This window comes from Mycobacterium paraffinicum (assembly GCF_025822865.1).
GTDB lineage: Bacteria > Actinomycetota > Actinomycetes > Mycobacteriales > Mycobacteriaceae > Mycobacterium > Mycobacterium paraffinicum.
This window is the reverse complement of sequence record NZ_JACKUR010000021.1, coordinates 287,253-400,009: the sequence shown is the minus strand read 5'-3', so window position 1 is coordinate 400,009 and position 112,757 is coordinate 287,253. Positions and strand designations below refer to the sequence as shown.

111 protein-coding genes, 4 tRNA genes and 2 pseudogenes (2 of these 117 cut by a window edge) are annotated in these 112,757 nt (G+C 67.6%); 54 read left to right on the top strand and 63 right to left on the bottom strand.

The genetic code is table 11. The features are described from left to right. A protein-coding gene (locus H7J89_RS10525) for a TetR/AcrR family transcriptional regulator (RefSeq protein WP_264043188.1) crosses the window boundary here: on the top strand, window positions 1-181 show its end. It extends 434 nt beyond the left edge of the window; only the last 181 of its 615 coding nucleotides appear in the window; its start codon lies beyond the left edge, outside the window; the stop codon is at window positions 179-181. Here the strand turns inward: H7J89_RS10525 and H7J89_RS10520 are convergent, their stop codons facing one another. From H7J89_RS10520 to H7J89_RS10490, 7 genes are all read right to left on the bottom strand, one after another. Beyond that, the gene (locus tag H7J89_RS10520; protein WP_264043186.1) at window positions 182-1,180 is read right to left on the bottom strand and encodes a D-2-hydroxyacid dehydrogenase family protein; all 999 of its coding nucleotides are present in this window, start codon (window positions 1,178-1,180) and stop codon (window positions 182-184) included. It abuts the gene before it with no gap. Window positions 1,181-1,327: 147 nt separating this feature from the next. After that, window positions 1,328-2,299, bottom strand: coding sequence for an LLM class flavin-dependent oxidoreductase (locus H7J89_RS10515; protein ID WP_264043184.1), 972 nt, complete (start codon window positions 2,297-2,299; stop codon window positions 1,328-1,330). A gap of 1 nt (window position 2,300) precedes the next feature. Continuing rightward, window positions 2,301-2,780, bottom strand: a complete 480-nt coding sequence (locus H7J89_RS10510; RefSeq protein ID WP_264043182.1) for a VOC family protein — start codon at window positions 2,778-2,780, stop codon at window positions 2,301-2,303. Between the two features lie 15 nt (window positions 2,781-2,795). Then, entirely contained in the window at window positions 2,796-3,545 is a 750-nt protein-coding gene (locus H7J89_RS10505; RefSeq protein ID WP_264043180.1) for an SDR family NAD(P)-dependent oxidoreductase, read from the bottom strand. Then, a complete protein-coding gene (locus H7J89_RS10500; RefSeq protein ID WP_264043178.1) occupies window positions 3,542-4,783 on the bottom strand; it encodes an MBL fold metallo-hydrolase in 1,242 nt (413 codons plus the stop codon). The genes H7J89_RS10505 and H7J89_RS10500 overlap by 4 nt, the downstream gene beginning before the upstream one ends. Window positions 4,784-4,801: 18 nt before the next feature. Then, on the bottom strand, window positions 4,802-6,064 hold the full coding sequence (locus H7J89_RS10495; protein WP_264043175.1) for a sulfotransferase family protein: 1,263 nt from the start codon (window positions 6,062-6,064) through the stop codon (window positions 4,802-4,804). A gap of 70 nt (window positions 6,065-6,134) precedes the next feature. Beyond that, a complete protein-coding gene (locus H7J89_RS10490) occupies window positions 6,135-6,521 on the bottom strand; it encodes a DUF2237 family protein (protein ID WP_264043173.1) in 387 nt (128 codons plus the stop codon). Between the two features lie 200 nt (window positions 6,522-6,721). Here H7J89_RS10490 and H7J89_RS10485 point away from each other — a divergent pair, with 200 nt between their 5' ends. Beyond that, window positions 6,722-7,855 (top strand): glycoside hydrolase 5 family protein, encoded by a 1,134-nt coding sequence (locus H7J89_RS10485; protein ID WP_264043171.1) that lies wholly within the window; start codon window positions 6,722-6,724, stop codon window positions 7,853-7,855. Window positions 7,856-8,052: 197 nt separating this feature from the next. Then, entirely contained in the window at window positions 8,053-8,559 is a 507-nt protein-coding gene (locus tag H7J89_RS10480; RefSeq protein WP_264043169.1) for a hypothetical protein, read from the top strand. A 107-nt stretch (window positions 8,560-8,666) separates the two neighbouring features. On the opposite strand, the gene H7J89_RS10475 is transcribed toward H7J89_RS10480, so the two are convergent. The 7 genes from H7J89_RS10475 to H7J89_RS10445 form a co-directional block, all read right to left on the bottom strand. Continuing rightward, entirely contained in the window at window positions 8,667-9,146 is a 480-nt protein-coding gene (locus H7J89_RS10475; protein ID WP_264043167.1) for a CAP domain-containing protein, read from the bottom strand. A 405-nt stretch (window positions 9,147-9,551) separates the two neighbouring features. Further along, entirely contained in the window at window positions 9,552-9,848 is a 297-nt protein-coding gene (locus H7J89_RS10470) for a hypothetical protein (protein WP_264043165.1), read from the bottom strand. Beyond that, window positions 9,849-10,724, bottom strand: a complete 876-nt coding sequence (locus H7J89_RS10465) for a phage major capsid protein (protein ID WP_264043163.1) — start codon at window positions 10,722-10,724, stop codon at window positions 9,849-9,851. A 103-nt stretch (window positions 10,725-10,827) separates the two neighbouring features. Continuing rightward, entirely contained in the window at window positions 10,828-11,283 is a 456-nt protein-coding gene (locus H7J89_RS10460; RefSeq protein WP_264043161.1) for a hypothetical protein, read from the bottom strand. Further along, window positions 11,258-11,881 (bottom strand): hypothetical protein, encoded by a 624-nt coding sequence (locus tag H7J89_RS10455; protein ID WP_264043159.1) that lies wholly within the window; start codon window positions 11,879-11,881, stop codon window positions 11,258-11,260. The genes H7J89_RS10460 and H7J89_RS10455 overlap by 26 nt, the downstream gene beginning before the upstream one ends. Continuing rightward, window positions 11,878-13,272 carry a phage portal protein gene (locus H7J89_RS10450; RefSeq protein WP_264043157.1) on the bottom strand — a complete coding sequence of 465 codons (1,395 nt, stop codon included), beginning with the start codon at window positions 13,270-13,272 and terminating at the stop codon, window positions 11,878-11,880. Before H7J89_RS10450 ends, H7J89_RS10455 begins: the two co-directional genes overlap by 4 nt. After that, window positions 13,269-14,744 (bottom strand): terminase large subunit domain-containing protein, encoded by a 1,476-nt coding sequence (locus H7J89_RS10445; protein WP_264043155.1) that lies wholly within the window; start codon window positions 14,742-14,744, stop codon window positions 13,269-13,271. The genes H7J89_RS10450 and H7J89_RS10445 overlap by 4 nt, the downstream gene beginning before the upstream one ends. 14 nt (window positions 14,745-14,758) lie before the next feature. Between H7J89_RS10445 and H7J89_RS10440 the strand changes: the two genes are divergently transcribed. Next, window positions 14,759-14,965, top strand: a complete 207-nt coding sequence (locus tag H7J89_RS10440) for a hypothetical protein (protein WP_264043153.1) — start codon at window positions 14,759-14,761, stop codon at window positions 14,963-14,965. A 382-nt stretch (window positions 14,966-15,347) separates the two neighbouring features. On the opposite strand, the gene H7J89_RS10435 is transcribed toward H7J89_RS10440, so the two are convergent. From H7J89_RS10435 to H7J89_RS10420, 4 genes are all read right to left on the bottom strand, one after another. Then, window positions 15,348-15,635 carry a hypothetical protein gene (locus tag H7J89_RS10435; protein ID WP_264043150.1) on the bottom strand — a complete coding sequence of 96 codons (288 nt, stop codon included), beginning with the start codon at window positions 15,633-15,635 and terminating at the stop codon, window positions 15,348-15,350. Next, on the bottom strand, window positions 15,632-17,008 hold the full coding sequence (locus H7J89_RS10430) for a YfjI family protein (protein WP_264043148.1): 1,377 nt from the start codon (window positions 17,006-17,008) through the stop codon (window positions 15,632-15,634). The genes H7J89_RS10435 and H7J89_RS10430 overlap by 4 nt, the downstream gene beginning before the upstream one ends. Beyond that, entirely contained in the window at window positions 17,001-17,261 is a 261-nt protein-coding gene (locus H7J89_RS10425; RefSeq protein WP_264043147.1) for a hypothetical protein, read from the bottom strand. The genes H7J89_RS10430 and H7J89_RS10425 overlap by 8 nt, the downstream gene beginning before the upstream one ends. Window positions 17,262-17,351: 90 nt before the next feature. Then, entirely contained in the window at window positions 17,352-17,555 is a 204-nt protein-coding gene (locus H7J89_RS10420) for a helix-turn-helix domain-containing protein (RefSeq protein ID WP_264043146.1), read from the bottom strand. A gap of 125 nt (window positions 17,556-17,680) precedes the next feature. On the opposite strand from H7J89_RS10420, the gene H7J89_RS10415 reads away from it, so the two are divergent. Together H7J89_RS10415 and H7J89_RS10410 are read left to right on the top strand one after the other, a co-directional pair. Beyond that, entirely contained in the window at window positions 17,681-18,202 is a 522-nt protein-coding gene (locus tag H7J89_RS10415) for a helix-turn-helix domain-containing protein (RefSeq protein ID WP_264043145.1), read from the top strand. Continuing rightward, complete coding sequence (locus tag H7J89_RS10410; RefSeq protein ID WP_264043144.1) at window positions 18,189-19,328, top strand: site-specific integrase; 1,140 nt, start codon at window positions 18,189-18,191, stop codon at window positions 19,326-19,328. Before H7J89_RS10415 ends, H7J89_RS10410 begins: the two co-directional genes overlap by 14 nt. A gap of 31 nt (window positions 19,329-19,359) precedes the next feature. Here the strand turns inward: H7J89_RS10410 and H7J89_RS10405 are convergent. The 3 genes from H7J89_RS10405 to H7J89_RS10395 form a co-directional block, all read right to left on the bottom strand. After that, a tRNA-Ser gene (locus H7J89_RS10405) sits at window positions 19,360-19,449 on the bottom strand. A gap of 29 nt (window positions 19,450-19,478) precedes the next feature. Continuing rightward, complete coding sequence (locus H7J89_RS10400; protein WP_264043143.1) at window positions 19,479-19,937, bottom strand: nucleoside deaminase; 459 nt, start codon at window positions 19,935-19,937, stop codon at window positions 19,479-19,481. Then, a complete protein-coding gene (locus H7J89_RS10395) occupies window positions 19,934-20,455 on the bottom strand; it encodes a tRNA adenosine deaminase-associated protein (protein WP_067748783.1) in 522 nt (173 codons plus the stop codon). Before H7J89_RS10395 ends, H7J89_RS10400 begins: the two co-directional genes overlap by 4 nt. Window positions 20,456-20,586: 131 nt before the next feature. Here H7J89_RS10395 and H7J89_RS10390 point away from each other — a divergent pair, with 131 nt between their 5' ends. Next, complete coding sequence (locus H7J89_RS10390; RefSeq protein WP_264043808.1) at window positions 20,587-21,531, top strand: prephenate dehydrogenase; 945 nt, start codon at window positions 20,587-20,589, stop codon at window positions 21,529-21,531. Here H7J89_RS10390 and H7J89_RS10385 read toward each other — a convergent pair. The 5 genes and pseudogenes from H7J89_RS10385 to H7J89_RS10365 form a co-directional block, all read right to left on the bottom strand. Then, window positions 21,494-22,093, bottom strand: coding sequence for a putative glycolipid-binding domain-containing protein (locus tag H7J89_RS10385; RefSeq protein ID WP_264043139.1), 600 nt, complete (start codon window positions 22,091-22,093; stop codon window positions 21,494-21,496). The two genes, H7J89_RS10390 and H7J89_RS10385, sit on opposite strands and share 38 nt — an antisense overlap. Before the next feature lie 4 nt (window positions 22,094-22,097). Next, window positions 22,098-22,807 (bottom strand): annotated as a pseudogene (locus tag H7J89_RS10380) (ABC transporter permease). Next, on the bottom strand, window positions 22,804-23,490 hold the full coding sequence (locus H7J89_RS10375; protein WP_264043137.1) for an ABC transporter permease: 687 nt from the start codon (window positions 23,488-23,490) through the stop codon (window positions 22,804-22,806). Before H7J89_RS10375 ends, H7J89_RS10380 begins: the two are co-directional and overlap by 4 nt. Beyond that, a pseudogene (locus H7J89_RS10370) lies at window positions 23,475-24,595 on the bottom strand (ABC transporter ATP-binding protein). Before H7J89_RS10370 ends, H7J89_RS10375 begins: the two are co-directional and overlap by 16 nt. Further along, on the bottom strand, window positions 24,592-25,539 hold the full coding sequence (locus tag H7J89_RS10365) for an ABC transporter substrate-binding protein (RefSeq protein ID WP_264043133.1): 948 nt from the start codon (window positions 25,537-25,539) through the stop codon (window positions 24,592-24,594). Before H7J89_RS10365 ends, H7J89_RS10370 begins: the two are co-directional and overlap by 4 nt. Before the next feature lie 100 nt (window positions 25,540-25,639). Between H7J89_RS10365 and H7J89_RS10360 the strand changes: the two genes are divergently transcribed. Continuing rightward, window positions 25,640-25,987, top strand: coding sequence for a LapA family protein (locus tag H7J89_RS10360; protein WP_264043131.1), 348 nt, complete (start codon window positions 25,640-25,642; stop codon window positions 25,985-25,987). 3 nt (window positions 25,988-25,990) lie between these two features. Here the strand turns inward: H7J89_RS10360 and H7J89_RS10355 are convergent, their stop codons facing one another. Further along, window positions 25,991-27,037 carry a phosphotransferase family protein gene (locus H7J89_RS10355; RefSeq protein WP_264043129.1) on the bottom strand — a complete coding sequence of 349 codons (1,047 nt, stop codon included), beginning with the start codon at window positions 27,035-27,037 and terminating at the stop codon, window positions 25,991-25,993. A 9-nt stretch (window positions 27,038-27,046) separates the two neighbouring features. Then, complete coding sequence (locus H7J89_RS10350) at window positions 27,047-27,655, bottom strand: histidine phosphatase family protein (RefSeq protein WP_264043127.1); 609 nt, start codon at window positions 27,653-27,655, stop codon at window positions 27,047-27,049. Between the two features lie 104 nt (window positions 27,656-27,759). Between H7J89_RS10350 and H7J89_RS10345 the strand changes: the two genes are divergently transcribed. The 6 genes from H7J89_RS10345 to H7J89_RS10320 all read left to right on the top strand — a co-directional run bounded on the left by H7J89_RS10345 (window position 27,760) and on the right by H7J89_RS10320 (window position 33,224). Then, window positions 27,760-28,419 carry a class I SAM-dependent methyltransferase gene (locus H7J89_RS10345; RefSeq protein WP_264043125.1) on the top strand — a complete coding sequence of 220 codons (660 nt, stop codon included), beginning with the start codon at window positions 27,760-27,762 and terminating at the stop codon, window positions 28,417-28,419. A 61-nt stretch (window positions 28,420-28,480) separates the two neighbouring features. Beyond that, on the top strand, window positions 28,481-29,527 hold the full coding sequence (locus H7J89_RS10340; RefSeq protein ID WP_264043123.1) for a phosphotransferase family protein: 1,047 nt from the start codon (window positions 28,481-28,483) through the stop codon (window positions 29,525-29,527). A 1-nt stretch (window position 29,528) separates the two neighbouring features. Then, window positions 29,529-30,293 carry an SDR family NAD(P)-dependent oxidoreductase gene (locus tag H7J89_RS10335; protein ID WP_264043121.1) on the top strand — a complete coding sequence of 255 codons (765 nt, stop codon included), beginning with the start codon at window positions 29,529-29,531 and terminating at the stop codon, window positions 30,291-30,293. Window positions 30,294-30,337: 44 nt separating this feature from the next. Then, entirely contained in the window at window positions 30,338-31,645 is a 1,308-nt protein-coding gene (locus H7J89_RS10330; protein ID WP_264043119.1) for an acyl-CoA dehydrogenase family protein, read from the top strand. Next, the gene (locus H7J89_RS10325; RefSeq protein WP_264043117.1) at window positions 31,642-32,253 is read left to right on the top strand and encodes a TetR/AcrR family transcriptional regulator; all 612 of its coding nucleotides are present in this window, start codon (window positions 31,642-31,644) and stop codon (window positions 32,251-32,253) included. The genes H7J89_RS10330 and H7J89_RS10325 overlap by 4 nt, the downstream gene beginning before the upstream one ends. Next, a complete protein-coding gene (locus H7J89_RS10320) occupies window positions 32,253-33,224 on the top strand; it encodes an NADPH:quinone oxidoreductase family protein (protein ID WP_264043115.1) in 972 nt (323 codons plus the stop codon). Before H7J89_RS10325 ends, H7J89_RS10320 begins: the two co-directional genes overlap by 1 nt. Here H7J89_RS10320 and H7J89_RS10315 read toward each other — a convergent pair. Next, window positions 33,214-35,136, bottom strand: a complete 1,923-nt coding sequence (locus H7J89_RS10315) for an alkyl/aryl-sulfatase (RefSeq protein ID WP_276041900.1) — start codon at window positions 35,134-35,136, stop codon at window positions 33,214-33,216. The genes H7J89_RS10320 and H7J89_RS10315 overlap by 11 nt on opposite strands. 128 nt (window positions 35,137-35,264) lie before the next feature. Here H7J89_RS10315 and H7J89_RS10310 point away from each other — a divergent pair, with 128 nt between their 5' ends. Continuing rightward, window positions 35,265-35,741 (top strand): lipoprotein LpqH, encoded by a 477-nt coding sequence (locus tag H7J89_RS10310; protein WP_066954962.1) that lies wholly within the window; start codon window positions 35,265-35,267, stop codon window positions 35,739-35,741. On the opposite strand, the gene H7J89_RS10305 is transcribed toward H7J89_RS10310, so the two are convergent. The 6 genes from H7J89_RS10305 to H7J89_RS10280 form a co-directional block, all read right to left on the bottom strand. Beyond that, window positions 35,734-37,251 carry a sensor histidine kinase gene (locus H7J89_RS10305; RefSeq protein WP_264043111.1) on the bottom strand — a complete coding sequence of 506 codons (1,518 nt, stop codon included), beginning with the start codon at window positions 37,249-37,251 and terminating at the stop codon, window positions 35,734-35,736. The genes H7J89_RS10310 and H7J89_RS10305 overlap by 8 nt on opposite strands. Beyond that, window positions 37,229-37,933: a response regulator transcription factor gene (locus H7J89_RS10300; protein WP_066954966.1), complete on the bottom strand. Its 705-nt coding sequence runs from the start codon at window positions 37,931-37,933 to the stop codon at window positions 37,229-37,231. Before H7J89_RS10300 ends, H7J89_RS10305 begins: the two co-directional genes overlap by 23 nt. A 152-nt stretch (window positions 37,934-38,085) precedes the next feature. Then, on the bottom strand, window positions 38,086-38,241 hold the full coding sequence (locus H7J89_RS10295; RefSeq protein ID WP_090419013.1) for a DUF6131 family protein: 156 nt from the start codon (window positions 38,239-38,241) through the stop codon (window positions 38,086-38,088). Between the two features lie 10 nt (window positions 38,242-38,251). Beyond that, window positions 38,252-38,500, bottom strand: a complete 249-nt coding sequence (locus H7J89_RS10290; RefSeq protein WP_046182738.1) for a hypothetical protein — start codon at window positions 38,498-38,500, stop codon at window positions 38,252-38,254. Window positions 38,501-38,603: 103 nt separating this feature from the next. Next, window positions 38,604-39,014, bottom strand: a complete 411-nt coding sequence (locus H7J89_RS10285; RefSeq protein WP_264043104.1) for an MmcQ/YjbR family DNA-binding protein — start codon at window positions 39,012-39,014, stop codon at window positions 38,604-38,606. Between the two features lie 27 nt (window positions 39,015-39,041). Beyond that, window positions 39,042-39,983 (bottom strand): class I SAM-dependent methyltransferase, encoded by a 942-nt coding sequence (locus H7J89_RS10280; RefSeq protein ID WP_264043102.1) that lies wholly within the window; start codon window positions 39,981-39,983, stop codon window positions 39,042-39,044. 208 nt (window positions 39,984-40,191) lie between these two features. Here H7J89_RS10280 and H7J89_RS10275 point away from each other — a divergent pair, with 208 nt between their 5' ends. After that, entirely contained in the window at window positions 40,192-41,190 is a 999-nt protein-coding gene (locus tag H7J89_RS10275) for a phosphotransferase family protein (protein WP_264043804.1), read from the top strand. Between the two features lie 19 nt (window positions 41,191-41,209). Next, window positions 41,210-41,710: a hypothetical protein gene (locus H7J89_RS10270; RefSeq protein ID WP_264043100.1), complete on the top strand. Its 501-nt coding sequence runs from the start codon at window positions 41,210-41,212 to the stop codon at window positions 41,708-41,710. 13 nt (window positions 41,711-41,723) lie between these two features. On the opposite strand, the gene H7J89_RS10265 is transcribed toward H7J89_RS10270, so the two are convergent. The 3 genes from H7J89_RS10265 to H7J89_RS10255 all read right to left on the bottom strand — a co-directional run bounded on the left by H7J89_RS10265 (window position 41,724) and on the right by H7J89_RS10255 (window position 42,658). After that, window positions 41,724-42,374, bottom strand: a complete 651-nt coding sequence (locus H7J89_RS10265) for a DUF1345 domain-containing protein (RefSeq protein ID WP_264043099.1) — start codon at window positions 42,372-42,374, stop codon at window positions 41,724-41,726. A gap of 80 nt (window positions 42,375-42,454) precedes the next feature. Further along, window positions 42,455-42,527, bottom strand: a tRNA-Arg gene (locus H7J89_RS10260). Window positions 42,528-42,569: 42 nt separating this feature from the next. Further along, window positions 42,570-42,658, bottom strand: a tRNA-Ser gene (locus tag H7J89_RS10255). An 84-nt stretch (window positions 42,659-42,742) separates the two neighbouring features. Here H7J89_RS10255 and hisC point away from each other — a divergent pair. Together hisC and H7J89_RS10245 are read left to right on the top strand one after the other, a co-directional pair. After that, complete coding sequence (gene hisC / locus H7J89_RS10250; protein WP_264043097.1) at window positions 42,743-43,810, top strand: histidinol-phosphate transaminase; 1,068 nt, start codon at window positions 42,743-42,745, stop codon at window positions 43,808-43,810. Between the two features lie 11 nt (window positions 43,811-43,821). Further along, window positions 43,822-44,283: a DUF4334 domain-containing protein gene (locus H7J89_RS10245; RefSeq protein WP_264043095.1), complete on the top strand. Its 462-nt coding sequence runs from the start codon at window positions 43,822-43,824 to the stop codon at window positions 44,281-44,283. A gap of 104 nt (window positions 44,284-44,387) precedes the next feature. Here the strand turns inward: H7J89_RS10245 and H7J89_RS10240 are convergent, their stop codons facing one another. Then, window positions 44,388-44,972: a TIGR03086 family metal-binding protein gene (locus H7J89_RS10240; protein ID WP_264043093.1), complete on the bottom strand. Its 585-nt coding sequence runs from the start codon at window positions 44,970-44,972 to the stop codon at window positions 44,388-44,390. Window positions 44,973-44,995: 23 nt separating this feature from the next. Here H7J89_RS10240 and H7J89_RS10235 point away from each other — a divergent pair, with 23 nt between their 5' ends. The 3 genes from H7J89_RS10235 to H7J89_RS10225 are packed head-to-tail and all read left to right on the top strand — an operon-like array spanning window position 44,996 to window position 47,302. Next, a complete protein-coding gene (locus H7J89_RS10235; RefSeq protein ID WP_264043091.1) occupies window positions 44,996-45,820 on the top strand; it encodes a crotonase/enoyl-CoA hydratase family protein in 825 nt (274 codons plus the stop codon). A gap of 25 nt (window positions 45,821-45,845) precedes the next feature. Beyond that, window positions 45,846-47,081: a lipase LipE gene (lipE, locus tag H7J89_RS10230; protein WP_264043089.1), complete on the top strand. Its 1,236-nt coding sequence runs from the start codon at window positions 45,846-45,848 to the stop codon at window positions 47,079-47,081. Window positions 47,082-47,110: 29 nt separating this feature from the next. Next, entirely contained in the window at window positions 47,111-47,302 is a 192-nt protein-coding gene (locus H7J89_RS10225) for a hypothetical protein (RefSeq protein WP_264043087.1), read from the top strand. 152 nt (window positions 47,303-47,454) lie between these two features. Here H7J89_RS10225 and H7J89_RS10220 read toward each other — a convergent pair. Beyond that, window positions 47,455-47,541, bottom strand: a tRNA-Ser gene (locus H7J89_RS10220). Window positions 47,542-47,578: 37 nt separating this feature from the next. Between H7J89_RS10220 and H7J89_RS10215 the strand changes: the two genes are divergently transcribed. Next, window positions 47,579-48,547: an NAD(P)H-quinone oxidoreductase gene (locus H7J89_RS10215; protein ID WP_264043085.1), complete on the top strand. Its 969-nt coding sequence runs from the start codon at window positions 47,579-47,581 to the stop codon at window positions 48,545-48,547. 15 nt (window positions 48,548-48,562) lie between these two features. On the opposite strand, the gene H7J89_RS10210 is transcribed toward H7J89_RS10215, so the two are convergent. Continuing rightward, entirely contained in the window at window positions 48,563-49,759 is a 1,197-nt protein-coding gene (locus tag H7J89_RS10210; RefSeq protein WP_264043083.1) for a cysteine desulfurase-like protein, read from the bottom strand. Window positions 49,760-49,885: 126 nt separating this feature from the next. Here H7J89_RS10210 and H7J89_RS10205 point away from each other — a divergent pair, with 126 nt between their 5' ends. The 5 genes from H7J89_RS10205 to wzm are packed head-to-tail and all read left to right on the top strand — an operon-like array spanning window position 49,886 to window position 54,971. Further along, complete coding sequence (locus H7J89_RS10205) at window positions 49,886-51,859, top strand: DUF6541 family protein (RefSeq protein ID WP_264043081.1); 1,974 nt, start codon at window positions 49,886-49,888, stop codon at window positions 51,857-51,859. 21 nt (window positions 51,860-51,880) lie between these two features. Continuing rightward, the gene (locus tag H7J89_RS10200) at window positions 51,881-52,387 is read left to right on the top strand and encodes a bacterial proteasome activator family protein (protein WP_264043079.1); all 507 of its coding nucleotides are present in this window, start codon (window positions 51,881-51,883) and stop codon (window positions 52,385-52,387) included. Between the two features lie 10 nt (window positions 52,388-52,397). Beyond that, window positions 52,398-53,237 (top strand): galactan export ABC transporter ATP-binding subunit Wzt/RfbE, encoded by an 840-nt coding sequence (wzt, locus tag H7J89_RS10195; RefSeq protein WP_264043077.1) that lies wholly within the window; start codon window positions 52,398-52,400, stop codon window positions 53,235-53,237. Continuing rightward, window positions 53,230-54,144, top strand: a complete 915-nt coding sequence (glfT1, locus tag H7J89_RS10190; RefSeq protein WP_264043075.1) for a galactofuranosyltransferase GlfT1 — start codon at window positions 53,230-53,232, stop codon at window positions 54,142-54,144. The genes wzt and glfT1 overlap by 8 nt, the downstream gene beginning before the upstream one ends. Further along, on the top strand, window positions 54,141-54,971 hold the full coding sequence (gene wzm / locus H7J89_RS10185) for a galactan export ABC transporter permease subunit Wzm/RfbD (protein ID WP_264043073.1): 831 nt from the start codon (window positions 54,141-54,143) through the stop codon (window positions 54,969-54,971). Before glfT1 ends, wzm begins: the two co-directional genes overlap by 4 nt. Before the next feature lie 54 nt (window positions 54,972-55,025). Here wzm and H7J89_RS10180 read toward each other — a convergent pair whose 3' ends face one another. After that, on the bottom strand, window positions 55,026-55,391 hold the full coding sequence (locus tag H7J89_RS10180; protein ID WP_264043071.1) for a DUF732 domain-containing protein: 366 nt from the start codon (window positions 55,389-55,391) through the stop codon (window positions 55,026-55,028). Window positions 55,392-55,479: 88 nt separating this feature from the next. On the opposite strand from H7J89_RS10180, the gene H7J89_RS10175 reads away from it, so the two are divergent. The 9 genes from H7J89_RS10175 to H7J89_RS10135 all read left to right on the top strand — a co-directional run bounded on the left by H7J89_RS10175 (window position 55,480) and on the right by H7J89_RS10135 (window position 65,862). Further along, the gene (locus H7J89_RS10175) at window positions 55,480-56,001 is read left to right on the top strand and encodes a 6-carboxytetrahydropterin synthase (RefSeq protein ID WP_264043069.1); all 522 of its coding nucleotides are present in this window, start codon (window positions 55,480-55,482) and stop codon (window positions 55,999-56,001) included. Window positions 56,002-56,044: 43 nt separating this feature from the next. Then, entirely contained in the window at window positions 56,045-56,269 is a 225-nt protein-coding gene (locus tag H7J89_RS10170; protein WP_264043067.1) for an NfeD C-terminal domain-containing protein, read from the top strand. 49 nt (window positions 56,270-56,318) lie between these two features. Beyond that, window positions 56,319-57,458: an SPFH domain-containing protein gene (locus tag H7J89_RS10165; RefSeq protein ID WP_264043065.1), complete on the top strand. Its 1,140-nt coding sequence runs from the start codon at window positions 56,319-56,321 to the stop codon at window positions 57,456-57,458. A 97-nt stretch (window positions 57,459-57,555) separates the two neighbouring features. Further along, window positions 57,556-58,035 (top strand): GreA/GreB family elongation factor, encoded by a 480-nt coding sequence (locus tag H7J89_RS10160; RefSeq protein WP_067948290.1) that lies wholly within the window; start codon window positions 57,556-57,558, stop codon window positions 58,033-58,035. Between the two features lie 52 nt (window positions 58,036-58,087). Continuing rightward, entirely contained in the window at window positions 58,088-58,516 is a 429-nt protein-coding gene (locus tag H7J89_RS10155) for a GtrA family protein (RefSeq protein WP_264043062.1), read from the top strand. Window positions 58,517-58,548: 32 nt separating this feature from the next. Continuing rightward, window positions 58,549-59,940 carry a decaprenylphosphoryl-beta-D-ribose oxidase gene (gene dprE1, locus H7J89_RS10150; RefSeq protein ID WP_264043060.1) on the top strand — a complete coding sequence of 464 codons (1,392 nt, stop codon included), beginning with the start codon at window positions 58,549-58,551 and terminating at the stop codon, window positions 59,938-59,940. An 11-nt stretch (window positions 59,941-59,951) separates the two neighbouring features. Further along, window positions 59,952-60,716 carry a decaprenylphospho-beta-D-erythro-pentofuranosid-2-ulose 2-reductase gene (dprE2, locus tag H7J89_RS10145; protein ID WP_264043058.1) on the top strand — a complete coding sequence of 255 codons (765 nt, stop codon included), beginning with the start codon at window positions 59,952-59,954 and terminating at the stop codon, window positions 60,714-60,716. Window positions 60,717-60,718: 2 nt separating this feature from the next. Then, window positions 60,719-62,599 carry a galactan 5-O-arabinofuranosyltransferase gene (locus tag H7J89_RS10140; protein WP_264043056.1) on the top strand — a complete coding sequence of 627 codons (1,881 nt, stop codon included), beginning with the start codon at window positions 60,719-60,721 and terminating at the stop codon, window positions 62,597-62,599. Continuing rightward, window positions 62,596-65,862, top strand: a complete 3,267-nt coding sequence (locus H7J89_RS10135) for an arabinosyltransferase domain-containing protein (RefSeq protein WP_264043054.1) — start codon at window positions 62,596-62,598, stop codon at window positions 65,860-65,862. The genes H7J89_RS10140 and H7J89_RS10135 overlap by 4 nt, the downstream gene beginning before the upstream one ends. 3 nt (window positions 65,863-65,865) lie before the next feature. On the opposite strand, the gene H7J89_RS10130 is transcribed toward H7J89_RS10135, so the two are convergent. After that, window positions 65,866-66,207 (bottom strand): hypothetical protein, encoded by a 342-nt coding sequence (locus H7J89_RS10130; RefSeq protein WP_264043052.1) that lies wholly within the window; start codon window positions 66,205-66,207, stop codon window positions 65,866-65,868. Between the two features lie 286 nt (window positions 66,208-66,493). Here H7J89_RS10130 and H7J89_RS10125 point away from each other — a divergent pair, with 286 nt between their 5' ends. The 9 genes from H7J89_RS10125 (at window position 66,494) to H7J89_RS10085 (ending at window position 77,976) form a co-directional block, all read left to right on the top strand. Then, entirely contained in the window at window positions 66,494-66,820 is a 327-nt protein-coding gene (locus tag H7J89_RS10125; RefSeq protein WP_264043049.1) for an ArsR/SmtB family transcription factor, read from the top strand. Continuing rightward, the gene (locus H7J89_RS10120; protein ID WP_264043047.1) at window positions 66,817-67,299 is read left to right on the top strand and encodes an SRPBCC family protein; all 483 of its coding nucleotides are present in this window, start codon (window positions 66,817-66,819) and stop codon (window positions 67,297-67,299) included. Before H7J89_RS10125 ends, H7J89_RS10120 begins: the two co-directional genes overlap by 4 nt. Next, window positions 67,296-67,919 carry a maleylpyruvate isomerase family mycothiol-dependent enzyme gene (locus H7J89_RS10115; RefSeq protein WP_264043044.1) on the top strand — a complete coding sequence of 208 codons (624 nt, stop codon included), beginning with the start codon at window positions 67,296-67,298 and terminating at the stop codon, window positions 67,917-67,919. The genes H7J89_RS10120 and H7J89_RS10115 overlap by 4 nt, the downstream gene beginning before the upstream one ends. A gap of 67 nt (window positions 67,920-67,986) precedes the next feature. Then, on the top strand, window positions 67,987-71,313 hold the full coding sequence (locus H7J89_RS10110; RefSeq protein ID WP_264043042.1) for an arabinosyltransferase domain-containing protein: 3,327 nt from the start codon (window positions 67,987-67,989) through the stop codon (window positions 71,311-71,313). After that, on the top strand, window positions 71,310-74,507 hold the full coding sequence (locus H7J89_RS10105; protein ID WP_264043040.1) for an arabinosyltransferase domain-containing protein: 3,198 nt from the start codon (window positions 71,310-71,312) through the stop codon (window positions 74,505-74,507). Before H7J89_RS10110 ends, H7J89_RS10105 begins: the two co-directional genes overlap by 4 nt. Before the next feature lie 157 nt (window positions 74,508-74,664). Beyond that, on the top strand, window positions 74,665-75,168 hold the full coding sequence (locus H7J89_RS10100; protein ID WP_264043037.1) for a hypothetical protein: 504 nt from the start codon (window positions 74,665-74,667) through the stop codon (window positions 75,166-75,168). Between the two features lie 108 nt (window positions 75,169-75,276). Beyond that, a complete protein-coding gene (locus tag H7J89_RS10095; protein ID WP_264043035.1) occupies window positions 75,277-75,741 on the top strand; it encodes a hypothetical protein in 465 nt (154 codons plus the stop codon). Further along, entirely contained in the window at window positions 75,738-76,184 is a 447-nt protein-coding gene (locus tag H7J89_RS10090; RefSeq protein WP_372513752.1) for an FHA domain-containing protein, read from the top strand. Before H7J89_RS10095 ends, H7J89_RS10090 begins: the two co-directional genes overlap by 4 nt. A gap of 10 nt (window positions 76,185-76,194) precedes the next feature. Beyond that, the gene (locus tag H7J89_RS10085; RefSeq protein ID WP_264043032.1) at window positions 76,195-77,976 is read left to right on the top strand and encodes an acyl-CoA dehydrogenase family protein; all 1,782 of its coding nucleotides are present in this window, start codon (window positions 76,195-76,197) and stop codon (window positions 77,974-77,976) included. Window positions 77,977-78,050: 74 nt separating this feature from the next. Here the strand turns inward: H7J89_RS10085 and H7J89_RS10080 are convergent, their stop codons facing one another. From H7J89_RS10080 to glf, 11 genes are all read right to left on the bottom strand, one after another. Continuing rightward, window positions 78,051-79,622, bottom strand: a complete 1,572-nt coding sequence (locus H7J89_RS10080) for an acyl-CoA carboxylase subunit beta (RefSeq protein WP_264043030.1) — start codon at window positions 79,620-79,622, stop codon at window positions 78,051-78,053. Beyond that, the gene (gene pks13 / locus H7J89_RS10075; RefSeq protein ID WP_264043800.1) at window positions 79,622-84,889 is read right to left on the bottom strand and encodes a polyketide synthase Pks13; all 5,268 of its coding nucleotides are present in this window, start codon (window positions 84,887-84,889) and stop codon (window positions 79,622-79,624) included. The genes H7J89_RS10080 and pks13 overlap by 1 nt, the downstream gene beginning before the upstream one ends. A gap of 169 nt (window positions 84,890-85,058) precedes the next feature. Then, entirely contained in the window at window positions 85,059-86,957 is a 1,899-nt protein-coding gene (gene fadD32 / locus H7J89_RS10070; protein WP_264043028.1) for a long-chain-fatty-acid--AMP ligase FadD32, read from the bottom strand. A gap of 289 nt (window positions 86,958-87,246) precedes the next feature. Beyond that, window positions 87,247-88,257 carry a carboxylesterase Culp6 gene (gene culp6 / locus H7J89_RS10065; protein WP_264043026.1) on the bottom strand — a complete coding sequence of 337 codons (1,011 nt, stop codon included), beginning with the start codon at window positions 88,255-88,257 and terminating at the stop codon, window positions 87,247-87,249. 119 nt (window positions 88,258-88,376) lie between these two features. Next, window positions 88,377-89,279 carry an esterase family protein gene (locus H7J89_RS10060; protein ID WP_264043797.1) on the bottom strand — a complete coding sequence of 301 codons (903 nt, stop codon included), beginning with the start codon at window positions 89,277-89,279 and terminating at the stop codon, window positions 88,377-88,379. Window positions 89,280-89,436: 157 nt separating this feature from the next. Further along, window positions 89,437-90,489: an esterase family protein gene (locus H7J89_RS10055; protein ID WP_264043024.1), complete on the bottom strand. Its 1,053-nt coding sequence runs from the start codon at window positions 90,487-90,489 to the stop codon at window positions 89,437-89,439. Window positions 90,490-90,816: 327 nt separating this feature from the next. Then, the gene (aftB, locus tag H7J89_RS10050) at window positions 90,817-92,787 is read right to left on the bottom strand and encodes a terminal beta-(1->2)-arabinofuranosyltransferase (RefSeq protein ID WP_276041895.1); all 1,971 of its coding nucleotides are present in this window, start codon (window positions 92,785-92,787) and stop codon (window positions 90,817-90,819) included. Then, complete coding sequence (locus H7J89_RS10045; RefSeq protein ID WP_264043020.1) at window positions 92,774-93,691, bottom strand: decaprenyl-phosphate phosphoribosyltransferase; 918 nt, start codon at window positions 93,689-93,691, stop codon at window positions 92,774-92,776. Before H7J89_RS10045 ends, aftB begins: the two co-directional genes overlap by 14 nt. After that, window positions 93,684-94,223 carry a phosphatase PAP2 family protein gene (locus H7J89_RS10040; RefSeq protein WP_264043018.1) on the bottom strand — a complete coding sequence of 180 codons (540 nt, stop codon included), beginning with the start codon at window positions 94,221-94,223 and terminating at the stop codon, window positions 93,684-93,686. Before H7J89_RS10040 ends, H7J89_RS10045 begins: the two co-directional genes overlap by 8 nt. Next, a complete protein-coding gene (locus H7J89_RS10035) occupies window positions 94,216-96,111 on the bottom strand; it encodes a glycosyltransferase (protein WP_264043016.1) in 1,896 nt (631 codons plus the stop codon). Before H7J89_RS10035 ends, H7J89_RS10040 begins: the two co-directional genes overlap by 8 nt. Beyond that, on the bottom strand, window positions 96,111-97,355 hold the full coding sequence (gene glf / locus H7J89_RS10030) for a UDP-galactopyranose mutase (RefSeq protein WP_264043014.1): 1,245 nt from the start codon (window positions 97,353-97,355) through the stop codon (window positions 96,111-96,113). Before glf ends, H7J89_RS10035 begins: the two co-directional genes overlap by 1 nt. Window positions 97,356-97,621: 266 nt before the next feature. On the opposite strand from glf, the gene H7J89_RS10025 reads away from it, so the two are divergent. Further along, window positions 97,622-98,713: a PirG gene (locus tag H7J89_RS10025; RefSeq protein WP_264043012.1), complete on the top strand. Its 1,092-nt coding sequence runs from the start codon at window positions 97,622-97,624 to the stop codon at window positions 98,711-98,713. Window positions 98,714-98,844: 131 nt separating this feature from the next. Further along, window positions 98,845-100,479: an LGFP repeat-containing protein gene (locus H7J89_RS10020; RefSeq protein WP_264043010.1), complete on the top strand. Its 1,635-nt coding sequence runs from the start codon at window positions 98,845-98,847 to the stop codon at window positions 100,477-100,479. 13 nt (window positions 100,480-100,492) lie between these two features. Here the strand turns inward: H7J89_RS10020 and H7J89_RS10015 are convergent, their stop codons facing one another. The 4 genes from H7J89_RS10015 to H7J89_RS10000 are packed head-to-tail and all read right to left on the bottom strand — an operon-like array spanning window position 100,493 to window position 103,672. Further along, complete coding sequence (locus H7J89_RS10015) at window positions 100,493-101,308, bottom strand: HAD family hydrolase (RefSeq protein ID WP_264043008.1); 816 nt, start codon at window positions 101,306-101,308, stop codon at window positions 100,493-100,495. A gap of 34 nt (window positions 101,309-101,342) precedes the next feature. Beyond that, on the bottom strand, window positions 101,343-102,128 hold the full coding sequence (locus tag H7J89_RS10010) for a lysophospholipid acyltransferase family protein (protein ID WP_264043006.1): 786 nt from the start codon (window positions 102,126-102,128) through the stop codon (window positions 101,343-101,345). A gap of 14 nt (window positions 102,129-102,142) precedes the next feature. Further along, window positions 102,143-102,898, bottom strand: coding sequence for a lysophospholipid acyltransferase family protein (locus H7J89_RS10005; RefSeq protein WP_264043004.1), 756 nt, complete (start codon window positions 102,896-102,898; stop codon window positions 102,143-102,145). 6 nt (window positions 102,899-102,904) lie between these two features. Continuing rightward, entirely contained in the window at window positions 102,905-103,672 is a 768-nt protein-coding gene (locus tag H7J89_RS10000; RefSeq protein ID WP_264043002.1) for a lysophospholipid acyltransferase family protein, read from the bottom strand. A gap of 157 nt (window positions 103,673-103,829) precedes the next feature. Here H7J89_RS10000 and H7J89_RS09995 point away from each other — a divergent pair, with 157 nt between their 5' ends. From H7J89_RS09995 to H7J89_RS09985, 3 genes are all read left to right on the top strand, one after another. Then, window positions 103,830-105,380: an MBL fold metallo-hydrolase gene (locus H7J89_RS09995; protein WP_264043000.1), complete on the top strand. Its 1,551-nt coding sequence runs from the start codon at window positions 103,830-103,832 to the stop codon at window positions 105,378-105,380. Continuing rightward, a complete protein-coding gene (locus tag H7J89_RS09990; RefSeq protein ID WP_264042998.1) occupies window positions 105,377-105,721 on the top strand; it encodes a hypothetical protein in 345 nt (114 codons plus the stop codon). The genes H7J89_RS09995 and H7J89_RS09990 overlap by 4 nt, the downstream gene beginning before the upstream one ends. 178 nt (window positions 105,722-105,899) lie before the next feature. After that, window positions 105,900-106,625 (top strand): GAP family protein, encoded by a 726-nt coding sequence (locus H7J89_RS09985; protein ID WP_264042996.1) that lies wholly within the window; start codon window positions 105,900-105,902, stop codon window positions 106,623-106,625. Window positions 106,626-106,683: 58 nt separating this feature from the next. Here the strand turns inward: H7J89_RS09985 and H7J89_RS09980 are convergent, their stop codons facing one another. Then, complete coding sequence (locus tag H7J89_RS09980) at window positions 106,684-108,246, bottom strand: phytoene desaturase family protein (protein WP_264042994.1); 1,563 nt, start codon at window positions 108,244-108,246, stop codon at window positions 106,684-106,686. A gap of 63 nt (window positions 108,247-108,309) precedes the next feature. Beyond that, window positions 108,310-108,930 (bottom strand): TetR/AcrR family transcriptional regulator, encoded by a 621-nt coding sequence (locus tag H7J89_RS09975; protein ID WP_264042992.1) that lies wholly within the window; start codon window positions 108,928-108,930, stop codon window positions 108,310-108,312. Window positions 108,931-109,000: 70 nt separating this feature from the next. Here H7J89_RS09975 and H7J89_RS09970 point away from each other — a divergent pair, with 70 nt between their 5' ends. Beyond that, window positions 109,001-109,483 carry a DUF2834 domain-containing protein gene (locus H7J89_RS09970; RefSeq protein ID WP_264042990.1) on the top strand — a complete coding sequence of 161 codons (483 nt, stop codon included), beginning with the start codon at window positions 109,001-109,003 and terminating at the stop codon, window positions 109,481-109,483. Here the strand turns inward: H7J89_RS09970 and H7J89_RS09965 are convergent. Next, window positions 109,480-109,749, bottom strand: a complete 270-nt coding sequence (locus H7J89_RS09965; protein ID WP_264042988.1) for a winged helix-turn-helix transcriptional regulator — start codon at window positions 109,747-109,749, stop codon at window positions 109,480-109,482. The two genes, H7J89_RS09970 and H7J89_RS09965, sit on opposite strands and share 4 nt — an antisense overlap. Before the next feature lie 151 nt (window positions 109,750-109,900). On the opposite strand from H7J89_RS09965, the gene H7J89_RS09960 reads away from it, so the two are divergent. Further along, window positions 109,901-110,416: a carboxymuconolactone decarboxylase family protein gene (locus tag H7J89_RS09960; RefSeq protein ID WP_264042986.1), complete on the top strand. Its 516-nt coding sequence runs from the start codon at window positions 109,901-109,903 to the stop codon at window positions 110,414-110,416. Here the strand turns inward: H7J89_RS09960 and H7J89_RS09955 are convergent. Then, window positions 110,403-110,972 carry a class I SAM-dependent methyltransferase gene (locus tag H7J89_RS09955; protein ID WP_264042982.1) on the bottom strand — a complete coding sequence of 190 codons (570 nt, stop codon included), beginning with the start codon at window positions 110,970-110,972 and terminating at the stop codon, window positions 110,403-110,405. The two genes, H7J89_RS09960 and H7J89_RS09955, sit on opposite strands and share 14 nt — an antisense overlap. Before the next feature lie 54 nt (window positions 110,973-111,026). Between H7J89_RS09955 and H7J89_RS09950 the strand changes: the two genes are divergently transcribed. Beyond that, on the top strand, window positions 111,027-111,776 hold the full coding sequence (locus H7J89_RS09950; RefSeq protein WP_264042980.1) for an AraC family transcriptional regulator: 750 nt from the start codon (window positions 111,027-111,029) through the stop codon (window positions 111,774-111,776). Window positions 111,777-111,880: 104 nt separating this feature from the next. On the opposite strand, the gene serS is transcribed toward H7J89_RS09950, so the two are convergent. After that, window positions 111,881-112,757, bottom strand: the 3' portion of a protein-coding gene (gene serS / locus H7J89_RS09945) for a serine--tRNA ligase (RefSeq protein ID WP_264042978.1). Its footprint extends 383 nt past the window's final position; 877 of the gene's 1,260 nt are visible here — the last part of the coding sequence; its start codon lies off the right edge, out of view — the gene reads right to left on this strand; the stop codon is at window positions 111,881-111,883.

Here is a 112,757-nt window from a genome sequence, read left to right as displayed (position 1 = left end):
GGGCGTGAACTCCGACGTCGACCTCCGCCCCGGTTTGCTGGTTCAACTCGCCTTCGCGGCAGCCGATTTCGGTTTCCAGCAATGGGTACGTCAGTCGGGTCGCCCGTGGCCGCTGGATCGCTACGTCACCGAAGCACTCGAAGCGGTCAGGAGCCCGCACTGGAAACGGAAGCGCACCTGATCAACCCGGCAACGCCTCAGGGTTCGCGATCCGAATCGGGGCGCCGTCCAGCCACGCGGCCACCGCCTCCACGGTGTCGGAGTAGAAGGCGGCGAGCATCTCGCGGGTGACGTATCCCAGGTGCGGCGACAGCGTCACATTCGGGAGCAGCCTTAACCGGTGATCGGACGGCAGCGGTTCGACGTCATAGACGTCCAGCCCCGCGCCGGCAATGCGCCCGGTTTCGAGAGCGGCGATCATCACGGCCTCATCGACGATCGGGCCCCGTGACGTGTTGATCAAGTATGCCTGCGGCTTCATCAGGGCCAGCTCGCGTTCACCCACCAGACCGCGGGTGCGTTCAGACAGAACGACGTGGATGGAGACCACGTCGGACTCCTCGAACAGCGTCGCCTTCTCGACCCGGCGCGCGCCGGCCGCCGCCGCGGCGTCCGCGGTGAGGTTCTGGCTCCACGCGATGACCTCCATGCCAAAGACTTTCGCGTAATCGGCCATCCGCTTGCCCACCCGGCCCAGGCCGACCAACCCGAGCGTCTTGCCGGACAGCGTGAGACCCGTTGTCACCTGCCAGCCGCCGCCTCGCATGCGCCGGTGTTCTTCCGCCAGGTTGCGTACCGTGGCGATCAGCAACCCCCAGGCGAATTCGGGGGTGGCGTCGTGCACGGATCGGAATCGCGGATGGGCGAAGTCGGTATGGGTGACGATGATGCCCCGCTCGGTTGCCGCACCCAGGTCCAGGTTGGGCAGACTCCTTCCGACGATCGTGATCAGCTTCAAGTTCGGCAGGCGCGCGAGCAGCGTTCGTGGCAGCGCCATCCGCTCGCGCAGGGTGCAGATCACATCGAATGGCCGTAGCTCTTCCGCCGCTTCATCCTCGGAGAGGTGCCGTTCGAATACGGTTACGCGGGATCGGTTTTGCACCGACGACCAGTCGGCGATCCGCAGGGCCGCTCCGGCGTAGTCGTCCAAGATCGCCACTTGGGGCGTGGGGTCACCCATCTCACCATTCAAGCATCGGCCGCATACTCCTCTGGTGATGCGTCGGCTCGCTCTCGTTCTGGTGACGGCGGGTCCGATGCTGAAGTGGCTATTGAGCTGGCCTCGACGCTAGACCACGAGTCGCGCTCAATCAGGGGTTCGGCCACGTCAGTCGAGCGCGGGCAGCACCTTGTCGGTGAGCAATTGAACCGACTTCCACGCCTCGTCGACGGGCATGCCGCCGACCAGTGGGTGCAGCACGAGCGGTCCGTAGTCGTCGGCGCCGCGCACCTCCGCCACCAATTCGTCCGGCGTCAGGAAGCGGTACCGGCCTGATGCCTTGACCTCGTCGAGGGTTTGCACGCCGGGCAAATGCATCAGGGACCGTTGGTCGGTTGACCATCCACCGTAAGTGACCGCCTCCCAGAGGATGTGGTCGCCGAGTTCCGCCCATGCCCGGTCCGGGTCCTCGTGCAGGAAGATCATCCCGCGGTTAACCGGCCCCGGCATGAGGATGAGCGGCGTCATGCCGGCGTCGGCACACAGCTCGCGGTAGTAGGCGGCGACGTCGGGCAGGTGATCGGCCAGGCTGAGGGGCAGCCGGAATCGTGCCGCCCGTCGCGCCGTGGCGCGGGCGCCGCCGCCGACGTATAGCGGTGGATGCGGCCGGGTCCAGGTGCCGGTGCAGATTCCCACATCGGCATCGGCGCCGGACCATACCGACAGCATCCGCTCGAGCAGGCCGTCCATCAGGGCGCCCCGGCGCGCGAAATCGACTCCCATGGCGCCATATTCGATGGTGCGGTAACCGAGGCCGACCGTGGTGTGCAGCCGGCCGCGGCTCATGTTGTCGACGAGCGCAATGTCCTCGGCGAGCCGAACCGGATTCCAGAGCGGGCCCAGCGCACAGTCCACGCTGGCGATCAGCGTCGACGTTCGTGCCAAGAACATCGCCGCGGCCATGATGGGATTGCAGCTCCAGCCGTGTCCGGTCGCGTGGTGCTCGTCGACACTGATGGAGGTGATGCCGTGCGACTCGCCCCACTGCGCCAGTTCGAGGGCGGCCGACAACAACCCGCTCTGCGTCCGTGGTTCGCCTTGCGGCGAGGCGAAGTTGAACCGCAGCACAGTCAACAACACGTCACGCCTCCTCGGGGCCCGCCATCGACCGCAGGAAAGCGGGAAAGTCGGGAAACAGCGCGCGGTCGACGATCTCGATGCGGGCGCCGAAAGCGTCCGTATAGTAGGCGAATAGCGCGAGATCGGAGCCGGGGACGTCCGCCGTCATCTCGAGCGTGAAGCCGCTGGCCTCCAGCGCACGCGCACTCTGGGCCAGGTCGTCGCTGAAGTAGCCGACATGGTGGACCGCGTTGCCCGGCGCGGCCGTCCACGGGCTTCCCGGCACCTCTTGCACGAGTTCGAGGTGCGGACTCTGCAAGGAGTAGACGATCGTCGAGGTCAATTCGCGGACGCCGGCCGGGGTGCGGAACGGCAGGGTATAGCTCATCGGGGCGATCCACCGGTAGCCGGCCAGCGCGCTCAGCCGGCCCATGGCCGCATCGAGATCGGGCACGATGATGCCGGTGTGGTAGAAGTCCTCGGGCCGCAACGCAATTGACATGTCTTTCCTCGTGTCTCAGACGCAGTCCGACGCGGCGTCGACGACGAACACCGCACCGCTGGTGTAGCTACTCTGCTCGGTGCACAGGAAGGCGATCGTCGGGGCGATCTCTCCGACAGAACCGAACCGGTGCAGCGGGATGTGCGCCAGTTCCGACTCCACCAATTCGGCCGAGCCGTGCATGGGCGCAGTCATCGGGGTGTCGATCGCGCCCGGCGCCACCGCGTTCACCCGGATCCCCTTGCCGGCCCATTTGACGGCGAGGTTCCTTGTGATGCAGACGATCCCCGCTTTCGCCGCACCGTATCCGGGCACCAGGGGAACGGCCCGCAGCGCAGACATCGACGCCAGGTTCACCACGCTGGCGCCGCCCACGGCGGTCGACAGCTTCAGGGCGCGGTAGAGCCCGACCGTCAATCGGTACGGCCCGGTGAGGTTCAGCGCGACCGAGGCATCAAACCCCTCCGGCTTCGATTCATCAAGGCCGCCAGGGAAATTGGCACCGGCGTTGTTGACCAGTACGTCGAGCCGGTTGAACTTGTCCGCCAGCGCGTCCACCGAATGCGGGTCGCTGATCTGGAGCTGATGATAATCCATGCCGGACAGGTCAACTTCGTAGTCGTCCGGGGCCGGTCTGGTCCCCGTGACGGCGACCCGGGCGCCGGCGTCGCGGAACAACACGGCGGTCGCGTGCCCGATCCCGCTGGTGGCGCCGGTGATCAGGGCCGTGGTCCCGGTGAAGTCGAAGCTGACGCGCGCCATCATGAGTTCCTCGCTATCTGGTTTCTCAGCCAGGCGTTTTCCCAGAAGTTCGTGCTGCCGGCGAGAAGCTTTTCGTGGGCGTCCCGAAGCACGTCCCGTGCCCCGGCGTGGTCCGACGGAAGAAGCTCGGCGAGGTGGATGGCCTGCAGCGGGCGGCCGTCGGCAAGGTGTTCCCGCGCCCGGCTCACCAATGCGTCAGCCCCGGCCAGTTCAACCACGTCGGCCGCGACGGTGTCGAACCCGACCGGATAGAGCTCGGTGGTTGACTCGTGGTGAAACCAGCCGGAGTAGTTCTCCCAGATGGCCCGCACGTCCCAGGCTACCTTTCCATAGCCTTGTCCCACTTCGTATTCCGCGGGCAAAGTGATCTCTCGCATCAGGGTGCGGACGTCCTTGCCGGCGTTCATCCCCTCGACGGTTTGATCGTGGACGTACCGGATCGCGTCGCGCAGCCGGGTCAGTTCGGCGTAAATAAGCTCGGCCCCCGCTATCGGTTCGAAATGGCCGGTCACCAGGAGGTCGGGCCGCAGGTCGCGCACCCGCTCCACGGACGCGATGGCGGTCAGTGCGTCGCGGTACCGGTCGCCACGCACCGTCACCAGGTTGGGAATGTGGCCGAACAGTGGGCCGAAGACATTCCCGCACAGGCAAATACGCTCGTCCGGCAGCCACACCAACAGTGAGTCGGTGGTTTCGCCGCCGGGCACGGAGATCAGCTCCATCCGCCGCTCACCGACGTCCAGGGTCAGGGTGTCTTCGAAATCGAGGTCGACGACGGGAAGGCTCTGGCCGGCCAGCCGGCTGCTCCCCAGGCGCCGCTGAATGGCTTGGATACCGGTCGCCAGGGTGTCCTTGAACGCGAAGGCGCTACGGCTGGCGCGATACGGGATGAGGCGTTCGTTGTCGTCGCGCCACAGCGTCCAGTTGGCCTGCGCGACGACGGTTGTCTCGGGGTCACGCACACTGTCCAAACCACCGACGTGGTCGACATGGCCCTGCGTGAAGATGATGTAGCGCACCGGCGAGGGATCAACGGCGTCGAAGTTCGCGCGATGCACCGGGCCCTCGAAACCCATGCCGGTGTTGACGATCACCCGGCCCTCACGCGTGGTGAGCAGGTAGGAATTCGACAGCCCCGGCGAGACCCACAGACCGGGCGCGATCTCCTCGGCCCGCTCGGCGGCCGCGGGACGCATGGCGTCGCCCCCGGGCCTGCTGCGGTAGACCGGTTCGAAACTCATCGCTGTGTTGCCTTCCGGCTAGCTCTCGGCACGGACGTCGAACCTGTCGAAGTAGAAGTCGAATCGTCCGCGCACCTCGTCGGGCGTGACGCCGAAGTGCTTTTGCAGGTCGTAGTGGATGCGGCCATGTTTGCCGCGCGGATTGCCGTCCAGATATTTCTGGAATCGCGCCCGCACTTTCGGTGTCAGTTCGGCGCCGCCGCATTCGTAAAGCCGCTCGAGCACCGGCATTTCATTGCCGTTCAGCTGGTGGAAGCTGACGTCGATGCTGCGTTCGGCCGGGACGAGATCGCGGTCGCGCACGCACCCGGTGAGCAGCCGGTGCACTCGGTCGCTCCAATAGTCCAGCAGCCAGTCGGGCTCGATGCTTGTGCGCCGCAGCCGATCGGAGTAGGCCATCATCGTTATCGCCGACTGGATAACCGCGACGGGATCGCGGTGCGTGAAAGCCACTGTCGCGTCGGGAAACGTCGCGATGAGCGGGCCGAGCTGCTCGCAGTGCTGCGGGCTTTTCAGGACCCAGGTCCGCGGACCGCGCAGGAAGGTCAGTGCCTGCAGCACCTTTCTCAGGTATGCGTAGTGCCGGGTTTGGTCCAGGCTCAGGTAGTAGTCGCGCCAATTCGGCACGCGTGCATGCCATTCCAGGACGTAGGCGGCCACATCCAAATCGAGCAGTTCGACTTCTTCCTCGATCGCCTCGGGGAATCGGTCGTGCATCGCGGCGACCACCGGGGCGCTGGCCATCAACGCATCGTGCTCGGATTTGGCTCGCGCGTAGCGGGGGTCGACCCCGAAGATGTCCGGTCCCTGACCGCGGGCCGGAATCGGCTCCTGGCTCTCCCAATACGGCAAGGCCCGCCGGCGTGGGTCGGCGGCAATGAGATTCACCAGATGGGTGGTGCCCGAGCGCGGCATCCCGACGACGATGAACGGGCGCTCGATCGGGATGGCTTCGATCTCCGGATATCGCTTGAGGAGCTCGGTCAGGGACAACCGGTTGCGCAGCAACCGGACCACGCGTTGCCGCAACGACGAGCGCGTAAGCTGGCGCAGGCCCTCGTCGGCTTCGATCGCGGCGACGTGCGCAGCGAGCCGATCGCCGAAGCCGTCGACATCGTCAAGGTCGTCGACTCCGGCCTGCTCGACCGCCTCTGCGAGCATCCGGTCGATGTCGAAGTCGACGTGTTTGGCCTCGGTGAAGTCCAAGATCTGCCGTTGCACGTCGGTCAGCTTGGGCGCGGTCAGGTCGTCGAAGTCGATGTCATCAACGGCAGAGCCCACCGGATCCTCTTTTCGACGTGTCGTCGAAGAGAAATATGACACAGACGTTAGGCGGCGATCTGCTGTGGTCCTACAGGTTCGCCAAGTCGTCGGGCACGTCGACCTTGTGTTCCTGCAGCACCTCGAGCGGCACCACCTCGAGGGTGCGCTCGTGCGTGGAGGCCAGCACCACGGGTGCAGCGCAGCCATCCTGGTGCGCCCGCAGCCAGTTCAGCGCCGTGACGCACCAGCGGTCGCCGGGCAACAGGCCCGGGAACCGGTATTCGGGAACCGGTGTCAGAAGGTCATTGCCAATGGAACGCTGGTGCTCCAGGAACTCGGCGGTCATGACCGCACAGATCGTGTGGCGGCCGAGGTCTTCGGGGCCGGTGGAGCAACAGCCGTCGCGGTAGTAACCGGTCACGGGTTCGGTGCCGCACGGTTCCAGCGGGCCGCCTAACACGTTTCGATCGGGCACGGGTTCAGTATTGCGCTCCCGGGGGTGAAGTTTGAAGTAACTTTGCCGTCTCCGCTGGGGCAAATTTGGCCGGCTCCGGCGCGGATGGGGCGACGTGCGGCCGGGCGCCAGTGACGAAGCGATAACAATTCGCACGTCAAGCTGGCGCGACGCGCTGAGCAAATCCCGGGGAAATCGCCGGGAAAATTTATCGTCACATCGTGCAACGAAGAACGGCCCTCAAGCTGCCACTTCTGCTGGCAGCAGGCACCGCGCTGGCGCGAGCGCCACGCGCCTCCGCGGAGGAACCGGGCCGGTGGCCCGCCGACCGCGCCAACCGCTGGTATCAGGCGCAAGGTTTCCTCGTCGGATCGAATTACATCACCTCCAACGCCATCAATCAGCTCGAGATGTTTCAGGCCGAGACCTATGACCCGCGGCGCATCGACACCGAGCTCGGCTGGGCCAGGTTCTACGGGCACAACACCGCCCGGGTCTTCCTCCACGATCAGCTGTGGGCGCAAGACCAGCGCGGCTTCCAGACGCGGCTTGCGCAGTTCGTCGACATCGCCGCGCGCCATCGCATCAAACCGCTGTTCGTCTTCTTCGACTCATGCTGGGACCCGGCACCCAGGGCGGGTCGACAACGCGCGCCGAGGCCGGGTGTGCACAACTCCGGCTGGGTGCAGAGCCCGGGCGCCGAACGGCTCGGCGACCCCCGATACGCCGGCGTCATGCGCGACTACGTCACCGCCGTGCTGACCCAATTTCGTAGCGACGACCGCATTCTGGGCTGGGACTTGTGGAACGAACCGGACAACCCCGCGCGCCAGTACAAGAGCGCCGAGCGCAGCGACAAGGATCAGCTGGTCGCCAACCTGCTTCCCCAGGTATTCCGTTGGGCGCGCGCGGTCGATCCCAGTCAGCCGCTCACGAGCGGCGTGTGGCGCGGCGACTGGGGACAACCCCAGGGCCGCAGCGCAATTAGCGACATTCAGCTCGCCAACGCCGACGTCGTCACGTTCCATTCCTACGCCGACCCGGCGGGCTTCGAGTCCCGGATCGGCGAGCTTGCCCCGTTGGGGAGGCCGATGCTCTGCACGGAGTACATGGCGCGGCCCCGGGGCAGCACCGTGGAGGGAATCCTCCCGGTGGCCAAGCGCCACAACGTCGGTGCGATCAACTGGGGTCTGGTCGCCGGAAAGACCCAGACCTACTTTCCGTGGGAATCCTGGGATCACCCGTACACCGCGATCCCGAAAGTCTGGTTCCACGACCTGCTCCGGCCCGATGGCCGGCCCTTCCAGGACACCGAAGCGCTGACGACCCGAAAGCTGGCCGGCAGCCAAGCCTGACCCCCCAGGTCTTGGGATCCGGATTTTGCCGTTGACCGGCCTTTATCGGCTAGTAGGGTGGGGTCTCAGAAGGGGGCGGCGGTGACTCTGACTCATCTGAGCGAACCAGAGCTGATCGCCTCGGCCGGGGGCGACCCTTACAACACGCGAGATTCCAAGTTAATGCAAACCGGTAACCGTCCAATGATAGAACCAGAATGACTGGCAAGACCCTTCCAATCGCTGCCGGAATCGTCAGCGTGGTCGTCGTCAGCTGCAGCGCGCACGCCGACGCACCCGCATTCCCGGACATCAACAGCTACACGCCGGTGAATGTGGCAGATTACGCCATTGGACTTCCTAATACCGGGCGCACTCCGCTGAATACGGTGTACTTCCTTACACCAGACGGCATCACTTGCGATTTCTTTTCCGGCCAGGCGCAGTGCACCGGCAATAACTTTCCCGCTGTCCCGCCCGCTGCCGGGCCCGGCACGGTGAATGTGATCGGCACCGCCTCCGGGCTAGCACAATCTGGTAATCCCATTGCCCCGAACGGGCAAGTGTACGGGCGGTCTCTCAAGCTGTTGCCGCCGAAGCATTCCATCACGGTCGACGGTGTGATCTGCGGCGTCGATGACTCAGGCGTGACCGCCTGTAAAGACCCGCAAGGACGTGGATTCGTGCTGTCGCCGCATGGTTCGGCTTGGCTGCCACATGTATGAACGTCTTCGATGTGTTTGACCGGCGTCGCGATCCGGGGGCTGGCTCTGTGTCACTGGTCTAGTCGAAGCGGCGGGCAGTGTGTAGGAAAAGCCTCACCGTCAAGGACTTAGGGGGCCGCGAAGTCACCCACCGCCGTCATCTTGTTGCCGTCTGAGGCGGTGGCGAAGCCGCTCGCAGTGAACGCGCAGTTGACGATAATCCCTCGGTGCGGAGGGCTTTGCATCCACGAGTCGAGAGCCTGGGTGGGGGTCGCGGCCGATCCGGTGCCCCAAGAGATGATCTCCCCCGTGGCAGGGGCCCTGGTGTAGCCCGCATCCGCGATGCGCGTCCGCGGCGAAGAACCGTCCGAACCGATATGGCCGCTCAAACCGGTGCGCAGCAGATCGTCGGCGTGCCGCTGCGCTGCCGCCCGCAACCGCGGGTCATCTGTGAGTGGCCCGCACGGCTGACGAAGCCCGTTGATGCCGTTGTATAGCGCCGTACCCGGATCGTCTGCGCGCGCGACAGATTCGGCACCGGTGCCCATGGGCGCCATGAGGACACAACAGAACGCGAAGATGGCGACGATCTCAAATTTCTTCGTCATGTGGCCTCTTGCTACGCGCATTGCGTTTGTCCGTGAATAAATGCTATCCACCCTCGACCGAGATTGGCCGAAAATCGTCTTTGCTAAACCCACCTGGGAGCTGCGCGCGAGAACTCAAGCAACGACCCCACCCGCGATAGCGGGTGAACGTCTTTGGCGGTGGCGGAGGGATTTGAACCCTATTCAGCTACGCCTCAGACCTGCCCGCGGTGCCGTGAACTGCTGAAACACATCAATGTAGTTCAATTGAGTTATGTGTAACTGTGGGCAGATTGTGGGCACGGTGTGGGCAGCCAGCGGCCGGGTGGGCGCAGATACCGCTAGGGCCTACTTCTAGCCCATCGTGGCGGCTCTTGCCGTCGAAAGGAGCCAAGCCGGTTTGACGCCCTGCCCGGCCGCCGAGACTTACATGGCCCGCTTGCGGTAGCGGTTCAGGACGAACTGCTCCGCCAATGTCCAGCCATTGAACCCACCGACAACGGCCTCGCTGAAGGGGCCGGCGGTGTCGGTGTTCCCCAACTGTTTAGGGTTCGCCGCGAGGCGTGCCGAAGCGGTGGTGATGACCGCGGCGATCTCCGCGTTGGGTTCGTCGCCGTCGAATCCCTGCCCGCGGGTGTAGGCCTTGGCCATCGTGGTGATCAGGGGAACGATGGCGTCGGTTTGGCCCGCGAGCAGTGCGTCGACGTCTGCCGGGGTGGCCATTTATGCCTCGGTCAGCAGGGTGACGGCCTCGGAGTGCAGCAGCCCGACGTCGTAGCGGGTAACCACCCGAATGCCCTGGGAGTCATAGTCGCCCCAAGTCTGATCGAGCAGCTTGACCACGGCGTCGACGTCGCGGGCGACGGCGACCTTCGAGAAGTCCACCAGCGCGACCCGGTTCTTCGTGGAGACGGCGGGGATGTTGTCGGTGATGATGACGGGCAGCCCGAACAGGCGGAAGGCGGTGCCTCCGGAGATCCCTGTGGGGTCGAACAGGTACTGGCGGAAGTCCTGATCGGACGTGGAGCCGGGGTTAGCGATCTTCAGCTTGCGCAGCTTGGCGAAGCTGGCCGAGGTCATCACCCAATGCGTGGGGTTGACCTTGTTCGCCTGCGCGGTGGCTAAACCGTCGATCAGGGAATCGGCGTCGGTAAGGTCCAAGACGCCGGTCGCGATGCCGGATTGCCGCAGGATGCCCTTGATCGTGTCCGACGTGCCGGTGCCATCCCACAGGGCCGCGTCGAGGGCCTGCGCGACATTCGTCACGAGGGTGGAGCGCAGGGTGGCGTCAAGGGCCACGACGGATTGGCGCACCATCTCGTTGGAGAACCGCACCAGCACCTTCAGCGACTTCAAAGTCGAAGGTAGCAAATCGATTTCGTCAAATGTGACCGTCCCGTCACCGATCTGGACCGCCTCTGCGTAGAACCCGGCGTTTACACCGGAGGTGATGCGCGGGATGCGCAGCGGGTTGGAGGTGTCGAAGATTTGGGGACCGGCGGCCAGGAATGTGGAGGCCTGCGCGAGTGGCTGGACGAGGAGATCGGCGACTTGCGATTGCAGCAGCGCAGTGTTGCTGGCGGTGGTTTCAATAGCCACGGAAATGTCCTAACGGTTGTGTCGGAGGGTGGTTCGACACGTCGCCAGGACGTCAATCGTGGTGGGGCACCAGGCCCCCGTTCAGGTTTCCAGTTTAGCGGAGTCAGGTGCGTTCTTTGAGCATGCCGAGCAGGCTGAATGATCCCGACGCCGGTCCGCGGTCGCCTTGGCCGATGTCTCCGGTCGGCCGGCGGCTGGCCAAGTGCGGCTTGCTGGTGAGGAGGTCGTCGATGGCGCCAGCTAGTTTGTCGGCGTCGTCTAGGTGCTCCGGGTCGAACGGCAGATCGGTGGGGTCGGCCAGGCGGCCGGTGGCCCGGACCAGCTCGGTGTGGAGTCGCTGCGCGTAGGCGTCGGCCTGTTGGGCGCGCTGCCGGTATTTGCCGTTCTCCTGCCGCAGATCCTCGACATAGGAGCGTGGGAACGTGTCCGGTTCATCGGATTCGGGTTCGGGGTCGTCGATGTTGTGTCCGTCGGCCTGCATGGCGCGCACTACGGCCTGGTAATCCTCGGGGGTTGGTTCCTCGATGGTCTCGTCAACTGGTTGTTCTGGGCTGCTCATTTCGCTTCAATCTCCTTGTGTAGACGGTTGATTCGATGTGCTCGGCGAGCACAACTTTCGGTGTGCAATTGCATCCCTTGTGTGATTGGAAGGGGTGTTCTTTGGGCCAGATGCGGCCTTCGCGCCACCACCAGGTACAAAGCAGGCAACAACCCGGACTGCGGTGTCGGGTCCATCCCTCTACCAAAGGTTGCTTCTGCATGGCGTCGATGGTGGCGTTCTGGGCGGCTTCCAGCGGTTCGGCCCGGGCGAGCCGTTCAATCCGCATCTGAGTGCTATCAGGCTGCTCGGGGTCGGGTTGCTGTTCGTCGAGGATGGTGTCGACAGCCTTGTGGAGCCGTTCCGCGGCGTCGGTCGGGGTGATGCCCGTGGCGGGAGCCGGTGAGCCGGTGGCGTGCTCGATCTGGACCGACAATCCGGCATCCGCGAGTGAAACCGCGGCGGCGTTGGCTTGGTTGACTATTGCGGCGATCAGCGCCACTGCCTGATCTCGGGTCAGCTGGCCTGCTTGGTATGCGGCGTACACCGTGAGGGCTTGGGTCGCTGTAGTGGCGGCCAATGCCTCGGTCCGGGACTGGTGTTGCTCGACGCTGGTCACGCTGCCGGCCTCGGTTCAGCTGTTTGATTTCGAACACCTGAAAGGAGGTTGATGCCGGCGGTGTCGAGGGCTTCAGCGCGGCGCGCGGTGCGGATCTCGGCGATCTCGTCGTCGGAGTAACCCAGCTTCGCCAGCGCATACGACGCCGGCAGCAGACCGGACTGGAACAGCTTGACCACAGCGTCGGCCTCCTGGGCCACCGAGCGGGTCGCGGCGTCGCCCCACTGCACCCGCGCCTCAACCTGCTCCGGGTCGCGGCCGTCGCGAACGGCCACCATGAGGCGGGCGACCTGCTCCCAGGACCGGCCGAAAGTCTGCTGTCTGGCTTCGGCGCGCGCGGTGAGCGATGCTTCGGCAGCTCGTAGGGCGTCGGCGCTGGCCGGGTTGTCGGTGAGGATGCCGACATAGTGACCGGGAAGCGTTGACACAGCCATGATCTGCGCCAACAGGATTCGCACGGACGCCTCATACCCGGACAGGTTCGCGGCCTCAAGCTGCCCGAACTTCGCGTTATCGGACTCGCTGATCATCGCCCGGCTACCTTCTGGGATAGGGTTGACCTCCACCATGACCGGCTGGCCGTCGCTGTCGAGGACCGGGTCGCCGTTCTCGTCGAGGACGGGTTCCTCGGTCAACTCGATTCCGGAGGCCCACCTTCTGGGACGTCCGACGTATTCGGAAGTCACAAGCATGTCACTCAAGACCTTGTTCAACCCGTCCACCAACGGCTTGAGATCCTCGATCTCGGAGACGCCGCGGTAGTGATGGTGGTGGTGGCCGAGGATTCGGTCGCTGTTGCGCAGACCAACGACGGGAACGACACCAAGCGGGTTGGCGAGGGTATCCACGGCCGTGAATCCCACAGTGGTCGGCCCGGTTTGGTTCGCGCGGAAGCGGGTGATCTGATCGGGCTCGTACAACACCGCCTCTGTCGTCTTGCGCTGATGGTCCTCCCACCGTTTGACCGCGGCGGTGATCTGACGGGTGCCGGGATCGCGTCGCACCATGACTTGCTTGGCGGATTCGACGGTGACCTTGGGCCGGCCGAACCTGTCAGCCCACACAATCACAAAACTGTCGCCGAGCAGTAGGGCTTCGCGGTGCGCGACGCCAGACAGTTGGTCCAAATCGTTGTGAATCCAGTCGGGCCAGATGTCGGCGGCGTCCCCGCTGAACCCGGTCACGCGAAGCCGTTCAGCCAGCGACGTCACTGCCAACTTGCAAAGGTTGGTCGCCATCCGCCCGAAGCGTTGCCCGAGGGCGACTTTCGCTTCCGGCGCCAGGAACGCCAACGGCTGCTTGCCTTCGTAATAACGGTCCAGCTCGGCGTAATGGTGGGCGGGCTCATCGAGCCTCTGCAGCATCTCAGTCAAGAGCGGGTTGTCGGTCATGCGGCGAAACTCCTTGTCTTCCTTCGTTTCTTGTGTGTCGCACGCCAGGTGGCGCGTGAGTGAGCCATGACCAGGCAAGCGGCCAGGTCGATCTTGGGAGCCGTACGAGAACGGGATTGCTTCGACAACCGCATGCCGCGCGCGTCCTCGACGATCACCGCGTTGGCGACGTGCGCGGCCAGCTTCGGATCACCGGAATGCGTGAGCCGGCCGTTGATCGCCGCGCTATACAGATCGGTGGTCGCCGCGGTCAAACGTGAAGGGCTGTGCGGGAACTCCACCACAGGCAGGTTTTCGGATTCCAAAGCTTGCAGGGTACGGGTCCAACGGAACGGGTCGGCGATTATCTCCACCACCTGCCAGCGCCGACACGCGGCCCGGATCGCGTCCTCGACGTCGGCGACCGGCACGCGGTAATCGGTGTCCTTACGTTGTGGGCGTTCCCACACCCGGATCACATCGAAATGCGGCTCTGCAGCTACCGTCCCGACTAGCAAGGCGGTGGTGTCATCGGAGAACGAACCGTCGAGGGCGATCACCACTTCAGTGCGATCCGGCACCCCCTTGCCTGTAGAGAGGCTGCCCCAAACCTCGCCGGGCAGGAACTTGCCCTCCGTATCGGCCGCCAATTGGCACAGCCGCGCCCTGCGGAACGTCGACTCACGAGTCTTTGGCGGCAGCAGTGCGTGCAGGGCGTCGCGGTGCAGGAAGTCATCCAGGGCAGGGTTCGCCAGCTCCCAGCAGTGCGCGCAGTCGACGGGATGGTCCTCGAATCCGGCCGCGGAGAATTCCCGCCACACCAGCGATGTGTCCTCGGGATGTTCGGCGGCGTATTGCCGGAGGTCGAGCAACACCTGATCCTCCAGGTTGGGGCCCGGTGTGCCGATCGCCACCAACGTCGAGCGTTCACGTTTACCCTGCGCCAGCGTCAGCACTTCGTAGGAGTCGCGGTTGGCCACGCCGGCCTCATCGAGGATCGCCAACGAGTAGTCGAGACCCTCAAGCCGTTTCGGTTCAGCGGGCAATACGTGGAATTGGGCGTCTCGTCCGGGGATCACCAAGCGTTCCTTGAATACCTGGACGCGGGCAGCTAACTCGCCATCGAGTTCGGACATGCGGCGGGCGATGTTGAAGCACAAGCCCGCTTGCCGCTCGTCGGTGGCGACGACGCACACCATGGCACCCTCACCACCGCAGAACAGCTCGTACAGTCCCCACGCGGCGAGCAGCGACGTTTTTCCTTGGCCTCTGGGCAACATCCACGCGGCTGTACGGGGCTGCGGGTCGGCGTCGAGCACCGAACCGACAAGATCCTGCTGCCAGTCCCGCAACCTCATCGGAGTCCGCGCGCCGGTGCCCTTCGGCACCTTGATATATCGCTCACAAAACTTCGAGAACCGCGCTGAACCGGTCGACCGCGGACGCCACGGCAACGGAGACGCGTCAACCGACGCTTTCGGCCCGGCCTTCACGGCATACTCATCAGATGATCTGGGTCACTCATCTCGAGCCCGTTCCCGGCGAGGAACAACTCACCAAGACGAACTACAGCGACTGGCAATACGCCATCGACCCCGGTGGCGCGCTGGTCCTCACCAAGGACAACCAGAAGGTCGTCTTCGGACCAGGATTTTGGGTGCGAGTCGACGACGACAACGCCCGTCCGAAGCGCACCGTCACGCGAGTCCGCTAACCTCACCGGCCACCGCCCGCAGCGTGTAACGCCCCCCGCGCCTTGGCGTGGGGGTGCTGGCGTGGATGGTTGGGGGCATCCCCCCTGGCAGCTCCGCGGCGACGGTTGCACTCGGCGCAGCAGACTTCGGCGTCGGTTCCGAGGCGGATGGTCTTGCCGGCGGCTTTGCGTTCCCATGCGATGGGTAGGTGGTCGAGCTGCAAGTCCTCGGTGGAGCCGCAGTCGGTGCACCATGGCTGCAGTCGTCGAGCACGTCGGCTGAGTTCTTGCCACTGTGAGTCGTAGCCGCGTTGTTGCCGGGATGGCTTGCGGTCCTTCGGTCGATGCGTAGGGCATCGTGACTTTGCTGACGGCTCGCCGCACACGACGCAGGGGCGCAGTGTCACTCGTCGGCCTCTGCTTGGCCGTCGAGGTACTGCTGATGCATCTGCGCTGCGAGTGCGTGGGCCTGGTCAGGTGTCATTGCAGCGATGGCTGCGCACTGGCTGAGTAGATCCATGCAGACTCGGCGCGGCAGGACGAAGCGCCACTTGCCATCTTCGCTGTCGACATCAAGTGCAGCGACGAGTCCGCCTTCTCCGTTGGGGGCTAAGCGGATGCCTGCGGCCTCGGCCATGCCGACCACGAGGGTGGATCGGAGTGATGCTGCGAGTTCTTCTTCGTTGGTCATGCTGTAGCTTCTCCTGTTTGCTGGGGATTGCGGTACTTGCCGTGGGTGCGGCGTCTGCGTCCTGATTGGACTGTTGGGGTGGACCCTTCACTTGTTGGTACAGGTGTACTTTCGGTACACGTCTTATCTGTGCTGGTAGATGCCTCTTTCTGAGGCGTGTACCGTTGGTACACCTGTACCTTCTGGGTTCCTCGCCTTGCTGGGGAAACGGTGATTTCGCGTTCTGTCAGCAATGCGTCGAGTGCGGGGTCGAAGTAGTCGCGGAGATCGGCTTTCAGTGCTTTGCGGATCACATGGCGTGGTAGCTGGCGGCCGTCTGCCAGCTTGCGCATGATCGCTTCCTTGGCCCGTTGTAGCTTGCGGTCGGAGATGATCTCCTCGCGGTCCGCGGCGGCCAGAGCTCGGCCCGCGTTGGCGCTACGGGACTGCTCGGCGAGGGCTTGCTGGCAGCGTTTGCGGGTGTAGTGGGAGACGTCCATGATGTACCCGGAGATCGACCAGTCTTCGGCGCTGACGACGGTCCTGCCGTCCAGAGCCATCAATGCGGCGGCCACTTTCAATCTGGTCAGCAGGGCGTGGCCGTCGAGCGGATCGACGTGTGGGTCTTCGCGTAGGACCGCGAGGCGGTGGGCTCGGATGGCTTTGCTGGCGGTCTCGGGAACGATGAGGTCGACGGTGCTGCCGACAGCGCGCAACCAGGACGGCCGGCTGACTTTCCACTTGCCAGGGTCGGGTGGTGGTTCGTCGGGTGCATCTGGGTCGCTGGTGGGCAACCAGACAAACCGTTGCGGTAGGCCGCCGTCGCTGGCGCCGAGCAAGGTTTGTGACCGTAAGGGTTGGACGCCGATGGTCAGGCACGCCCGGTAAGAGCCGGCGGCGACGATGTTGCGGGTGTCCTTCCCGGCGTTCCCGAAGCCGAGTTGTTCCCCGCTGTAGACCTTGCGGAGTTCGGAGCTAAGGGTGGAGCCTTGGCGGCTGGCTACCGCGGCCAAGGTGTCGATCTCTGGGGCCGAGAAGATGGCGGCGGTCACCACGTTGGGGTCGTCGGGCTTGGTGCCGACCGGGCGGAAGGTTCTGGCGATACCTTCCCCTGAGCCCAGGGGGACGATTTCGACGTATGGCAGGTGGAAGCCGTCGAGGGCAGTGGCTTCGGCTGCTCCTTTGCCTCCGCCGCTGGGTCCGACGAGGGCGATGAACAGATTGAGTGACATCCGGCTGCCGACGATGCCGGGCAGCATGATCTCGGGCGGGATGGTCGCGACTGCTCGGGCGAGTACGGCTCCGAGTACGGCCCAGGGGCCGACCCCGCGGGCACGCGCCAGGGTGAGCACGTGCTGCAGGGCCGGCCGCGACGACCAGAAGGCGTCAGTCACCGGCATCTTCTCCTTCGGCTGCGATCACGGCGGCCAGCTGGCGGCCCTCATCAGTGAGATGCGGCCAGAGGCGGCGGGCGCAATCGGTGCGCCCCATTCGGTGACCCCACCGGAACCCCTCGGCCTTGATGCCGAGATGTGGGTGGCGCCAACGACGGCCGGGTGTGTACGGCCGCCATTCGTCCGGTTGTCGCTCTTGGTAGCGGTCGCCCTCGAACGTGCCTTGGTGTTGGGTGTCGGTGGTCTGTGTCATGATGGGTGTCTCCTGTTCCTTGCTGCGGATAGGTTCTGAAGGCCCTGGGGTGGCAGCCCCGGGGTCTTCACTTTTGGTGGTGGTGTTCATCTAGGCCGCGTCACCGTTGATCCGGTTGGCCTGCAGGTACTTCAGGACGTCGTCACGCAGGTAGCGGATTCTGCGGCCACCGACGCGGGTGAACGGGACACCTTTGCGTAAGTAGCGATCCTGGGCCAGCGATGCCTCGCTCACGCCTAGAAATTCCGCCAACTGCCTGGCTGTAGCTACCTCAGGTAGCGACACTTCCGCCATCAGTCGATCTCCATTTCATCGCATGAGAGATGATTTTCATCTCCCTAGCGATAGAATGCATAAGATCGCGTGAACTGTCAAGAGAATCGTTGAACAGATGATTTTCATCGCTTATGCTCACGGGCATGGAGGACGCCGAAGACCGATGGGATCCGCTCGAATCTCTCGGGCCGACCGGAGCCACGGTTGCACGAAATATCAAGCGGCTGCGGAAGGCTAGAGGTCTCGCATATACCGATCTCTCTGCGCGATTGGCCGGGCTCGATCGAAGGATTCCCACCCTGGGCCTGCGGAAGATCGAGAGCGGTGGCCGGCGGGTCGATGTTGACGATCTGGTGGCTTTGGCCGCGGCGCTGAATGTATCTCCCGCGACGCTAATGCTGCCGGCGTCGTCGGATGAAACTGCGGAGGTCTCGCTAACTGCCTCGATTCCTCGTGCGGCAGAGGACGTTTGGGATTGGCTCACTGCCGCTAAGCCGCTCACCGATGCAGAGAGTCCGATATCGGAAGGCGATCAGTGGGTGGTGTTCATTCACGATGCCTGGCCGATCTGGCGGGTGCGGCAGGTGTACTCCACGACGTTCGAAGAGATGCAGCAGCGGCCGCACGGCCGTCCGGCCCGGCGAGGCGACCATGGCGACGATTGAAAAGTACGAGACCTCCTCGGGCTCAACGCTTTACCGTGTTCGCTACCGCAAGACGGATAACCGTCAGACCGACAAGAGAGGGTTCAGGACGAAGAAGGCCGCGGAGGCGTTCGCCAACACCGTCGAGGTCAAGAAGTTGACGGGTGAGTTCATCCCGGAGACCGCTGGTCGCATCACTGTCGCGGAGCTTGGGCCGGACTGGCTGACTCGCAAGGAACAGGCGACCGCACCCTCGAATTATCGGATGATCGAGTCGGCTTGGCGGGTGCATGTCTTGCCGAAGTGGGGGCGCTGGCAGGTCGCGAAGGTCACGGTGCCTGATATCGAGTCGTGGGTATCGCAGATGGTTCGTGACGGGCGGGGGGCGACAACGGTGCTGCGTGCCCATGGCGTGCTCTCCGGTGTCCTCGGGGATGCGGTGAAGGCGAGGCGACTTGCGTCCAATCCGGCCAGGGGTATCGAAGGGCTGCCGCGTAAGTCGACCCGCCGGCACGTTTATCTGTCGGCTGACGATGTGCACCGGCTGGCCAGTGAGTCGGGGGAGCATCGGCCGTTGGTCTATGTCCTAGCGTTCTGCGGGCTCCGCTGGGGTGAGGCGATCGCGCTTCGGGTTCGTGATGTCGAGTTTCTGAAGCGTCGCCTTGTGGTGCACGAGAACGCCGTGCAGCTCGGGGTCGATCATGCGGTCGGGCAGACGAAGGGCCGCGCGGTGCGGTCGGTGCCGGTGCCGTCTTTCGTCCTCGATGAGTTGTCGCCGGTGTGCGCGGACAAGGGCCCTAGCGATTTGGTATTTCCGGGGCCGGATGGGAAGTATCTGCCGCGGCCGAAGTCGACGCGCGGATGGTTCTCCGGTGCGGTCAAGCGGGCCAAGGTCCAGCAGATCACTCCGCACGACTTGCGGCACTCGGCGGCGAGCTTGGCCGTGTCGGCCGGCGTCAACGTCCTGGCGCTGCAACGGATGCTTGGGCACAAGTCGGCGAAGGTCACTTTGGATACCTACGCGGACCTGTTCGACACGGATCTGGATGCAGTTGCGGTCACTCTGCACAACACCTATTCACTCGGAAGTGTGGGCAAAGTGTGGGCACCGGGTGGGCACGAGGCTCGTCAGCAAACAGAAAAATAGCCCTTTACCTGCTATGCAGGGTCCAGGGCTATGGCGGTGGCGGAGGGATTTGAACCCTCGGACGGTGTTAGCCGTCACACGCTTTCGAGGCGTGCTCCTTAGGCCGCTCGGACACGCCACCGCGGAGCAGCTTACCGAACGGTGGGCCCCTCACCCCAATCGCTGGCGGGCGAAGAACTCCTCCAGCGGTGCGGCGCACTCGTCGGCGAGCACCCCGCCCCGCACTTCCGGGCGATGGTTGAGCCGCCGGTCGCGGACCACGTCCCACAGTGATCCGACCGCTCCCGTCTTGGGTTCCCACGCGCCGAACACCAGCCGGCCGACGCGGGCCAGGACCAGCGCGCCGGCGCACATCGTGCACGGTTCGACGGTCACCGCCAGCGTCGCACCCTCCAGCCGCCACCCGTCGCCGAGCGCGCGGGCCGCCGCCCGCAGCGCCAGAATCTCGGCGTGCGCGGTGGGATCGCCGAGGGCTTCCCGCGCGTTGACCGCGCGGGCGAGTTCCGTTCCGTCTGCGCCGACGACCACCGCACCGATGGGCACGTCGCGCGGGCCCGCCGTTGCGGCGACCGACAACGCGGTGCGGATCAGGTCTTCGTCGGCGATCACCGACCGATGCGGTCGATCACGGCCGACAGCTGGTCGGCGAAGCCCATCTCCCGGGCGATGCGGCCGAGCTGCTCGTCCGCATAAAGGTCGGCCTCGTCGAGGATGACGCCCAGCACTGCCTCGGGCAGCCCGATATCGGAGAGCAATCCCAGGTCGCCCTCCTCGAACGGGTCGGAATCCTCCAGGTCCTCGGGGTCGATGTCGGCGTCCAGCTTGTCCAGCACTTCGGCGGCGATGTCGTAGTCCAGCGCGGCGGTGGCGTCCGAGAGCAGCAGCCGGGTCCCCGACGGCGCGGGGCGCACGATCACGAAGAACTCGTCGTCCACGTCGAGCAGCCCGAACACGGCGCCGGCGCTGCGCAATTCCCGCAGCTCCGTCTCGGCGGCCTTGAGGCTCATCAGCGATTTGCGGGCCATCGGGGAACACCGCCACTGGCCCTCTTCGCGCACGACCGCTACGCCGAAACCGTCCGGCGTATCGGCGGACAGGCCTTGGGCTGGGGCCCGTTGTGCTCCCATGGCCGCTTACGGTAGTCGCAGACCAGGCCCCCTGACCAGATGGAGCGAAACCGCGCCGACATCTTGACGCACCGCCGCCGCCGGATTGTGCCAACCTTAGGTCTGTGGCTAGCCCTGTTTCTCAAACACCGGTGTGCGTGCTCGGCCTGGGGCTGATCGGTGGTTCGATAATGCGGGCCGCTACGGCGGCAGGCCGCGAAGTGTTCGGCTACAACCGGTCGGTGGAGGGCGCCAAAGAAGCCGCCGCCGACGGCTTCGACGCGACCACCGACCTGACGGCGACGCTCACCCGCGCCGCCGACACCGGCGCGCTGATCGTCCTGGCCGTCCCCATGCCGGCGCTGGCCGGCATGCTCGCCCACATCGCCGAACTGGCCCCGGCCTGCCCGTTGACCGATGTCACCAGCGTCAAACGGGCCGTGCTCGACGAGGTTGTCGCGGCCGGCCTGCAGGAACGGTTCGTCGGCGGCCACCCGATGGCGGGCACCGCCCATTCGGGCTGGGCCGCCGGCCACCCCGGCCTGTTCACCAGGGCGCCGTGGGTGATCAGCGTGGACGATCACGTCGACCCGGTGGTGTGGTCGATGGTCATGACGCTGGCGCTGGACTGCGGCGCGGTGCTGGTCCCGGCCAACTCCGACGACCACGACGCGGCGGCGGCCGCGATCTCGCACCTGCCGCACCTGCTCGCCGAGGCGCTGGCGGTCATCGCCGGGGACGTCCCGCTGGCGTTCGCGCTCGCTGCCGGATCGTTTCGCGACGGGACGCGGGTGGCCGGCACCAACCCGGACCTGGTGCGGGCGATGTGTGAGGGCAACTCCGACCAGCTGGTGCCGGCCGTCGACCGGGTGATCGAGTTGCTGAGCCGGGCCCGCGAGTCGCTGGTCGCGAACAATTCGGTGGGCGAACTCGTCGAGGCCGGCCACGCCGCCCGAACGCGTTACGACAGCTTTCCGCGTTCCGACATCTTCCACGTCATCATCGGCAGCGAGAACTGGCGCGAGGAGTTGGCCGCCGCGGGCCGGGCGGGCGGCGTGATCAGATCCGCTCTGCCAAGCCTGGATAGTCGACGATGAAGCCCTCGTCGTCGACACTCACGACGGTGTCGGCGACCGGCGAGTGCAGCTTGATGCCGTCGCCTCCGCCCGTGCTGGTGTAGCTCACCAGGTCCGCGGTGATCGCCATGTCGGGCAGGTTGATATAGACCACCGGCAATGTGACCGAGTCCGGCCGCTCGTGCAGGCCGAGCCGCCGGATGGGCAACGCGTTGAAGAACGGGCTGAAGACCACGTCGCAGTCGAGCGCGCCGTTGTACGCCGCTCGGCGCTCGCCCTGATGGTCGGTGACCAGCCACATGTTCTCTTCGTCACGGGCGATGGACAGCACGCGCTCCCGTTCGGCGAGGGTGACCGTCATCCCCAGCCGCTTGGTGGCGCCGGTCTCGTCGGTCTGCAGGTCGTAGTACGCACCGAATGCCGGATTGGTGGCGGTGGCGGCGGCGACGATGCGACCGTTCGCCTTGATCCTCTTGCCGGACACCTGGATTCGTACCGATTCCATCCGGGAGACGTCCTGGGCGCGCCAAGTCAACATTGCCTGCCACACGCGCCGAGCGGCATCAGAGGGGTCTGCGTTCACTCACCTACCGTAAAACGTGCGGGCGAACCGCGGCAGGCCTGTCGGATAAGTGTGGCGAAGTCGTCCGGTGCCCGGCACCGACGCCCACACCACCAACGCGAGCAGCCCGTCCAGCGCCAGCGCCAACGCGGCCACCATCAAGGCACCGACCAGGGCGAGGTGGAACTCTCGCTCCTTGATTCCGTCGATCAGGTATCGGCCCAGCCCACCGAGGCTGGCATAGGCGGCCACCGTGGCGGTGGCGACCACCTGAAGCGTCGCGCTGCGCAGCCCGCCCAGGATCAACGGCAGCGCGTTGCGTGCCTCCACCCACAGCACCTGCGCCTCGGTCATGCCCATTGCCCTGGCCGCGTCGACCACCGTCGGCTCCACGTTGGCGATTCCCGCGTAGGTTCCGGCCAGCAGCGCCGGGACGCCCAGCAGCATCAGGGCGACCAGCGGCGGCCCCATCCCCAGCCCGAACAGCAGCGTCCCGAGCAACAGCACGCCCAGAGTCGGCAGGGCGCGCAACCCGTTGACCGTCCCCACCACCAGCACCGTGCCGCGGCCGGTGTGCCCGATGATGAGCCCGGCCGGGACGGCGATCAGGGCCGACGCGCCCACCGCGACCGCCGTGTACTCCAGATGCTCGAGGACGCGCGCCGCGAGCCCGACCGGGCCGGTCCAGTTGCCGGCGGTCAATAGATAGGAGATGGCCCCCTGCACGAAGTTCATCGCGCGCCACCCACTATCGGGGCCACCACCGACCGCCGGCGCGGCGAGCGCCCGGCGCGCTCCCACGGCGTGGCCAGGCGGCCGGCCACCACGATCAACGCGTCGATGACGACAGCCAGCACGAACAGCGCGATGATGCCGGCAAGGATCTGATCGCTCTTGTTCGTCTGGTACCCCTCGGTGAACCAGGTGCCCAGGCCGCCGATGCCGATCACCGAACCCACCGAGACCATCGCGATATTGGTGACGACCACCACCCGCAACCCGGCGACCAGAACCGGAATAGAAAGCGGCAGTTCGACTTTCAGCATGCGGGCGATCGGCGGGTAGCCGACCGCGGTGGCGGCGTCGCGCACCTGGGCCGGCACCGCGTCCAGCGCCTCGAGCACGGCCCGCACCAGCAGCGCCGCGGTGTAGGCCGTCAGCGCGACAATGACGTTGGCCTCGTCGAGGATGCGGGTCCCGATGACCATCGGCAAGACCACGAACAGCGCCAGCGACGGAATGGTGAACACGACACTCGCGGTCGCCGTCGTCAGCCGGCGGGCAACCGGTGCGCGTTGAACCGCCGCGCCCAGCGGGACGGCGAGGGCCAACCCGATAAGCACCGGCACCAACGACAACCGCAGATGGACGATGGTCAGCGCCCAGGCGTCGTCGAGGTGGGTCAGCAGGTAGTGCATATCTGTTCCCCGGTCACGTCTTTCTTCGGGTTTCCACCGCGGCCAGCACGTCGTCCGCCAGCACACCGCCGATGACTTTGCCGCCGTCGTCGACGGCGAGGCCGACCCCCGACGGCGACGACAGCGCCGCGTCCAGCGCATGGCTGAGGTTCCCGCGGGGACGAAACAACGCGCCGACGCCACTCATGCTGTCCGACAACGACGCACCCGCGCGATACCTGCGCAGGCCCTCGGGATCGATCCAACCCATCGGCGCGCCCGCGCCGTCCACCACCACCGCCCAGCCGTCCGTCGGGCCGGTGCCGGCGAGGTCGTCCGCCGGGATCCGTTGCACGTCATGCACCGGCAATCCGGCCGCGTCGATGAGCTGCAGCCATCGATAGCCGCGGCCGAGACCGATGAACCTCGAGACGAAATCGTTGGCAGGGCGCGACAGCAGGCGCGTGGGTTCGTCGTACTGCTGCAAGGTGCCGGCCCGAAAGACCGCGACTTTGTCCGCGAGTTTGAGCGCCTCGTCGATGTCGTGGGTGACGAAGACGATGGTCTTGTGCAATTCGCTTTGCAGACGCAGGATTTCGTTCTGCAGGTCAAGCCGGACCACCGGGTCCACGGCCGAGAACGGCTCGTCCATCAACAAGACGGGCGGGTCGGCGGCCAGTGCACGCGCCACCCCGACACGTTGTTGCTCACCGCCGGACAGCTGCGCGGGGTAGCGGGTAGCCAGCTTGGTGTCCAGCCCGACGCGTTCGAGCACCTCGTAGGCGGCGGCGCGAGCCGCCCGGCGGGACTTCCCCTTGAGCACCGGAACTGTTGCGACGTTGTCGATCACCCGCAGGTGCGGCATCAGGCCGGCATGCTGGATGACGTAGCCGATCCCGAGGCGCAGCCGCACCGGGTCCAGGGTGGACACGTCCACACCGTCGACGGTGATGGTGCCGGACGTGGGCTCGATCATGCGGTTGACCATGCGCAGCGCCGTGGTCTTGCCGCTGCCCGACGAACCGACGAAGACGGTCAACTTCCCGTTCGGGATCACCAGGCTCAATTGGTCCACTGCGGTGGTCCCGTCGGCGAAGGACTTGCTGACTTTGTCGAAGACGATCATGAGCCGACCGGATGGTTGAAGCCGTTGTCCCGCAACCAGTCCCGGGCCGCCTGGTCGGGATCAACACCGGAGTTTCCCGCTACCGCGGCGTTGAGCCCGGCCACGCCGGGAGTGGTCAGCTTCGCCGACACGGCGTCGAGCACCTCCTTGAGCCGGTCCGACTTCTTCTGCGAATTGACCAGCGGCACAATGTTGCCGGCCAGGAAGTTGTGCTCCGGGTCTTCGAGGACCACCAAATGGTTCTGCGGGATCGCGGGGGACGTGGTGAAAACGTTTGCGGCGTTGACCCTTCCCTCCACCAGGGCGCGCACCGTCACCGCGCCGCCGCCGTCGTTGATGGCGACGAAGTTGCCCGGCCTGATGTCGAGTCCGTACTTCTGCCGCAGCCCGGGCAGGCCGGACGGCCGGTTCGCGAAGGCCGAGGGCGCCCCGAACCTCACGTCCGGCGAATGCGCCGCCAGGTCCTCGATTGTCTTCAGCTTCCAGGAATTAGCGGTCCCGCCTGTCACCGTCACGGTGTCGGTGTCGGTGGCCGGCGAAGGCGTCAGGACCGCCAGGTCGCCGGGCAGCCTACGGTCGAGCTCCAATTCGACGGCGTCGAGCATGGTCGCCGTCGACTCGGGCGCGAAATAGAGCAGCAGGTTGCCGATGTACTCCGGCACCAGGTCGACGGAATGGTCCTTCAGCGCCGGGATGTAGGTCTCCCGACTGCCGATTCCCATCCGCCGACCGACCTCGAATCCGTTTGCCTGCAACGCTTGTGCATATATCTCGGCGATGATCTGCGATTCCGGGAAGTCGCCGGACCCCACGACGATGGATTTGGGGCTGCGGACCTGGGCACCGAGCGGGTCGGAGCTGCTGCAGGCGGCGAGAACGCAGATCGCCGTGAGCCAGACGGCCGCTTGGATGATCGCGCGATGCGCGCGCGACGGCATCCCCATACCGCCGACACTAACCTCAGAGTCGCCGGCGCGCCGGGACCAAGCGGGCCGGTTGCCCGGTTTGGTTTCATTCTGTGCCGGATGGGACAAAGATGACCCTATGAGCAGCCATCCCCCTGCCTCGCCCAGCCACCAGCCTCCCCCCAAGCCCGTCGCGGCGCCCAAGGAACCGGCGCCCAAGGAGCCGGCGATCGGGTTCACCCGCGCCGGCGCGCTGTGGTCGTCCCTGATCGGCGGCTTCCTGATCCTGATTCTGCTGCTGATCTTCATCACCCAGAACACGGCGGAGACGCCCTTTACGTTCTTGGGCTGGCACTGGCGCCTGCCGCTGGGCGTCGCCATCCTGCTCGCCGCGGTGGTCGGCGGCCTGATCACGGTGGCCGTCGGCACCGCGCGAATCCTGCAACTGCGGCGCGCGGCCAAGAAGCATCACGCAGCGGCCCGCTAGGGCCTAACGGGGGAGCTTGGCCAGCTCCGCGAGCCCGCGGGAGATCAGCGGGGCCACGACCTCCGGCATGTGGTCGGAGTCCATGCCGCGAGCCTGGTCCGACATCCGCCGGCGGAAGTCGATGCCGGCCGCGATGATGGCCAGCTTGAAATAAGCCAGGGCCACGTAGAACTCCCAATGCGCCAACGGCAACCCGGCGACCAGCGAATACCGGTCGGCCAACTCGTCGGCCGTCGGCAACAGCGGTGACGTCCAGGCCGCCTGCGCGTTGACGATCAAATCCAGGGCCGGGTCGCGGTATACGCACATCAGGGCCGCGTCGGACAGCGGGTCCCCCAGGGTGGACAGCTCCCAGTCGACGACGGCGCGGACCTTCGTCGGGTCGTCGATGTCCAGGATGGTGTTGTCGATCCGGTAGTCGCCGTGCACGATCGACGTGCGGCTTTGCTGGGGAATGGCCTCTTGCAGACCGGCGTGCAGGCGCTCGACGTCGGCGTCGCGGCGGTCGTCGGGCAGCCGCACCAACGCCCACTGCGAACCCCACCGCCGCACCTGCCGCTCCAGGTAGCCGCTGGGCTTGCCGAAATCGGCCAACCCCACGGCCACGGGGTCGACGGAGTGGAGGTCGACGAGGACCCGGATCAGCGAGTCGACGCAGCCCTCGATGACGGTGTGGCTGAAGGCTTCGAGCTGGGCGCGACGGCGCACCACCTGGCCGGCGACGAATTCGACGATCTGGAACGGCGCGCCCAGCACCGAGTCGTCCTCGCACAGCGCGATCGCGCGCGCCACCGGAACGGGTGTGTCGCGCAGCGCGGCGACGACCCGGTACTCACGGGCCATGTCGTGCGCCGACGGGGTCAGGCCGTGCAGCGGCGGGCGTCGCACCAGCCAACTGGTCGCGTCGTCGTAGACACGGAAGGTCAGGTTGGAACGGCCACCGGAAATGAAGTCCGCGCGCAACTCACCGTCGCGCCCGATGCCGAGCGAACGCAGGTACCGATCCAGCGAGGCCAGGTCGAGGCCCTCGAGTTGGTCAGCTGAAGTCACCGGACTTGTTTACCACCTCTGATTTCGCGGCAGCAGGTCCCACACATGCTCGACTCCGTTGACCCCCGCCACGGTCGCCTGACCGGATCGCGAGAACAGCAGCCGGGTGACCGACGCGTAGTCGACGGGGAACGACAACAGCCGCGACGTCCCCAGAATCTGGTGCAGCAGGACGTTGATCACACCGCCGTGGCTGAACACCGCGACCGTGTCGTCGGGATCGACGGAGGCCACCAGCTCGTCGACCGCCGCGCGCACCCGGCCGAGAAACGCGTCCTCGTCGACCGCGCTGGGCAGGTGGCCCTGGGCCAGGCGCGCCCACTCCTCGGGCATTTCCTCGCGGATCTGCTCGACCGGGATGTAGAGCGGAAGGTCCCGGTCGTATTCCGCGAATCGGTCGTCGATCTCGACGGTGAGATCCCGCGCCGCCGCGACCGGTTCGGCGGTCTGGATGGCGCGCCGCTGGGGGCTGCTCACCACCCGGGAGATGGGAAACCGGTCCAGCGCCTTGGGAAGTCGCTCGATCTGTGCCAACCCCTCGTCCGACAGGTCCGGGTCGGAGCCCTCGCCGTGTTCGCTGCGCAGCGGCAGCGCGTGCCGGACCAGAAGCAATTGCATGGGTGTGTTCCTGTCTGTGGTTGAGCGCGACGTGTTCATTCAAAGCATGCGGACCGGCCCGCGCAAAATAGGGCTCAGCAGAAGGCCGACCGCGAGGAGGACGAATGACCGAGCCGAGCAGGGATTGGGACGTGGCATACCGGCAGGAGACGCCGCCACCGTGGAGCATCGGCCGGCCGCAGCCCGAGCTGGCGGTGCTGATCGACGAGGGCAACATCCGAAGCGATGTGCTGGACGCCGGTTGCGGCCATGCCGCCCTGTCGCTGGCTCTCGCCGCGCGGGGGCACACCGTGGTGGGCCTGGACAGCAGCGCGACCGCGATCCAGGCCGCCGCCCTGGCGGCCGCGGAACAAGGACTGACCACGGCGACTTTCGCGCAGGCCGACGTCACGAACTTCCGCGGCTATGACGGCCGCTTCTCCACGATCATGGACAGCGGGCTGTTTCATGCGCTGCCGCCGGAGAAACGCCAGGACTATCTGCAGTCGATCCTTCGGGCGGCCGCCCCGGGAGCGGCGCTGTACATCTTGGCCTTCGCCACCGGCGCGCTGGGCGACGCCGATCACGGTGGGCCGCGCGGCTTCACCGAAACCGAATTGCGCGAGGCGGTCTCGACGCTCTGGCGGGTCGACGACCTGCGCCCGGCCAAGGTCTACGGCAACGCGGGCCCGTCTTCCGACGGCCCGTTGGCACATCTGGAACGCGACGAGGACGGCCATTTCATGGCGCCCGGGTTCCTGCTCACCGCGCACAAGCCGGACTGAGCCGAAATGCCCGAGCCCCGGCGGAGAATGCTATTCTCCGCACAGAGAGCGGGGTGTGCGAATGACGACGGCAGGTCAGGACCGACTGGACGCGGGCGCTCTTGCCCGCTGGCTGGATGCGAACGGTGCGCCAGGCGACGGTGAGGAACCGCGGCTGGAGCAGCTGAAGGGCGGTTCGCAGAACACGCTGTATCTGCTCGACCGCGGCGGCGAGCGGATGGTGCTGCGGATGCCCGGCCCGCGCGCCGATGCGGCGCGCATCGACGGTTTACTGCGCGAGATCCGGCTGGTGCGTGCCCTCTCCGGCACCGATGTCCCGCATGCGGCGCTGATCGCCGCCGACGACACCGGCACCGTGCTCGGCATGCCGTTCTACGTCATGCAGGCCATCGACGGATGGAGCCCGATGGACGGCGGGTGGCAGCCGCCGTTCGACACCGACCTGGACGCCCGCCGCGGGCTGGCCATTGAGCTCGTCGAAGGCGCGGCGAAGCTGGGGCGGGTGGACTGGCGGGCTCAGGGTCTCGACGGCTTCGGCCGCCCGGACGGATTTCACGAGCGGCAGGTCGACCGGTGGCTGACCTTCCTCGACGCCTACAAGGTGCGCGACCTACCTGGCCTTGACCAGGCCGCGGAGTGGCTGCGGAACAACCGGCCCGCGCATTACCAACCGGGCATCATGCACGGCGATTACCAATTCGCCAACGTGATGTTCTCCCATGGGGAGCCGGCGCGGCTGGCCGCGATCGTGGACTGGGAGATGACGACGGTCGGCGACCCGCTGCTGGACCTGGCGTGGTGCCTGCTGGGCTACGACGGCGAAGAGCCGCGCGCCGACGGGTTCTATCTGGACATGACCGGCATGCCCACCCGCAGCGAACTGCTGCGGCACTACGAGGCGGTTAGCGGGCTTTCCACCGAAAACATCGACTACTACCTGGTGCTGGCGAATTGGAAGCTCGGCATCGTGCTGGAAAAGACTTACGCTGCGGGAGTGCGCACCGGCAAGGTCGACCCCAAGGTCCAGGACGCCTTCGGGACGATGATCCCGCAGCTGATCGCGACGGCGGCCGGGCTCGCGCGCTCCTTGCCCTCCGGGGGCCGGTGAAATGGGTTACGCGGACCGGCTTTTCGATCTCACCGACCGGGTCGTGCTGATCACCGGCGGCAGCCGCGGGCTGGGCCGCGAGATGGCGTTCGCCGCCGCCCGCTGCGGCGCCGACGTCGTGATCGCCAGCCGCAACATGGACAACTGCGTGACCACGGCCAAGGAGATCGAGGCCGAAACGGGGCGCTCCGCCATGCCGTATCAGGTGCACGTGGGGCGCTGGGATCAGCTCGACGGCTTGGTCGAAGCCACCTATGACCGATTCGGGAAGGTGGACACGCTGATCAACAACGCCGGCATGTCGCCTCTGTACGACAAGCTGACCGACGTCACCGAGAAACTGTTCGACGCGGTTCTCAACCTCAACCTCAAAGGGCCGTTCCGATTATCGGCATTGGTGGGTGAGCGAATGGTCGCGGCCGGCCGCGGGTCCATCATCAACGTGAGCACCGCCGGGTCGTTGCGGCCCGCTCCCGACATCGTTCCCTACGCCGCCGCCAAGGCCGGCCTCAACGCCATGACCGAGGCGCTGGCGAAGGCATTCGGTCCATCGGTGCGGGTCAACACGCTGATGGCCGGCCCCTTCCTGACCGACGTGAGCAAGGCGTGGAATCTCGAGGGGGCCCACGGCAAGCCGTTCGGACACCTGGCGTTACAGCGCGCCGGAGACCCCGGCGAAATCGTCGGGGCAGCACTGTTTTTGGCGTCGGACGCCTCTAGTTTCACCACCGGTTCGATCCTGCGCGCCGACGGTGGAATTCCCTGACGCGGCGATCGCAAGCTTGCCAATGAACGAGTAGGAGCATTCGAATGTCTTGGGACTTCTCCACCGAACCGGAATTCCAGCAGAAAATCGACTGGGTGCGCGACTTCGTCCGCGAAGAGGTCGAGCCCCTCGAGGTGCTGTTCCCGGGCTGCGAGTTCCTGCCACTGAACGACGAGCGCCGCCGGATCGTCGATCCGCTCAAGCAGCAGGTTCGCGACCAGGGCTTGTGGGCACCGCATCTGGGCCCCGAACTGGGCGGCCAGGGCTTCGGCGCGGTGAAGCTGACGCTGATCAACGAGATTCTGGGGCGCAGCCCGTGGGCGCCGATCGTGTTCGGCACGCAGGCGCCCGACACCGGCAACGCCGAGATCATCGCCCGCTTCGGAACGCAGGAGCAAAAGGACCGCTACCTTGCCGGCCTGCTGTCCGGGGAAATCTTCTCCTGCTTTTCGATGACGGAGCCGCAGGGCGGCGCCGACCCGCGGGTATTCCGGACGCGTGCCTTCCGCGACGGCGACGACTGGGTGATCACCGGGCGAAAGTACTTCTCCTCCAACGCCTCCGTCGCCTCGTTCTTCATCGTCGTCGCGATCACCGACCCGGACGTGCCCGTCCACCGCGGTGCCTCGACGTTCCTGGTGCCGGCCGGTACCGACGGGTTGACCATCGAGGCCACCCACCACCTGGTCGGCGCGCTGCCGCACGAACCCGGACATTCCCTGGTGCATTACGAGGGCGTCCGGGTGCCGTCGGACGCGCTGTTGGGCGAACCGGGCCAAGGCTTCATGATCCTGCAGACCCGCCTGGCCGGCGGGCGGCTGCATCATGCGATGCGGTCGATCGGAGTGGCCCAGCGCGCGGTGGAGATGATGGCGCGCCGCGCGAAAAGCCGTTTCACACAGGGCAGCTCGCTGGCCGACAAGCAGCTGGTGCAGGCGTTCATCGCCGACTCCTACACCGAGCTGATGCCGTTCCGGTTGGCGGTGCTGCACGCGGCGTGGCTGATCGACACCGCCGGGGAGCATGCGGCCCGCGCCGAGATCGGCGCCTGCAAGATCCTGGCGTCACAGGTGCTGAAATCGATTGGGCTGCGGGCGATCCAGGTACACGGTGCGCTGGGCACCACCGACCAGCTCCCGCTGGTCAACGTGCTGCTCGGCGGGGTGGCACTCGGCCTGGCCGACGGGCCGACAGAGGCCCATAAGGTCAACCTGGCCCGGCTGCTGCTCAAGGGATACGAGGCCGAAGACGCCGAGTGGCCGAGCGAACTGCTGGACATCCGCCGGGAGGCCGCACGCACCAAGTACGGCGGCCTCGTCGATCATGTTCCGGCGCTGCCCGATTCGCCGTGAGCAGCAGGGTGACCGCGGCGGTCGAGCGGGCGCTCGACGACCGCCAGCGCGAGGCTACCGAGGAGGTGGAGCGCATCCTGGCCGCCGCGGTCCGTGTCATGGAACGGGTCGCGCCGGAACCTCCGCGGGTGAGCGATATCGTCGCCGAGGCCGGTTCGTCGAACAAGGCGTTCTACCGATATTTCGCCGGTAAAGACGATCTCATCCTGGCCGTCATGGAACGCGGGGTGGCCATCGTCGTGTCCTACCTCGAGCACCAGATGGCCAAGGAGCGCGAGCCGCGCGATCAGGTCGCCCGCTGGATCGAGGGCACGCTGGCGCAGGTGGCCGACCCGCACCTGATCAGCCTGAGCCGGGCGGCCGCCGGACAGATGTCGGCCGGCGCGAATTGGCGCGCGGCGGATCAGGAGATGATGCGGCCGCTACGCGATCTGCTCGTCGAACCCGTTGCGGCGCTGGGAAGTAGCGATGTCGAGCGCGACGTCGAGGCCGTGTTCAGTTGCACCGCCGCGAACATGCGCCGATACGTGGGGTCGGCCGACCGGCCCAAGTCCGACGACATCGCACACCTGGTGGGCTTTTGTCTACGCGGCCTTGGGGTCAGTTGATGCGCGCCGTTGTCTGCCGTACGTACGGCACTCCGGAAGATCTGGTTCTCTCCGACGTCGACGACCCCGTTCCGGCCCCGGGGCAGCTGCTGGTGCGGGTGCACGCCGCCGCGGTCAATTTTCCCGACGTGCTGTTCATCGCCGGCAAGTATCAGGTGAAGATTCCGCCGCCGTTCATACCGGGCAACGAGATCGCCGGCGAAGTGATCGCCGCCGGTGCCGGCGCGCCATTCCAGCCAGGGCAGCGAGTTTCGGGAACCACGTTCGGCGCGTTCGCGGAACTGGCGCTGCTGGACGCGAGCCAGGCGGAGCTCGTGCCCTACGACGCCGACTTCGCTTCGGCCGCCGCCTTCGGCGTGACCTACCGCACCGCCTACCACGCGCTGCGCTCGACCGCCGCAGTGGCAGAAGGCGATTGGGTCGTGGTGCTGGGCGCCGCCGGCGGTGTCGGGCTGGCCGCGGTCGACCTGGCCGTCGCCATGAAGGCGCGGGTGCTGGCGGCCGCCTCGAGCCCGGAGAAGCTCGAGCTGTGCCGGCAACGCGGCGCCGAGGCGACCGTCGACTACGACCGCGAAGACTTGAAGTCGCGCATCCGCGAGCTCACGGGCGATGCCGCCCGCGTGATCATCGACCCGGTCGGCGGCCAGTATGCGGAGCCGGCGCTGCGCGGGCTGGGTCGCGGCGGCACCTTCGTAACCCTGGGCTACGCGGCGGGCACGATACCGGCCATCCCGCTCAATCTTGTTCTGCTCAAGGATATCTGCGTGCGGGGTATGGAGATCCGCACCTTTATGACCGACCACCCCGACGAGGCCGTCCGCGACATGCGGGAACTGTCGGAGATGTTCGCCGCCGGCACGATCCGGCCATACATCGGCGCGCGGTTCCCCTTGTCCGATACTGCCGCCGCGCTGCGGCACGTGGCCGACCGGAAGGTGTTGGGCAAGGTCGTCATCGACGTCACGGCGTGACGATGTCGAAGCTCGGGTCCGGCTGATCGAGCACACCCAGGAAAGTCCGCAGCGCCGCCTGGTCGCCGGATAGCTGTAGCCCGGGCGATTCGAAGTCGCCCAGCGCCGCCGTCAGCAGCCGAGACTTGCCGGCGAGCTCGACCGTGACCGTCGCCGTCGCGGGGTCGGCCGCCGCCTTGCGGTACACGAGCACACCGTTGCGCAGCGTGAGCCGGTAGTTGGCGGCCACATCGGCGAAGGCGATGTCGATGGCGAAGTCAAGATCCCAGCTGCGCGGCCCGTCGACACGGATGGCGAGGCTGTCGAAGATCTGCTCCGGGGTCAGCTGCAAAAGCATGCTGGGCGACGTGACCTGCGCGGCGGTGCCGAAGTTCCCGCCACGCAATTCCGTTGCGCCACTGAGAAAGAAATTGCGCCAGGTGGCGTTCTCGGCGCCGTAGGCCAGCTGCTCGAACGTGTCGGCGCACAGCGCGCGGGCGCCGGCATGCCCGCTCTCGGTGAAGATCGCGTGATCCAGCAGCGTTGCCGCCCAACGGAAGTCACCGGCGTCGAACGCCGTTTGGGCCAGCTCGACAACCCGGCCGATTCCGCCCATCGCCTCCACGTAGCGCGACGCGAGGGCCTCGGGCGGATGCGGCCACAGCCGGGCCGGGTTGCCGTCGAACCAGCCCATGTAGCGCTGGTAGACGGCCTTCACGTTGTGGCTGACCGACCCGTAATACCCGTGGGTGTGCCAGGCGCGCTCGAGCGCCGGCGGCATCTGGAACATCTCCGCGATCTCGACCCCGGTGTAGCCCCGATTGAGCAGTCGCAGCGTCTGGTCGTGCAAGTAGGCATACAAGTCGCGCTGCAGCGACAGGAAGTCGACGATGCTCTCCCGTCCCCAGGTGGGCCAATGATGGGAGGCGAACACCACCTCGGCGCGGTCGGCGAAGGCGTCGATCGCCTCGGTGAGGTAGCCGGACCAGGCGTGCGGGTCGCGCACCAGGGCACCTCGCAGGGTCAACAGGTTGTGCAGGTTGTGGGTGGCGTTCTCGGCCATGCACAGCGCACGGAATCGCGGAAAGTAGAAATGCATTTCGGCGGGCGCCTCGGTGCCGGGCGCCATCTGGAACTCGATCTCCACCCCGTCGATGCTGTGCTTCTCGCCGGTGTCGCGGATATCGATGGTGGGGACGATGATCGCCACCTCACCGGTGGACGGCGCCTGGCCCAGCCCGCAGCCCACCTGGTCCCGGGGCCCGCGGGGCAGCAGCGTGCCGTACATGTACGTCGCCCGGCGCGTCATGGCCGGACCGGCGTAGACGTTCTCCTGGACCGCGTGCTCGACGAAGCCTTCCGGGGCGAGCACCGCCACCGCGCCGGAATCCACCTCCGCCTGTGAGGTGACGCCCAGCACGCCGCCGAAGTGGTCGACATGGCTGTGGGTGTAGATGACCGCGACGATGGGACGGTCGCCGCCCCGGTGTGCGCGATACAGCGCCAGGGCCGCCGCCGCGACCTCCGTGGACACCAGCGGGTCGATGACGATGATGCCGGTGTCGGTCTCGACGAACGTGACGTTGGAAATGTCGAAGCCACGGACCTGGTAGATGCCCGGAACGACTTCGTAGAGGCCCTGTTTGGCGGCGAGAGTGGACTGCCGCCACAGGCTGGGGTGCACCGACGGCGGGGCGGGACCACCGAGGAAGGAGTAGGCGTCGTTGTCCCAGACCACGCGCCCGTCGGCCGCCTTGATCACGCACGGGGACAAGGCGGCGATGAATCCGCGATCGGCGTTGTGAAAGTCCGCGTCGTCATCGAATGGCAGCGCGTGCGCGCGATGCGCCGCCTCGATGACCGCGGTGGGGGGTGTGCGCTCCACGCCAATACATTGCCACCGACGCGCCGTTCCGCGAGGCGTTGCGCGCATCTTGTCAGGTGACCGACGAAGACGGAAACAATTAATCGGAACCGTAGGTGTTCGGCTCAGTTAACCCGCATACTGCCCCAGACGGCCCTCAATGCCGAGGGTCGCCACTTTCGGGCAAAGGAGAACATGTGAAGCGTGGACTGATGGTCGCGGTGGCCGGAGCGGCAGTTCTGGCCGCCGGTATTTCCGGCTGTTCCAGCAATAAGTCGAGTTCGGGCGGTTCGGGCACCAGCTCCGCGGTGAACACCTCGGCGGGCGCTGCCAGCGGAACCAAGGTCCTCATCGACGGCAAGGACCAGAACGTGAGCGGCTCCGTCGTGTGCACCACGGCCGGCGGCAACACCAACATCGCGATCGGTGGCGCAGCGACCGGGATCGCCGCCGTGCTCACCGACGCCAACCCGCCCCAGGTGAAGTCGGTCGGGCTGGGCAACGTCAACGGTGTGACGCTGGGCTACACCTCCGGGACCGGCCAGGGCAACGCCTCCGCCGAGAAGAACGGCAACAGCTACAAGATCACCGGGACGGCCACCGGGGTCGACATGGCCAACCCGATGCAACCGGTGAACAAGCCGTTCGAAATCGACGTCAATTGCTCTAGCTAGCTGAGGACGCGGGCGGTTGCCACCCGTTGAGTGGCAACCGCACCGTGAACTCGGTACGGCCGGGCGAGCTGTCCACGGTGATCGTTCCGTTGTGGGCCTTGACGACCGCGGAGACGATCGCCAGACCCAGCCCGGTGCTGCCGCCCTTGCGGGAGCGCGAGGTATCACCGCGGGCGAACCGCTCGAACACTTCCGACTGAAGCGCCGCCGGGATGCCGGGGCCGTTGTCGATGACCTGCAGCACGGTGTTGGCCGGCTCGGTGCTCAATCGGGTGGTCACGACCGTGCCCGCGCCGGTGTGCAGACGGGCGTTGGCGAGCAGGTTGGCCAGGACCTGATGTAGCCGGGCCGCATCACCGGTGATGATCACGGGTTCCTCGGGCAGGTCGAGCTCCCACTGATGGTCCGGCCCGGCGACATGCGCGTCGTTGACCGCGTCGACCGCCACCCGCGACAGGTCGACCGGCTCGCGTTCCAGCGGCCGCCCGGAGTCCAGCCGGGCAAGCAGCAGCAGGTCCTCAACCAGGCGCGTCATTCGTTCGGTCTCGGAGGCCACGCGACTCATCGCGTGTTCCACCGCCTCCCGGTCGTCTCCCATGCGCTGGGTGAGCTCGGTGTATCCGCGGATGGCGGCGAGGGGCGTGCGCAGTTCGTGACTGGCGTCGGCGACGAACTGGCGGACGCGGGTCTCGCTGGCCTGCCGGGCCGACAGCGCGGCCGCGATGTGGTCGAGCATCCGGTTGAGGGCCGACCCGAGTTGGCCGACCTCGGTAGCGGGGTTGGCGTCGGATTCGCGCACCCGCAGCGGGAGCTCGACCTCACCGCGGTCCAGCGGCAGGTCGGCCACCCTGCTCGCGGTCTGCGCGACGCGGCGCAGCGGCGCGAGCGCCCGCCGGATGATGACGACCCCGGCTATCGTCGCGGCCGCCAGCGCGATCACGGTGACGATGCCGAAGATGATCAGCATCCGGATCAGGGTGGCGTCGACGTTGGCCATCGACAGCCCCGTGACGATGGTGTCGCCGCCGTTTCGGCTCGGGGCGGCGACCACTCGATAGCGGCCGAGGCCATCCAGGTTCACCGTGACCGGCGCGCGGCTGTCGGCGATCCGCTCCAGTTGGTCTTGGGCGGTCGGGGTCAGCGCGGCCCGGGTGCCGCTGCTGGTCAGGTAGCCGGCGCCGACCGTTTTGCCGTGGTTGATCACCGCGGCCACCATGCCCGCCGGCTGACCCGGGGCGTCCAGGAATCGGGGGCCGGGGCCCGGCCTCGGGTAGTAGGAGTGCTCGCGCCGCCATCCCGGACGGTTCGGTTCGGGGTACATCAGCGCCGAACGGAACGACGTGCCGGCGAGCTGGCCGTCGAGCTGCTTCACCAGATGGTGGTTCAGCGCCAGCTCGGTCACCGCGGTGATGCCGACGCACACGATGGCCAGCACGACGATCTGCCCGACAAGCAACCGCAGCCGCAGGGACCAGGCCCGCCCGGGGTCAGCGAGCCGGCTTGAGGACATAACCCGCGCCACGCAGCGTGTGGATCATGGGGTCGCGGCCGTTGTCGATCTTCTTCCGCAGGTAGGAGATGTAGAGCTCGACGATGTTGGACCTGCCGCCGAAGTCGTAGCTCCACACCCGGTCGAGGATCTGGGCCTTGCTCAGCACGCGCTTGGAGTTGCGCATCATGAATCGAAGCAACTCGAACTCGGTGGAGGTCAGGGCAATTGGCTCGCCGGCACGGGTGACCTCGTGACTGTCCTCGTCGAGCACCAGATCGCCGACCACCAGCTGCGCGCCGCTGTCCACCGTCGTCACTCCGGTGCGTCGCAGCAGCGCCCGCAACCGCAGCACCACCTCTTCGATGCTGAACGGTTTGGTGACGTAGTCGTCGCCGCCCGCGGTCAACCCGGCGATGCGGTCTTCCACGGCGTCCTTGGCCGTCAACAGGAGCACGGGCAGCTGCGGGGTCTCTTCGCGCAACTTGTGCAAGACATCGAGCCCGCTCATGTCGGGCAGCATCACATCGAGGACGACCACGTCGGGGCGTTGGGCGCGGGCGGCGGCGATGGCCGATGCCCCGTCGCTCGCGGTCGCGATGTTCCAGCCCTCGTACCGCAGCGCCATCGACACCATTTCGGCGAGCACCGACTCGTCGTCCACGACCAACACGTTGATCGGGTTCCCATCGGCGCGACACATGACGACCCGCTCGACGGAGGATCGGGGCTGGGTCACAAGGTCCAGTATGCGCACCGCGCTGAGCCGCCGCTATGGCTTACCTTTGCGCGCCCTGTGAATGGGATCGCGCGACTGCCAGGCAGTCGCGCGATTCCGTTTTCCCGGCGAAGTGGCTAATACCAGTAGCGCCGGCCGGCGACTGGGCGGCCGATCGAGCCCATGATCCACAGCACGGCGCCGATGACGAGCACGACGACGCCGATTTCCCACAGCAAGGGGACGCTGAATACAAACCCGAGAATAAGTAGGACTACGCCTAGGACGATCATGACGACTCCTTTAGGTGAGGGGCACTAGGACACCAGGCATTGAACTGGGCTGCGGAACATGGCAGTCCTTGACTTTCGGGTTGACGCCCCCGTAATTCAAAGGCCCCGCGATGACGGTCAACGCGATGTTTCCCGCCGTGACACAACTGGTTGAGTCACCTTTGAAGTAATCGCGTTGCCATGCCGCAAACACCCCGATGAGCAGCCATACCAGGGCAATGGTCCCGATGATTCCGCTGCCACGCATGGTGACCTCCAATGTGGTCGAGAAAAATTTCTCGTGGACGATAGTTACCCATTCGACTTGTGTCTAAACATTGGCGATGGGTGAATTCGGCAGTGTGCCAGCGAAGCCCGGGGGACTAAGCGCGGTCGGCGAGCCACGCCGTCGCCCGCCTATTCGACGCCCGCGAAAGCCATGCGTCCTGGATCAGCTCGGTAAGTTCCGTCCTGCCGATTTCGGGCAGCCGGGCGGCCCGCACAAGTACCGATGGATGTCCGGCAAAGTGGTGAGTGGTGAAGAACGGCGAATCGGGATCCTGGGTCAGCGCCAGCTTGTCGCTCTCCGACTCCACCCAAAGCATGATCACGTCGGCATAGCGCTCGCCGGTGTCCGGATCGGTCGCGTCGGGCTGCGGCGTGCGGAAGAACACAAACGACTTGCCGCCCACCTGATAGATGGCGTTGCCCTTCGGACCCTCCACGCGCTGAACGTGCGGCATCGACGCGGCGATCTCGTGTACGTCGCTCACTCGCGCGGGTCGATCAGCCACACCGGCGAGGGTAGCGGCCCTGACGCCCTAGCCGCGCCGCTGCGCGGACACGTACAGCGTGGGCGGCATCGTGTGTTCCGCATCGCGCGGAACGTTGCGACCGTAACGAGCCATCAACTCCGAAAACGTCGCCGTGGCAACGTCCCAGCCCCGGTCCCGCAGCCAACCGTCCACGGGGGTGCGCTCTTCGGGATACCAGAGGTCGTCGTAGTCGGTGATCTCCGAGTCGACCAGCTTGGCGGCCGCGGCCCGCATGCGCTGCATGTCCTCGCGCTGGCGCCGGACGAGCTCCGGGTCGGTGAAGCCCGCGCCCGGCACGTTGGAAGCCAGCCAGCTGCCGTCCGCGCTGAGCGAGTGGATGCGCTCGAACAACAGGTCCTGGGCTTGCGCGGGCAGGTAACGGACCAGCCCCTCGGCCGACCAGGCGGCGGGCTTGGTCGCGTCAAATCCCGCCTCCCGCAACGCCTTCGGCCAATCCTGCCGCAGATCGATCGGCACGTTCACCAGTCGCGCCTTCGGCTGGGCGCCGTGCTCGCGCAGCGCGTTGGATTTGAAGTCCAGCACCTTGGGTTGGTCCAGCTCGTAGACGACCGTGCCGTCGGGCCATGGCAGGCGCCAAGTGCGCGCGTCCAACCCGGCCGCCAAAATCACCACTTGCCGGACCCCGGAGTCGGCCGCTTTGAGGAAGAACTCGTCGAAAAACGCTGTCCGCGTGGCCATGAAGTCGATCATCAGCTGGATGCGCGTGCTCACCTCGGGCTCCAGCTCCACCGCCTTGGCCAGCAGTGCGGGGTCGGCGTAGATGCTCCACATGCCTTCGCCGGCCGCGTCGACGAACACGCGCGCGAACGGGTCGTTGATGAGCGGGTCGGCGCTCTCGGTCTCGGCGGCCCGCGCCGCCGCGACACCCAGTGCGGTGGCTCCCACGCTTTGGGTGATGTCCCAGGAATCGTTGTCGGTACGCGGCATCGCCAGTTCCCTTCACGCGCGAGTCAGTTAGTTCCGCACACTATTGTTCCAGCCGCCGCCACCCGCGGCCGCTTCCCGGCGGTGGCCTACGCTTTTTCCCAGACGGCCCACAGGGGTTGCAGAGGAGCGCCGGCATGACGGAAGTGTTTGCCCCGATCGGTAAGGGCCGCACGTGGATGCCGTGAACCTGGACGCCGTCGCGGCGTGGATGTCCGAGCAGGGTCTCGGCGTAGGCCCGCTGGAGGACGTCTCCCCCGTCACCGGCGGCACCCAGAACATCATGTTGCGGTTCAGCCGCGCCGGCCGCCCTTATGTGCTGCGCCGCGGGCCGCGACACCTGCGTCCGCGGAGCAACAGCGTCATCCTGCGCGAGACGAAAGTCCTTGCCGCCCTGGCCGATTCCGACGTGCCGCACCCGCACCTGATCGCGGCCTGCGAAGACCCCGCCGTCCTGGGCGACGCCGTCTTCTACCTGATGGACCCGATCGACGGGTTCAACGCCGGCGAGGGACTGCCACCGCTGCATGCAAGCGATGCCGGCGTGCGGCACGGCATGGGCCTCTCGATGGCCGATGCGCTGGCCAAGCTGGGCGCGGTCGACCACGTCGCGGTCGGGCTCACCGACTTCGGCAAACCGGAAGGCTTCCTCGAACGCCAGGTGCCGCGCTGGCTGTCGGAGCTGGACTCCTACAGCGACTACGACGGCTACCCGGGACCGGACATCCCGGGCATCGAGGAAGTGTCGGCCTGGCTGGAGCGCCATCGGCCCGCGACGTGGACGCCCGGCATCATGCACGGCGACTACCACGCCGCCAACGTGATGTTCTCCCGAACCGGGCCGGACGTGGTTGCCATCGTCGACTGGGAGATGTGCACGATCGGCGACCCGTTGCTGGACCTGGGCTGGCTGCTGGCCACTTGGCGCCAGCCCGACGGTTCCAGCGTGTTCAGCCACGCCCTGGGCGGTCAGGACGGTCTGGCCGGCACCGACGAACTCTTGAAACGCTATGCGGCCAACACCATCCGCGACCTGTCGCACATCACCTGGTACACGGTGCTGGCGTGCTTCAAGCTGGGCATCGTGATCGAGGGGACACTCGCCCGGGCCTGCGCCGGCAAGGCCGAAAAGGAGGTCGGCGACCAGCTGCACGCGGCCACGGTGCACCTGTTCGAGCGCGCGCTGGGCCTGATCGAGGACCAGGGCTGATCCACTAACATCTGGGTTCGTGCCGCCTTATCCCGAGGAACCCGACTACTACTCCGAGCCCACCCAGGCCGCGCGGTATGGCGGCGGGTATTACGACGAGCCGGCGCCCCAGCCCGAGCCGCCGACCCCGTGGTACCGCCGCCCGGCGGCGCTCGTCGCGGCCGGTGCGGTCGGGGTGATCGTGCTTGCGCTCGTGGCGTACGCGGTGGTCAAGCTGGTGGCCGGCTCCCCCGCGCACAGCCCCGCAGCGACAACTACGACCACCGCGCCGACCACAACGGTGACCACCGCCACGACCACGGAGGCGCCACGGCACCACGGTGGTGGCGGAGGCGGCGGTGGCGTCCCGACCGAGACCGTCACCGAGACGGCCCCGCCACCGAGCTCCGACACCCCCACCACAACGGAACCGCCGAGCACCGTTACGGTCTCGCCGAGCACCGACACCAGCACCGTCACGCAAACCGTGACCGTGCCGCCCCGTCGCGGGCCGTTCGGGGGCCCGTTCGGCGGACGCTAGCGACCAGGGGCCGTCAGAGTTTGGCGCTCAACCCGGCGACCATGTTGATGGTGACGGCCAGGATTACCGCGCCAAAAAGGTACGACAGCAGCGCATGGCGTAAGACGGTTGCGCGCAGCCGAGAGGCGTTGATCTCCGTATCGGACACTTGAAAGGTCATGCCCACGGTGAAAGCCACATATGCGAAGTCCAGGTAGCGCGGCGGATGTGGGTCGTGGAAATCGATGCCTCCGACCTCGTCGGAGTAGTAGAGGCGCGCATAGTGCGCGGTGAAAAGCGTATGCACGGCAAACCACGACGCCACCACGGCCAGAATGCCGACGCCCGCCGCTGCGACGGCTTCGCCGCCCGAATGTGTGCCCGCCGCCACGACGTATCCCACCCCGCCGAGGCTGCCCACACTCGCTGAGACGATGACCACGTCGGCGAGCAACCGGGTGGCGTCCTCGCGGGTCGCATGCCGGGCGGTGCGTTCTGCATCCATCGGGGCGATGATGAGCCAGCTCCACGCGACATACAGCGCGGCGGCGACAACCCAGCCGAGCAGAGCGAACCTCCCACCGAGTGCACCGGCGATGACGACGGCCACCGCCGTTCCGGCGATCAAGGCAACGAAGATCCGCACCGCGACGGTGTCACGGAGAAAACGCACATAGGAAGTCACAGATCGACTTAAGCAGACGCCCCGAATGGGACCGATTGGAATAGGTCCCCAGCTAATACGCCGGGTCACGATTTCGAAAGCGCGCCCGAAGGGATTCGAACCCCTAACCTTCTGATCCGTAGTCAGATGCTCTATCCGTTGAGCTACGGGCGCCCGTGTTCAGTTGTCTTGCGTGGTGTTCCGTTAAGGACCCAGCGGAGGCGAGAGGATTTGAACCTCCGGTCCCCTTTGAGGGGGACAACTCATTAGCAGTGAGCCCCATTCGGCCGCTCTGGCACGCCTCCCTTGGACTGTTTGAGGGTACCCGACCCCTTTCCGGTCTCGCGGAACCGGCCATAGCGTACACATCCGCGACATAAACTGTCGAAGTGACCGCTCGCCTGCGTCCCGAACTGGCCGGACTGCCAGTCTATGTGCCCGGCAAGAACGTGCCGGGCTCGATCAAGCTGGCCAGCAACGAGACCGTGTACGGTCCCCTGCCCAGCGTGCGGGCGGCGATCGAGCGCGCCGTTGCCGTCGTCAACCGGTATCCGGACAACGCCAGCGTGGACCTCAAGGCGGCGTTGGCCATGCACCTTGGCTCCAACGTCGCACCGGAGCACATCGCGGTCGGCAGCGGTTCGGTCACCTTGTGCCAGCAGCTGGTGCAGATCACCGCATCCGCCGGCGACGAGGTGATGATGGGCTGGCGCAGCTTCGAGTGCTACCTGCCCATCGTCCAGGTTTCCGGCGCGGCCGCGGTCAAAGTGCCGTTGACCGACCACACGCATGACCTCGACGCCATGCTCGCCGCGATCACCGACCGCACCCGGCTGATCTTCGTCTGCAATCCGAACAATCCGACGTCCACGGTGGTCGATCCGGACGCCCTGGCCCGGTTCATCGGGGCCGTGCCGCCGCACATCCTGATCGCCATCGACGAGGCCTACGTCGAATACATCCGCGACGGCATGCTGCCCAACAGCTTGGAGCTCGCGCTATCCCGCAGCAACGTCGTTGTGCTGCGGACCTTTTCGAAGGCGTACGGCCTGGCGGGCTTGCGCATCGGTTATGCGATCGGCCACCCCGACCTCATCACCGCGCTGGACAAGGTGGTGATGCCGTTCGCCGTGACGAACGTCGCGCAGGCGGCCGCCATCGCGTCGCTGGAGGCATCGCACGAACTGGCGGCCCGCACCGACGCTCTGGTGGCCGAGCGCACCCGGGTCAGCGCAGGGTTACGCGACGCCGGGTTCGCCCTGCCGCCCTCACAGGCCAACTTCGTCTGGTTGCCGCTGGGTGCACGCACCGCGGACTTCACCGAGCAGGCCGCCGACGCGCGGCTGATCGTGCGGCCGTTCGCCGGCGAGGGGGTGCGCATCACCATCGGTGCGGTGGAGGAGAATGACGCTCTGTTGCACTTCGCCCGCGAGTGGATTTCCCGCACCGAAACGTAAGGAGTGGTCCGTTGGACTTGGCGCGCAAACTGTTCACCGAGTTCAAGGAACGCGGCGGCGACATTCCCGACAGCGAGCTCGACGACTTCTGGGCGAGCCTCGAACCCGCGACGATCGAGGGGATGCTCGGCGAGTGGAAGGGCGGCGAGTTCCGCACCGGCCACCGGATGAACGGCCAGCTGGAGAAGGCGGGCTGGTTCGGCAAGACCTTCTCCTCGGCCCGCGACGTGCAGCCGCTGGTGTGCCTCGACGCCGACGGCAACAAGTTCTCCAACAAGGAGATGGGCAAGGGCGAGGCCAGCCTCTGGCTTGAAGAGTTCCGCGGGGAGGTCACCGCGACGATGGTCTACGACGGCCAACCCGTACACGACCACTTCAAGAAGATCGACGACGATGCCGTGATGGGCATCATGAACGGCAAGGGCGTCCGGGATAACGGCCGGTACTACTACTTCTACCTCGAACGGGTCTAGCGCCCGAGCCGTCGCGTGTGAGCTGACGGCTTTGAGTGTGCGTCCGGGGCGGCGACACGCCGGGCGCGGCCGCCATGGCGTCACACTCGACAAACGGGCAGGGGTCAGCGGGCCGGGTTGCGGCCGGTGAACGCGACCAATTGCTCGAGCGCAGTGGCATCTTCGGGCACGTCCACGGGGTCGTCGAACCCGGCACCGCCCCGGAGCTCCGGCCTGATGACCTTGCGGGCCAGCCCCAACACGTATTCGGACAGCGGTTCGGGCGCGTTGATCTGGTGTCCCACGGCGGCGGCGTAATCCCAAGCGTGGACCAGGAATTCGAGCGACAGGATGGCGCACGCGCCCTTGGCGGGTATCTCGCCCTTGCCGAACGGCACCGACCCGTCCAGGCCGTGGCGGTGCCAGGCGTCCAGCGCGGGCCGGGCCGCGGCGACCACCTGGCGTTCCACCGATTCGCCTTGGTCGCGCTCCGGAATCTGCGCGCCGACCATGCCGCCCAGCGCCGTGATCGAGTTCAGCAGGTGGTCGGTCAGCTGCGCGACGTCGAACTCCGCACACGGGGTCTGCCGCGACCGGTCGTCGGCCGCGATGGTGTGCAGCACCCGCTGCAACACCCCGAGCGTGTCCTCGGCGCTGTGCAGTTCGTCGGTCGGCGGTGAATCAGGGCCGGGCCGCAAATCAGGAGCCATGTTTGCCACGCTACGGTCTCGATATGGCGCAAGCATACGAATCCGTCACGGTGGAAACGAAAGATCACGTCGCCCAGGTGACGCTGATCGGGCCGGGCAAGGGCAACGCGATGGGCCCGGCGTTCTGGTCGGAGATGCCGGAGCTGTTCGCGGAGCTCGACGCCGACCCCGAGGTGCGGGCCGTCGTCATCACCGGTTCGGGCAGGAACTTCAGCTACGGCCTGGACGTGCCGGCGATGGGTGGATCGTTCACCCCGCTGCTGACCGGTGACGCGCTGGCCGGCCCGCGCGCGGTGTTCCACCGCGAGGTCAAACGCATGCAGGGCGCCATCACCGCCGTCGCGGACTGCCGGACCCCGACCATCGCCGCGGTGCACGGCTGGTGCATCGGCGGCGGCGTCGACCTCATCTCCGCGGTCGACATCCGCTACGCCAGCGCCGACGCCAAGTTCTCGGTGCGCGAGGTCAAGCTCGCCATCGTCGCCGACGTCGGCAGCCTGGCCCGCCTGCCGTACATCCTGAACGACGGCGACCTGCGCGAACTCGCGCTGACCGGCAAGGACATCGACGCGGCCCGGGCCGAGAAGATCGGCCTGGTCAACGACGTGTACGACGACGCCGACGCCACGCTGGCCGCCGCACACGCCACCTCGGCCGAGATCGCCGCCAACCCGCCGCTGGCCGTGCATGGCATCAAGGACGTCCTCGACCAGCAGCGCATAGCCGCGGTCTCGGAGAGCCTGCGCTACGTCGCCGCCTGGAACGCCGCCTTCCTGCCCTCGAAGGACCTGACCGAGGGCATCGCGGCGACTTTCGAGAAGCGTCCGCCGCGGTTCACCGGGGAGTGATTCGGCGGCACGTACCCTCGCTGGGGTGACACCAGACGGCAGAATCCGCGTCCCGGCCGACCTGGACGCCGTGACGACGATCGGCGACGAAGACCACTCCGAAATCGACAGCGCCGCCGTCGAGCGGATCTGGGGGGCCGCCCGGCACTGGTACCGGGGCGGCTTCCACCCCGCCATCCAGCTGTGCATCCGCCGGCACGGGCGCGTCGTGCTCAACCGCGCGATCGGCCACGGCTGGGGCAACGCGCCGAGCGACCCGCCCGACGCCGAGAAGGTCCCCGTCACTCCGGACACGCCGTTCTGCGTCTACTCGGCGGCCAAGGGAATGGCGGCGACCGTGGTGCACATGCTCGTCGAGCGTGGCGTCTTCTCACTCGATGACCGCGTCTGCGACTACATCCCCACCTTCACCAGTCACGGCAAGCATCGGATCACCATCCGGCACGTCATGACCCACAGCGCCGGACTTCCGTTCCCGACCGGGCCCAAGCCGGACGTCAAGCGCGCGGACGACCACGAGTACGCCCAGCAAAAGCTGGGCGAGCTGCGCCCCCTCTACCGGCCGGGGCTGGTGCACATCTATCACGCGCTGACCTGGGGCCCGCTCGTGCGCGAGATCGTCTACGCGGCCACCGGCAAGGAGATTCGCGAGATCCTCGCCACGGAGATCCTCGACCCGCTCGGCTTCCGGTGGACCAACTTCGGTGTCGCCGAGGAGGACCTGCCGCTGGTCGCGCCGAGCCACGCGACCGGCCGCCCGTTGCCGCCGGTCGTCGCGCAGATCTTCCGCAAGGCGATCGGCGGGACCGTGCACGAGATGATCCCGATCACTAACACGCCGATGTTTCTCACCACCATCATCCCGTCGTCCAACACGGTGTCGACCGCACACGAGATGTCGCGGTTCGCCGAAATCTGGCGTCGCGGTGGAAATCTCGACGGGGTGCGGGTGATGAGCCCGGAGACGATGTACGGCGCGATCAAGGAATGCCGGCGATTGCGACCGGATTTCGCGGTCGGGCTGCAACCGGCCCGGTGGGGCACCGGTTTCATCCTCGGAACGAACCGGTGGGGGCCGTTCGGGCTCAACTCACCGCACGCGTTCGGCAATCTCGGCCTGGTCAACATCGCGATCTGGGCCGACCCGGCGCGCGGCCTGGCCGCCGGCGTGGTCAGCAGCGGCAAGCCCGGGCGCGACCCGGAAGCCAAGCGCTACACCGCCCTGATGGACACGATCACCGCCGAGATCCCCACCGGTTGAGGGTGCCCCGCGGTGGGAACACTGCCGCCATGGCTACCTACCGAGTGCTCAACCCGAAAGGCGACGTCGTCGCGACGAAGGACATCGACAGCGCCGACAAGGCGCACGCGTGGTTCGCCGATGAGGCGGTCGAAGGCAACGAATTGGGCTGGCGCATGGAAGTCGAAGCCGACGGCGAATGGCGCTTCTTCGACGACAGCGAAGGCGATCGCAGCTACTAGTGTTTGCCGGCCCGGCGTCGTCGGGCGACCAAAGACATGGACTCTGAACGCTTCCGGAGGCCCCCGCCCACACCGCCGAAACGCTGGTCCGGGTCTGCGAATTGCTGCTTCGCTACGCGCCGACGCCGCTCCAGCCCGCCGGCTGAGGCCTGCGGTGGCGGAGGGATTTGAACCCCCGGACGGTGTTAGCCGTCTCTCGCTTTCAAGGCGAGTGCATTAGGCCGCTCTGCCACGCCACCACGAGTAAGGGTAACGGGGGTCGGTAGCGTGGCCACCATGCGCGCCATTGTCGCCGAATCCCCCGATCAGCTGTCCTGGCAAGACGTCCCGGACGTTTCCGCCGGGCCCGGCGAGGTGCTGATCAAGGTCACCGCGGCCGGCGTGAACCGTGCCGACCTGTTGCAGGCCGCCGGCAAATACCCCCCGCCGCCCGGCGCCAGCGACATCATCGGCATGGAGGTGTCGGGCGTCGTCGCCGAAACCGGCGAAGGCGTCACGGATTGGCCGGTGGGACAAGAGGTTTGCGCGCTGCTGGCCGGCGGCGGGTACGCCGAGTACGTCGCCGTTCCCGCCGGTCAGGTGATGCCGATTCCCTCTCGTGTCGGCCTCGTCGACGCGGCCGGGCTGCCGGAAGTGGCCTGCACGGTGTGGTCCAACCTGGTGCTGACCGCCCACCTCGGCAAGAGCCAGCTGCTGCTGGTGCACGGCGGCGCCAGCGGGATCGGAAGCCACGCGATCCAGGTTGCGCGGGCGCTGGGCGCCCGGGTGGCCGTCACGGCCGGGTCGGCGGAGAAGCTGGAATTCTGCCGCGAGCTGGGCGCCGAGCTCACCATCAACTACCGCGACGAGGACTTCGTCGAGCGGCTGCGCGAATGCGGCGGGGCCGACGTGATCCTGGACATCATGGGTGCCGCCTACCTGGACCGCAATATCGACGCCCTGGCGACGGACGGGCAGCTGGTGATCATCGGCATGCAGGGCGGTATCAAGGGCGAGCTCAACATCGCCAAGCTGCTCGGCAAGCGCGCACGGGTCATCGGCACCACGCTGCGCGCCCGACCGGTGACCGGCCCGAACAGCAAGACGGAGATCGTGCAGGCGGTGATCGGCTCCGTGTGGCCGATGATCGGCGAGGGCCGCGTCCAGCCGATCATCGGCGCCCGCATGCCCATCCAGCAGGCCGGGCAGGCGCATCAACAGCTGACGTCGAGCAAGGTGACCGGGAAGATCGTGCTGACGATCTAGCGGCCCGGCAAGGGCTCAGCCCAGGGACGCCAGCGCGCGGACCAACTGGTCCACCTCGGCCGTCGTCGAATAATGCGCCAGCCCGACGGTCACCGCGCCGCCGATGTCGTTGACGCCCAGCACGTCGAGCGCGCGGGAATTCTCGTTGGTGACGGCCAGGATCCCGTTGTCCGCCAGCCGCTGCACCACCCGCTCGGCGGGCACGCCGTTCAAGGCGAAGCTGACCACCGGGATCCGCACCTCCGGACGGCCGATCACCATGACCAACGGCAACGACCGCAACGACACCATCAGGTAGTCGAAGATCCGGTTCAGGTAGAGGCCGGCCGATTGCATCGACACCGACAGGCGTTCGCGGCGGCTACCGCGGGCGGACTCGTCGAGTGCGGCCAGGTACTCGATGCTGGCGACCACCCCGGCGAGCAGACCGAACTGGTGCGCGCCGATTTCCAGGCGCGCCGCGCCGGTCGCCTTGGGGTCCGTCGAGATGGAGCTGAACGAATTGAGCAGCGCCGGATCGCGGAACACCACCGCACCGATCGGTGGACCGCCCCACGCCAGGGCGTTCACCGCCACGACGTCGGCGTCGCTCTCCTTCACGTCGAGCAACCGGTACGGCGCCGCGGCGGAATGGTCGACCACGATCAGCCCGCCCACGTCGTGCACCAGCTTGGTCATCGCTCGCAGGTCGGTGACCGTGCCCAGCGTCCCGGACGCGGACGCGACGGCCACCAGCCTGGTCGACTTCCCGATCAGGCCCTCCCACTGCCAGGTCGGCAGCTCGCCGGTCTCGATGTCGATCTCGGCCCACTTCACCTTGGCGCCGTAGCGGTGCGCCGCCCGCAGCCAGGGGGCGATGTTGGCCTCGTCGTCGAGGCGGCTGACGACCACCTCGTAGCCCAGCCCGGCGCGCGACGAGGACGCCTCGGCCAGCGCCGACAACAGGATGGCGCGGTCGGCCCCGAGCACCACACCCGCCGGGTCCACGTTGAACAGGTCGGCCACCGCCGCCCGCGCCGCCTCCAGGATCGCGGCGCTGCGCTGCGCGGACGGGTGAGCGCCCGCCGTGGTGGCGCTGGACCTCCGGAAGGCCGTCGAAACGGTGGTCGCGACGGAATCGGGGATGAGCATCCCGGCCGGCGCATCGAAGTGCACCCACCCGTCACCCAGCGACGGATGCAGTCCGCGCACCCGGGCGACGTCGTAAGCCATGCCAGCCACCTTAGAGCTTGCGCATTTCCGCGAAACTGTGACGTAGCGGGTGCCCGAACGCTCAAGCCGTTCCAGCCGGCCGGTGGCTTCGGAGAGGCGGGACACCCGGCCAGCCATACTAGTCCAGTGGGCCTCTGGTTCGGAACGCTGATCGCATTGTTTTTGCTGATAGCGCCCGGGGCGATCATCGCGCGAATCAGCCAGCTGAGTTGGCCTGTCGCTGTCGCGGTGGGCCCGGCGCTCACCTACGGTGCGATCGCGCTGGCGATCATCCCGTTCGGTGCGGTCGGAATCCCATGGAACGGCTGGACCGCGCTGGCGACCCTGGTCGTGGTGTGTCTGGTGATGACGGTCCTGCAGCTGCTGGTCGGCCGCTACCGCGACACCGAGGCCGAAGCCCGCGGGATCGGCCGTTGGCCGGCGGTGACGGTGGCGGCCGGGGTGCTGCTCGGGTCGCTGCTGATCATGTGGGCGGCGTACCGCGGTTTGGCCGCCCATTGGCAGACCATCCCCAGCACCTGGGACGCGGTCTGGCACGCAAACGAGGTGCGGTTCATCCTCGACACCGGGCAGGCGTCCTCGACGCACATGGGCGAGCTGCGCAACGTCGAAACGCACCAGACGCTGTACTACCCGTCGGTGTTCCACGCGTGGGTGGCAGTGTTCTGCCAACTCACTGGGGCGGCGCCCACCACCGGCTACACGCTGAGCTCGGTGGCGGCCGCGGTGTGGCTGTTTCCGACCAGCGCCGCGATGCTGGCCTGGCGGCTGCTGCGCGGCACCTGGTGTGAGTGGCGCACCGCCGCCGCGGCCGCGACCACCGCCGCGCTGTCGGCGTCGTTCACCGCCCTCCCCTACGTCGAGTTCGGCGTCGCCGCGATGCCCAATCTGGCTGCCTACGGGGTCGCCGTTCCGACGTTCGTGCTGATCGCCTCGACGCTGCGGCACCGCGATCGCATCCCGGTGGCGGTGCTGGCCTTCGTGGGGGTGATGTCGGTCCACCTGACCGGCGGGTTCATCGTCGTGCTGTTCATGGTGGCCTGGTGGTTGCTGGACGTGCTGTGGCGTCCGGTGCGCGGCCGGGTCGCCGATCTCGTGACGCTCGCCGGCGTGACGACGGCCACCGGGCTGATCCTGTTGCCACAGTTCATCAGCGTCCGGCAGCAGGAAGACATCATCGCCGGGCACTCGTTCCTGACCCACCTCAGCAAGAAGCGGGGCCTGTTCGACGCCGTCTTCCAGCACTCGCGCCATCTCAACGACTTCCCGTACCAGTACGGGCTCATGTCGCTGGCGATCCTCGGCGGGATCCTCTTCGCCTACAAGAGGATCTGGTGGCCGCTGGCGGTCTGGCTGCTGTTGGTGGTGGTGGACGTCGACGCGGGAACACCGCTGGGCGGCCCGCTCGGCGCGGTGGCCGGCGCGTTCGGAGAGTTCTTTTACAAGGACCCGCGCCGGATCTCGGCGGCCATCACTCTGCTGCTGCAACCGATGGCCGGCGTCGCATTGTTCGTGATCGTCGCGGGAGTGGTCGCCGGGGCCAAGCGCGCCACCGACCGGTCAAAGCCGTTACCCGCGCCGGTCTGGACCGCGGCCACGGCCGTCCTGCTGCTGGCGACGACGGTGTTCACCGCCCGCCACTACTTCTATCGACACCTGGTCCTGTTCGGCGACAAATACGACTCGGTGATGATCGACCAACGCGACCTGATGGCGATGGCCTACCTGGCCACGCTTCCGGGCGCGCACACCACCGTGATCGGCAACGCCAACACCGACGGCACCGCGTGGATGTACGCCGTCGCCGACCTGCATCCGCTGTGGACCCATTACGACTACCCCCAGCAAATGGGCCCCGGACCCAACCGGTACATCTTCTGGGCCGGCGCCCGCAAGGGAGAGTCCGATCCGCGGGTGGTCGAGGCGATTAAAGCGCTCAATATCCGGTACATCTACACCAGCACGCCGACGGTCCGGGGCTTCGCCGTGCCCGACGGACTAGTGTCACTGGATAAATCGAAGTCGTGGGCGCTGATCTACGACAATGGTGGAGCCCGAATCTACGAATGGCGCGGAAACGGCGCGGCGCCGCACTCTTAGTCCGCAAAGGATGGTGATGGATTGACTACCCGCAACGACGACGATGGCATCGAGATCATCGGCGGCGGCGACCCGCGGCTCACGGCGGTAACGGAGGACGACTCCGACGAGCGCTCCCTGACCGATCTGGTTGAGCAGCCCGCCAAGGTGATGCGCATCGGGACGATGATCAAGCAACTGCTCGAGGAGGTGCGCGCCGCGCCGCTCGACGAGGCCAGCCGCAACCGCCTGCGCGAGATCCATGCGACGAGCATCCGCGAACTGGAAGAGGGCCTGGCGCCGGAACTCCGCGAAGAGCTCGACCGCCTCACCCTGCCGTTCAACGAGGACGCGGCGCCCTCCGACGCGGAATTGCGCATCGCCCAGGCCCAGTTGGTCGGCTGGCTGGAGGGGCTGTTCCACGGCATCCAGACCGCGCTGTTCGCCCAGCAGATGGCCGCCCGCGCGCAGCTGGAGAACATGCGCCAGGGCGCGCTGCCCCCCGGCGTCGGCAAGCCGGGCGCGTCCGGGCACGGCCAGTACCTGTAAGCGAAACACGGTGGCGGGTCCTCACATCGAGACGCACAACGCGTGGGTGGAATTCCCCATTTTCGACGCGAAGTCGCGCTCCCTGAAAAAAGCCTTCCTGGGCAAGGCGGGTGGCACGATCGGCCGCAACAGCTCCAACGTGGTGGTCGTCGAGGCGTTGCGCGACATCACCATGTCGCTCGAGTTGGGCGACCGGGTCGGCCTGGTCGGTCACAACGGGGCCGGGAAATCGACTCTGCTGCGCCTGCTTTCGGGCATCTACGAGCCCACCAGGGGCTGGGCGAAGGTCACCGGCCGGGTTGCACCGGTCTTCGATCTGGGCGTCGGCATGGACCCGGAGATCTCCGGTTACGAGAACATCATCATCCGCGGGCTGTTCCTCGGGCAGACCCGCAAGCAGATGCTGGCCAAGGTGGACGAGATCGCCGAGTTCACCGAGCTCGGTGACTACCTGTCGATGCCGCTGCGCACCTACTCCACCGGCATGCGGGTACGGCTGGCGATGGGGGTCGTCACCAGCATCGACCCGGAGATACTGCTGCTCGACGAAGGCATCGGCGCGGTTGACGCCGACTTTCTGAAGAAGGCGCAGTCGCGGCTGCAGGGCCTGGTGGAGCGGTCCGGAATCCTGGTGTTCGCCAGCCATTCCAACGAATTCCTGGCCCGATTGTGCAAGACCGCGATGTGGATCGACCACGGAGTCATTCGGCAGACCGGCGACATCGAAGACGTGGTGCGCGCCTACGAGGGCGAGGACGCGGCCCGCCACGTGCGCGAAGTACTGGAGGAGACCCGCCTGCAGGGCCGCACCGACGAACCGCTGGCGCAGAGCGCATCCGGGGATGAGTGAATCCATCATCGCCGTCGTGGTCACGCACCGGCGCGCCGACGAACTCGCCAAGTCGCTGGACGTGCTCAGCGCGCAGACCCGGCCGCCAGATCAGCTGATCGTCGTCGACAACGACGGTGGCGCGGACGCCCGGATCCCTGAACTGGTTGCCGCCCAGCCGGTATCGACGACCTACCTGCCCTCCCGCCGAAATCTCGGCGGTGCGGGCGGTTTCGCGCTCGGCATGCTGCACGCGCTGGCCCAGGGCGCCGACTGGGTGTGGCTGGCCGACGACGATGGTCGCCCGCAGGACTCCCGGGTGCTGGCCACGCTCCTGGCCTGCGCCGAGAAGCACGGCCTGGCCGAGGTATCGCCGATGGTGTGCAACTCCGACGACCCGGAAAGGCTGGCGTTCCCGTTGCGCCGTGGCCTGGTATGGCGCAGGCGCACAAGCGAATTGCGCACCGAAGCGGGACAGGACCTGTTGCCCGGGATCGCGTCGCTGTTCAACGGCGCGCTGTTCCGGGCGTCCACCCTGGATGCGGTCGGCGTACCGGACATGCGGCTGTTCATCCGCGGCGACGAGGTGGAGTTGCACCGCAGGCTGGTTCGGTCCGGCCTGCCATTCGGCACCTGCCTGGACGCGATCTACTTGCATCCGTGCGGATCCGACGAGTTCCGCCCGATTCTGGGCGGCCGCATGCACACCCAGTATCCCGACAACCCGACGAAGCGGTTCTACACCTACCGCAACCGCGGCTACCTGCTGTCACAGCCGGGCCTGCGCAAGCTGCTGGTCCAGGAGTGGGTTCGGTTCGGCTGGTACTTCCTGATCACCCGCCGCGACCCCAAGGGGCTGGCCGAGTGGATTCGGTTGCGCCGCTTGGGGCGTCGGGAGCAGTTCGGCAAACCGGGAGGCTCCACTTGACATTCATCGACGCCGCCGCCCAGTCGCGGACCTTCACCCGCGCCCGGGGCGATCTGGTTGCAGGCTTCCGCCGGCACGAGTTGTGGCTGCACCTGGGTTGGCAGGACATCAAGCAGCGCTACCGCCGCTCCGTGCTGGGGCCGTTCTGGATCACCATCGCGACCGGCACCACCGCCGTCGCCATGGGTGGCCTGTATTCCAAGCTGTTTCACCTCGAGCTCTCCGTGCACCTGCCGTACGTCACGCTCGGGCTGATCATCTGGAACCTCATCAACGCGGCCATCCTCGAGGGCGCCGACGTCTTCGTCGCCAACGAGGGGCTGATCAAGCAGTTGCCGACGCCCCTGTCGGTGCACGTCTATCGAATGGTGTGGCGGCAGATGATCTTGTTCGCGCACAACATCGTGATCTACGCCGTCATCGCGGTCATCTATCCCAAGGCGTGGTCGTGGGCGGACCTGTCGGTGATCCCGGCGCTGGGTCTGATCGTCCTCAATTGCATATGGGTGTCACTGTGTTTCGGCATCCTGGCGACCCGCTACCGCGACATCGGTCCCCTGCTGTTCTCCGTCGTGCAGTTGCTGTTCTTCATGACGCCGATCATCTGGAACGACGACACGTTGCGGCAGCAGGGCGCGGGGCGCTGGTCGAAGATCGTCGAGCTCAATCCGCTGCTGCACTACCTCGACATCGTTCGCGCCCCGCTGCTGGGCGCCCATCAGGAGCTGCGGCACTGGGCCGTGGTGGGGGTGCTGACGGTCGTCGGCTGGGTGCTGGCGGCGTTCGCGATGCGGCAGTACCGCGCCCGGGTGCCGTACTGGGTGTAGCCCGGCGACGATGCGCCGCGTCCGCGGCGTGCGGAGCCGTGCAATCGATGTAGCTCACATGAGCGGGGGCAGCGGATTCAGCCAGTCCAGTGAACCGTCGGTCTGCCCTTTGTATTGCGGGCAATAGGCGGACACGGAAGCGCCGACGAAGAACCCGGCTTGTCGCGCCGAGAGGTTGGCCTCCTTCATCACCTTCATCGCCAGGACGCTCGACTTCTGATTTCTGTCGAGTCCGGCGCACACACTGCGGGCCATCGCGATCGCGGTGCCCGGGTCGTTGAGCACGATCCCGTTATCCGCAAGGGCCCCCAAGAAGGCGTCGTCGGGCGGGTCCGCCGACGCCGGGGCCGCGGAGAACAGCGCGGCAACCAACAGCAGAGCCGCCATCGGTGGCGCCCACTGCCAACGACCGACGTACATGGCTACCACGATAGGCACCCGCCGCGATCGGGGACGGCTCCGAGAATTCTTTGAGGATCCCGCAAGGCGTGCCCCGGAGGCTGGGCCCATGCGCAACACCATCTTCGTCGACGGCGACCGCGTGGCCACCGTGCACCGCGCCGACGCGCCACTGGGCCGCACGGCCAGATTCCACCTGCGCAGGTTGTTCGACAGCCTGCCCTGCTGCCATCGCTCGTGGGCCAATCAAGGCAAACGTTTCTTCCTGCACGGCTACGAGCGGACCTTCGACATCGAGTTCGCTTGTGCCGAAACCGAAGCCGGCACCGACGCGGTGATCGACGAGGGCACCCTCGACGAGGTCAGGGCGGCACTGCGCGACCAGTTCGACCACACCACGCTGATCGCGGTCGACGACCCACAGCGCGATCTGTTCGAGCTGCTGGCCGACCGCGGGGTCATCGACCTGCGGATCATGGACGACACCGGGATGGCGGGCACGGCCGCCTGGACGTTCGAAACGGTCGAAGCCATCGTCGGGCTGGCAACCGGCGGCCGGGTCTGGGTGTCCCGGATAAAGGCCCGGGAGAGCCGTAACAACGTCGTCACCCTCACGGCGGGGCCCGTTTAGACGAAACACAACGCCCGCATTGCCGATGCGGGAGTATGCGTTCGTGAGCGACGCCGCGGCAATCGGCTGTGTTGGGACGTTGACCGTGGCAACCCGCGGGAACCGTGGCGCCGGCGAGGTGCTGGTCACCGTGCGGGGCGCCAAGGAGGCCTTCCTGGCGTGGTCCGACGACCCCCTGCCGAAGGGCGCCGAGGTGCTGGTGGTCGAGGTCAGGGGCACCCGGACGGTGGTCGTCGAGCCCTGGCGGGGCCTGCCTGATCCGAATTGACCGCCCGGATCGCCCGAGATACAACAGCGAAACCCGAAAAGGAGTCCCCATGCTCGGTTACAAGGTGCCCGCCCCCGACGAGGCGATGCTCATCTCCGGTGCCCGCACCAAGAGCAACGCCCCGTTCCGCGTCGTGACCGGCCACGGCGCGTTCATCCTGCCCGTCTTCCGCAAGGCCCGATTCCTGACGCTGGCCATGTGCGAGGCCGAGGTCGCCGAGAAGTGCGTGACCCAACAGGGCATCACCCTCAACGTCCGCGCGGTGATCGCCTTCAAGGTCGGCAACGACACCGAGAGCATCATCAGCGCGGCACAACGATTCCTGTCCGAGCAGGACCAGATGTCCGTGCTGACCGGCCGGATCTTCGCCGGACACCTGCGCTCGATCATCGGGTCGATGACTGTCGAGGAGATCATCCGGGAGCGCCAGAAACTGGCGACCGAGGTCCTCGACGGGTCCAAGGAAGAGATGGCCCGCATCGGGTTGACCGTCGACGCCCTGCAGATCCAGTCCATCGACGACGACGGCCTGGGCTACATCGACGCCATGTCGGCACCGCACAACGCCGCGATCCAGCAGCAGGCGCAGATCGCGCAGGCGCAGGCCAACCAGCTGGCCGCCGAAGCCGAGCAGGAGTCCCAGCGCAAACAGGCCGAATTCGCCCGCCAAACCGCCATCGTCAAGGCGCAGTACAAGGCCGAGGTGGACAAGGCTCAGGCGGAAGCCGCACAGGCCGGGCCGCTCGCCGAGGCCGAGGCCCAGCGCGAGGTGCTGCAGATGCGCACCGAACTGGCTCAGCGCGCCGCCGAGCTGCGCCAGCAGGAGCTGGTCGCCGAGGTGGTCAAACCCGCCGAGGCCGAGGCCGAACGCGTCCGGATCCTGGCCGTCGCCGACGCGGAGAAGATGAAGGTCCAGGCGGAGGCGGCGGCGTCGCACAACCGGGTGGCCCTGGACAAGGCGCTCATCGACCAGCTGCCCGAGATCGTGGAGAAGGCGGCCCGGGGGCTCGCCAACGCCAACGTGACCGTGCTCAACGGCGCCGAAGGGCTCACCGAGGTGGCCAGCGGCCTGGTCGCGCAGGGCAGGGCCATCTTCGACGCCCTGCGGGGCACCGTCGACTACTACGAGGACGAGGACGGCGCACCGCCGCTCACCACGAACTCCGACTCCGGCTCCGCCGGCCACTGAGTGGGACCCGCCGCTTACCCGATAATGGTGGCGGCCGCCTCGTCGTGGTGCGACACTGGAACGCCACTTGAGCAAACGGGGCGAAAGGTCCACCGACGTGAGCAAAAAGGTCCAATCAGCAGCGGATGCGGCGCGGGCGAACCTGGCCGCTGAGCTGGAGCGGCTACGGCAGCGGCGGGACCGCCTGGAGGTCGAGGTCAGGAACGACCGCGGCATGGTGGGCGATCACGGCGACGCGGCCGAGGCGATTCAGCGCGCCGAGGAGCTGGTTGGGCTCAGCGATCGGATCAATGAGCTGGACCGACGCATGCGGACCGGGCCTTCGCAGCCCGACGCATCGGAGACGTTGCCGGGTGGCACCGAGGTGACCCTGCGGTTCTCCGACGGAGAAGTGGTGACCATGCACGTGATCTCCATCGTGGAAGAGACCCCGGTCGGCCGGGAAGGCGAAACTCTGACGGCGCGCAGCCCCCTGGCCCAGGCCCTGGCCGGACACAAGGCGGGCGACACGGTGACCTACTCGACCCCGCAGGGCGAGGATCAGGTCGAGCTGATATCGGTCAAGCTGCCCCGTTAACGCGTCCCGACGGGTCCCGGCATGCCCCGGCGGCCCCGTTAAACTCCCCCCAATGGTTGCCCCGCTGCCCGACGCCGCGCCGCCGAGCCCGCAGTTGAGTCTGACGACACAGGTGACGCGGTTCGTCGTCACCGGCGGCCTGGCCGGGATCGTGGACTTCGGGCTGTACCTGGCGCTGTACAAAGCCGTCGGCGTCCAGGTCGACCTGGCCAAGGCCGCCAGCTTCGTCGTCGGCACCATCACCGCCTACCTGATCAACCGCCGGTGGACGTTCCGGGCCGCCCCGAGCACCGCGCGGTTCGTCGCGGTCATGGTTCTGTACGGCATCACCTTCGCCGTGCAGGTCGGGCTCAACCATCTCTGCCTTGCGCTTTTGCACTACCGCGGGTGGGCGATACCCCTCGCGTTCGTGATCGCGCAGGGCACCGCGACCGTGATCAACTTCATCGTGCAGCGGGCGGTAATCTTCCGCATCCGCTGAGCCGACGTCTGCAGGCGGTACCCTCTGTGACGATGTTGAGCACCGACGTTCCGACCACCACCACCCGGCTGACCGGCTTCGGCCGCACCGCCCCGTCGGTGGCCGAGGTGCTCATCACCCGCGACCCCGAGGTGATCGCCAAGGCCGTCGCCCGGGTGGCCGAATCGGGCGGCCCCAACGGCCGGGGCGTCATCGCGCGTGGGCTGGGCCGGTCCTACGGCGACAACGCGCAAAACGGCGGCGGCCTGGTGATCGACATGACGGGCCTCAACCGGATCCACTCGATCAGCGCCGACACCCGGCTGGTCGACGTCGACGCGGGCGTCAGCCTGGACCAGCTGATGAAGGCGGCGCTTCCGTTCGGGCTGTGGGTTCCGGTGCTGCCGGGCACCCGTCAGGTCACCGTCGGCGGCGCGATCGCCTGCGACATCCACGGCAAGAACCACCACAGTGCGGGCAGCTTCGGCAACCACGTGCGCTCGATGGACCTGCTCATGGCCGACGGCAGCGTGCGCACCCTGACCCCCGACGGTGACGACGCCGAGCTGTTCTGGGTCACCGTGGGCGGCAACGGCCTGACCGGGATCGTCCTGCGCGCGACCATCGAGATGACGCCGACCGAGACGGCCTATTTCGTCGCCGACGGGGTGGCCACCAAGGACCTCGACGAAACGGTCGCCGTGCACCTCGACGGCAGCGAGGCCAATTACACCTATTCCAGCGCCTGGTTCGACCTGATCAGTCCGCCCCCCAAGCTCGGCCGGGCCGCCGTCAGCCGCGGCAGCCTGGCGAAGCTGGACCAACTGCCCAAGAAGCTGGCCAGGAATCCGCTGAAATTCGATGCGCCACAACTGTTGACGGTGCCAAACGTATTTCCCGTCAGCGCGATGAACAAGCTTTCCTTCATGGCGATCGGCGAGGTGTACTACCGGCTGGGCGGCAACTACACCGGCAAGATCATGAACCTGTCGCAGTTCTACCACATGCTCGACCTGGTCAGTGGTTGGAACAACGCTTACGGCCCAATGGGTTTCGCGCAACACCAGTTCCTCGTCCCGCCGGACGCGATGGACGAGTTCAAGGCCATCATCCGCTGGATCCAGACCCGCGGCCACTACTCGGCGCTGAACGTGTTCAAACTGTTCGGGCCGGGCAACCGCGCGCCGCTGAGTTTCCCGATGGCCGGCTGGAACGTCGCGATGGACTTCCCCAACAAGCCGGGTATCAATGAGTTCCTCAACGAACTCGACCGGCGCGTAATGGAATTCGGCGGCCGGGTGTACACCGCCAAGGATTCCCGCACGAGCGCCGAGACCTTCCACGCCATGTACCCGCGCATCGACGAGTGGATCGCGGTGCGCCGCAAGGTGGATCCCGCCGGGGTCTTCGCCTCGGACATGGCCCGACGTTTGGAGCTGTTGTAAATGGTGCGCCAATGGTTTTAGATGCCGTGGGAAATCCCCAGACCATCCTGCTGCTCGGCGGGACCTCCGAGATCGGGCTGGCCATCTGTGAGCGCTACCTGCAGAACGCGCATGCCCGCATCGTGCTGGCCGCCATGCCCGACGACCCGGGCCGCGACGCCGCCGTCGCCCAGATGAAGGCGGCGGGCGCCCGGTCGGTGGAGCTGATCGACTTCGAAGCCACCGACGCCGACAGCCATCCGAAGACGATCGAGGCGGCCTTCGCCCACGGTGATGTCGACGTGGCGATCGTCGCCTTCGGCATTCTCGGTGATGCCGAAGAGCTGTGGCAGGACCAGCGCAAGGCCGTCTTGGCCGCCGAAATCAACTACACCGCCGCCGTTTCGGTAGGCGTGCTGCTCGGCGAGAAGATGCGCGCCCAGGGCTTCGGCCAGATCATCGCGATGAGCTCGGCCGCCGGGGAGCGGGTGCGTCGATCCAACTTCGTCTACGGCTCCACCAAGGCGGGGTTGGACGGCTTCTATCTGGGGCTCGGAGAAGCTTTGCGCGAGTACGGCGTTCGCGTCCTGGTTATCCGCCCGGGTCAGGTTCGTACCCGGATGAGCGCGCACGTCAAGGAAGCGCCGCTGACCGTGGACAAGGAGTACGTCGCCAACCTCGCCGTGACCTCCGCCGCAAAAGGTAAGGAATTGGTTTGGGCGCCAGCAGCATTCCGCTACGTGATGATGGTGTTGCGACACATCCCGCGGAGCGTCTTCCGCAAGCTGCCAATCTGATCATGCGCAACGCGCTGGCCGGCCTGGGCCAGATGGCGGTCGCGGTGGCGGTGGCCGTCGCGGTCGCGGTGGTCTCGCTGGCCGCCATCTCCCGCGTGCAGTGGCCGGCCTTCCCGTCGTCCAACCAGTTGCACGCGCTGACCACCGTGGGGCAGGTCGGCTGCCTGGCCGGCCTGGTCGCCGTGGGCTGGGCATGGGGGCGCTCCGGCAGGTTTCGGTGGCTCGCGCAGCTGGGCGGGCTGGTGTTCGTGTCCGCGTTCACCGTGGTGACGCTGGGCATGCCGCTGGGCGCGACCAAGCTGTACCTGTTCGGCATCTCCGTCGACCAGCAGTTCCGCACCGAATACCTGACCCGGCTCGCCGACAGCCCCGCCCTGCGCGATATGACCTACATCGGGCTGCCGCCGTTCTATCCCCCGGGCTGGTTCTGGATCGGCGGGCGCGCCGCGGCCTTGAGCGGAACACCGGCCTGGGAGATCTACAAGCCGTGGGCCGTCACCTCGATCACGATCGGGGTGGCCGTCGCCCTGGTGCTGTGGTGGCGGATGGTCCGCTTCGAGTACGCGTTGATCGTCACCACCGCGACGGCGGCGGCGACGCTCGCCTACGGCTCGCCCGAGCCCTACGCGGCCATGATCACCGTGCTGCTGCCGCCGGTGCTGGTGCTGACCTGGTCGGGTCTGCGCGGCGGTGACCGCAACGGCGGCTGGGCCGCCGTGATTGCTGCGGGCCTATTCCTGGGCTGGACGGCCACCTGGTACTCGCTGCTGCTGGCCTTCAGCGCGTTCACGGTGTTGCTCATGGCGCTACTGCTGGCCGGAGCGCGCTGGCGGTGCGGCGGCTTCGGGGCCGCGCTCGACCCGCTGCGCCGGCTGGCCCTCATCGCGGTCATCGCCGCGGCCATCGCGAGCACCACCTGGCTGCCGTTCCTGTTGCGGGCGGTCCGCAGCCCGGTCAGCAACTCCGGCAGCGCCTTTCACTACCTACCGGCCGACGGCGCCGTGCTGACCTTCCCCATGCTGCAGTTCTCCCTGCTCGGCGCGGTCTGCCTGCTGGGCGCCCTGTGGTTGGTGGTGCGGGCCGGTTCCTCGGTGCGGGCGGGGGCCCTGGCCATCGGGGTGCTGGCGGTCTATTTGTGGTCGCTGCTGTCGATGCTGACCACGCTGGCGCGCACCACGCTGCTGTCCTTCCGGCTGCAGCCGACGTTGACCGTGCTGTTGGTGGCCGCCGGGGCGTTCGGCTTCGTGGAGGCCGTCGGGGCGCTGTCCGCGCGCGGGCGGGCCGTCCTGCCCGTCGCCGGCGCCGTGGGCCTGGCCGCCGCGATCGCGTTCAGCCAGGACATCCCCGACGTGCTGCGGCCGGATCTCACCATCGCCTACACCGACACCGACGGCAACGGCCAGCGCGGCGACCGCCGGCCGCCGAGTTCGGAGAAGTTCTACCCCGACATCGACCACGCCATCGCGACCGTGACCGGCAGGCCCCGCGACCAGACCGTCGTGATGACCGCCGACTACAGCTTCCTGTCCTTCTATCCCTATTGGGGATTCCAGGGGTTGACGTCGCACTACGCCAACCCGCTCGCGCAGTTCGACCTGCGGGCCGCCCAGATCAACAAGTGGTCCAAGCTCAAGTCGGCCGACGACCTCATCCACGCGCTCGACACCTGCCCCTGGCCGCCGCCCACGGTGTTTCTCATGCGCCGCGGCGCGAACGGCAACTACACGCTGCGGCTCGCCGAGGACGTGTATCCCAACCAGCCCAACGTCCGTCGCTACACCGTCGACCTGCGGGCCGCCCTCTTCGACAGCCCGCAGTTCGTCGTGCACAGCGTCGGCCCGTTCGTGGTGGCCATCCGCAAGCCCCCGACAAGCCGCTCATGAGCACCGACACCTCGCCGCCCAGCGTCGAAGAACTAGCATCTACCACCGTGACCGACACGGGAGCGAACCACCGGATCACTCGGTTGGTTGCCACCGTCGCCGGGCTGCTCGGGGCCCTGCTGGCCATCGCCACCCCGCTGCTGCCGGTCAACCAGACCACCGCACAACTCAACTGGCCGCAGAACGGCAACTTCGAGAGCGTGGACGCGCCGCTCATCGGCTACGTCGCCACCGACCTCAACATCACCGTGCCGTGCCAGGCCGCCGCCGGGCTGGCCGGCCCGGCGAATACGCCGAAGACGGTGCTGTTGTCGACGGTGCCCAAGCAGGCCCCCAAGGCCGTCGACCGCGGGCTGCTCATCCAGCGCGCCAACGATTACCTGGTGGTGGTGGTGCGCAACGTCGCGGTGGTGACCGCCCCGCTGAACCAGGTGCTCAGCCCCGCCTGTCAGCGGTTGACCTTCACCGCGCACGCCGACCGCGTCACCGCCGAGTTCGTCGGGCTCACCCAGGGACCCAACGCCGAGCATCCCGGCTCGCCGCTGCGCGGCGAGAAGAGCGGCTATGACTTCCGGCCCCAAATCGTCGGCGTGTTCACCGATCTGGCGGGGCCGGCGCCGCCGGGCCTGAGCTTCTCGGCAACCGTCGACACCCGCTACAGCAGCAGCCCCACCCAACTGAAGATGGCGGCGATGATCCTCGGGGTCGTCCTGACCGCCGCCGCCCTGGTCGCGCTGCACCTGCTCGACACCGCGGACGGCACCCGGCATCGCCGCTTCCTGCCGTCCCGGTGGTGGTCGGTCGGCGGCCTGGACGCCCTGGTGATCGCCGTGCTGGTGTGGTGGCAGTTCGTCGGGGCCAACACGTCCGACGACGGCTACATCCTGACCATGGCCCGGGTTTCCGAGCACGCCGGCTACATGGCCAATTACTACCGCTGGTTCGGCACGCCGGAGGCCCCGTTCGGCTGGTACTACGACCTGCTGGCGTTGTGGGCCCACGTCAGCACCGCCAGCATCTGGATGCGGTTGCCCACCTTGGCCATGGCGCTGACGTGCTGGTGGGTGATCAGCCGTGAAGTCATGCCGCGCCTGGGGCACGCCGTGAAGCTGAACCGCGGTGCGGCGTGGACGGCGGCCGGCATGTTCCTGGCCGTGTGGCTGCCGCTCAACAACGGCCTGCGGCCCGAGCCGATCATCGCGTTGGGCATCCTGCTGACCTGGTGCTCGGTGGAACGCGCGGTGGCCACCAGCCGGCTGCTGCCGGTGGCGGTCGCCTGCATCATCGGTGCGCTGACGCTGTTTTCCGGGCCGACGGGTATCGCCTCGATCGGTGCGCTGCTCGTCGCGATCGGGCCGCTGCGGACCATCCTGCATCGCCGGTCCAAGCGGTTCGGCGCGCTGCCGCTGGTGGCGCCCCTGTTCGCCGCGGTCACCGTCACCGCCATCCTCATCTTCCGCGACCAGACCCTGGCCGGTGAGGTTCAGGCGAGCATGCTCAAGCGTGCCGTCGGCCCCAGCCTGAGCTGGTTCGACGAACACATCCGCTACGAGCGGCTGTTCATGGCCAGTCCCGACGGGTCGGTCGCCCGCCGCTTCGCCGTGCTGGCGCTGGTTTTGGCGCTCGGGATCACGGTCGCAATGTCGTTGCGCAAGGGCCGGATTCCGGGCACGGCCGCCGGGCCGAGCCGCCGCATCGTCGGGATCACCATCATCTCGTTCATCGCGATGATGTTCACTCCCACCAAGTGGACCCACCACTTCGGGGTGTTCGCCGGGCTGGCCGGGCCGCTGGGCGCGCTGGCCGCGATCGCCGTGACCTCCGTGGCGATGCGATCCCGGCGCAACCGCACCATGTTCGCCGCCGTCGTGCTGTTCCTGGTGGCCTTGTCCTTCGCCAGCGTCAACGGCTGGTGGTATGTGTCCAATTTCGGTGTGCCATGGTCGAATTCGTTCCCGGCGTGGCACTATGCCTTCGCCACCGCGCTGCTCGGGCTGACCGTCGTGGTGCTGCTGCTGGCGGCCTGGTTCCACTTCGTTTCGCTGAACGACGGGCCGCCCAGGACCCGGTACGGGGCCCGCATGGCCGGAATCGTTCAGTCCCCGTTGGCAATTGCGACGTGGCTGCTGGTGGTGTTCGAGGTGGCGTCGCTGACCCTGGCGATGACCGCCCAGTACCCCGCGTGGACGGTCGGCCGCTCCAACCTCGAGGCGCTCACCGGCAAATCCTGCGGACTGGCCGAGGACGTGCTGGTGGAACAGGATCCCAACGCCGGCGCCCTGTCGCCGGTGAGCGCCACGGTGGGTGACGCCCTGGGCGCGGGCCTCTCGGAAGCCTTCACGCCCAACGGGATTCCCGCGGACGTCCGCGCCGACCCCGTGATGGAGCGTCCGGGTGACCGCAGCTTCATCAACGACGACAAGCTGGTCACCGGCGCCGAGGCCGGCACCGAGGGCGGCACCACTCCGGCGCCCGGAATCAACGGTTCGGTTGCCCAGCTGCCCTACAGCCTCGATCCGTCGCGCACCCCCGTCCTGGGCAGCTGGCGGCCCGGCATCCAGGTGCCCGCCCACCTGCGGTCGGGCTGGTACCGACTGCCCAGCCGCGACCAGGCGCGGCCGCTGTTGGTGGTCAGCGCGGCCGGCCGTTTCGATCCCCGCGAGGTCCAGGTCCAGTGGGCCACCGATGAAGAAGCGGCGCACGGACACCCCGGGGGGTCGTTCCAGCTCGCCGATGTGGGGGCCTCCCCGGCCTGGCGCAACTTGCGGTTGCCGTTGTCGGCCATCCCCAGCGGCGCCACCCAGATCCGGTTGGTCGCCGACGACGAAGACCTGGCGCCGCAGCACTGGATCGCGCTCACACCGCCGCGGATTCCGCAGCTGCGCACGCTGCAGGACGTGGTGGGGTCGCGAGACCCGGTGTTCCTGGACTGGCTGGTCGGGCTGGCGTTCCCCTGCCAGCGGCCGTTCGGCCACCAGAACGGCGTCGACGAGACGCCGAAATGGCGCATCCTGCCGGATCGTTTTGGCGCCGAGGCCAACTCGCCGGTGATGGACAACAACGGCGGCGGACCCTTGGGCGTCACCGAGCTGCTGGTAAAGGCGACCACCATGGCCACCTATCTCAAGGACGACTGGTCGCGAGACTGGGGCTCGCTGCAACGGCTGACGCCGTATTACGCCGATGCGCAGCCCGCCCGCCTGCAGCTCGGCACGGCAACGCGCAGCGGCCTGTGGAATCCAGCGCCCCTGCGCAAGACCTAGCCGTCACAACCCGGGCAGGCAGTTGATGAACGGGATGCACGGAGGCGACGGCGGCCGCGGCGGTGGAAACCCTTCGATGATGATCGAATTGGTCACCGGGCTGTTCTGATCGAAATACCAAGGGTGGCAGACGTTTCTGTCCCAGTTCGGCATATTCTTGAGCTCCGGTGAGCCCGGGCACCATTGATAGGTGCAGCTATTCGTGGGGCTCGGCCCGTGGCTTGGGTCCTGGCACACCATCGGGGCGGGCTGAGCGTGGCCGGTTCCCACGACCAGGCCCGAACCGACCACGGCGAAGCCGCCCGAAAGCAATGCACCAGCGAGCACCCGCTTTGTGTTTTTCATACCGCCAGTGCAGGCGGTCGGGGGCGCTACCGATCCCAAGGTCGCGGGCGACCGGCCGGTGGCCACGGTCTTCCGGGTGCCGGCCCGTCTCGGGTCGAGGCATGCGCCGTCGGCCGCCTTCTCAGCTGTGTAATCGCGTGACATCGCCTTTCGCCCTTTCTCGGACGGTGACGCCGTCGATCAGTATCCGCCTGTAGCGACCCGGTCGGGTGGGTAATGGGCTACTCGAGCCGGCGTATCGGGGAGGCGTTGCCGCTCACCATTGGTAAGTGTACACTTACGGTTCGTGGTGACTTACCAAGCCGACGGAGATGCGTGGGACGCCCTGGCGGACCGGACGCGGCGGGCCATCTTGGAGCGGCTTGCACACGGCCCGGCCGCCGTCGGCGAACTGGCGCGGCATCTGCCCGTCAGCAGGCCGGCCGTTTCGCAACACCTCAAGGTGCTCAAATGCGCGGGACTGGTGCGTGACCGCGCGGCAGGAACCCGTCGCGTCTACCAACTCGACCCGACGGGCCTCGAGGCATTGCGCGCCGACCTCGACCGGTTCTGGGCGCAGGCACTGGCCGGCTATGCCCGAAAGATCGACGAGAGTAAAGGAGACGACCTGTGACGCAACGGATCCCGAACGTTACGCACGACGTCGTCGTCAACGCGCCGATCGAGCGCGCATTCGCCGTCTTCACCGAACAGTTCGGCGACTTCAAACCCCGGGAGCACAACCTGCTGGCCGTCCCGATCGCCGAGACGGTCTTCGAGCGCCGGGTCGGCGGCCACATCTACGACCGCGGCGTCGACGGCAGCGTGTGTCGCTGGGCGCGGATCTTGGTCTACGAGCCGCCTCACCGCCTGGTGTTCAGCTGGGATATCGGCCCCACCTGGCAACTGGAACCCGACCAGTCGAAAACCAGCGAAGTCGAGGTGCGCTTCACCGCCGAGTCCGGCGAGCGCACCCGCGTCGATCTCGAGCATCGCCACCTGGACCGCCACGGACCCGGATGGGAATCCGTCGCCGAGGGCGTCGACGGTGACGCGGGCTGGCCGCTGTATCTGGACCGCTATGCCCGCCTGCTGCTCGGGGCCCCGCAATGACGGCCACAATGATGAGCATGGCCCGCGACGAGCGGGCCGACCTGGCGGATTTCCTGGCCACCCTGACGCCGCAGCAGTGGGACGCCCCCAGCCTGTGCTCGGAGTGGACCGTGAAAGACGTTGTCGCGCATGTGGTCAGCTACGAAGAGCTCGGGCCGCTGGGGCTGGTGAAGCGCTTCGCCAAAGGCTGGGTCGTCCGGGCCAACCAGGTGGGTGTCGACGAATTCGCCGACCTGAGCGCCCGCCAGCTGCTCGACTTTCTGCGTGCTCATCTCCAACCACGTGGGCTCACAACAGGTTTCGGCGGAATGATCGCGCTCGTCGACGGCACCATCCATCACCAAGACATCCGCCGCGCGCTGGGCCGGCCGCGCAGTGTGCCGGCCGATCGGCTCGAGCGGGTCCTCGGCGTGGTGCCGGGCAACCCCAGGCTCGGCGCCGGCCGCCGGATCAGGGGCCTGCGCCTGCGCGCAACCGACGTCGACTGGGAACACGGCCACGGGCCGGAAGTCACCGGGCCCGGTGAGGCCCTGCTGATGGCGATGTCCGGCCGCCCCGCGGCGCTCGCCGACCTCGCCGGCCCGGGCCTGGACACACTGGCCGCCCGGCTGCCCCGCTGAGGCCGCGCGGGCCCGCGCGGCCCCGCGTCCTCAGCGGACACAGCGGCTTCGCTTACGATCGAGCCTCGTGCCCCACGACGATGATCAGCGTTCGCAGCGGATCCCTCGCTCGGTGGCAGTCGTCGCGGGCCTCGTGGGTCTGCTGTTGTGCGTCCTGGTGCCGTTGCTCCCGGTGAAACAGACCACCGCGACGGTGCTGTGGCCACAGGGCACCGCGGACGGGCACGTCACCCAGATCACCGCGCCCCTGGTGTCCGGGGCGCCGCGCGCGCTCGACATCTCCATCCCGTGTGCGGCGATCGCGACCCTGCCCGCCAGCGGCGGCCTGGTGGTCTCCACCCTGCCCGCCGGCGGGATGGACGCCGGCAAGAACGGGCTGTTCGTGCGCGCGGACAAGGACCTGGTGGTTGTCGCGTTCCGTGACACCGTGGCCGCGGCGGCGCCGCGCCCGGCGGTCGCCGGCGGGGCCTGCAGCGTGCTGCACGCCTGGGCCGACGCGGGCGCTGCGGGCGCGGAGTTCGTCGGCATGCCCGGCGCCTCCGGGATACTGCCCTCGGAGAAGAAGCCTCAGGTCGGCGGGATCTTCACGGACCTGAAGGTGCCCGCCCAGCCCGGGCTGTCGGCCCGCGTCGACATCGACACCCGGTTCATCACGGCCCCGACCGCCCTCAAACAGCTCGCCATGGGCGCGGGCGCGCTGGCCGTCCTGACGGCCGTCATCGCGCTGGCCGCGCTCGACCGGCGCAGTCGGGGCGGCGGCACGCTGGTCAATTGGCGGTCCCCGATCGCCTGGCTTTCCCGGTACCGTCCCCGCGCGCGCTGGAATTCGTGGCGGCGCGTCGGCATCGCCACCTGGATCGCCGATGCCGGAGTGATCGCGACGCTGCTGCTCTGGCACATCATCGGCGCCACCTCGTCCGACGACGGCTACAACCTGACCATCGCCCGCGTCGCCCCGAAGGCCGGCTACATCGCCGACTACTACCGCTACTTCGGCACGACGGACGCACCGTTCGACTGGTACCTGGGCCTGCTGTCCAGGCTGGCGTCGGTGAGCACCGCCGGCGTGTGGATGCGCCTGCCGGCCACGCTGGCCGGCATCGCCTGCTGGCTGGTGATCAGCCACTTGATCCTGCGCAGGCTGGGGCCCGGCCGGGGCGGCCTGGCGGCCAACCGGGTGGCCGTCTTCACCGCGGGCGCGGTGTTCCTGGCCGCCTGGCTGCCGTTCAACAACGGTCTGCGGCCCGAGCCACTGATCGCCCTCGGCGTGCTGATCACCTGGATCCTGGTCGAACGCGCGATCGCGCTGCAGCACCTGGCCCCGGCCGCCGTCGCCATCTTCGTCGCAATGCTCACCGCGACCCTGGCGCCGCAGGGCCTGATCGCCGTCGCGGCACTGCTGACCGGAGCGCGGGCCGTCGCCCAGACGATCCGGCGGCGCCGGGCGGCCGACGGGCTGCTCGCTCCGCTGGCGGTGCTGGCGGCGTCACTCTCGCTGATCACCGTCGTGGTGTTCCGCAGTCAGACGCTGGCGACCGTCGCCGAGTCGGCACGCATCAAATACAAGGTCGGGCCGACGATCGCCTGGTACCAGGACTGGCTTCGCTACTACTTCCTCACGGTGGAGTCCAACCCCGACGGGTCGATGGCGAGGCGATTCGCGGTCCTGGTGCTGTTGCTGTGCCTGTTCGGGATGCTGGTCATCCTGCTGCGCCGGGGCGGGGTGCCCGGGGTGGCGAGCGGCCCGGCCTGGCGGTTGATCGGCACCACGGCCGTCGGCCTGTTGCTGTTGACGTTCACCCCGACGAAGTGGGCGGTCCAGTTCGGCGCCTTCGCCGGACTGGCCGGGGCGCTGGGCGCCGTCACCGCGTTCGCCCTGGCACGGATCGGCCTGCACAACCGACGCAACCTGACGCTGTACGTCACGGCCCTGCTGTTCGTCCTGGCGGTCGCGACCTCCGGCATCAACGGCTGGTTCTACGTCGGCAACTACGGGGTGCCGTGGTACGACATCCAGCCGGTCGTCGCCAGCCACCCCGTGACGTCGATGTTCTTGACGCTGTCCATCCTCACCGGCCTGCTGGCCGCCTGGCAGCACTTCCGCATGGACTACGCCGGGCACACCGAGGTCAAGGACAGCCGGCGCAACCGGGTGCTGGCGTCGACCCCGCTGCTGGTGGTCGCGACCATCATGGTGGTCGGCGAAGTCGCCTCGCTGACCAAAGGCGCGGTGTTCCGCTACCCGCTCTACACCACCGGCAAGGCCAATCTGGCCGCCATCAGTTCGGGGCTGTCGCCCGTCAGCTGCGCGATGGCCGACGACGTGCTGACCGAGCCCGACCCCAACGCCGGCATGCTGCAGCCGGCGCCCGGGCAGACCTTCGGCCCGGACGGCCCGCTCGGCGGCGCCAACCCGGTCGGCTTCAAACCCGACGGCGTCGGCGATGACCTGAGGTCCTACCCGGTGGTCACCAAGCCGGGAGTGGTGAATTCCGATGCGTCCCCGAACAAGCCGAACGCCGCCATGAGTGACTCCGCAGGCACCGCCGGCGGGAAGGGTCCCGCCGGTGTCAACGGCTCGCACGCGGCGCTGCCGTTCGGCCTCGACCCGGCCCGCACCCCGGTGATGGGCAGCTACGGCGAGAACTCGCTGGCCGCCACCGCGACCTCGGCCTGGTACCAGCTGCCTCCACGCACCCCGGACCGCCCGATCGTCGCGGTTTCGGCGTCGGGTGCCATCTGGTCGTACAAGGAGGACGGCACCTTCACCTACGGGCAGTCGCTGAAGTTGCAGTGGGGCGTCGCCCGCCCCGACGGCAGCACCCAGCCGCTCGCGGAGGTGCAGCCCATCGACATCGGGCCCGAGCCGGCGTGGCGCAATCTGCGGTTCCCGCTGACCTGGGCGCCGCCCGAGGCGAACGTGGCGCGCATCGTCGCCTACGACCCGAACCTGAGTTCGGATCAGTGGTTCGCGTTCACGCCGCCGCGAGTTCCGGTGCTGCGGACCCTGCAGCAAGTGATGGGATCGCGGACGCCGGTGCTGATGGACATCGCGACCGCCGCGAATTTCCCGTGCCAGCGGCCGTTCTCCGAACACCTCGGCGTTGCCGAACTTCCGCAGTACCGCATCCTGCCCGACCACAAACAAACGGCGTCGTCGTCGAACGGGTGGCAGGCAGGTGAGGCCGGCGGGCCGTTCCTGTTCCTGCAGACGATGCTGCGCACCTCGACGGTCGCGACGTATCTGCGGGGCGACTGGTACCGGGACTGGGGATCCGTGGAGCAGTACTTCCGGTTGGTGCCGGCTGATCAGGCGCCGGACGCCGTTATCGAACAGGGTGTGATGACAGTGCACGGCTGGAGCCGGCAGGGACCGATTCGGGCCCTCCCATGACCGTCACGACCGTAAAGAACGTGCGGGTGACGCGCTGGGTGGCGACCATCGCCGGCCTGGTCGGGTTCGTGTTGTCGGTGGCCACCCCGTTGTTGCCCGTCGTGCAGACCACCGCGACCCTGAATTGGCCACAAAACGGCCAACTGAACAGCGTTACCGCGCCGCTGATTTCGCTCACCCCGGTCGACGTGCACGTGACCGTGCCGTGTTCGGTGGTTCGCGACCTGCCACCGGAGGGCGGGGTCGTGCTCAGCACCGCGCCCAAGAAGGGCAAGGACGCCGCGCTGAACGCGTTGTTCGTGGTCGTCAACGGCAAGCGCGTGGACGTCACCGACCGCAACGTGGTGATCGCCAGCGCGCCTCGTGACCAGGTGGCGTCCCCGCAATGTCAGCGTATCGAGATCACCTCTACGAAGGCGGGCGCCTACGCCAGCTTCGTAGGACTGAAAGATCCGGCGGGCAGACCGCTCGGCGGCGGTTTCCCCGATCCGAACCTGCGGCCGCAGATCGTGGGGGTGTTCACCGACCTGACCGGCCCGGCCCCGCCGGATTTGAAGCTTTCGGCCACCATCGACACCCGGTTCTCCACCACCCCAACGACTTTGAAACTGGTCGCGATGGTGCTGGCGATCGTGTCCACCATCGTCTCGCTGGTCGCGCTGTGGCGGCTCGACCAGTTGGACGGTCACCGGATGCGCCGGCTGATCCCGGCGAACTGGCGCACGTTCACCCTGGCCGACGTCACGGTGATCTCCGGATTCGTACTGTGGCACGTGATCGGGGCGAACTCCTCCGACGACGGCTACATCTTGGGCATGGCCCGGGTCGCCGATCGCGCCGGCTACATGTCGAACTACTTCCGTTGGTTCGGTAGCCCCGAGGACCCCTTCGGCTGGTACTACAACCTGCTGGCGCTGATGACCCACGTCAGCGACGCCAGCCTGTGGATGCGGTTGCCGGACCTGATCGCCGGGATCGTGTGCTGGCTGCTGCTCTCGCGCGAGGTGCTGCCCCGGTTGGGGCCCGCGGTCGCCCGCAGCAAGGCGGCGAACTGGGCGGCGGGCATGGTCCTGCTGACCGCCTGGATGCCGTTCGACAACGGCCTGCGGCCCGAACCGATCATCGCCGTCGGCTCGCTGATCACCTACGTGCTGATCGAGCGCTCCATGCGCTACAGCCGGCTGACGCCGGCGGCGCTGGCGGTCATCACCGCGGCCTTCACGCTGGGCGTCCAGCCCACCGGACTGATCGCGGTGGCCGCGCTGATCGCCGGTGGCCGCCCGATCCTGCGCATTCTGGTCCGCCGCCATCGCCTGGTCGGCACCTGGCCGCTGGTGGCACCCATGCTGGCCGCCGGCACCGTCATCCTGACCGTGGTGTTCGCCGACCAGACGCTGTCAACGGTGTTGGAAGCCACCAGGATTCGAACCGACATCGGGCCCAGCCAGGCCTGGTACACCGAGAACCTGCGCTACTACTACCTGATTCTGCCCACTGTCGACGGATCGCTCTCGCGTCGCTTCGGCTTCCTGATCACCGCGCTCTGCTTGTTCACGGCCGTGTTCATCATGTTGCGGCGCAAGCGAGTTCCCGGTGTGGCCCGCGGGCCGGCGTGGCGGCTGATGGGCGTCATCTTCGGCACCATGTTCTTCCTGATGTTCACGCCCACCAAGTGGGTGCACCACTTCGGGCTGTTCGCGGCGGTGGGCGCCGCGATGGCCGCGTTGACGACGGTGCTGGTGTCGCATGAGGTGCTGCGCTGGTCGCGCAACCGGATGGCGTTCCTGGCGGCGGTGCTTTTCATTTTGGCGCTGTGCTTCGCCACCACCAACGGCTGGTGGTACGTCTCCAGCTATGGCGTGCCGTTCAACAGCAGCATGCCGAAAATCGGCGGAATCACAATCAGCACAGTCTTTTTCGCATTATTCGCGATCGCCGCCCTGTGGGCGATGTACCTGCACTTCGCAGCCAGGAGCCGCGGCGAGGGACGGCTGGCGCGGCTCGTGACGGCGGCGCCCATCCCCGTCGCAGCGGGATTCATGGCGGTGGTGTTCATCGCGTCGATGACGGCCGGCATCGTGCGCCAGTACCCCACCTACTCCAACGCCTGGGACAACCTGCGGGAATTCAGCGGCGGCTGCGGGCTGGCCGACGACGTGCTCGTCGAGCCGGACAGCAACGCCGGCTTCATGGCGGCCCTGCCCGACAATTACGGTCCGTTGGGCCCGCTGGGTGGTGTCAACCCGACCGGGTTCACCCCCAACGGGGTACCGGATCGCACGCTCGCGGAGTCGGTCAAGGAGACGTCGGTGCCGCAGCCCGGAACCGACTACGACTGGGATGCGCCGACCAAGCTGAGCACGCCGGGCATCAACGGGTCGACGGTGCCGCTGCCCTACGGCCTCAACCCCGATCAGGTCCCGCTGGCGGGCAGCTACACCAGCGGCGCGCAACAGCAGAGCAAGCTGACCTCGGCGTGGTACCAGCTGCCGAAGCCCGACGCCGGACACCCGCTGGTGGTGGTGACCGCCGCCGGCACGATCGCCGGCAACAGCATCCTGCACCACCACACCAACGGGCAGACCGTGGAATTGGAATTCGGCAAGCCCGGTCCCGGCGGCGCGGTGCTTCCGGCCGGGCGCCTGGTGCCTTACGACCTGTACGGCGAGCAACCCAAGGTATGGCGGAACCTGCGCTTCGCGCGCTCCCAGATGCCCGCCGACGCCGTCGCGGTGCGGGTTGTCGCCGAGGACCTGTCCCTCACGCCGGACGACTGGATCGCCCTGACCCCGCCGCGCGTGCCGGAGCTGCGCTCGTTGCAGGAGTACGTCGGCTCGACGCAGCCGGTGCTGATGGACTGGGCGGTCGGACTGGCCTTCCCCTGCCAGCAGCCGATGCTGCACGTCAACGGCGTCACCGAGATCCCCAAGTTCCGGATCACTCCGGACTACAACGCCAAGAAGCAGGACACCGACACCTGGCAGGACGGGGTCAACGGCGGTCTGCTGGGGATCACCGATCTGCTGCTGCGTGCTCATGTGATGTCGACCTACCTCTCCCACGACTGGGGACGCGACTGGGGATCGCTGCGCAAATTCGACACCATCGCCGATGCCCAACCCGCGCGGCTCGATCTCGGCACAGCGACCCGCAGCGGGTGGTGGTCCCCCGGGCCGATCCGCATTAAGCCTTAGCTGCTTTATAAAGGCTTCACCTTTAATTCGTCAGCCGCCAAATAACTGCGCAAATTAACGGTCAAGTAATTGACCGCAATAGGTTTGATTTCGCCGATTTCGGGTCAATACTTATTCCGCTGTGATCCGCTTCACACGGACAAAATAGGTGGCCCCCATGCACGCGCTGACACGACTCGGGACATGTGCGGCGGTGATCACCGTGGTGATCACCCCGGCGGCGGCGTTCGAAATCACCAAGGCGGCCGCCGAGGGCGGCACCACGGTAGCCCTCGACAACTACTATCGCCGCTGCGATTTCAGCCGCGTCGGCGTCCCCAAGGTGCCCCGCCCCGGGCTGGGCACCGGTTCGGCTCTGATCCATACCTCCGGGTCAAAAGCGGTCGCCGAGGTGCACCTGTACGACGAGCCCGAGCCGGGCACCCACTTCGACGTCGGACTCATCCAGATGCCTCGGCCGTCGTCGAGTCCCTGCGGGCCGGCTGATCCCGGCACCGCGTTCTCCGGCATGGACATCGACCCGGCGGGCAACGGAACGGCGACCGTGCAAGACACCATTCGGCCAGGCACCACGGGCGTGTGGGTGATTATCGAGCGGGCCAACTCGAACTCGCAGAATCCGGCGGAGTTTTACACGTCGGAGTTCGTGGCACCGGTATAAGCCCCCGTCCCTGCGAGGGAGTGCCATAAGTCCCTATCTCGACGCCGCGGTCAAGTGCTCCGATAAAGGGGATCGCTGAATGACCGGCGCCACATGAGAGGTACGGCAATGAACGCTCCACAACAGCCGCAGACCAGGACACGCTTCTTCGCCCGCGTGCTCGGTCCCTTCCTCGTCATCGTCGATGTGACGGCGGTGGCGCGCGCGTCCGACATGCAATCGCTGCTGTCGCAGTTCGAGGCGAACTCGATGTGGACCTTCGTCACCGGCGCCTTCATCTTGTTGCTCGGCCTGACCATTGTCGCGGCTCACCAGAGCTGGCGCGGCGTTGCGGCGGCCATCGTTTCCCTGCTCGGCTGGCTGATCGTGCTGCGGGGCCTGCTGCTGGTGGCCTTCCCCAAGTTCTTCGCCTCGCTGGCCAACGACATGATCGGCGCGCAAGCCTGGTGGATAGCGGCGTGCGTCGTCTTCGCCCTCGTCGGTGTGTACCTGACCTACGTCGGCTGGGCACCGGCACCGACGCGGCCGTCGCAAGGCGCCGCGGCCAGCCCGGATCTGCCGCGAGCCGCGTGAGCGACACCGGGTCTACGCCGAACCGGCCGACGCAGCGCGAAGGCTCGGAGGAACTCACCGGCGACATCGGCACCGCGATGCCGGGCGAGTTCGACGCGCCGGCAACGGCCGCTGCAGCGGCGCTCGAGGACACACCGACACTGAGCCCGGGCTCCGCGCTGCTCGTCGTCACGCGCGGGCCAAACGCCGGCTCGCGGTTCCCCTTGACCCAACCCGTCATGTCGGCGGGCCGGCATCCGGAAAGCGACATCTACCTCGACGACATCACCGTCAGCCGTCGGCACGCCGAATTGCGCAGCGAGGGTGGCCAATTCCGCATCGTCGACGTGGGCAGCATGAACCGCACCTATCTCAACCGGGAGCCCGTCGACTCGGCGGTGCTGGCCAACGGCGACGAGATCCAGATCGGCAGGGTACGTCTGGTTTTCCTCACGGGCGCGTAGCGTCACTCCCATGAGCGACTACGCCGTAGAGGCGGTGGACAGGCTGCCCTTCTCCACCGAGGAGAAGTCGCAGCGCTACCAAACCGAAAACTACCGCGGGGCCGTGGGTCTCAACTGGTATCGCACCGATCCCACCCTGCAGTTCACCATGGCGTACTACCTGCAGCCGGACGAACTGGCGGTCGTGGAGCCGCATCTGGTGCGCATGGGCGAGCTGATGGGCGGCCCGGTCGCGCGATGGGCGGAGGAGACCGACCACAACCCGCCCCGGCTGGAGCGCTACGACCGCTGGGGCCACGACGTCAGCCAGGTCGTCATGCCGGCCTCGTTCACCCAGTCCAAGCGCGCGGTCCTGGATGCCCAGCACGCCCTGCGCGACGACGCGCGCGCCGCCAAGGTGAGCTCGGGCCTGGGCCTGTTCGCGTCCAACTATCTGCTCAACCAGGCCGATATCGGGATGGGCTGCGCGCTGGGTACCGGCGGCGGCATGGTCCAGTCGCTGGTGGCCGCCTACGCGCCGGCCGACGTGCGTGAGCACGTGCTGGCCAAGTTCGCCTCGGGCGAGTGGGCGGGCGAGACGGCGCAACTGCTGACCGAACGCTCCGGCGGCTCGGACCTGGGCGCGCTCGAGACGACGGCGACCCGCGCTGGGGACGCGTGGATTCTCAACGGCTTCAAGTGGTTTGCGTCCAACTGCGGTGGCAAGGCGTTCGTCGTGATGGCCAAGCCGGAGGGCGCGCCCGACTCGTCGCGGGGCATTGCCAACTTCCTGGTGCTGCGTACCCGCCGCGACGGGTCGCGCAACGGGGTGCGGGTGCGCCGCCTGAAGGACAAGCTCGGCACCCGATCGGTGGCCTCCGGTGAGGTGGAATTCGTTGACGCCGAGGCGTTTCTGTTGTCCGAGAAGCCGAGCGGCGTAAAAGGGCAAGCGGGACCGTCGGACGGCAAGGGGCTGGGCCGCATGATGGAGCTGACCAACGCCGCGCGCCTCGGCATCGCCCTGTTCGGGCTCGGCAACGCGCGCCGCGCCCTGGTCGAGTCGCTGTGTTACGCCCGGCGGCGGCAGGCGTTCGGCGGCGCGCTCATCGACAAGCCGCTGATGCGGCGCAAGCTCGCCGAGTTGGTCGTCGACGTCGAAGCCGCCCAGGCCATGGTCTTCGACGGCACCGGCGCCGCCAACCATCGCCAGCCCCGCGGCATGCGGCAGCGCATCGCCGTGCCGGTCACCAAGCTCAAGGTCTGCCGTCTCGGGATCACCGCAGCGTCCGACGCGATCGAAATCCACGGCGGCAACGGCTATATCGAGACCTGGCCGGTGGCGCGACTGTTGCGCGACGCGCAGGTGAACACCATCTGGGAGGGGCCGGACAACATCCTCTGCCTGGATGTGCGGCGCGGCATCGAGCAGACCCGCGCCCATGAGCCGTTGTTGGCGCGGCTGCGCGACGCGGTGTCGGTTTCCGATGACGACGACACCACCCGGCTGGTCGCGGGGCGCATCGAGGACCTGGACGCGGCGATCACGGCATGGTCCAAACTGGACCGCGACATTGCCGAGGCGCGGCTGTTCCCGCTGGCTCAATTCATGGGTGACGTGTACGCCGCGGCGCTGCTCACCGAGCAGGCCGCCTGGGAGCGTGCCACCCGCGGCGGGGAGCGCAAGGCGCTGGTCGCCCGGCTCTACGCGCAGCGGTATCTCGCCGACCGCGGGGCGCTGCGCGGCATCGACGCGGACGGCGACGAGGCGTTGGAGCGGTTCGACGAACTCGTCGACGGCGCGCTGGCGAGCTAACTACCGCGCGAGCAGACGCAAAATCGCACAATCGCCCGATCAATCGCGCAATTTTGCGTCTGCTCGCGGTGAGGCTAGACCGGGATCAGCCCGTGCTTGCGCGCCGTGCGGAACCACAACTGCTTGTCCCGCAACAGCTTCAGCGACTTACGCAGCAACAGCCGGGTCTGGTGCGGGTCGATGACCGCGTCGATGAAGCCGCGTTCGGCGGCGGTCCACGGGATCGCCATGTTGAGGTTGTAGCCCTCGATGAAGTCCTTCTTGATCTGCTGCGCCTCGGGCGTCGTCGGGTCGGGGAACCGCTTCATCAGCAGCTGCGCGGCCCCCTCGGCGCCGATCACCGCGATGCGCGCGGTGGGCCAGGCGAAGTTGAAGTCGGACGTCAGCTGCCGGGATCCCATCACGGCGTAGGCGCCACCGTAGGACTTGCGCACGGTGATCGTCACCTTCGGGACGTCCGCCTCGACCACCGAGTAGAGGAACCGGCCGCCGCGCTTGATGATGCCCCGCTTCTCTTCCTCGGCGCCCGGCAGGAAGCCCGGGGTGTCCACCACGAACACCAGCGGGGTGTTGAACGCGTCGCAGAACCGGATGAACCGCGCGGCCTTGTCGGAGGCCTCGTTGTCGATCGACCCGGCCAGGTACATGGGCTGGTTGGCGATGACGCCGACCGGGCGCCCGTCGACCCGGGCGTACCCGGTGATGATGGCCGGCCCGTGCTGCGCGGCGACCTCGAGGAAGTCGCCGTCGTCGAAGATGCGCAGCAGGATTTCGTGCATGTCGTAGGCCGCATTGTCGGAGTCCGGCACGATCGTGTCGAGCTCCAGGTCGGTCGGCGTGACCTCCGGCTCCAGCCCGGGGTTGACGATCGGCGGATTGTCGAAGCAATTGGACGGCAGGAAGGACAGGAAGTCACGCACGTACTGGAACGCTTCGGCCTCGGAATCCACCACCTGATGGATGTTGCCGTAGCGGGCCTGCGCGTCGGAGCCGCCGAGCTCGTCGAGGGTGACCTCCTCGCCGGTGACCTCCCTGATCACGTCGGGACCGGTGACGAAGAAGTAACCCTGGTCGCGCACCGAGACCAGCAGATCGTCTTGGATCGGTGAATACACCGCTCCCCCAGCGCATTTGCCGAAGATGAGGGAGATCTGTGGCACCAGACCGGACAGCGCCTCGTGCCGGCGGCCCAGCTCGGCGTACCACGCCAGCGAGGTGACCGCGTCCTGAATCCGGGCGCCACCCGAGTCCTGGATGCCGATGATCGGACACCCGACCATCGCGCACCACTCCATCAGCCGCGCGACCTTGCGGCCGAACATCTCGCCCACCGTGCCCTGAAACACCGTTTGGTCGTGGGAGAACACCCCGACCGGCCGGCCGTCGATCATGGCGTGCCCGGTGACGCAGCCGTCACCGTAGAGCGCGTTCGGGTCGTTCGGCGTCTTGGCCAGCGCGCCGACCTCGAGGAAGGTGCCCGGATCGACCAGCGCGTGAATGCGGGCCCTGGCACTGGGAATGCCCTTCTTGTCGCGCTTGGCGACCGCCTTCTCACCGCCCGGCTCCTTGGCCAATTCCAGGCGAACGTGCAGCTCGGTCAGCTTTTCGGCTGTCGTGTGAGCGCGAGAAGGCTCCGCACCGGTCACTAGTTGCTCACCTCACTCGTCTGACTGGTCTCGGCCTCCACCTTATTCAGCACGTCGGAGAGGTGAGCACCGACCTTGCCGATGATCGGTTCGTCGATGGCCTGGATGTGCTCGCCGCCGATGGGCACCACCTCGAGGTCGGCCACGTACTCGCCCCAGCCGCCGTCGGGCTGGCGGACCGCATATCGCGGCTCGAACTCGATCACGTCGTCGTGGTAGCGATCGGCCATGTACAGGGTCACGTGGCCGTCGTAAGGCTCGATCTGTACGGTCTCGAGCGCGCGGTTGTCCAGGTAGGACGTCCGTTGGTGCTCGACGATGCCGCCCGGGATCTGCACGCCGCTTTGCTGAACGATGTCCAGCACGAACTTGACCTGGCCCTCGTCGTCGAGCTCTTCGAGCTGCTCGTAGGGGATCGCCGGAATCTCGACGTTGAAGGTGCGCTCGGCGAACTTCGCGTACCGGTCCCAGCGCTTGCGGGTCTCCTCCTGCGTCTGGGGGATCTCCTCGCCGGCGCGGACGGTGTCGATCATCCCGACGAAGCGCACGTCCTCACCCGCGCGCTTCAAGCCGATCGCGCACGCGTACGCCAGCGCGCCGCCGAGCGACCAGCCGGCCAGGATGAACGGCTTGCCCGCGTTCATCTCCAACAGCTTCGGCACGTACTGGGCGGCCCGCTCCTGGACAGTGCCCTCCACGCGCTCGAACCCGTACATCGGCGTGTCCGCGGGCAACCGGTTCAGCAGCGGCTCGTAGACCACCGTTGAACCGCCGGCGGGGTGGAACACGAACACCGCGGGTTTCGAGCTGCCCTCGGGACGCGCCCGCAGGGTGCGGACGAAGCCGTCGATCTGGCCGGCCTCCAGGTACTGGCGGACCTTCTCGGCCAGCGCCTCGATGGTGTCCGACGTCAGGACGTCCTCGGCGCTGACGGCGCCGTCGGCGCGCTCGGAAAGCCGCTGCGCCATCTTTGCCGCGGTGTCCTCGTCGAGCTTGGGCAGCGGGTTGAAGATGCCGCCCGGCGACTTGCCCGTGACGATCGCCCAGGTGGCGAAGGTGACCCGCTCGGCCGCATCACGCGGCGGCACATCGGAATTCAGTGCCTTTGACACCGCCTCCTGGCTGAGCGCCCCCGCGAGATCCCGCTTCGCGCCGTTGGTCGCCGCCCCCTTCGGGCCGGACGGATCCGTTGGTGGCGGCGGGATTGTCGCGTCCGACGCCGGCGGCGCCGGCTGCGTCTCGGGCTCCGCTTGCGGGTCCGGGGCGGGCGCGGCCACGGTGCTCGGCGTCGCGCCGCTGAGCAGCTGGGCCTGCTCTTTGGCGATCTCCTCGGGCGTAAGCGTCATCTGGTGCTCGTGCAGCTGCTCGACCTCGTCGCGGTGCTCGACCGCGTACTTGATCAGCTCCTCGATGTTGTAGAGGTTGGCGTCGCGCACCGCGGCCAACTGGATGGGCGGCAGGTCGAAGTCGTACTCGACGCGGTTCTTGATCCGCACCGCCATCAGCGAGTCCAGGCCGAGCTCGATCAGCGGCACCTCCCACGGCAGGTCCTCGGGCTCGTAACCCATGGCCGAGCCGACGATCAGGCCCAGGCGCTCCGCGACGGTCTCGCCCGAGTCCGGCGACCACTTGCCCATGCTGGCCGAGAAGTACCGGTTGGTCAGGCTGTCCGTCAGGGTTTCGGCATCCGCCTCGTCCACGGGCGCCTCGGGTGCGGCGGCCGCCCCGTTGGACGGGGCCGTGATCGCCGCTGCGGCGCCGACCGCGGCCGGCAAGGCGACGCCGGCTTCTCCGGCCCGGGTCACCAGGGCGTCGTAGACCAGCGTGAAGGACTCGTCGATGCGGGCGTGCACCTGCACCGACGCTCCGCCGGGGTGCCGGGTCAGCGTCGTCACCAGTCGGGCGCCCTCACCGGGGACCGCACGCTGTTCGGCGGCCGCCAGCTGCGCGTCCGGAAGCACCGCGGCCGCGGCGGCCTTCACCAGCGCGGGCAGGTCCGCTTGGCCGCGGGGGTTGTATTCCCAGACGTGGCGGCCGTCCGGCAGCGCTACATGGTTGCCCGGCATCAGTATCGAGCTGTCGCCGGAGAAATGCGCGTCGAGCCAGTGCTCCTTGCGCTTGAACCGGGTCGGCGGGATGTTCGCGTAGTCCGCCGGCCCGGCGGCGCGGGTGAACAGCGTCCAGATATTGAGGTCATGGCCGTAGACGTAGAGCTGCGCCATGGTCGAGATCATCGACTCGACCTCGTCCTGCTTGCGGGCCAGCGTCGGGATCAGCTGGGCGTCGTGCAGCCCGGCCGCGGCCGTGGTCAGCCCGACCTGCATGAGCGCGACCGGATTGGGCGCCAGCTCCAGGAAGGTGGTGTGCCCGCTGTCGACCGCGTTGCGGACGCCGTGGGTGAAGTAGACGCTGTGGCGCAGCCCCTTCTTCCAGTAGTCGACGTCGTGGATCGGCTCGCCGCCGGGCTTGATGTAGGTGCCCTCGTGCACGGTCGAGTAGATCCCGACGGTCGGGCTGGTCGGCTTGATGCCTTGCAGCTCCGCGGCGAGCTCGCCGAGCAGCGGGTCCATCTGCTGGGTGTGGCTGGCGCCCTTGGTCTGGAACTTGCGGGCGAACTTGCCCTCCGATTCCGCCCGGGCGATGATCGCGTCCACCTGCTCGGGCGGGCCGCCGATGACCGTCTGGGTGGGGGCGGCGTAGACGCACACCTCGAGATCGGGGAAGTCGGAGAACACCGTCTTGATCTCGTCGGCGGAGTACTCCACCAGCGCCATCAGCCGGATGTATTCGCCGAACAGCATCGCCTCGCCCTCACCCATCAGGTGCGAGCGGGAGCAGATGGTCCGGGTGGCGTCGCGCAGCGACAAGCCGCCGGCGAAGTACGCCGAGGCGGCCTCGCCCAGCGACTGGCCGACCACCGCGGCGGGCTTGGCGCCGTGGTGCTTGAGCAGCTCGCCCAGCGCGATCTGGATCGCGAAGATGGTGACCTGAGTGGTCTCGATGCCGTAATCCTGCGAGTCGTCGAGGATCAGCTCGAGCACCGAATAGCCCAGCTCGTCCTGGATCAGCGCGTCGACCTTCTCGATCCACTCGGCGAAGACCTCGTTGCGCAGGTAGAGGCTCTTGCCCATCTTGCGGTGCTGCGCGCCGAACCCGGCCAGGACCCACACCGGGCCGTTCGTCACCGGCCCGTCGACGCTGAACACGCCCGGCCGCTGCTTGCCCTCGGCCACAGCGCGCAGGCCCTTGATGGCCTCCTCGTGGTCGTGCGCCAGCACCACCGCCCGGGAACGGCCGTGGTTGCGCCGCGACAGTGCCCGCCCGATCGATTCCAGCGACGACGCCTGACCCTCCGGGCTTTCCATCCAGTCCGCCAGCTCGGCGGCCGCCGCCTTCTTGCGCGAGGTCAAGAAGGCCGACACCGCCAACGGGATCAGGGGCTTGGTCGGCTCCTCCGCCTCCTGCGCGGCGAGCTCTTCCAGCGCGATCTCTTTCAGCCGCAGCGCCTCGTCGGTGACGCCGGGCAGCTCGTAGTCTTCGTCCTCCTCGGCCACCTCGGCGTCCGGGATGATGTTGCCGAAGTCGTCGAACCGCAGCGCGTGACCCTCCATGGTGGGGGCCTCAGCGGTTTCGGAGGCGGCCTGCGGTTCGGGCGCGGGCTCGGGTTCGCGCTCGATCACGTCGCGTGGCAAGGTCTCGCGCACCACCAGGTGCGCGTTGGCCCCGCCGAAGCCGAAGCTGGACACCCCGGCCAGCGCGTAGCCGCCGTACCGCGGCCAATCGGTGGGCTGGTCGATCACCTTCAGGCGCATCGCGTCGAAGTCGATGTAGGGGCTGGGCCCGGCGAAGTTGATCGACGGCGGCAGCTTGTCGTGCTGCAGGGCCAGCACCACCTTGGCCATGCTGGCCGCGCCGGCCGCCGACTCCAGGTGGCCCACATTGGTTTTCACCGCACCCAGCAGCGCCGGGCGGTCGGCCGGACGTCCCCGGCCGACGACGCGGCCCAGGGCCTCGGCCTCGATCGGGTCACCCAGGACGGTCCCGGTGCCGTGCGCCTCGATGTAGTCGACGGTGCGCGGGTCGATGCCGGCGTCCTTGTAGGCCCGGCGCAGCACGTCGGCCTGCGCATCCTGGTTCGGCGCGATCAGGCCGTTGGAGCGGCCGTCGTGGTTGACGGCGCTGCCGGCGATCACGGCCAGGATCTGGTCGCCGTCGCGGCGGGCGTCGTCGACCCGCTTGAGCACCAGCATCCCGCCACCCTCGGAGCGGGTGTAGCCGTCGGCGTCCGAGGAGAACGATTTGATCCGGCCGTCGGGGGACAAGACCTGGCCGATCTCGTCGAAACCGAGCGTCACCACGGGCGTGATCAGCGCGTTGACGCCACCGGCGACCGCGACGTCGGCCTCGCCGTTGCGCAGGCCCTGCACGGCCTGGTGGATGGCCACCAGCGAGCTCGAGCAGGCGGTGTCGACGGCGACCGACGGACCGCGGAAGTCGTAGAAGTAGGAGACCCGGTTGGCGATGATCGACGTCGCGGTGCCGGTGATGGCGTAGGGGTGCGCGACGGTCGGGTCGGACACCGCCAGGAAGCTGTAGTCGTTGTTGGAGACGCCGACGTACACGCCGACGGACTGTCCGCGCAGGCTCGACGCCGGGATGTGCGCCTGCTCGAGCGCCTCCCAGGTCAGCTCCAGCGCCATCCGCTGCTGCGGGTCGATGTTGTCGGCCTCCGTCTTGGCCACCGCGAAGAACTCGGAGTCGAAGCCCTTGATGTCCTTCAGGTAGCCGCCGCGGGTGCGGGCCTTCGCCATCCGCTCGGCCAGCCGCGGCTCCTCCAGGAACTCCTCCCAGCGGCCCTCCGGCAGGTCGGTGATGGCGTCGCGGCCCTCCATCAGCGCTTGCCACGTCTCGTCGGGGGTGTTCATGTCGCCGGGCAACCGGGTCGACAAGCCCACGATCGCGATGTCGACACGTTCGGCCGGGCCGTTGCGCGTCCAGTCCGAGACGTCGTCGCCGGATGTGTCGATCTCGGGCTCGCCCTCGATGATCCGCGTGGCGAGCGACTCGATGGTCGGGTGCTGGAACGCCACCGCGACCGACAGGGTGACACCGGTCATGTCCTCGATGTCGGCGGCCATCGCCACGGCGTCGCGCGACGACAGGCCCAGCTCGACCATCGGCACCGACTCGTCGATGTCGTCCGGTGACTTCCCGACGGCCCTGCCCACCCAGTTGCGCAGCCACTCGCGCAACTCGGGGACCGTCATTGCGCGCCGCTCTTCGGCATCGCTTCGTCCCCCGCGAGCGGGAGGTGCGCCCACTGCATCGTCGCCGGCGCGCATGTCGGTCTTATTGGCGGGGACATCCCCCTCGGGGGACGGGGTGGTGTTCTCGGCGTTCTCGGAATGATCAGTCTCAGCCATGGTTTTCGTGAATTCAGTCAGTTGAGCTGGCGAAGGCCGTCGGCGAACCGACGCCGCTGCGCAGGCTGCCGTCGAGGTAGGCGGCGCGGCACGCGCGGCGCCCGATCTTGCCGCTGGAGGTGCGCGGAATCGTTCCCGCCTGCACCAGCAGCAGGTCGCGAATGGTCACCCCGTGGCGGACGGCGATGGCCGCCCGGATCTCGTCCGCGATGGGCTGGTAGTCGAGCTTGTGCGTGCCGGGGGCACGCTCGGCCACGATCACCAGCTGCTCGGAGCTGTCATCGGGGTCGTGCTTCAGGCCGGTGTGCGGGTTGTCGAACACCACCTGCGGCAGCTGGTTGGCCGGAACGGAGAACGCGGCCACGTAGCCGGTGCGCAGGGCGCGGCTGGCCTCCTGGGCCGAGTACTCGAGGTCCTGTGGGTAGTGGTTGCGGCCGTCGATGATGACGAGGTCCTTGATCCGGCCCGCGATGTAGAGGTGGCCGTTGTGGTAGGTGCCGTAGTCGCCGGTGCGCACCCACAGCCCGTCGTCAGGGGCGCCCTCGGCGTGCGACTGGCTGACGCGCGACTTGAGGATGTTGCGGAAGGTCTCGTTGGTCTCGTCTTTCTTGCCCCAGTAGCCGGTGCCCATGTTGTTGCCGTGCAACCAGATCTCGCCGATCTGCCCGTCTGGCAGCTCGCTGGCGGTGTCGGGGTCGACGATGACGGCCCACTCGTCGACGCCGATGATGCCGGCGGAAACCTGCGCGACGGCCGTGGGCGCATCGGGGGCCACCTCGACGAAGCGCTGCTTGTTGAGCTCGTCGCGGTCGACATGGATGACCGTGGGCGCCTCGTCCATCGGCGTGGTGGAAACGAACAGCGTGGCCTCGGCCAGGCCGTAGGACGGCTTGATCGCCGTCTCCCGCAGGCCGTAGGGCGCGAAAGCCTCGTAGAACTTGCGCATCGACGCCGGGGATACCGGCTCGCTGCCGTTGAGGATCGCTTTGACGTTGCTCAGGTCGAGCGGTGGCTCGCCGTCCTTGGGCACGCCGCGCACCGCGGCGTGCTCGAACGCGAAGTTCGGCGCGACGGTGACGACCTCGCAGTTCGGGGCGTCTTCGGGCTTACGCGCCATCTCCCGAATCCAGCGGCCGGGCCGGCGCACGAACGCGGCCGGGGTCATGAACGTGAAGTTGTAACCGAGCACCGGCGACAGCAGCGCCGTGATCAGGCCCATGTCGTGGAAGAACGGCAGCCAGGACAGGCCCCGGTCGCCTTCCTTGCCCTCGAGGCCGTTGAGCACCTGCAGCACGTTGGTGGGCAGGTTCAGGTGGCTGATCTGCACGCCGGTCGGGGTGCGCGTGGAGCCGGAGGTGTACTGCAGGTAGGCGATGGTGTTCTCGTCGGCCTCGGGCTCCACCCAGGTAGAGGCCACCTCGTTGGGCACTGCGTCGACGGCGATCACGCGGGGTCGTTCCTTGGCCGAACGGGCGCGGATGAACTTGCGGACACCCTCGGCGGCCTCGGTGGTGGTCAGGATCGTCGACGGGGTGCAGTCGTCGAGCACCGCGTGCAGGCGGCCGACGTGGCCGGGCTCGCCCGGGTCGAACAGCGGCACTGCGATCCGGCCGGCGTACAGCGCGCCGAAGAAGGCGATCAGGTAGTCCAGGTTCTGCGGGCACAGGATGGCGATGCGGTCGCCGGGCTGGGTGACCTGCTGCAGCCGGGCGCCCACCGCCCTGTTGCGGGCGCTGAAGTCGCGCCAGACGATGTCGCGGTACACCCCGTCGCGCTCGGTGGAGTAGTCGATGAAACGGTAGGCCAGATTGTCGCCGCGTACCCGCGCCCACTTCTCAACGTGCTTGACCAGGTTGGTGTTGTCCGGGAACCTGATCTTTCCATTCACGATGAACGGGTTGTGGTACACCATTCCGGTCTCCTGTCACACCTGTTTTAGGTCGGCGTACGCCGACGTTTTGTCCTCTGGTCGGCGGACGCCGACGGTTTCCATCTCTACGCGGACCAGCCCTCGTGCGGCGCCACGGGCGCCGGCCTCCTGCTCATCACAGGCCGGCGTCTACCAGGACCGGGTCCGCAACAAAGTCTTTTAGCTCTTAAATTCCTCTTAATGTTAAGGGGCTGCCCGCAGCACACCAAATCACAAGGTACCGCTGATCTGCACCGGCAACGGGCTCCTGGCTGCTGTGTCCCGCGGCCGGTCATCCATGTTTGGGGTGCGGCGCATTATTGATCAGTCCCTGAACCCAGTTCAAGGTCCAATCCGTCGCCGCCTGCCCGTCGGCGTTCCAGAACTGCGTCGTCGCGTACAAGGCGTGGATGGGTTGCCCGCCATTCCCCGCCAGGGTGCTGAGGGTGTTGGGGAGGTTGGCCACGCTGAACGCCTCGTCCGGCGCGGCGCAGATGAGGTCGCCCGGCGCACAGATCTCGTTGGTCTTGTCGTTGAGCGCGCCGAAACCGCCGGGCCTGGCCCCGGTCATGGTCAACCCCAGCCCGGACAGCACCGGCACCTCGTGCAGCGTGACCTCGGCGCCCTGCCCCGGCGGGTTGGGCCCGACATCGTTGCCCACCCCGGGCTGCCGGCGACCGTCGGCGATCAACGTCACACCGAGCACCAGGTCGTCGTCGACGGGTCCGCGACCGTTGCCGATGTCGCTGGCGATGTCACCGGCGATCACCGCGCCCTGGGAGAAACCCGTCAGCACGTAACTGGTGAGCGGGCATTTGGCGTTCATGTCCGTCATCGCCTGGACCGTCGCGCGCGTGCCCTCGGCGCGGCTTTCGTTGTACGACATCTGCGTGTCACCGCCGAGCGGGTTGTGAAACTGCGCGGTGTAAGGGGTGGTGTACTCCTGCACCCGGGACGCGGGGAACTGCTGGCTGATCGACGTGGTCACCCTGTGCAGCAACGCGTTCGGGAATTGCATCGGGTTGATCGGATCGTCCTGCGGGGCGGACTCCCAGGTGCCGGGGACGTTGACCAGCTGCACGTCGGGGCACGACGCGTCCTGCGAAGCGGGCCGGGGCTTGTGCGGGTGGGTGGTCGTCGACGGCGAAGGCAGGACGCCGGGCGGCACCGCGCTGGGCGGCGACTCGCGGTTGCGCAGCAAGACCACCACGGCCACGATCACCAACAACACCACGACCGCCATCGCACATGCAGCGGCCCAGGCGAGCATTCGGTGGCGCTTACGCCGGGCGTTGGTAGCCATGTTCTCCTGCTAGCCGAGTGGGTGGATCGCGACGCGGTCCTCCCGACCCCTGCCGCACACCACTACACGGTACCGGCTCCCCCGACTGGATCCGCCGGGCAGCGACCCGCAGCGCCCGGCTAGCGAATGGCGCCGACGATGTCGCCCGACATGGCCCCCAGTTGCCCCGACCACGAGCCCCAGCCGTTGTCGCCGCCGCCCGGGAAGTCGAAGTGACCGTTGTGCCCGCCGTTGCTGCGGTACTGCTGGTAGAACTCCCGGGAGCTGCCCATCGCCGCGCCCGCCTGGCCGATCATGGCGGCGTCGTCGCCGCCCATATTCGTCGGGCTGTAGACCCAGACGCGAGTGTTGTTCTGCGCCAGCAACGAGGCGTGCACGTAGGGATCATGCCACTTCCACCGGCCCAGCTGCGGGGCGCCCCACATCCCGTTGCCGTCGACGCCGCCGAACTGTTGCAGGCCGGCCAGGATCGCGCCGTTGTAGTTGGTGCTCGACGGGTAGAGGAATCCGGACAGCGAACCGGCGAAGCCGAAGCGGTCGGGGTGGAAGGCGGCCAGCGCCATCGCCCCGTAGCCACCCTGAGAGGCGCCGACGGCGGCGTGGCCGCCGGGCGCCAGGCCCTTGTTGGCGGACAGCCAGTTGGGCAGCTCGCTGGACAGGAAGGTGTCCCACTGCTTGCTGCCGTCCTGCTCCCAGTTGGTGTACATGCTCCAAGCACCGCCGGCGGGCGCCACCACCGAGATGCCCTTGCCGCCCAGCGTGTTCATCGCGTTGCCCGCGGTGACCCAGTTGCTGACGTCCGGGGCCGCATTGAAGGCGTCCAGCAGATAGACCGCGTGCGGTCCGCCGCCCAGGAAGGCGACCGGGATGTCGCGGCCCATCGCCGCCGACGGCACCATCAGGCTCTCGTAACCGGCCGCCCGAGCCCGGCCGGCGGGCCCGCCCGTCACCGTCACGCCGATCAAGCCGACCGCCAGCGCGGCCACGGAGATCACCCGAAGAAGCGCTGGCATACCCCGCACGACCCTCATGTCCACCCTCCATCGTCTAGTCGCTGACTGCACATTAGCCAGCGCCGTGGTTCCCCCGCCCGCGGGGTAGTGAAACAAATCACACACCAAAACAACCAGCGGCGGAAACCCCGAGGGGTTTCCGCCGCCAGTCGCGTCGTTTTTGGGCTTAGGTGCCCTGGCCGTTGCCGGCAGCAGCGGCGGGAGCCGGAGCGGCCGTGGCCGGGCCGGCGCCCGGGGTGGCGCCCAGGGTCGCCTGCAGGTCAGGCTTCATCGCCTGCAGCTGCGCACCCCAGTACGGCCAGTCGTGCGTGCCGTTGGCGTCGAAGTTCCACACCGCGTTGTTGCCGCCGGCGGCTTTGTACGCGTCCTGGAACTTCAGGTTGCTGGTCCGCACGAAGCCCTCCAGGAACTTCGCGGGCAGGTTGTCGCCACCGAGGTCGGACGGCTTGCCGTTGCCGCAGTACACCCAGATGCGGGTGTTGTTGGCGACCAGCTTGCTGACCTGCAGCGACGGGTCGTTGCGCGCCCACGCCGGGTCGCTCGACGGCCCCCACATGTCGTCCTTCTTGTAACCACCGGCGTCACCCATGGCGAGGCCGATCAGCGACGGGCCCATGCCCTGCGACGGGTCCAGCAGGGCCGACAGCGAGCCGGCGTAAACGAACTGGTTCGGGTGGTAGGCGGCGAGGATCAGGGCCGACGAGCCGGCCATCGACAGACCCACGGCCGCGTTGTTGGTCGACTTGACCTGCTTTTGCGCCGCGAGGTACGCCGGCAGCTCGCTGGTCAGGAAGGTCTCCCACTTGTAGGTGGTGCAGCCGGCCTTACCGCAGGCGGGCTTGTACCAGTCGGAGTAGAAGCTGGACTGGCCGCCGACCGGCATGACCACGGCAATGCCCGACTGGTTGTACCACTCGAACGCCGGGGTGTTGATGTCCCAGCCGTTGAAGTCGTCCTGGGCGCGCATACCGTCGAGCAGGTAGAGCGCGGGCGCGTTGGCCCCACCGCTTTGGAACTGAACCTTGATATCGCGGCCCATCCCCGCGGAAGGAACCTGCAGGTACTCCACCGGCAGACCGGGGCGCGAGAACGCGCCGGCGGTCGCCGAGCCCCCCACGGCGCCAATCAGGCCCGAGAGCAGGGCCGCACCAGCGGCCGCCACCACGAGCCGGCGCGGCATACCTGCCACGGCGCCGCGAAACCTGTCGACAAGCGTCATCCTTGCTTCCTCATCCTTTCGGCGCGCCCATCACCCGGACGCGTCCATGATTTGGGTCGTACTGCATGCGATCAGGCGCAGCAGTGCTCGTGTAGTCAACCACACCTGTAGCCGTCGAGTCGCATCGAGGCCGCCCCGCAAAGCGTCATTCGGCGGTCGCTACCCGATGTTTTCCAGGCGAAACGCCGGCGCCTTCGGCGACGTTTTCGCATGTGCCTGGGCACTAGTGCCACCTGGTGACGGCCCAAATGTGATGTTGCTGGCAATCTTTCACGGGCGTGAATCGTGATCGTTTTGAGATTGGCCGAAAATTCTTCTGCGCGCGGCTTACTCGCGAGGCGGCGGTGGGACCTCTTCGGGCACTGGCAGTCCGCATCTGGCGAGCTCGTAGCGCGGAACGCGGTCGATCCGGTATTTGGTGAATTCATAGGAATGCACCAGATTGGAGAGGAATCGGTGCGGGGTCATCGGTGCGCGCACCGAACTCAGCACCGCCTTGGTCTCCGGGCATTGGAGGGCCGTCACCGCCTCCGCGACCCATTGCATGTCCAAGTAACCCGGAATCCCGGGATACACCTTGACCCACGGTCCGTCGGCGATCACCCAATCCGGGAAGAGGTTCTTGTCGTGGCCGATGCGGCCGTGCTTCAACCGGTCTGTGTGTTGCGCAAGCGGATTCGCCAATCCGATCTGGTCGATCACCCTGACGTCGAGCCCGACGTTCATGCCCACCATGCCTAGGTTGGTGAAAAACACTGTGTGCTGCGGCTTTTGGGGGGGCTTGTCGGGGCCCGGCTGCGCCTGCGGAACCAGGTCCCACTGGATGTAGTTGCCCGACGGCAGCAGTAGCGCGCCGTCCGGGGTGTTGTCGAGTGCCGTCAGGATGGCCGCCATCCGCGGATAACCCAGGTAGTCGGCGGCGGTCAGCGGATGCGCGTGCCCGGTGGCCTGCGCGTAGAACCGCCGCTCGTCGACGATGCCGGAGTAGGTGACGTGGGTGGCGTCGTCACCCATCCCCGGTGAATTCGCCGCCCACAGTGACCAACCCGCCACACCCAGCCAGAGCGCGCCCGCCGCGCCGGCCACCCAATAGCCCGTCTCCCGCGAATAGTCCTGGCCGTCCGGTATGGCCACGGGGATCACGGCCACCGGGGCCAGCAGGCAGAACAGCGGCGCCAGCAGCACCCGGCCGTGCATGAAGTCGCCGCCCTGCCGGATCCAGTAGAGCGCCTGCAGCAGGCCGCTCACCACAACGAAGGCCACGACGGCCGGGGGGCTTTGGACCGCCCGGGCCAGCCGACCGTAGTCGGGCGACAGCGCGGGCCGCAGGAACGACGGCCGTCGGCGGGCGGCGAGCAGCAGCACCCCCAGCGGCACGAGGAGCACCACCGGCACCCAGACCGCGTAGGGCGCGTCGAAATTCGAGAGGTAGATCATGCCCTGGGACCACTTGTCGCCGGCCGCATCCTTGGCCAGGGCGGTGCCGGGCACCAGCAGGCCGTAGTAGCCCATCCGGAAGATCTCGTAGCCCACCGGCAGCAGGCCACCGGCCACCACGACCAGCACCCGGCGCCGCCACGTCCGCGCCGCGATCAGCATCATGATCAGCGCCAGCCCGCCCATCAGCGCCAGATCGGGCCGGACCAAGACGCTGAAACCGGCCACGAACGCCAGCGCACCGAGGAAGAGCCTGCGATCCGGGCGATTGCGCACCGGCTGCGCCCAGCAGACCATCATCCACCAGAGCAACCCGAGGTAGGCCAGCGTCAGCCCGCTCTCCAGCCCCGAGGTGGCGAAGTCACGCGCGGGCGGCAGCGCGACGTAGACCAACGCCCCGGCGGGCAACATGACGGCCCTGCGGCCCCGCAGGCTGGGCGCATACAACCGGGCGGCCCCCAGCATGAGCAACGCCACACCCGCCACCGAAAGCGTCAGGGCCAGCGCCAGCGCCACGTATTCCATGCGCATCGGCCCACCCACCCAGCTGCCGACGTACATCAGGTAGGTCCAGGCCGTGGAGGTGTTGGCCTCCACCCGCTCGCCCTGGTTGAAGACCGGGCCGTTGCCGGCCAGCAGGTTGCGGACCGTGCGCAGCACGATCAGCCCGTCGTCGGCGATCCAGCGCCGCTGCCAGGCGCCCCAGGCGAACAGGACGGCGACCACCGCCACGCTGATCCACAGGCTGACCCGGACCATGGCGGTGTAGGGGAACACGGGCCAACCCAACCGCCTGATGACCGGCCGGCCGCGCATCATGCGTGCCTTGAGGGCCTGCAGTTCGGAGCTAGCCGAAGGCAACGGCGGCTCCAACTGTCGCGATCCACGTCACCGCCAGCAGCTGCAGCACCCGGTCCCGCAGCGCGATGTCCTCGGGCTCGCCCGCCAGCCCGCCGTCCACGTCCACCGCGTACCGCAGGATGGCGATGGTGAACGGGACCATGGACACCACGAACCAGCCCGCCGCGCCGTGCTCCCGGTCGAACGCCCACAGCCCGTAGCAGACCACCAGCGCCGTGGCCGACAACGTCCAGACGAACCGCAGATAGGTGCTGGTGTAGTTCTCCAGCGCCTTGCGGATCTTGGCCCCGGTGCGCTCGGCCAGTTGCAGCTCGGCGTACCGCTTGCCGGCCACCATGAACAGCGACCCGAACGCCATCACCAGCAAGAACCACTGCGTCAGGCGGATGTCGGTGGCCGCGCCCCCGGCGATGGCCCGCAGCAGATAGGCCGACGACACGATGCAGATGTCCATCACCGCTTGGTGTTTCAGGCCATAGCAGTAGCCCAGTTGCATGGCGAGGTAGACGGCCAGCACCAACGCCAGATTGGGGGTGATCCACCAGCCGATAACCAGCGCGGCGATTCCCAGCACCACCGCCAGGGCGTAGGCCAGCCACTCCGGCACCACGCCCGCGGCGATGGGGCGAAACCTCTTGGTGGGGTGCTCGCGGTCGGCCTCGACGTCGCGCGCGTCGTTGATCAGGTAGATCGACGACGCGGCCAGGCAGAACGCCGCGAACGCGCCCAGCGCCGGGTAGGCCTTGTCCAGCACGTCGTGCAGGTGGTAGCGGACCGGACCGCCCAATGCGGCCAGCGGCGCGGCCAGCACCAGGACGTTCTTCACCCACTGGCGCGGGCGGATCGCCTTGACCACCCCGATCACCACGTTGCCCGAGGGCCCGGTCACCACGTCCTCACTCATTCGGCCAGACCTTCCGCGCCCGGCCCTCGAGCCGGACGGTGATTCGGGCGACGATGGCTCCGAGGGCGATGCCGCACGCCACGTCGCTGGGATAGTGCACGCCCAGCAGCATCCGCGACAACGCCATCGGGGGAATCAAGACGGCGGGCAGCGGCAGACCGGTGATCCGGCCCATCAGGATGGCCGCGGCCGTCGTCGAGGTGGCATGCGCTGACGGGAAACTCAGCTGGCTGGGCGTGCCGACGTTCACCACGACGGCCGGATCGCTGGGCCGCTTACGCCGCACCACCCGCTTGACCAACACGGCGGCGACGTGCGCGGCGAACGCGCCGGCCCCGGCCACCAGCCACTCCAAGCGCCGCTTCGGCATCAGCAGCGCGCCCGCCGCCGCCACGGCCAGCCAGCCGATGCTGTGCTCGCCGAAATGCGACAGACCCCGCGCGGCCGTCAGCACGCCGGGCCGATCGGCCAAGGCCGACTGCACAGCCACCAGCGCGGCCACCTCACCCGTAGGGGGTGGCGATTCAGGCATGCTCTCGCTCGGCGTGCGCGGGTAGCAGCGCCGTCTCCCACTTCTGCTTGCTGGACAGCACGGGCAACGCATCCCGGTACGTCTTGCGCATCTCGTCGAACCGGCTCGCCAGCCGGCGCTGCCGCCGCAGCGAGGCGAACAGCAGTTGGAACATCTTGCGGCGGTCGCGCTGCCGGTAGACCACGCCGCAGCCGTCGGCCGTCGTCACGGTGACGCCGTCGACGGTGCACAACCGGAACCAGCGCGCGTCCTGGGTGGGCACGTTGAACTCCGGGCGCCGGTGGGCGTCGGGGTCGGCCTTGGTTGCGTTATGCGCGATGCCGCGGGCCAGCCGATAACCGATCGACAGCGGGTTGACCGGCGGCTTCATCGCCCTGGTCTTGTTCGCCGGCGGCGGCAGTTCGCTCGCCGCCGGCAGCACCACCGCGTCCGGGTATTCCTTGCGCAGCCGATGCACCTCGGGCAGAGCGGATTCCAGGATCGAGAAGATGTGCTCGGGCCCGGCCAGGAAGTCGTCGATGGCCCGGTTCTGGATCGCCACCGTCGAATACTCAAGGCAGGCAAGGTGTTTCAGCGTCGCCTTAAGGTGACTGCGAACCAGTCCGGTGACGTCACCGTCCCAGTGCATCGCGGCGACCACCAGCCGGTTGCGCAGATGGAAGTAGGCCTGCCAGTCGATGGCGTCGTCCTTGTCGCTCCAGGCCATGTGCCAGATCGCCGCGCCCGGCAGCGTGACGGTCGGATACCCGTGCTCCCCCGCACGCAGACCGTATTCGGCGTCGTCCCACTTGATGAACAACGGCAGCGGCTGGCCCAGTTCCTCGGCGACCTGCCGCGGAATCATGCACGTCCACCAACCGTTGAAGTCGACGTCGATGCGCCGGTGCAGCAGCGCGCTGCGAGCGTTCTTGTCGTTCAACGGGAATTGGGCGAAGTCATGGTCGTACTCCGCGTGCGGTGCGGCGGTCCACATGAAGTTCGACTGGTTGACGACCTCGCCCATGATGTGCAGGTGCGACGGCTCCTGCAGGTTGAGCATCTGGCCACCGATGAGCATCGGCGTCTTGGCGAAGCGGTGCAACGCGAGCACCCGCAGGATCGTGTCCGGCTCGATGCGGATGTCGTCGTCCATGAACAGGATCTGTTGGCAGTCGGTGTTTTTCAGCGCTTCGTACATCACCCGGCTGTAGCCGCCGGAACCACCGAGATTCGGCTGGTCGTGCATGGACAGCCGGTTGCCCAGGCCGGCGGCGGCAGCCGGGAAGTCCGGGTGATCGCGCACCTTGCGGACCCCCTGGTCCGGGACGATCACCGCCCCGATCACCTCGTCCACCAACGGATCCGCGGTCAGGTCGGCCAGCGCGTTGACGCAGTCGGCGGGCCGATTGAACGTGGGGATGCCGACCGCGACGTTGGCCGTGCCCGGGGCGGGCTCGGTCGCATACCAGCCACCGCTCACCAGGTTGACCACGGTGTCGGTGGTGATGTCGAACCAGATCCAGCCGCCGTCCTCGAACGGCTTGAGCGGCACCTCGATCTCGACGATGGCCGGTTGCTCGTCGGTACCGACGAACTGGCGGCCGTCCACGGAGATCCGCACTCCGGTGGCCTTCGTGCGGTACACGTCGACGCGGCCGGTTCCGGTCAACTCCACCCGCAGCACCACCGCGGTACAGATCGACCAGCGGCGCCAGTAGCTCGCGGGGAACGCGTTGAAATAGGTGGCGAACGACACCTCGGACTCTTTGCCGATCTCCAGCGAAGTGCGGCTGGTGGCGTGCGCGCGCCGCGCATTGGTGGTCGATTCCTCCAGGTACAGCTTGCGCACGTCCAGGGGCTCACCCGGACGCGGCAGGATGATTCTGGAAAGCAGGCTTACAGCAGTCATCAGACGCCGCTCCTCCCCCTCGCTTCGGTCTGCGTCGTCGCCGGCGCGCTTGCCCCCGCGCCTTCTTCCACCAGAGGTTTGCCGTCGCGCAGGTGCGGCGCGACGGTGTTGTCGTACATGTTCAGTGCACTGGCAATCGCCATGTGCATGTCCAGATATTGATAGGTGCCCAACCGGCCACCGAAAAGCACCTTGGCGGAGGCGGTTTCGGCCTTCGCCCGCGCTCGGTACGCGGCCAGCAGGGTGCGGTCGGCCTCGGTGTTGATCGGATAGTAGGGCTCGTCGTCGTCTTCGGCGAACCGCGAGAACTCCCGCATGATCACCGTCTTGTCGGCGGGGTAGTCACGCTCGGTGTGAAAGTGCCGGAATTCGTGGATGCGGGTGAAGGGCACGTCGGGATCGTTGTAGTTCATCACCGGCGTTCCCTGGAAATCCCCGATCGGCAACACTTCCACCTCGAAGTCCAGTGTGCGCCAACCGAGTCGGCCCTCGGCGTAGTCGAAGTAGCGGTCCAGCGGGCCGGTGTACACGACGGGCGCGTCCGGGCTTTCCGCGCGCAGCTGATCGCGCACCTCGAACCAGTCGGTGTCCAGCCGCACCTCGATCCGGTCGTCGGCGGCCATGTTCTGCAGCCACGCCGTATAGCCGTCGACCGGTAGGCCCTCGTAGGTGTCACTGAAGTACCGGTTGTCGAAGGTGTAGCGCACCGGCAGCCGGGTGATGTTGGCGGCCGGCAGTTCCTTGGGATCGGTCTGCCACTGCTTGGCGGTGTAGCCCTTGACGAACGCCTCGTACAGCGGCCGGCCGATCAGCGAGATCGCCTTCTCCTCGAGGTTTTGCGCGTCCTCGGTTTTGATCTCGGCGGCCTGCTCGGCGATCAGCCTGCGCGCTTCGTCCGGGGTGAAGTACCTGCCGAAGAACTGCGACACCAGGCCCAGCCCCATGGGGAACTGGTAGGCCTGCCCGTTGTGCATCGCGAACACCCGGTGCCGGTAGTCGGTGAAGTCGGTGAACTGCCGCACGTAGTCCCAGACCCTCTTGTTAGAGGTGTGGAACAGGTGGGCGCCGTACTTGTGGACCTCGATGCCCGTCTGCGGCTCGGCCTCGGAGTAGGCGTTGCCACCGATGTGCGGGCGGCGTTCCACGACGAGCACGCGCTTCCCGAGTTGGGTGGCTACGCGCTCGGCAATGGTCAGGCCGAAGAATCCAGAGCCGACGACGAGGAGATCGAAACGAGCGGTCATCGGTTGCTTAGGGTATCCGACCGCGTGGGCCTAACCCATCTGGCGAGGCCAGGAGTCCGCCTCCGGCCGAATGACGGCACCCGCGGACCCCTCAGCGGGGGCGATCACAGTCGGGGTCGCAATTACCTCACGATTCAATATCACCACTCCAGTCACAGGAATCTCACTCGTACCATCGACTCTGTGTGGTTCTGGCCAGCTTGGACGGCAGGCCGCACCGAAACAACACAGTTGAAGATTGAGCTGTCCAGATTGAGGAGACTTCCGTGCCGAACCGACGCCGACGCAAGCTTTCGACAGCCATGAGCGCGGTCGCCGCCCTGGCAGTGGCGAGTCCTTGCGCATACTTCCTTGTCTACGAATCGACGGCCGGCAGCAAGCAGCCCGAGCACCACGACTTCAAGCAGGCTGCCGTGATGACCGACCTGCCCGGCGAGCTGATGGGAGCGCTGTCGCAGGGGCTGTCGCAATTCGGGATCAACCTGCCCCCGGTGCCCGCGCTGAACGGGGGCACCGCCGCCAGCACTCCCGGCCTGACCAGCCCCGGCCTGGGCACTCCAGGACTCGGGACGCCAGGACTCGCCAGTCCGGGCTTGACCAGCCCCGGCTTGACGAGCCCAGGTCTGACCAGCCCCGGCTTGACCAGCCCCGGCTTGACGAGCCCGGGTCTGACGAGCCCAGGTCTGGCGAGCCCGGGCCTGACGCCCACGACGCCGGGACTCACCGCGCCCGGCGCGCTGCCGACCACCCCGGGCGCCGGAGTGGCGACCCCGGGCGCGGGGCTCAACCCGGCGCTTTCCAACCCCGGGCTGACCAGCCCGGCCGGGGTCGCGCCCGGGCTGGGCACCCCGACGGCCGCGGGTGAAGTGCCGATCACCGCTCCGGCCAGTTTGGACCCGGGCGCCGATGGCACCTACCCGATCCTCGGCGACCCGTCGTCCTTCGGCAGCGGTTCACCGCTCGGTGGCGGTGGCACCGGCCTCGGCGGGGGCAGCGGCAGCAGTGGCGGCGGCGGCCTGGTCAACGACGTGATGCAGGCGGCCAACCAGCTCGGCGCTGGTCAGGCCATCGACCTGCTCAAGGGCTTGGTGATGCCGGCGATCACGCAGGGCATGCAGCACGGCGCCGCGGGTGCCCTCCCGGGTGCCGCCGGTGCCCTGCCGGGCGCCGCGGGTGCCCTGCCGGGTGCCGCCGGCACACTGCCGGCCGCCGCGGGTGCCCTGCCCGGTGCCGCCGGCGCCCTGCCCGGTGCCGCCGGCGCCCTGCCCGGTGCCGCCGGCGCCCTGCCGGCCGCGGCGGGCGCCGCCGGTGCGTTGCCGGCCGCCGCGGCTGCGGCGCCGGTCCTGCCCCCCGTCTAGACCTCTAGGAAACCCTTCAACCAGACGGCACCGCAGATTCTTCTGCGGTGCCGTCGATTTTCGTGCAGATTGCGCCGCCCCGGTTCGTGTCGTCTCATCATTAACATTAGAAACACAAGTAACATCGCCTGGTGTCTCCTAGTCGCGGGCCGACGACGTTGCTCACCGCCATCGCGGCGACCGTCGTCCTCGTGTCCTGGTTGGCGGACTCGACGCGCGACCGCGGCACGGCCGGCCCGTCGCCGGCCCACGGCACCCAGCTGGCCGAACAGCCGCTGGTCGGGCTGGGCGGCGGCGTCACGGTTCGCGAGATCGGGCAGAGCACCCCGTTTTCCCTCGTCGCGCTCACCGGCGATCTGGCCGGCACGTCGACCCGAGTGCGAGCGAAGCGTCCCGACGGTTCGTGGGGGCCCTGGTACCAGACCGAGTACGAAACCGCGGCGCCCGACGGCGCGACGCCGGCCGGGTCGCTCGAGGGACCCCGGGGGACCGACCCGGTGTTCGTCGGCACCACCACGACCGTCCAGATCGCGGTCACCCGTCCCATCGATGCGCCGGTGACCCAACCGCCGCCCGCGCCGCCCAACGAGGCCGGCCTCGGCTACAAGCCCGCGTCCCGGGAACAACCGTTCGGGCAGAACATCTCGGCCGTCCTCATCTCCCCGCCGCAGGCGCCGGTCGAGACGCAGTGGACGCCACCGTCGGGGGTCTTGATGCCCGGCCAGGCCCCGGCCATCATCAGCCGGGCGCAGTGGGGCGCCGACGAGTCGCTGCGTTGCGGTAGTCCGCAATACGACAACGGGATTCGCGCCGGGGTGGTGCACCACACCGCGGGCAGCAACGACTACTCCCCGCTGGAATCGGCCGGGATCGTCAAGGCCATCTACACCTATCACAGCAAGACCCTGGGGTGGTGCGACATCGCCTACAACGCCCTGGTGGACAAGTACGGCCAGGTGTTCGAGGGCAGCGCCGGGGGGCTCACCAAAGCTGTCGAGGCTTTTCACACCGGCGGGTTCAACCGCAACACCTGGGGTGTGGCGATGATCGGCAACTTCGACGACGTACCGCCGACACCGATCCAGCTGCGCACCCTGGGCCGGCTGCTGGGCTGGCGGCTGGGCTTAGACGGCGTCGACCCCAAGGGCACGGTGGCGTTGGAGTCGGCGGGTAGTCACTACACCACCTACCCGGCCGGTTCCGTCGCGACGCTGCCCACGATCTTCACCCACCGCGACGTCGGCAACACCGACTGCCCGGGCAACGCCGCCTACGCGCTCATGGACGAAGTACGCGACATCGCTTCGCATTTCAACGATCCGCCGGAGGAATTGATCAAGGCCCTGCAGGGCGGCGCGATTTACGACCACTGGCAGGCGATGGGCGGCATGAACAGCGCGCTGGGCGCGCCGACCTCCCCGGAGGACAGCGCGGAGGGTGACGCCCGGTATGTCACGTTCGCCAGGGGCGCGATGTATTGGTCGCCCGAAACCGGCGCCCAGCCGATCACCGGCGCGATCTACGACGCCTGGGCGTCGCTGAGCTACGAACGCGGTCCGCTCGGCTTGCCCACGAGCGCCGAAATCCAAGAGCCGCTACGGATTACGCAGAACTTTCAGCACGGAACCCTGAACTACGATCGGCTGACCGGCAACGTCACCGAGGTCGCGGAAGGAATCACCACGCCGCTGTCGACGGAATCCCCGAGCGGCCCGACGGTGGCGCCCGAACACTTCTCGCTGCCGGCGCACCCGTCCGCCACTTAGCCGAAAAGCCTGCTCAGAGCCACCAGCGTTCCAGCACGCGTCCCACCCCGTCGTCGTTGTTGGCCGCGGTGACCTCGTCCGCCGCGGCCAGGACGTCGGGATGGGCGTTGCCCATCGCCACCCCATGACCGGCCCAGCGCAACATCGGTAGGTCGTTGGGCATGTCGCCGAACGCCACCACTTCCCCGCTCGTGATCTGCAGCGGCCTGGCGATCTCCTCAACACCGGTGGCCTTGCTGGTGCCCAGCGGCACGATCTCCACCAGGCCGTTGTTGGTGGAGTAGGTGATGTCGCCCTCGATGCCGACGTGCTTGGCCAGTTCCGCGGCCATGTCGGCACTGCGCGCCCCGCTTCGGCGGATCAGCAGCTTGATCGCCGGCGCACTGAGCAGGTCCTCGATAGACACCTCGGTGTTGTCCGGGTTCAGCCAGGCGTGCTCGTAGCCGGGCGAGCTGATGAACTGGGGGGTCGCCGTGTCGTGGGCGCGCTCGCCGATTCGCTCGACCGCCAGCCCCACGCCCGGGATGACGCGCGTCGCCAACTCCGCCAGCTCGGCCAGCGTGTCGACGGGCAGCGTGCGCGCCGACAGCACCCGGTCTGCCGCCGGGTCGTAGATGACGGCACCGTTGGCGCACACCGCGATCGGCGCGAAACCGAGCGCGTCGACGACGGGGCGTATCCACCGCGGTGGGCGGCCGGTCGCCACGACGAATGTCGCGCCGGCGGCGACGGCGGCACGCACGGCATCGCGAGTGCGCGGGGTGATGGTTTCGTCGTCGTCAAACAGCGTGCCGTCGACGTCGCAGGCTATGAGCGCCGGCAGGGTCATCGTGACGGTCCGCCTTCGCGGCTCACCGGTCTGATCAATGGGTTCCGCTCTGGTCTTGTCCCGGTCGCGTCACGCCGTCGGTGCCGTATTTCTGCATCCGCGCCTGCAACTCCGACAGGCGGATCGCCCGGGAATCGTCCTGGGTGGGCGCGGCGCCGCCGAGCCGCCGCGGCACCCAGAACTCGCCCTCGGGGTGTGGGTACTCCTCCTGCACCCGGTACAGCAGCGCGTTCATCGCCTCGCGCAGCGCCGCGTTGAGCTGCTCGGGTGTGCCGTCCGGCGGCAACGGCCGCCCGGCCGCGACGGTGATCGGAACCTTGTTGCGCCACACCTTCTTCGGATGGTCCTTGGGCCAGATCCGATGGGCACCCCAGACGATGACCGGAACGATCGGCACCTGGGCGTCCAACGCCATCCGGGCCGCACCTCTCTTGAATTCCCGAAGCTCGAAACTACGGCTGATCGTGGCTTCGGGGTGCATGCCGATGAGCTCGCCCTGCCGCAGGCGCCGCGTGGCCAGCTCGAGCGCGTCGTGCCCGTTAGTGCGGTCCACCGGGATCAGCCTGGCGTGGTTGATGACGTAGTTGACCGCCTTCACGTCGGCCATTTCCGCCTTGATCATGAAGTAGGCGCGCCGGCGCCGTTCACGCACGGCAAGCAGCGTCGGCAGCCAGTCCAGGTAGCTGGTGTGGTTCTGGGCCAGCAGTGCACCGCCCCGGTCGGGAATGTTGTCCAGGCCGCGATAGGTGAACGTCGTCCCCTGCATCGCGACCATCGGCGGGACGATCCACTCGCACAGCCGGTAAAACCCCTCGGGCATGTCGCCTCCTTCGCCTACCGCGACGGCCGTCCACTGCGGCCGGCAGCCCGCGCCGCGGCCTCGTCTGCCTCCATCCGGGCAGCCTCCGCCATGGTCGGTGCACCTCCGCCCAGCCGGCGCGGTGTCCAGTACGCCCCGGGTTCGTGCGGATAATGCTGCTGCACATGGTGTAGCAGGTTGGTCATCGATTCGCGCAGGGCGGCGTCGGTCCGCGCGATGTCCTGGGCCGCCCGCACCGGCGCACCCACCCGCACGTGAACCGGCACTTTGGCCCGGCCCAGTGTATGCGGGTGGTCTTTGGTCCAGATCCGGTGCGCACCCCAGACGATCACCGGAACGATCGGGACGTCCGCTTCGATCGCCATGCGGGCGGCACCCGTCTTGAACTCCTTGAGCTCGAAGCTGCGGCTGATCGTGGCCTCCGGGTACACCCCGACCAGCTCGCCCTCGCGGAGCCGCTGCACGGCCACCGCGTACGCGCCGGCCCCCGCACCGCGGTCCACCGGAATCGTTCCGGTGTGCTTGATCAGGAAGTTGACGATCTTCACCTGCTGCATCTCGGCCTTGATCATGAACCTGAGCCGGCGGCCCCGCCGGTACACGGCCAGCGCGGCGGGCAGAAAGTCGACATAGCTGGTGTGGTTGATCGCGATCACCGCGCCACCGGAGTCGGGGATGTGCTCCTCGCCGCCGTAGGAGATCCGGGTGTCGGTGGCCTGAACCGCCAGCCGGGCCAGGATCTCGAGCGTGCGAAAGACCGGCTCCACCATCGATCGCTACTCCGGCGCTCCCGCGGATCCGGCCCGGCGCGCGGCGCGAGCGGCCGCCTCCTCGGCGTCCATCCGGGCGGCTTCGGCCAGCGACGGGGCACTGCCGCCCAACCGCCGCGGCACCCAGAACTCACCCGCCGGGTGCGGCCCATACATTTCCTGGGCCCGCTCCAGCAGGTGTTGCATCCGCGAGTGCAGCAGCCCCTTCAATTCCTCTACGCCTAGCGTCGGTTCGATCGGTTCGCCGACGACGACCATGATGGGCACCTTGGGGCGGAACAGCTTCTTGGGATGCCCCTTGGTCCAGACGCGCTGCGCGCCCCAGACGATCACCGGAACGATGGGCACCCCGGCTTCGACGGCCATCCGCGCCGCACCCGACTTGAATTCCTTGATCTCGAAGCTGCGGCTGATCGTGGCCTCCGGGTAGACGCCGACCAGCTCGCCGTCCTTGAGGTTTCTGACCGCTTCCTCGTAGGAGGCGCCCCCGTTCTGCCGGTTCACGGAGATGTGCCGCAGGCTGCGCATGATCGGCCCGGTGATCTTGTGGTCGAACACCTCCTGCTTGGCCATGAAGCGCACCTTGCGGCCCAGACCCTGCTGGTAGGCGGGCAGGCCCGCGAAGGTGAAGTCGAGGTAGCCGGTGTGGTTGATGGCGATGACCGCACCCCCGCTTTTGGGCAGGTTCTCGACGCCCGTGACCGTGATCTTGAGACCCTGTATGCGCCATATCAAGCGGGCGAGTTGAATGACAGTCCCGTATACCGGTTCCACAGCTGATCAGCCTAGTGCTCCCGGCTGTGAGTCAGCCTTTGAGTCAGTCCAAGTGCCGAAAAAGAAGATGCCGCCCCGCGCTAAGCTCGGAGGCTGAAAAAGCCGTTAGCCGGCCGCGGGCCGCGCAGGTCCTTTGAGCGGCCCCAGGAAGGTGTTTGTGCAGGTCACAAGCGTAGGTCACGCCGGATTTCTGATCGAGACGACCGCGGGCAGCATTCTTTGCGACCCCTGGGTCAATCCCGCATACTTCGCGTCCTGGTTTCCGTTCCCCGACAACAGCGGCCTGGACTGGGACCGGCTGGGGGACTGCGACTACCTCTACGTGTCGCACCTGCACAAGGATCACTTCGACGCCCAGAATCTGGCCGAGCACGTCAACAAAGACGCGGTGGTGCTGCTGCCCGACTTCCCGGTGCCGGACCTGCGAAACGCGTTGCAGGAGCTGGGTTTCTACCGGTTCTTCGAGACCACCAGCTCGGTCAAGCACCGGGTCAGCGGCCCGAAGGGCGACCTCGAGGTCATGATCATCGCCCTGCGGGCGCCGGCCGACGGCCCGCTCGGCGACTCGGCGCTGGTGATTTCCGACGGCGAGACGACGGCGTTCAACATGAACGACGCCCGGCCGGTCGATCTCGACGTACTGAGTTCGGCTTTCGGGCACATCGACGTGCATATGCTGCAGTACTCCGGCGCGATCTGGTACCCGATGGTGTACGACATGCCGGCCCGCGCCAAGGAGTCGTTCGGTGTCCAGAAGCGGCAGCGGCAGATGGACCGCGCCCGCCAGTACATCGCCCAGGTGGGCGCGACGTGGGTCATCCCGTCGGCCGGGCCGCCGTGCTTTCTGGACCCGGATTTGCGTCATCTCAACGACGACCACGGCGACGCGGCCAACATCTTTCCGGACCAGATGGTGTTCCTCGACCAGATGCGCACCCACGGGAGCGACGGCGGCCTGCTGATGATGCCCGGCTCGACCGCGGACTTCACCGGCACCACCCTGAATGCGCTGCGCCATCCGCTGCCCGACAATCAGGTCGAGGCGATCTTCACCACCGGGAAGCGGGCCTACATCGCCGACTACGCCGAGCGGATGGCGCCGGTCGTGGCCGCCGAGCGCGCAAGCTGGGCGCCCGCCACCGGGGAACCACTCTTGGAGCCGCTGCGTGCGCTGTTCGAACCGATCATGTCCCAGAGCGACGAGATCTGCGACGGCATCGGCTATCCCGTCGAACTGGTGATCGGCCCGGAGACCGTCGTGCTCGATTTCCCGAAACGCGCTGTGCGCGAACGGATTCCCGATGAGAAGGTGCGCTACGGTTTCGCCATCGCGCCAGAGTTGGTCCGCACCGTACTGCGGGATCGGGAACCGGACTGGGTGAACACCATATTTCTGTCAACCCGATTCAGGGCGTGGCGCGTCGGCGGCTACAACGAATACCTCTATACCTTCTTCAAGTGCCTCACCGACGAACGGATCGCCTACGCCGACGGCTGGTTCGCCGAGACGCACGACGATTCGTCATCGGTCACGCTGGACGGCTGGGAAATTCAGCGCCGCTGTCCCCACCTGAAGGCCGACCTGTCGAAATTCGGCGTGGTGGAGGGCGACACGTTGACCTGCAACCTGCATGGCTGGCAGTGGCGATTGAACGACGGGCGGTGCCTGACCGCGCGGGGTCACCAACTGCGAAGTTCGCGAGCATGAACGAAAGCCCGGGCCGGTCTTACGACGACGGGTTGGTTCAGCTGGACCGCGCGGCGATCACGCTGCGCCGCTACCACTTTCCTTCCGGAACATCGAAAGTGATTGCACTGCAGTCGATTCGTGGATACAAGGCCGAAGGGCTTGGCCTGCTCACGCATCGGTTCCGGATCTGGGGCAGCTCGGACTTGCGTCGCTGGCTGCCGCTGGACGTGAGCAGGCCGTTCAAGTCGACCTTGGTCACGCTGGACGTGCCCGGCATCCGGCCCAGCCCCGCCTTCACGCCGGCGCGACCGGACGAGTTCACCGCACTCCTGGATGAGCTGCTAGGTCAGCGCGGTTAGCCTCGCGCGACTGCGAAAAAGTCTGGCTGCGCCTGCCGTCGGCCACATACGCCGACGTCATGGCTTGGACGTACGGCCCACCGATTCGCGGGCGCCTCCGCGCTATTCGGCTCGGCATAGCCGAAGCTGAGCGAGCTTTCGGTCCGGAGCGCGGCGCGGTCCGGTACGGTTGCCCAGCATGTGGATCACCGTGCTGGTATTGGCCGGCGCGGTGATCTTCGAACCGATACGGGTCGGGCTGGTGATACTGCTGCTCAGCCGGCGGCGCCCGCTCTTGCAACTGCTCACGTTTCTGTGCGGTGGCTTCGCCATGGGGGTCGGCGCGGGTCTGATCGTGCTCTTCGTCCTCAGGGCCGCGCCGGTGGTCGGCCACTTCAGCGTGGCGGAGGTCCAGATCGCATCCGGGCTCGTCGCTTTGCTGGTCGCTGTCGCGCTGGCCACCAACGTCGTGCGGCGCAGGATTGCCCGCACCGCGCCGGTGGACGCGACAATCGCGGGTGGCGGCGTTGCCCTGCTTGAAGGGACCGCGCCCAACGGCCGGCAGCAGCTGGCCGAACGCGCACGCGCCTTCTTACGGGGCGACTCGCTAAGTGTCGCAGCGGTTAGCGGGATGGGGGCTTCGTTGCCGTCCGCGAACTACATGGGCTCGATGGCCGCGATCCTCGCCTCCCACGCCGCACCGGTCGCGCAGGTGCAGGCGTTGGTCGCCTTCAACGTGGTGGCGTTCACGGTGGCCGAGCTCCCGCTGATCGGGTACCTGGCAGCGCCGCAGCGCACGCGCGCCTTCATGGCCGCGCTGCAAAACTGGCTACGATCCCGCGGCCACCGCGACATCGCCGTATTGGTGGCGGCCGGGGGTTGCTTCATGCTCGTCCTCGGGCTTATCAACCTCGGTGCGAGGTAGGTAACCTAGCCCGCGTCGCGGCGGCCCGCTTGAATCGACGTGCCGGCCGCTCGAATCGCTAGGTGGCGCGCTCGGCGAGCGCCTGCCGGGCCGCGTTGTACCCGGGGATGAAGGTGATGCCGGGTCCGCCGTGGCAGCCCGCGCTGCCCAGGTACAGACCCTCGATCGGAATCGGCTGGCCCCGAAACCCCTTCGGGCCGGGCCGGTTCGGCCCGATCTGGTTCGGGTTGAGCAGCCCGTGGCAGTAGTCACCGCCTGGCGCGCCGAACATTACGCCCATGTGCTTGGGCGTGAAGGTCGTGTGCCGGATGATGCTGCGCTCGAAGTTGGGCGCCAACCGGGTGATCTTGTCGATCACCCGCTGACCCATCTCGACCTTCGCCGCGCCGTAGTCGGCGCCACCCTCGATCGGGAACCACAACGCGAACGCCGACGCGGCGTGTTTGCCTGCGGGTGCCAGGTCCGGGTCGTTCTGCGTGGGTATCTGCAACACCACCGTCGGGTCGGCCGGGACAATGCCGCGCCGGCAATCCTCCCACTGCTGCTGCACTTCTTCCGGTGTGCAGAACAGGCCTATCGACGCCTGCATGGCCGGGTCGTTGAGCGCCTCGTAGGGCGCGGCGAATTCCGGCGCCTCCTCGAGCGCGAAGTGCATCTGCAGGTAACTGCCGCGGTGATCGGTGCGGGCATATCGCTCCCGGATGTCGCCGGGCAGCAGGGCCGGGTCGATCAGGTCGTTGAGCGTGGTGTCGGGCGCGATGCCGGAGACGACGATCGGGGCCGTCAACGTCTCGCCGCCCTCGGTGCGCACCCCACTCACCCGCCCGCCCTCGACGAGGATCTCGGTCACCGAGGTACGGAGCCGGACCTCGCCGCCGTGGCTCTGAAGCAGTTCGCCCAGGTGGGCGGTCAGCGCCCCGATGCCGCCGCGCAGCTTCTTCATCTGCATGGTGTCGCCGTCGGGGACACCCAACCCGAACGCCAGCGCGGCCGCGCTGCCCGGCGTGGCGGGCCCGCGATACAGGGTGTTGACGGCCAGCACGGTCATCGACCCGCGCAGCGCACCGTGCTTCTCGCGGTCCGGAAGGTAGCGGTCCAGCACGTCGGTGACCGAACCGAACAGCATGTCGTCGATGGACGACCGTTCGAATTCGTTTGTCGCGCAGGCATACATCTCGTCGTAGGTCTTGGGCTCCGTTCCGGCTTCGAAGCGGCCCAGCGCCCGGGTGGGCGCCTGGCTCCAGGCCATCAACCCAGCCATCCCGTTGACGGCGTCCGCCCCGTGCACCTCGTTGAGGTGGGTGAACAACTTGATGGGGTCGCTGTACTGGATCAGCGGATCGTCGCCGACGCCGCGCACCGCAACCGACATCACGTCCAGGTCGATCGTCGGCAGGGTGTCCAGGCCGAGCTCGTCGACCACCACCTTCGAGGTGGGAAATTGCACCGAGCCCGCGATCTCGAACCGGTAACCGTCGAAAAGCTCCACCGTGGAAGCCATCCCGCCGGCGTACAGCTTGGCATCCAGGCACACCGTCCGCAGTCCGGCCTTCTGCAGCAGCACCGCCGCGGCCAAACCATTGTGCCCGGCACCGATAACTATCGCGTCATATTCAGTCATGTCCTGCCCTCCAGCAATGGAGGCTGGCACGGCCGCAAAGTTTTGTCAATTATGACGAAACTTTTAGCGAGCCTCGGTGACCCAGGCGTCGGCGATGCCGGCCCTCAGCGATTCCAGCGCCGCGTGGCACATCCGCGCCAGCTCGCCCAGCGACCGGTCTTCGCCCAGCATCCAGAACTCCATCGCGCCGAAAACTCCCGCCGCGATGCAACGCGCGATCACCGCCGCGCGCAACCGCCCATCCAGTGTCCCGCTCGCCGTGCAGCTACGCCGGTGCAGCTGCGCCTGAATGACGCCGGCGAAATCGGCCTCGACTTCCTGCATATGCCGAACGATTCGGCCGGGATCGAGTTCCCCACCCCGCAGAGCGGCTATTTTCGTCACGGCCTCAACGTCATACGGGAACGAGAAGATGGCCGATTGCACCGAGTCGATGATCGGCTCATCGACGGGCCGGGCGTCCAGTGCGGCACGAAACCAGTTCAATCCGGTGTAGTCGGCAAACAACAAATCGTGCTTGGACTTGAAATGGCGATAGAAGGTCCGAAGCGAGACCCCGGCGTCGGCCGCGATCTGCTCGGCCGAGGTCTCCTCGACACCCTGGGCCAGGAATCGCACCAGGGCGGCCTGGATCAACGCCTCCCGGGTGCGCTCGCTGCGCACCGTCTGCGCCGGCCTGACCATGCATGTACGGTACCTCAGCCAACTTTTGTCAGTATTGACAAAACTTTGGCTCTGGGGTGAGACTGCGGCCATGGTCTCGCTTCTTGTGCATGCAGTTCTCGGGCTCAGTGTGATCGGCTGGATCGTCGCCTCGAACTCGAAGGTGTTCGCCCGGCCGGCCGGCGGGCCGTTGTTCTCCCCGCTGGAATGCGTGTATTACGTCGTCGGCATCGCTTCGGTCGCCCTGGGTTGGTGGTTCAACATCCACTTCGTGCAGGAGTACGCGAAGGGGTCGACCAACCCCATCTGGGGCCACGGCAGTTGGGCCGAGTACATCAAGCTGATGTTCACCAACCCGGCGGCCAGCTCGGCCAGCCAGGACTACACGATCGCGAATGTGATTCTGTTGCCACTGTTTACGATCGTGGACGGCTACCGCCGAGGGTTGCGGCACCCGTGGCTGTACTTCGTGTCCAGCCTGTTCACCAGCTTCGCGTTCGCGTTCGCGTTCTACTTCGCCACCATGGAGCGCCAGCGTCGGCACGAACAGGCCCGCGAGACGGTCGACGCCTAGCTTCCCCGCGCCCAGCGGCGGGCCCACTGGTCCAGGGGACTGAGGGCCTCGCCCAGCGAGAGACCGGCCTCGCTGAGCTCGTAGCACTGGTCGTCGCGCTGGACGACCAGGCCCGCATCTGTCAGTTCGCCGAGACGGCCATACAAAACGCTGGGCGACATCCCGTCGCAGTGCTGCCGCAGAGACCTTGCTCCCATGGGACCGGCGCGAAGCTCCCAGAGGATCCGCAACGACCAACGGCGCCCGAGCAGATCGAGGGCTGCCATGAGCGGTCGCCCGGTTGTCGACCCCCGCACCGGGCGGCCCGGTCGGGCCGCCGATTGACGTTTCGGATTCCGTAACGTAGGTTTCTCGTCCATGGTTACGGAAATAGTAACGCCTCGGATCGCTGTCCTCGAACCGCCGTACGACGACGCAGTGGCGGCTCAACAGCAGAAGATGATGCCGCCGAACGTGCCGCCGATCGCCCTGTTTCGCACTGTGGTGCGCAACCTGCCCATGGCCGAGGCCATGACGCTCTGGGGCAGCTACGAGCTGAGCCGCTCGTTGTCGCTGTCCCTTCGCGACCGCGAGATCGTGATCGACCGCACCTGCGCTCGTTGCGGCTGCGAGTACGAATGGGGCGTACACATCGCGTTTTTCGCTGACAAGGCCCGTCTCGATCGCGCGCAGGTCCACTCCTTGACCCACGGCGGCGCCGACGATCCGTGCTGGACGGCCGAGCGAGATCGCCTACTCGTCCGCGCCGTGGATTCGCTCTACGACCGTCGAGACATCGACGACGCTCTGTGGGCGGCGCTGCGCGCCGAGTTCGACGAGCGCGAGCTTCTCGACCTCACGATGCTGTGCGGGTGGTATCACGCCATCAGCTTCACCGCACGTGCCGCCCGGGTCCCCCTCGAGGCGGGCAGCCCCACCTTCAGGTCGGTTTGACGGCGCGCCACCGTTGCCGCCCACCCGAGGGGTGGATCTGGACATCGGCGAATCCCGCGTTGCGCAACCGCGCGCCCAGATCATCGGGCGTGATCGGGTTGTAGGTGTCGGCGATGTGTAAGAGCCGGAAGGCCAGGGACGGAACGCCGTCGCTGCCGGCGAACACCCCGCCCGCCTGCAGCACCCGGAACGCCTCGGCAAAGAGCCGGTCCTGCAATTCGGCGCTCGGAACGTGGTGCAGCATGGTGAAGCAAACCACTGAGGCGAAGTGATCGGCGGGCAGCCCGGTGTCGGCGCCGTCGCCGTGGATGATGCGGGCCCGGTCGCCGTATCGACGCTGCAAGCGATCGGCCATCGCGGCGTCGACCTCGACCGCGGTGAGCGAATCGGCCCTGTCCAGCAGAGCGCGTGTCGTCGCCCCGTATCCCGGGCCGATTTCCAAAGTCCGCGAGCCCAATTCGACGCCGTCCAGCGCCCAGGGCAACAGCTGCCCCTCCACCGCCTTCTCCCAGGCCACCGAGCTGCACCGGCGCCGGTGCACAAGATTCATTCCCATAGCGGTCACGCTAGGGGCATCGGCGACTGCGGACTTCCGATAATCTGCCGTCTTATGTCGGAAATCAGCCACCACGGTCTGGTGACATCGTCCCAGGCGTTGCCGCCTGGGGCCCGCATCGAGCGGCACCGGCACCCCTTGCACCAAATCGTTTATCCCTCCTCGGGCGCGGTCTCGGTCACCACCCCAGCGGGCACCTGGATCACGCCGGCGAACCGGGCGATTTGGATACCGGCAGGCTGCTGGCATGAACATAAGTTCCACGGCCACACGCGGTTTCACGGTGTGGCACTGCATCCGGACCGCTACCGTCGCGGCCCCTCGGCACCGGCCGTGCTGGCGGTCAACCCGTTGATGCGCGAGCTCATCATCGCGTGTTCGCAGACCGACACAACCGAGACCGAAGAGCACCACCGGATGCTGGCCGTGCTGCACGACCAGTTGCAGACGACCAGCGTCGCCGAGCCGCTGTGGATCCCCACCCCCGTCGACGAACGACTGCGGGCAGCGTGCGCATTGATCGCGGACAACCTGCACGAGCCGTTGACCTTGCGGCAGATCGGCCACCGGATCGGCACCGGCGAACGCACCCTGAGCCGCCTTTTTCGCGACGAGCTGGCGATGACCTTTCCGCAATGGCGCACCCAGCTCCGGCTGCAACGCGCCCTCGTGCTGCTCGCCGAGCATCGCGACGTTACGTCGGTGTCGTCCGAATGCGGTTGGGCCACACCGAGTGCCTTCATCGACACGTATCGGCGGGCCTTCGGGCACACCCCGGGCCGGCTGGCCGCAAGGGCGCTCTAGTTGATGGTGCCGACCCGCAGCGCCCGGCTACGCCGCGCTTGCGATCGCCACTAGTCGATGGTGCCGACCCGCAGCGCCCGGCTACGCCGCGCTTGCGATCGCCACTAGTCGATGGGCTCGAGCACCTCGGTGCCGACGAACGGCACCAGCGCATCAGGTACCCGCACACTGCCGTCGGGCTGCTGGTGGTTCTCCAGGATCGCCACCAGCCACCGGGTGGTGCCCAGCGTGCCGTTGAGCGTGGCCGCGGTCTGGGGCTTGCCGTTGTCATCGCGGTAGCGGGTCGCCAACCGGCGCGCCTGGAAGGTGGTGCAGTTGGACGTCGATGTCAGCTCGCGGTAGGCGCCCTGCGTGGGAACCCATGCCTCGCAGTCGAATTTGCGGGCGGCCGACGACCCGAGATCCCCTGCCGCGACGTCGATGACCCGATACGGCACCCCGATCTGGGCCAGCATCTCGCGCTGCCAGCCCAGCAGCCGTTCGTGTTCGGCCTCGGCTTCGGCGGGCGTGCAGTAGACGAAGCCTTCGACCTTGTCGAACTGATGCACCCGGATGATGCCGCGGGTGTCCTTGCCGTAGCTGCCGGCCTCCCGCCGGAAGCACGACGACCAGCCCGCGTAGCGCAGCGGCCCGCCGGACAGGTCCAGGATCTCGTCGGCGTGGTAGCCGGCCAGCGGCACCTCGGATGTACCGACCAGGTAGAGGTCGTCGGCCTCGACCCGGTAGATCTCGTCGGCGTGGGCGCCCAGGAACCCGGTGCCGGCCATCACTTCGGGGCGTACCAGCACCGGCGGGATCATCGGGATGAAGCCGTTGTCGACGGCCAGCCGCAGCGCGAGCTGCAGCAGCCCGAGCTGCAACAGGGCGCCCCGACCGGTCAGGAAGTAGAAGCGCGACCCGGACACCTTGGCGCCGCGTTGCATGTCGATGAGCCCCAGCGCCTCGCCGAGCTCCAGGTGGTCCTTCGGGTCTTGCAGCTGA

What these genes read in the sequence shown, in the direction of transcription:
- H7J89_RS10520 (WP_264043186.1), bottom strand. Translation starts at nt 1,180, where the DNA reads ATGGGTGACCCCACGCCCCAAGTGGCGATCTTGGACGACTACGCCGGA.
- H7J89_RS10510 (WP_264043182.1), bottom strand. Translation starts at nt 2,780, where the DNA reads ATGTCAATTGCGTTGCGGCCCGAGGACTTCTACCACACCGGCATCATC.
- H7J89_RS10505 (WP_264043180.1), bottom strand. Translation starts at nt 3,545, where the DNA reads ATGATGGCGCGCGTCAGCTTCGACTTCACCGGGACCACGGCCCTGATC.
- H7J89_RS10500 (WP_264043178.1), bottom strand. Translation starts at nt 4,783, where the DNA reads ATGAGTTTCGAACCGGTCTACCGCAGCAGGCCCGGGGGCGACGCCATG.
- H7J89_RS10480 (WP_264043169.1), top strand. Translation starts at nt 8,053, where the DNA reads ATGACTGGCAAGACCCTTCCAATCGCTGCCGGAATCGTCAGCGTGGTC.
- H7J89_RS10475 (WP_264043167.1), bottom strand. Translation starts at nt 9,146, where the DNA reads ATGACGAAGAAATTTGAGATCGTCGCCATCTTCGCGTTCTGTTGTGTC.
- H7J89_RS10470 (WP_264043165.1), bottom strand. Translation starts at nt 9,848, where the DNA reads ATGGCCACCCCGGCAGACGTCGACGCACTGCTCGCGGGCCAAACCGAC.
- H7J89_RS10460 (WP_264043161.1), bottom strand. Translation starts at nt 11,283, where the DNA reads ATGAGCAGCCCAGAACAACCAGTTGACGAGACCATCGAGGAACCAACC.
- H7J89_RS10450 (WP_264043157.1), bottom strand. Translation starts at nt 13,272, where the DNA reads ATGACCGACAACCCGCTCTTGACTGAGATGCTGCAGAGGCTCGATGAG.
- H7J89_RS10440 (WP_264043153.1), top strand. Translation starts at nt 14,759, where the DNA reads ATGATCTGGGTCACTCATCTCGAGCCCGTTCCCGGCGAGGAACAACTC.
- H7J89_RS10435 (WP_264043150.1), bottom strand. Translation starts at nt 15,635, where the DNA reads ATGACCAACGAAGAAGAACTCGCAGCATCACTCCGATCCACCCTCGTG.
- H7J89_RS10425 (WP_264043147.1), bottom strand. Translation starts at nt 17,261, where the DNA reads ATGACACAGACCACCGACACCCAACACCAAGGCACGTTCGAGGGCGAC.
- H7J89_RS10420 (WP_264043146.1), bottom strand. Translation starts at nt 17,555, where the DNA reads ATGGCGGAAGTGTCGCTACCTGAGGTAGCTACAGCCAGGCAGTTGGCG.
- H7J89_RS10415 (WP_264043145.1), top strand. Translation starts at nt 17,681, where the DNA reads ATGGAGGACGCCGAAGACCGATGGGATCCGCTCGAATCTCTCGGGCCG.
- H7J89_RS10410 (WP_264043144.1), top strand. Translation starts at nt 18,189, where the DNA reads ATGGCGACGATTGAAAAGTACGAGACCTCCTCGGGCTCAACGCTTTAC.
- H7J89_RS10395 (WP_067748783.1), bottom strand. Translation starts at nt 20,455, where the DNA reads ATGGGAGCACAACGGGCCCCAGCCCAAGGCCTGTCCGCCGATACGCCG.
- H7J89_RS10375 (WP_264043137.1), bottom strand. Translation starts at nt 23,490, where the DNA reads ATGCACTACCTGCTGACCCACCTCGACGACGCCTGGGCGCTGACCATC.
- H7J89_RS10365 (WP_264043133.1), bottom strand. Translation starts at nt 25,539, where the DNA reads ATGGGGATGCCGTCGCGCGCGCATCGCGCGATCATCCAAGCGGCCGTC.
- H7J89_RS10360 (WP_264043131.1), top strand. Translation starts at nt 25,640, where the DNA reads ATGAGCAGCCATCCCCCTGCCTCGCCCAGCCACCAGCCTCCCCCCAAG.
- H7J89_RS10350 (WP_264043127.1), bottom strand. Translation starts at nt 27,655, where the DNA reads ATGCAATTGCTTCTGGTCCGGCACGCGCTGCCGCTGCGCAGCGAACAC.
- H7J89_RS10345 (WP_264043125.1), top strand. Translation starts at nt 27,760, where the DNA reads ATGACCGAGCCGAGCAGGGATTGGGACGTGGCATACCGGCAGGAGACG.
- H7J89_RS10340 (WP_264043123.1), top strand. Translation starts at nt 28,481, where the DNA reads ATGACGACGGCAGGTCAGGACCGACTGGACGCGGGCGCTCTTGCCCGC.
- H7J89_RS10335 (WP_264043121.1), top strand. Translation starts at nt 29,529, where the DNA reads ATGGGTTACGCGGACCGGCTTTTCGATCTCACCGACCGGGTCGTGCTG.
- H7J89_RS10330 (WP_264043119.1), top strand. Translation starts at nt 30,338, where the DNA reads ATGTCTTGGGACTTCTCCACCGAACCGGAATTCCAGCAGAAAATCGAC.
- H7J89_RS10320 (WP_264043115.1), top strand. Translation starts at nt 32,253, where the DNA reads ATGCGCGCCGTTGTCTGCCGTACGTACGGCACTCCGGAAGATCTGGTT.
- H7J89_RS10315 (WP_276041900.1), bottom strand. Translation starts at nt 35,136, where the DNA reads ATGCGCGCAACGCCTCGCGGAACGGCGCGTCGGTGGCAATGTATTGGC.
- H7J89_RS10305 (WP_264043111.1), bottom strand. Translation starts at nt 37,251, where the DNA reads ATGTCCTCAAGCCGGCTCGCTGACCCCGGGCGGGCCTGGTCCCTGCGG.
- H7J89_RS10300 (WP_066954966.1), bottom strand. Translation starts at nt 37,933, where the DNA reads ATGTGTCGCGCCGATGGGAACCCGATCAACGTGTTGGTCGTGGACGAC.
- H7J89_RS10295 (WP_090419013.1), bottom strand. Translation starts at nt 38,241, where the DNA reads ATGATCGTCCTAGGCGTAGTCCTACTTATTCTCGGGTTTGTATTCAGC.
- H7J89_RS10280 (WP_264043102.1), bottom strand. Translation starts at nt 39,983, where the DNA reads ATGCCGCGTACCGACAACGATTCCTGGGACATCACCCAAAGCGTGGGA.
- H7J89_RS10275 (WP_264043804.1), top strand. Translation starts at nt 40,192, where the DNA reads ATGTCCGAGCAGGGTCTCGGCGTAGGCCCGCTGGAGGACGTCTCCCCC.
- H7J89_RS10240 (WP_264043093.1), bottom strand. Translation starts at nt 44,972, where the DNA reads ATGGCTCCTGATTTGCGGCCCGGCCCTGATTCACCGCCGACCGACGAA.
- H7J89_RS10235 (WP_264043091.1), top strand. Translation starts at nt 44,996, where the DNA reads ATGGCGCAAGCATACGAATCCGTCACGGTGGAAACGAAAGATCACGTC.
- H7J89_RS10225 (WP_264043087.1), top strand. Translation starts at nt 47,111, where the DNA reads ATGGCTACCTACCGAGTGCTCAACCCGAAAGGCGACGTCGTCGCGACG.
- H7J89_RS10215 (WP_264043085.1), top strand. Translation starts at nt 47,579, where the DNA reads ATGCGCGCCATTGTCGCCGAATCCCCCGATCAGCTGTCCTGGCAAGAC.
- H7J89_RS10210 (WP_264043083.1), bottom strand. Translation starts at nt 49,759, where the DNA reads ATGGCTTACGACGTCGCCCGGGTGCGCGGACTGCATCCGTCGCTGGGT.
- glfT1 (WP_264043075.1), top strand. Translation starts at nt 53,230, where the DNA reads ATGAGTGAATCCATCATCGCCGTCGTGGTCACGCACCGGCGCGCCGAC.
- H7J89_RS10180 (WP_264043071.1), bottom strand. Translation starts at nt 55,391, where the DNA reads ATGTACGTCGGTCGTTGGCAGTGGGCGCCACCGATGGCGGCTCTGCTG.
- H7J89_RS10175 (WP_264043069.1), top strand. Translation starts at nt 55,480, where the DNA reads ATGCGCAACACCATCTTCGTCGACGGCGACCGCGTGGCCACCGTGCAC.
- H7J89_RS10165 (WP_264043065.1), top strand. Translation starts at nt 56,319, where the DNA reads ATGCTCGGTTACAAGGTGCCCGCCCCCGACGAGGCGATGCTCATCTCC.
- H7J89_RS10155 (WP_264043062.1), top strand. Translation starts at nt 58,088, where the DNA reads ATGGTTGCCCCGCTGCCCGACGCCGCGCCGCCGAGCCCGCAGTTGAGT.
- dprE1 (WP_264043060.1), top strand. Translation starts at nt 58,549, where the DNA reads ATGTTGAGCACCGACGTTCCGACCACCACCACCCGGCTGACCGGCTTC.
- dprE2 (WP_264043058.1), top strand. Translation starts at nt 59,952, where the DNA reads ATGGTTTTAGATGCCGTGGGAAATCCCCAGACCATCCTGCTGCTCGGC.
- H7J89_RS10140 (WP_264043056.1), top strand. Translation starts at nt 60,719, where the DNA reads ATGCGCAACGCGCTGGCCGGCCTGGGCCAGATGGCGGTCGCGGTGGCG.
- H7J89_RS10135 (WP_264043054.1), top strand. Translation starts at nt 62,596, where the DNA reads ATGAGCACCGACACCTCGCCGCCCAGCGTCGAAGAACTAGCATCTACC.
- H7J89_RS10130 (WP_264043052.1), bottom strand. Translation starts at nt 66,207, where the DNA reads ATGAAAAACACAAAGCGGGTGCTCGCTGGTGCATTGCTTTCGGGCGGC.
- H7J89_RS10115 (WP_264043044.1), top strand. Translation starts at nt 67,296, where the DNA reads ATGACGGCCACAATGATGAGCATGGCCCGCGACGAGCGGGCCGACCTG.
- H7J89_RS10105 (WP_264043040.1), top strand. Translation starts at nt 71,310, where the DNA reads ATGACCGTCACGACCGTAAAGAACGTGCGGGTGACGCGCTGGGTGGCG.
- H7J89_RS10100 (WP_264043037.1), top strand. Translation starts at nt 74,665, where the DNA reads ATGCACGCGCTGACACGACTCGGGACATGTGCGGCGGTGATCACCGTG.
- H7J89_RS10095 (WP_264043035.1), top strand. Translation starts at nt 75,277, where the DNA reads ATGAACGCTCCACAACAGCCGCAGACCAGGACACGCTTCTTCGCCCGC.
- H7J89_RS10085 (WP_264043032.1), top strand. Translation starts at nt 76,195, where the DNA reads ATGAGCGACTACGCCGTAGAGGCGGTGGACAGGCTGCCCTTCTCCACC.
- pks13 (WP_264043800.1), bottom strand. Translation starts at nt 84,889, where the DNA reads ATGACGGTCCCCGAGTTGCGCGAGTGGCTGCGCAACTGGGTGGGCAGG.
- fadD32 (WP_264043028.1), bottom strand. Translation starts at nt 86,957, where the DNA reads ATGGTGTACCACAACCCGTTCATCGTGAATGGAAAGATCAGGTTCCCG.
- culp6 (WP_264043026.1), bottom strand. Translation starts at nt 88,257, where the DNA reads ATGGCTACCAACGCCCGGCGTAAGCGCCACCGAATGCTCGCCTGGGCC.
- H7J89_RS10055 (WP_264043024.1), bottom strand. Translation starts at nt 90,489, where the DNA reads ATGACGCTTGTCGACAGGTTTCGCGGCGCCGTGGCAGGTATGCCGCGC.
- H7J89_RS10045 (WP_264043020.1), bottom strand. Translation starts at nt 93,691, where the DNA reads ATGAGTGAGGACGTGGTGACCGGGCCCTCGGGCAACGTGGTGATCGGG.
- H7J89_RS10040 (WP_264043018.1), bottom strand. Translation starts at nt 94,223, where the DNA reads ATGCCTGAATCGCCACCCCCTACGGGTGAGGTGGCCGCGCTGGTGGCT.
- H7J89_RS10035 (WP_264043016.1), bottom strand. Translation starts at nt 96,111, where the DNA reads ATGACTGCTGTAAGCCTGCTTTCCAGAATCATCCTGCCGCGTCCGGGT.
- glf (WP_264043014.1), bottom strand. Translation starts at nt 97,355, where the DNA reads ATGACCGCTCGTTTCGATCTCCTCGTCGTCGGCTCTGGATTCTTCGGC.
- H7J89_RS10015 (WP_264043008.1), bottom strand. Translation starts at nt 101,308, where the DNA reads ATGACCCTGCCGGCGCTCATAGCCTGCGACGTCGACGGCACGCTGTTT.
- H7J89_RS10010 (WP_264043006.1), bottom strand. Translation starts at nt 102,128, where the DNA reads ATGCCCGAGGGGTTTTACCGGCTGTGCGAGTGGATCGTCCCGCCGATG.
- H7J89_RS10005 (WP_264043004.1), bottom strand. Translation starts at nt 102,898, where the DNA reads ATGGTGGAGCCGGTCTTTCGCACGCTCGAGATCCTGGCCCGGCTGGCG.
- H7J89_RS09990 (WP_264042998.1), top strand. Translation starts at nt 105,377, where the DNA reads ATGAACGAAAGCCCGGGCCGGTCTTACGACGACGGGTTGGTTCAGCTG.
- H7J89_RS09985 (WP_264042996.1), top strand. Translation starts at nt 105,900, where the DNA reads ATGTGGATCACCGTGCTGGTATTGGCCGGCGCGGTGATCTTCGAACCG.
- H7J89_RS09980 (WP_264042994.1), bottom strand. Translation starts at nt 108,246, where the DNA reads ATGACTGAATATGACGCGATAGTTATCGGTGCCGGGCACAATGGTTTG.
- H7J89_RS09975 (WP_264042992.1), bottom strand. Translation starts at nt 108,930, where the DNA reads ATGGTCAGGCCGGCGCAGACGGTGCGCAGCGAGCGCACCCGGGAGGCG.
- H7J89_RS09970 (WP_264042990.1), top strand. Translation starts at nt 109,001, where the DNA reads ATGGTCTCGCTTCTTGTGCATGCAGTTCTCGGGCTCAGTGTGATCGGC.
- H7J89_RS09965 (WP_264042988.1), bottom strand. Translation starts at nt 109,749, where the DNA reads ATGGCAGCCCTCGATCTGCTCGGGCGCCGTTGGTCGTTGCGGATCCTC.
- H7J89_RS09955 (WP_264042982.1), bottom strand. Translation starts at nt 110,972, where the DNA reads ATGGGAATGAATCTTGTGCACCGGCGCCGGTGCAGCTCGGTGGCCTGG.
- H7J89_RS09950 (WP_264042980.1), top strand. Translation starts at nt 111,027, where the DNA reads ATGTCGGAAATCAGCCACCACGGTCTGGTGACATCGTCCCAGGCGTTG.